The 115,343-nt window shown below is 37.3% G+C and carries 116 protein-coding genes, 4 pseudogenes, 1 riboswitch and 2 other annotated features (2 of these 123 cut by a window edge); of the genes and pseudogenes, 37 read left to right on the top strand and 83 right to left on the bottom strand.

Translation table 11 applies throughout. The features are described from left to right. Both ACHZEU_RS22255 and ACHZEU_RS22250 read left to right on the top strand, forming a co-directional pair. Positions 1-703 carry the 3' portion of a hypothetical protein gene (locus tag ACHZEU_RS22255; RefSeq protein WP_279495584.1) on the top strand. 20 nt of this gene lie to the left of the window's left edge, so the window shows 703 of its 723 coding nt (coding positions 21-723); the start codon falls outside the window, past its left edge; the stop codon is at positions 701-703. Between the two features lie 69 nt (positions 704-772). Next, positions 773-2,671, top strand: coding sequence for a recombinase family protein (locus tag ACHZEU_RS22250; RefSeq protein WP_279495585.1), 1,899 nt, complete (start codon positions 773-775; stop codon positions 2,669-2,671). A 34-nt stretch (positions 2,672-2,705) separates the two neighbouring features. Here ACHZEU_RS22250 and ACHZEU_RS22245 read toward each other — a convergent pair whose 3' ends face one another. The 4 genes and pseudogenes from ACHZEU_RS22245 to ACHZEU_RS22230 all read right to left on the bottom strand — a co-directional run bounded on the left by ACHZEU_RS22245 (position 2,706) and on the right by ACHZEU_RS22230 (position 4,882). After that, complete coding sequence (locus ACHZEU_RS22245) at positions 2,706-2,762, bottom strand: hypothetical protein (RefSeq protein ID WP_404804609.1); 57 nt, start codon at positions 2,760-2,762, stop codon at positions 2,706-2,708. A 52-nt stretch (positions 2,763-2,814) separates the two neighbouring features. Then, on the bottom strand, positions 2,815-3,888 hold the full coding sequence (gene comGB, locus ACHZEU_RS22240; protein ID WP_404803778.1) for a competence type IV pilus assembly protein ComGB: 1,074 nt from the start codon (positions 3,886-3,888) through the stop codon (positions 2,815-2,817). Beyond that, positions 3,863-4,591: pseudogene (locus tag ACHZEU_RS22235) on the bottom strand (ATPase, T2SS/T4P/T4SS family); the annotation flags it as partial. The pseudogene ACHZEU_RS22235 and the gene comGB, both read right to left, overlap by 26 nt. 69 nt (positions 4,592-4,660) lie before the next feature. Continuing rightward, entirely contained in the window at positions 4,661-4,882 is a 222-nt protein-coding gene (locus ACHZEU_RS22230; RefSeq protein WP_404803777.1) for a hypothetical protein, read from the bottom strand. A gap of 327 nt (positions 4,883-5,209) precedes the next feature. Between ACHZEU_RS22230 and ACHZEU_RS22225 the strand changes: the two genes are divergently transcribed. Both ACHZEU_RS22225 and ACHZEU_RS22220 read left to right on the top strand, forming a co-directional pair. Then, positions 5,210-5,920, top strand: a complete 711-nt coding sequence (locus ACHZEU_RS22225) for a helix-turn-helix transcriptional regulator (RefSeq protein ID WP_404803776.1) — start codon at positions 5,210-5,212, stop codon at positions 5,918-5,920. Positions 5,921-6,037: 117 nt separating this feature from the next. Then, entirely contained in the window at positions 6,038-6,280 is a 243-nt protein-coding gene (locus ACHZEU_RS22220) for a DUF2626 family protein (RefSeq protein WP_004231035.1), read from the top strand. A gap of 75 nt (positions 6,281-6,355) precedes the next feature. Here ACHZEU_RS22220 and ACHZEU_RS22215 read toward each other — a convergent pair whose 3' ends face one another. Beyond that, on the bottom strand, positions 6,356-7,000 hold the full coding sequence (locus ACHZEU_RS22215; RefSeq protein WP_257960689.1) for an MBL fold metallo-hydrolase: 645 nt from the start codon (positions 6,998-7,000) through the stop codon (positions 6,356-6,358). Positions 7,001-7,169: 169 nt separating this feature from the next. Between ACHZEU_RS22215 and ACHZEU_RS22210 the strand changes: the two genes are divergently transcribed. Further along, positions 7,170-7,349, top strand: coding sequence for a DUF2759 domain-containing protein (locus tag ACHZEU_RS22210; RefSeq protein ID WP_004231029.1), 180 nt, complete (start codon positions 7,170-7,172; stop codon positions 7,347-7,349). Between the two features lie 54 nt (positions 7,350-7,403). On the opposite strand, the gene tyrS is transcribed toward ACHZEU_RS22210, so the two are convergent. From tyrS to rpmG, 5 genes and pseudogenes are all read right to left on the bottom strand, one after another. Further along, positions 7,404-8,618, bottom strand: coding sequence for a tyrosine--tRNA ligase (tyrS, locus tag ACHZEU_RS22205; RefSeq protein WP_328012618.1), 1,215 nt, complete (start codon positions 8,616-8,618; stop codon positions 7,404-7,406). A gap of 141 nt (positions 8,619-8,759) precedes the next feature. Beyond that, positions 8,760-9,001, bottom strand: a binding site (T-box leader). A 256-nt stretch (positions 9,002-9,257) separates the two neighbouring features. Further along, positions 9,258-11,153: pseudogene (locus ACHZEU_RS22200) on the bottom strand (LTA synthase family protein). Between the two features lie 280 nt (positions 11,154-11,433). Continuing rightward, complete coding sequence (locus ACHZEU_RS22195) at positions 11,434-11,643, bottom strand: YqgQ family protein (protein WP_004231021.1); 210 nt, start codon at positions 11,641-11,643, stop codon at positions 11,434-11,436. Further along, a complete protein-coding gene (locus ACHZEU_RS22190; RefSeq protein WP_404803775.1) occupies positions 11,636-12,229 on the bottom strand; it encodes a 5-formyltetrahydrofolate cyclo-ligase in 594 nt (197 codons plus the stop codon). Before ACHZEU_RS22190 ends, ACHZEU_RS22195 begins: the two co-directional genes overlap by 8 nt. 112 nt (positions 12,230-12,341) lie before the next feature. After that, on the bottom strand, positions 12,342-12,491 hold the full coding sequence (gene rpmG / locus ACHZEU_RS22185) for a 50S ribosomal protein L33 (RefSeq protein WP_008408521.1): 150 nt from the start codon (positions 12,489-12,491) through the stop codon (positions 12,342-12,344). Positions 12,492-12,641: 150 nt separating this feature from the next. Between rpmG and ACHZEU_RS22180 the strand changes: the two genes are divergently transcribed. Next, positions 12,642-13,094, top strand: coding sequence for a hypothetical protein (locus ACHZEU_RS22180; protein WP_315062721.1), 453 nt, complete (start codon positions 12,642-12,644; stop codon positions 13,092-13,094). A gap of 3 nt (positions 13,095-13,097) precedes the next feature. After that, positions 13,098-13,580: a hypothetical protein gene (locus ACHZEU_RS22175; protein ID WP_404803774.1), complete on the top strand. Its 483-nt coding sequence runs from the start codon at positions 13,098-13,100 to the stop codon at positions 13,578-13,580. A gap of 46 nt (positions 13,581-13,626) precedes the next feature. Here ACHZEU_RS22175 and ACHZEU_RS22170 read toward each other — a convergent pair whose 3' ends face one another. The 9 genes from ACHZEU_RS22170 to ACHZEU_RS22130 form a co-directional block, all read right to left on the bottom strand. Further along, a complete protein-coding gene (locus tag ACHZEU_RS22170; protein ID WP_404803773.1) occupies positions 13,627-14,199 on the bottom strand; it encodes an anthranilate synthase component II in 573 nt (190 codons plus the stop codon). Then, complete coding sequence (gene trpE, locus ACHZEU_RS22165) at positions 14,196-15,581, bottom strand: anthranilate synthase component I (protein WP_103118432.1); 1,386 nt, start codon at positions 15,579-15,581, stop codon at positions 14,196-14,198. Before trpE ends, ACHZEU_RS22170 begins: the two co-directional genes overlap by 4 nt. A 138-nt stretch (positions 15,582-15,719) precedes the next feature. Next, positions 15,720-15,930: a binding site (T-box leader), on the bottom strand. A 39-nt stretch (positions 15,931-15,969) separates the two neighbouring features. Next, complete coding sequence (locus ACHZEU_RS22160) at positions 15,970-17,040, bottom strand: mechanosensitive ion channel family protein (RefSeq protein WP_404803772.1); 1,071 nt, start codon at positions 17,038-17,040, stop codon at positions 15,970-15,972. A 77-nt stretch (positions 17,041-17,117) separates the two neighbouring features. Then, entirely contained in the window at positions 17,118-17,990 is an 873-nt protein-coding gene (locus ACHZEU_RS22155; protein WP_404803771.1) for a hypothetical protein, read from the bottom strand. 177 nt (positions 17,991-18,167) lie between these two features. After that, the gene (gene phoU / locus ACHZEU_RS22150) at positions 18,168-18,827 is read right to left on the bottom strand and encodes a phosphate signaling complex protein PhoU (protein ID WP_048392248.1); all 660 of its coding nucleotides are present in this window, start codon (positions 18,825-18,827) and stop codon (positions 18,168-18,170) included. A gap of 13 nt (positions 18,828-18,840) precedes the next feature. Continuing rightward, on the bottom strand, positions 18,841-19,674 hold the full coding sequence (gene pstB, locus ACHZEU_RS22145) for a phosphate ABC transporter ATP-binding protein PstB (RefSeq protein WP_404803770.1): 834 nt from the start codon (positions 19,672-19,674) through the stop codon (positions 18,841-18,843). A 12-nt stretch (positions 19,675-19,686) separates the two neighbouring features. Then, positions 19,687-20,565: a phosphate ABC transporter permease PstA gene (gene pstA / locus ACHZEU_RS22140; RefSeq protein WP_404803769.1), complete on the bottom strand. Its 879-nt coding sequence runs from the start codon at positions 20,563-20,565 to the stop codon at positions 19,687-19,689. A 1-nt stretch (position 20,566) separates the two neighbouring features. Beyond that, positions 20,567-21,514, bottom strand: a complete 948-nt coding sequence (pstC, locus tag ACHZEU_RS22135; RefSeq protein ID WP_404803768.1) for a phosphate ABC transporter permease subunit PstC — start codon at positions 21,512-21,514, stop codon at positions 20,567-20,569. A gap of 64 nt (positions 21,515-21,578) precedes the next feature. After that, entirely contained in the window at positions 21,579-22,553 is a 975-nt protein-coding gene (locus tag ACHZEU_RS22130; protein ID WP_404803767.1) for a PstS family phosphate ABC transporter substrate-binding protein, read from the bottom strand. 243 nt (positions 22,554-22,796) lie between these two features. On the opposite strand from ACHZEU_RS22130, the gene ACHZEU_RS22125 reads away from it, so the two are divergent. Further along, positions 22,797-22,988: a hypothetical protein gene (locus ACHZEU_RS22125; protein WP_009370174.1), complete on the top strand. Its 192-nt coding sequence runs from the start codon at positions 22,797-22,799 to the stop codon at positions 22,986-22,988. A 256-nt stretch (positions 22,989-23,244) separates the two neighbouring features. Here ACHZEU_RS22125 and ACHZEU_RS22120 read toward each other — a convergent pair whose 3' ends face one another. The 4 genes from ACHZEU_RS22120 to ACHZEU_RS22105 all read right to left on the bottom strand — a co-directional run bounded on the left by ACHZEU_RS22120 (position 23,245) and on the right by ACHZEU_RS22105 (position 28,684). After that, positions 23,245-25,449 carry a peptidoglycan D,D-transpeptidase FtsI family protein gene (locus ACHZEU_RS22120; RefSeq protein ID WP_404803766.1) on the bottom strand — a complete coding sequence of 735 codons (2,205 nt, stop codon included), beginning with the start codon at positions 25,447-25,449 and terminating at the stop codon, positions 23,245-23,247. Positions 25,450-25,729: 280 nt separating this feature from the next. Then, complete coding sequence (locus ACHZEU_RS22115; RefSeq protein ID WP_016995356.1) at positions 25,730-26,335, bottom strand: superoxide dismutase; 606 nt, start codon at positions 26,333-26,335, stop codon at positions 25,730-25,732. A gap of 175 nt (positions 26,336-26,510) precedes the next feature. Then, positions 26,511-26,990, bottom strand: coding sequence for a DUF456 domain-containing protein (locus tag ACHZEU_RS22110; RefSeq protein ID WP_004230999.1), 480 nt, complete (start codon positions 26,988-26,990; stop codon positions 26,511-26,513). A 62-nt stretch (positions 26,991-27,052) separates the two neighbouring features. Further along, a complete protein-coding gene (locus ACHZEU_RS22105) occupies positions 27,053-28,684 on the bottom strand; it encodes a Na/Pi cotransporter family protein (protein WP_048392243.1) in 1,632 nt (543 codons plus the stop codon). A 194-nt stretch (positions 28,685-28,878) separates the two neighbouring features. Here ACHZEU_RS22105 and ACHZEU_RS22100 point away from each other — a divergent pair, with 194 nt between their 5' ends. The 4 genes from ACHZEU_RS22100 (at position 28,879) to ACHZEU_RS22085 (ending at position 31,591) form a co-directional block, all read left to right on the top strand. Further along, complete coding sequence (locus ACHZEU_RS22100) at positions 28,879-29,397, top strand: DUF1189 family protein (protein ID WP_048392242.1); 519 nt, start codon at positions 28,879-28,881, stop codon at positions 29,395-29,397. A 52-nt stretch (positions 29,398-29,449) separates the two neighbouring features. Next, the gene (locus ACHZEU_RS22095) at positions 29,450-29,794 is read left to right on the top strand and encodes a hypothetical protein (RefSeq protein WP_004230996.1); all 345 of its coding nucleotides are present in this window, start codon (positions 29,450-29,452) and stop codon (positions 29,792-29,794) included. Between the two features lie 96 nt (positions 29,795-29,890). After that, entirely contained in the window at positions 29,891-31,006 is a 1,116-nt protein-coding gene (gene ispG / locus ACHZEU_RS22090; RefSeq protein ID WP_404803765.1) for a flavodoxin-dependent (E)-4-hydroxy-3-methylbut-2-enyl-diphosphate synthase, read from the top strand. A gap of 12 nt (positions 31,007-31,018) precedes the next feature. Then, on the top strand, positions 31,019-31,591 hold the full coding sequence (locus ACHZEU_RS22085; RefSeq protein ID WP_048392241.1) for a 5' nucleotidase, NT5C type: 573 nt from the start codon (positions 31,019-31,021) through the stop codon (positions 31,589-31,591). Between the two features lie 60 nt (positions 31,592-31,651). On the opposite strand, the gene ACHZEU_RS22080 is transcribed toward ACHZEU_RS22085, so the two are convergent. The 4 genes from ACHZEU_RS22080 to ACHZEU_RS22065 all read right to left on the bottom strand — a co-directional run bounded on the left by ACHZEU_RS22080 (position 31,652) and on the right by ACHZEU_RS22065 (position 34,626). Further along, positions 31,652-32,785, bottom strand: a complete 1,134-nt coding sequence (locus ACHZEU_RS22080; RefSeq protein WP_404803764.1) for a methyl-accepting chemotaxis protein — start codon at positions 32,783-32,785, stop codon at positions 31,652-31,654. A gap of 9 nt (positions 32,786-32,794) precedes the next feature. Continuing rightward, positions 32,795-33,739 (bottom strand): cache domain-containing protein, encoded by a 945-nt coding sequence (locus ACHZEU_RS22075; protein WP_404803763.1) that lies wholly within the window; start codon positions 33,737-33,739, stop codon positions 32,795-32,797. A 348-nt stretch (positions 33,740-34,087) separates the two neighbouring features. Beyond that, positions 34,088-34,246 carry a hypothetical protein gene (locus ACHZEU_RS22070; protein WP_279495593.1) on the bottom strand — a complete coding sequence of 53 codons (159 nt, stop codon included), beginning with the start codon at positions 34,244-34,246 and terminating at the stop codon, positions 34,088-34,090. Between the two features lie 251 nt (positions 34,247-34,497). Then, positions 34,498-34,626, bottom strand: coding sequence for a hypothetical protein (locus tag ACHZEU_RS22065; protein ID WP_255349862.1), 129 nt, complete (start codon positions 34,624-34,626; stop codon positions 34,498-34,500). 198 nt (positions 34,627-34,824) lie between these two features. Here ACHZEU_RS22065 and ACHZEU_RS22060 point away from each other — a divergent pair, with 198 nt between their 5' ends. From ACHZEU_RS22060 to ACHZEU_RS22035, 6 genes are all read left to right on the top strand, one after another. Beyond that, entirely contained in the window at positions 34,825-35,310 is a 486-nt protein-coding gene (locus ACHZEU_RS22060; protein WP_269899005.1) for a hypothetical protein, read from the top strand. A gap of 152 nt (positions 35,311-35,462) precedes the next feature. Further along, positions 35,463-35,867 carry a MerR family transcriptional regulator gene (locus ACHZEU_RS22055; protein WP_308339959.1) on the top strand — a complete coding sequence of 135 codons (405 nt, stop codon included), beginning with the start codon at positions 35,463-35,465 and terminating at the stop codon, positions 35,865-35,867. A 32-nt stretch (positions 35,868-35,899) separates the two neighbouring features. Further along, positions 35,900-37,234, top strand: a complete 1,335-nt coding sequence (locus ACHZEU_RS22050) for a hemolysin family protein (RefSeq protein ID WP_048392236.1) — start codon at positions 35,900-35,902, stop codon at positions 37,232-37,234. Between the two features lie 90 nt (positions 37,235-37,324). Beyond that, complete coding sequence (locus tag ACHZEU_RS22045; protein WP_004227282.1) at positions 37,325-37,729, top strand: hypothetical protein; 405 nt, start codon at positions 37,325-37,327, stop codon at positions 37,727-37,729. 138 nt (positions 37,730-37,867) lie between these two features. After that, positions 37,868-38,317, top strand: coding sequence for a helix-turn-helix transcriptional regulator (locus tag ACHZEU_RS22040; RefSeq protein ID WP_009370152.1), 450 nt, complete (start codon positions 37,868-37,870; stop codon positions 38,315-38,317). 260 nt (positions 38,318-38,577) lie between these two features. Beyond that, the gene (locus ACHZEU_RS22035) at positions 38,578-39,312 is read left to right on the top strand and encodes a metallophosphoesterase (RefSeq protein ID WP_269898104.1); all 735 of its coding nucleotides are present in this window, start codon (positions 38,578-38,580) and stop codon (positions 39,310-39,312) included. 69 nt (positions 39,313-39,381) lie between these two features. Here the strand turns inward: ACHZEU_RS22035 and cyoE are convergent, their stop codons facing one another. The 5 genes from cyoE to ACHZEU_RS22010 all read right to left on the bottom strand — a co-directional run bounded on the left by cyoE (position 39,382) and on the right by ACHZEU_RS22010 (position 43,298). Beyond that, complete coding sequence (gene cyoE / locus ACHZEU_RS22030) at positions 39,382-40,332, bottom strand: heme o synthase (RefSeq protein ID WP_115674090.1); 951 nt, start codon at positions 40,330-40,332, stop codon at positions 39,382-39,384. Positions 40,333-40,634: 302 nt separating this feature from the next. After that, entirely contained in the window at positions 40,635-41,288 is a 654-nt protein-coding gene (locus tag ACHZEU_RS22025; RefSeq protein WP_066036432.1) for an alpha/beta hydrolase, read from the bottom strand. A 38-nt stretch (positions 41,289-41,326) separates the two neighbouring features. Continuing rightward, complete coding sequence (locus tag ACHZEU_RS22020) at positions 41,327-41,884, bottom strand: hypothetical protein (RefSeq protein ID WP_066036433.1); 558 nt, start codon at positions 41,882-41,884, stop codon at positions 41,327-41,329. Between the two features lie 137 nt (positions 41,885-42,021). Beyond that, positions 42,022-42,723: an O-linked GlcNAc transferase gene (locus ACHZEU_RS22015; protein ID WP_054548534.1), complete on the bottom strand. Its 702-nt coding sequence runs from the start codon at positions 42,721-42,723 to the stop codon at positions 42,022-42,024. A gap of 104 nt (positions 42,724-42,827) precedes the next feature. After that, positions 42,828-43,298, bottom strand: coding sequence for a co-chaperone YbbN (locus tag ACHZEU_RS22010; RefSeq protein ID WP_066036434.1), 471 nt, complete (start codon positions 43,296-43,298; stop codon positions 42,828-42,830). 195 nt (positions 43,299-43,493) lie between these two features. Between ACHZEU_RS22010 and ACHZEU_RS22005 the strand changes: the two genes are divergently transcribed. Continuing rightward, a complete protein-coding gene (locus ACHZEU_RS22005; RefSeq protein ID WP_279495594.1) occupies positions 43,494-45,788 on the top strand; it encodes a YhgE/Pip domain-containing protein in 2,295 nt (764 codons plus the stop codon). A 79-nt stretch (positions 45,789-45,867) separates the two neighbouring features. Continuing rightward, positions 45,868-46,380, top strand: coding sequence for a PCYCGC motif-containing (lipo)protein (locus ACHZEU_RS22000; RefSeq protein ID WP_279495595.1), 513 nt, complete (start codon positions 45,868-45,870; stop codon positions 46,378-46,380). Between the two features lie 32 nt (positions 46,381-46,412). Here the strand turns inward: ACHZEU_RS22000 and ACHZEU_RS21995 are convergent, their stop codons facing one another. Together ACHZEU_RS21995 and ACHZEU_RS21990 are read right to left on the bottom strand one after the other, a co-directional pair. Then, positions 46,413-46,832, bottom strand: a complete 420-nt coding sequence (locus ACHZEU_RS21995; protein WP_233732086.1) for a hypothetical protein — start codon at positions 46,830-46,832, stop codon at positions 46,413-46,415. Between the two features lie 304 nt (positions 46,833-47,136). Then, a complete protein-coding gene (locus tag ACHZEU_RS21990; RefSeq protein WP_279495597.1) occupies positions 47,137-47,673 on the bottom strand; it encodes a hydrolase in 537 nt (178 codons plus the stop codon). A 395-nt stretch (positions 47,674-48,068) separates the two neighbouring features. On the opposite strand from ACHZEU_RS21990, the gene serC reads away from it, so the two are divergent. Together serC and ACHZEU_RS21980 are read left to right on the top strand one after the other, a co-directional pair. Next, positions 48,069-49,157 carry a 3-phosphoserine/phosphohydroxythreonine transaminase gene (gene serC, locus ACHZEU_RS21985; RefSeq protein ID WP_103118443.1) on the top strand — a complete coding sequence of 363 codons (1,089 nt, stop codon included), beginning with the start codon at positions 48,069-48,071 and terminating at the stop codon, positions 49,155-49,157. Between the two features lie 279 nt (positions 49,158-49,436). Beyond that, on the top strand, positions 49,437-49,844 hold the full coding sequence (locus tag ACHZEU_RS21980) for a hypothetical protein (RefSeq protein ID WP_279495598.1): 408 nt from the start codon (positions 49,437-49,439) through the stop codon (positions 49,842-49,844). A gap of 64 nt (positions 49,845-49,908) precedes the next feature. Here ACHZEU_RS21980 and ACHZEU_RS21975 read toward each other — a convergent pair whose 3' ends face one another. The 3 genes from ACHZEU_RS21975 to ACHZEU_RS21965 are packed head-to-tail and all read right to left on the bottom strand — an operon-like array spanning position 49,909 to position 51,957. After that, positions 49,909-50,337 (bottom strand): Fur family transcriptional regulator, encoded by a 429-nt coding sequence (locus ACHZEU_RS21975; RefSeq protein WP_048392220.1) that lies wholly within the window; start codon positions 50,335-50,337, stop codon positions 49,909-49,911. Beyond that, positions 50,334-51,197, bottom strand: coding sequence for a metal ABC transporter permease (locus tag ACHZEU_RS21970; RefSeq protein WP_048392219.1), 864 nt, complete (start codon positions 51,195-51,197; stop codon positions 50,334-50,336). Before ACHZEU_RS21970 ends, ACHZEU_RS21975 begins: the two co-directional genes overlap by 4 nt. A 13-nt stretch (positions 51,198-51,210) precedes the next feature. Further along, positions 51,211-51,957 (bottom strand): metal ABC transporter ATP-binding protein, encoded by a 747-nt coding sequence (locus tag ACHZEU_RS21965; RefSeq protein ID WP_404803762.1) that lies wholly within the window; start codon positions 51,955-51,957, stop codon positions 51,211-51,213. 165 nt (positions 51,958-52,122) lie between these two features. Here ACHZEU_RS21965 and ACHZEU_RS21960 point away from each other — a divergent pair, with 165 nt between their 5' ends. After that, entirely contained in the window at positions 52,123-52,359 is a 237-nt protein-coding gene (locus ACHZEU_RS21960) for a Nif11 family protein (RefSeq protein WP_004227236.1), read from the top strand. A 44-nt stretch (positions 52,360-52,403) separates the two neighbouring features. On the opposite strand, the gene ACHZEU_RS21955 is transcribed toward ACHZEU_RS21960, so the two are convergent. Together ACHZEU_RS21955 and ACHZEU_RS21950 are read right to left on the bottom strand one after the other, a co-directional pair. Beyond that, positions 52,404-53,297: a deoxyribonuclease IV gene (locus tag ACHZEU_RS21955; protein ID WP_404803761.1), complete on the bottom strand. Its 894-nt coding sequence runs from the start codon at positions 53,295-53,297 to the stop codon at positions 52,404-52,406. Between the two features lie 12 nt (positions 53,298-53,309). After that, complete coding sequence (locus tag ACHZEU_RS21950; protein ID WP_404803760.1) at positions 53,310-54,611, bottom strand: DEAD/DEAH box helicase; 1,302 nt, start codon at positions 54,609-54,611, stop codon at positions 53,310-53,312. 293 nt (positions 54,612-54,904) lie between these two features. On the opposite strand from ACHZEU_RS21950, the gene ACHZEU_RS21945 reads away from it, so the two are divergent. Further along, positions 54,905-55,960 carry a 2,3-butanediol dehydrogenase gene (locus ACHZEU_RS21945; protein WP_048392215.1) on the top strand — a complete coding sequence of 352 codons (1,056 nt, stop codon included), beginning with the start codon at positions 54,905-54,907 and terminating at the stop codon, positions 55,958-55,960. A gap of 50 nt (positions 55,961-56,010) precedes the next feature. Here the strand turns inward: ACHZEU_RS21945 and kdpC are convergent, their stop codons facing one another. The 3 genes from kdpC to kdpA are packed head-to-tail and all read right to left on the bottom strand — an operon-like array spanning position 56,011 to position 60,440. Then, a complete protein-coding gene (kdpC, locus tag ACHZEU_RS21940; protein WP_048392214.1) occupies positions 56,011-56,655 on the bottom strand; it encodes a potassium-transporting ATPase subunit KdpC in 645 nt (214 codons plus the stop codon). A gap of 11 nt (positions 56,656-56,666) precedes the next feature. Further along, positions 56,667-58,730, bottom strand: coding sequence for a potassium-transporting ATPase subunit KdpB (gene kdpB, locus ACHZEU_RS21935; RefSeq protein WP_404803759.1), 2,064 nt, complete (start codon positions 58,728-58,730; stop codon positions 56,667-56,669). A gap of 15 nt (positions 58,731-58,745) precedes the next feature. Further along, the gene (gene kdpA, locus ACHZEU_RS21930; RefSeq protein ID WP_279495601.1) at positions 58,746-60,440 is read right to left on the bottom strand and encodes a potassium-transporting ATPase subunit KdpA; all 1,695 of its coding nucleotides are present in this window, start codon (positions 60,438-60,440) and stop codon (positions 58,746-58,748) included. Between the two features lie 373 nt (positions 60,441-60,813). Between kdpA and ACHZEU_RS21925 the strand changes: the two genes are divergently transcribed. The 4 genes from ACHZEU_RS21925 (at position 60,814) to ACHZEU_RS21910 (ending at position 65,920) form a co-directional block, all read left to right on the top strand. After that, positions 60,814-63,519: a sensor histidine kinase KdpD gene (locus ACHZEU_RS21925; protein ID WP_279495602.1), complete on the top strand. Its 2,706-nt coding sequence runs from the start codon at positions 60,814-60,816 to the stop codon at positions 63,517-63,519. After that, complete coding sequence (locus ACHZEU_RS21920) at positions 63,512-64,219, top strand: response regulator transcription factor (RefSeq protein ID WP_004227221.1); 708 nt, start codon at positions 63,512-63,514, stop codon at positions 64,217-64,219. The genes ACHZEU_RS21925 and ACHZEU_RS21920 overlap by 8 nt, the downstream gene beginning before the upstream one ends. A gap of 161 nt (positions 64,220-64,380) precedes the next feature. After that, complete coding sequence (vrrA, locus tag ACHZEU_RS21915) at positions 64,381-64,875, top strand: VrrA/YqfQ family protein (protein WP_004227219.1); 495 nt, start codon at positions 64,381-64,383, stop codon at positions 64,873-64,875. A 76-nt stretch (positions 64,876-64,951) separates the two neighbouring features. Continuing rightward, positions 64,952-65,920, top strand: a complete 969-nt coding sequence (locus ACHZEU_RS21910; protein ID WP_048392210.1) for a 4-hydroxy-3-methylbut-2-enyl diphosphate reductase — start codon at positions 64,952-64,954, stop codon at positions 65,918-65,920. A gap of 47 nt (positions 65,921-65,967) precedes the next feature. On the opposite strand, the gene ACHZEU_RS21905 is transcribed toward ACHZEU_RS21910, so the two are convergent. After that, on the bottom strand, positions 65,968-66,669 hold the full coding sequence (locus ACHZEU_RS21905; RefSeq protein ID WP_279495603.1) for a response regulator: 702 nt from the start codon (positions 66,667-66,669) through the stop codon (positions 65,968-65,970). Between the two features lie 17 nt (positions 66,670-66,686). Further along, positions 66,687-68,228 carry a sensor histidine kinase gene (locus ACHZEU_RS21900; protein WP_167444839.1) on the bottom strand — a complete coding sequence of 514 codons (1,542 nt, stop codon included), beginning with the start codon at positions 68,226-68,228 and terminating at the stop codon, positions 66,687-66,689. Between the two features lie 150 nt (positions 68,229-68,378). On the opposite strand from ACHZEU_RS21900, the gene ACHZEU_RS21895 reads away from it, so the two are divergent. The 3 genes from ACHZEU_RS21895 (at position 68,379) to ACHZEU_RS21885 (ending at position 71,643) form a co-directional block, all read left to right on the top strand. Then, positions 68,379-69,428, top strand: a complete 1,050-nt coding sequence (locus tag ACHZEU_RS21895) for a TRAP transporter substrate-binding protein (protein WP_048392207.1) — start codon at positions 68,379-68,381, stop codon at positions 69,426-69,428. Positions 69,429-69,692: 264 nt separating this feature from the next. Then, positions 69,693-70,952, top strand: a complete 1,260-nt coding sequence (locus ACHZEU_RS21890; RefSeq protein ID WP_404803758.1) for a dicarboxylate/amino acid:cation symporter — start codon at positions 69,693-69,695, stop codon at positions 70,950-70,952. 154 nt (positions 70,953-71,106) lie between these two features. Further along, a complete protein-coding gene (locus ACHZEU_RS21885; RefSeq protein ID WP_048392205.1) occupies positions 71,107-71,643 on the top strand; it encodes a hypothetical protein in 537 nt (178 codons plus the stop codon). Positions 71,644-71,716: 73 nt separating this feature from the next. Here ACHZEU_RS21885 and ACHZEU_RS21880 read toward each other — a convergent pair whose 3' ends face one another. Next, positions 71,717-72,343 (bottom strand): hypothetical protein, encoded by a 627-nt coding sequence (locus ACHZEU_RS21880; RefSeq protein WP_048392204.1) that lies wholly within the window; start codon positions 72,341-72,343, stop codon positions 71,717-71,719. 261 nt (positions 72,344-72,604) lie between these two features. Here ACHZEU_RS21880 and ACHZEU_RS21875 point away from each other — a divergent pair, with 261 nt between their 5' ends. Next, positions 72,605-72,784: a hypothetical protein gene (locus ACHZEU_RS21875; protein ID WP_048392203.1), complete on the top strand. Its 180-nt coding sequence runs from the start codon at positions 72,605-72,607 to the stop codon at positions 72,782-72,784. 65 nt (positions 72,785-72,849) lie between these two features. Here the strand turns inward: ACHZEU_RS21875 and ACHZEU_RS21870 are convergent, their stop codons facing one another. The 11 genes and pseudogenes from ACHZEU_RS21870 to ACHZEU_RS21820 form a co-directional block, all read right to left on the bottom strand. Next, positions 72,850-73,389 (bottom strand): NADPH-dependent FMN reductase, encoded by a 540-nt coding sequence (locus ACHZEU_RS21870; protein WP_404803757.1) that lies wholly within the window; start codon positions 73,387-73,389, stop codon positions 72,850-72,852. Positions 73,390-73,603: 214 nt separating this feature from the next. Then, on the bottom strand, positions 73,604-73,852 hold the full coding sequence (locus ACHZEU_RS21865) for a DUF2164 domain-containing protein (RefSeq protein WP_048392201.1): 249 nt from the start codon (positions 73,850-73,852) through the stop codon (positions 73,604-73,606). A gap of 112 nt (positions 73,853-73,964) precedes the next feature. Then, positions 73,965-74,189: a hypothetical protein gene (locus ACHZEU_RS21860; RefSeq protein ID WP_404803756.1), complete on the bottom strand. Its 225-nt coding sequence runs from the start codon at positions 74,187-74,189 to the stop codon at positions 73,965-73,967. 14 nt (positions 74,190-74,203) lie between these two features. After that, positions 74,204-75,325: pseudogene (locus tag ACHZEU_RS21855) on the bottom strand (Nif3-like dinuclear metal center hexameric protein). Between the two features lies 1 nt (position 75,326). Then, complete coding sequence (locus tag ACHZEU_RS21850; RefSeq protein ID WP_048392198.1) at positions 75,327-76,019, bottom strand: tRNA (adenine(22)-N(1))-methyltransferase TrmK; 693 nt, start codon at positions 76,017-76,019, stop codon at positions 75,327-75,329. Positions 76,020-76,183: 164 nt separating this feature from the next. Beyond that, the gene (gene cccA / locus ACHZEU_RS21845; RefSeq protein ID WP_016993532.1) at positions 76,184-76,546 is read right to left on the bottom strand and encodes a cytochrome c550; all 363 of its coding nucleotides are present in this window, start codon (positions 76,544-76,546) and stop codon (positions 76,184-76,186) included. A gap of 462 nt (positions 76,547-77,008) precedes the next feature. After that, positions 77,009-77,575 carry a hypothetical protein gene (locus tag ACHZEU_RS21840; RefSeq protein ID WP_004227167.1) on the bottom strand — a complete coding sequence of 189 codons (567 nt, stop codon included), beginning with the start codon at positions 77,573-77,575 and terminating at the stop codon, positions 77,009-77,011. 245 nt (positions 77,576-77,820) lie between these two features. Further along, complete coding sequence (gene rpoD, locus ACHZEU_RS21835) at positions 77,821-78,948, bottom strand: RNA polymerase sigma factor RpoD (protein WP_004227165.1); 1,128 nt, start codon at positions 78,946-78,948, stop codon at positions 77,821-77,823. A gap of 32 nt (positions 78,949-78,980) precedes the next feature. Further along, on the bottom strand, positions 78,981-80,813 hold the full coding sequence (dnaG, locus tag ACHZEU_RS21830; RefSeq protein WP_083225209.1) for a DNA primase: 1,833 nt from the start codon (positions 80,811-80,813) through the stop codon (positions 78,981-78,983). Positions 80,814-81,019: 206 nt separating this feature from the next. Beyond that, positions 81,020-81,832 carry a pyruvate, water dikinase regulatory protein gene (locus ACHZEU_RS21825; RefSeq protein ID WP_404803755.1) on the bottom strand — a complete coding sequence of 271 codons (813 nt, stop codon included), beginning with the start codon at positions 81,830-81,832 and terminating at the stop codon, positions 81,020-81,022. Between the two features lie 15 nt (positions 81,833-81,847). Continuing rightward, positions 81,848-82,480, bottom strand: coding sequence for a helix-turn-helix transcriptional regulator (locus ACHZEU_RS21820; RefSeq protein WP_004227151.1), 633 nt, complete (start codon positions 82,478-82,480; stop codon positions 81,848-81,850). Between the two features lie 427 nt (positions 82,481-82,907). Between ACHZEU_RS21820 and ACHZEU_RS21815 the strand changes: the two genes are divergently transcribed. Further along, on the top strand, positions 82,908-84,293 hold the full coding sequence (locus tag ACHZEU_RS21815) for a glycine--tRNA ligase (RefSeq protein WP_048392196.1): 1,386 nt from the start codon (positions 82,908-82,910) through the stop codon (positions 84,291-84,293). A gap of 44 nt (positions 84,294-84,337) precedes the next feature. Here ACHZEU_RS21815 and ACHZEU_RS21810 read toward each other — a convergent pair whose 3' ends face one another. Beyond that, complete coding sequence (locus tag ACHZEU_RS21810) at positions 84,338-86,068, bottom strand: HD-GYP domain-containing protein (protein ID WP_404803754.1); 1,731 nt, start codon at positions 86,066-86,068, stop codon at positions 84,338-84,340. An 826-nt stretch (positions 86,069-86,894) separates the two neighbouring features. Between ACHZEU_RS21810 and ACHZEU_RS21805 the strand changes: the two genes are divergently transcribed. Continuing rightward, a complete protein-coding gene (locus ACHZEU_RS21805; RefSeq protein WP_066036446.1) occupies positions 86,895-88,295 on the top strand; it encodes an S-layer homology domain-containing protein in 1,401 nt (466 codons plus the stop codon). A 24-nt stretch (positions 88,296-88,319) separates the two neighbouring features. Here the strand turns inward: ACHZEU_RS21805 and recO are convergent, their stop codons facing one another. The 13 genes and pseudogenes from recO to rpsU form a co-directional block, all read right to left on the bottom strand. Continuing rightward, positions 88,320-89,105, bottom strand: a complete 786-nt coding sequence (gene recO / locus ACHZEU_RS21800; RefSeq protein ID WP_048392194.1) for a DNA repair protein RecO — start codon at positions 89,103-89,105, stop codon at positions 88,320-88,322. Between the two features lie 218 nt (positions 89,106-89,323). After that, entirely contained in the window at positions 89,324-90,241 is a 918-nt protein-coding gene (gene era, locus ACHZEU_RS21795) for a GTPase Era (protein WP_333879656.1), read from the bottom strand. Beyond that, complete coding sequence (locus ACHZEU_RS21790) at positions 90,228-90,641, bottom strand: cytidine deaminase (RefSeq protein WP_081011012.1); 414 nt, start codon at positions 90,639-90,641, stop codon at positions 90,228-90,230. The genes era and ACHZEU_RS21790 overlap by 14 nt, the downstream gene beginning before the upstream one ends. A 59-nt stretch (positions 90,642-90,700) precedes the next feature. Then, positions 90,701-91,051 carry a diacylglycerol kinase family protein gene (locus tag ACHZEU_RS21785; RefSeq protein WP_048392193.1) on the bottom strand — a complete coding sequence of 117 codons (351 nt, stop codon included), beginning with the start codon at positions 91,049-91,051 and terminating at the stop codon, positions 90,701-90,703. After that, positions 91,052-91,525, bottom strand: coding sequence for an rRNA maturation RNase YbeY (gene ybeY, locus ACHZEU_RS21780; RefSeq protein ID WP_319839373.1), 474 nt, complete (start codon positions 91,523-91,525; stop codon positions 91,052-91,054). Positions 91,526-91,533: 8 nt separating this feature from the next. After that, the gene (locus ACHZEU_RS21775) at positions 91,534-93,654 is read right to left on the bottom strand and encodes an HD family phosphohydrolase (protein WP_404803753.1); all 2,121 of its coding nucleotides are present in this window, start codon (positions 93,652-93,654) and stop codon (positions 91,534-91,536) included. Positions 93,655-93,878: 224 nt separating this feature from the next. Further along, positions 93,879-94,835, bottom strand: coding sequence for a PhoH family protein (locus ACHZEU_RS21770; protein ID WP_016994096.1), 957 nt, complete (start codon positions 94,833-94,835; stop codon positions 93,879-93,881). Positions 94,836-94,837: 2 nt separating this feature from the next. Then, the gene (locus ACHZEU_RS21765; RefSeq protein ID WP_404803752.1) at positions 94,838-95,950 is read right to left on the bottom strand and encodes a sporulation protein YqfD; all 1,113 of its coding nucleotides are present in this window, start codon (positions 95,948-95,950) and stop codon (positions 94,838-94,840) included. Then, entirely contained in the window at positions 95,940-96,200 is a 261-nt protein-coding gene (locus ACHZEU_RS21760; RefSeq protein ID WP_048392190.1) for a hypothetical protein, read from the bottom strand. The genes ACHZEU_RS21765 and ACHZEU_RS21760 overlap by 11 nt, the downstream gene beginning before the upstream one ends. 54 nt (positions 96,201-96,254) lie before the next feature. Beyond that, positions 96,255-96,731: a hypothetical protein gene (locus ACHZEU_RS21755; protein WP_054550098.1), complete on the bottom strand. Its 477-nt coding sequence runs from the start codon at positions 96,729-96,731 to the stop codon at positions 96,255-96,257. 28 nt (positions 96,732-96,759) lie between these two features. Beyond that, complete coding sequence (gene floA / locus ACHZEU_RS21750) at positions 96,760-97,764, bottom strand: flotillin-like protein FloA (protein WP_404804608.1); 1,005 nt, start codon at positions 97,762-97,764, stop codon at positions 96,760-96,762. 6 nt (positions 97,765-97,770) lie between these two features. Continuing rightward, a pseudogene (locus tag ACHZEU_RS21745) lies at positions 97,771-99,096 on the bottom strand (nodulation protein NfeD); the annotation flags it as partial. A 312-nt stretch (positions 99,097-99,408) separates the two neighbouring features. Further along, entirely contained in the window at positions 99,409-99,582 is a 174-nt protein-coding gene (rpsU, locus tag ACHZEU_RS21740; protein ID WP_004227078.1) for a 30S ribosomal protein S21, read from the bottom strand. 252 nt (positions 99,583-99,834) lie between these two features. After that, a riboswitch (cyclic di-AMP (ydaO/yuaA leader) is annotated at positions 99,835-99,976 on the top strand. 116 nt (positions 99,977-100,092) lie between these two features. On the opposite strand from rpsU, the gene ACHZEU_RS21735 reads away from it, so the two are divergent. Continuing rightward, entirely contained in the window at positions 100,093-101,430 is a 1,338-nt protein-coding gene (locus ACHZEU_RS21735) for a TrkH family potassium uptake protein (protein WP_115674109.1), read from the top strand. Between the two features lie 25 nt (positions 101,431-101,455). After that, entirely contained in the window at positions 101,456-102,112 is a 657-nt protein-coding gene (locus tag ACHZEU_RS21730; protein WP_004227067.1) for a TrkA family potassium uptake protein, read from the top strand. A gap of 51 nt (positions 102,113-102,163) precedes the next feature. On the opposite strand, the gene ACHZEU_RS21725 is transcribed toward ACHZEU_RS21730, so the two are convergent. From ACHZEU_RS21725 to deoC, 4 genes are all read right to left on the bottom strand, one after another. Beyond that, on the bottom strand, positions 102,164-102,733 hold the full coding sequence (locus tag ACHZEU_RS21725; RefSeq protein WP_004227065.1) for a manganese catalase family protein: 570 nt from the start codon (positions 102,731-102,733) through the stop codon (positions 102,164-102,166). A gap of 24 nt (positions 102,734-102,757) precedes the next feature. Beyond that, complete coding sequence (locus ACHZEU_RS21720) at positions 102,758-103,021, bottom strand: spore coat protein CotJB (RefSeq protein WP_016994107.1); 264 nt, start codon at positions 103,019-103,021, stop codon at positions 102,758-102,760. Continuing rightward, positions 103,014-103,241: a spore coat associated protein CotJA gene (locus ACHZEU_RS21715; protein WP_004227061.1), complete on the bottom strand. Its 228-nt coding sequence runs from the start codon at positions 103,239-103,241 to the stop codon at positions 103,014-103,016. Before ACHZEU_RS21715 ends, ACHZEU_RS21720 begins: the two co-directional genes overlap by 8 nt. Positions 103,242-103,376: 135 nt before the next feature. Beyond that, positions 103,377-104,048, bottom strand: a complete 672-nt coding sequence (gene deoC, locus ACHZEU_RS21710; protein WP_404803751.1) for a deoxyribose-phosphate aldolase — start codon at positions 104,046-104,048, stop codon at positions 103,377-103,379. A gap of 313 nt (positions 104,049-104,361) precedes the next feature. On the opposite strand from deoC, the gene mtaB reads away from it, so the two are divergent. Then, positions 104,362-105,711, top strand: a complete 1,350-nt coding sequence (mtaB, locus tag ACHZEU_RS21705) for a tRNA (N(6)-L-threonylcarbamoyladenosine(37)-C(2))-methylthiotransferase MtaB (RefSeq protein WP_048392185.1) — start codon at positions 104,362-104,364, stop codon at positions 105,709-105,711. Positions 105,712-105,927: 216 nt separating this feature from the next. Here the strand turns inward: mtaB and ACHZEU_RS21700 are convergent, their stop codons facing one another. The 9 genes from ACHZEU_RS21700 to hrcA form a co-directional block, all read right to left on the bottom strand. Further along, positions 105,928-106,695 (bottom strand): CsxC family protein, encoded by a 768-nt coding sequence (locus tag ACHZEU_RS21700; RefSeq protein ID WP_404803750.1) that lies wholly within the window; start codon positions 106,693-106,695, stop codon positions 105,928-105,930. A 129-nt stretch (positions 106,696-106,824) separates the two neighbouring features. Continuing rightward, positions 106,825-108,306, bottom strand: coding sequence for a BC_2427 family protein (locus tag ACHZEU_RS21695; RefSeq protein ID WP_066036449.1), 1,482 nt, complete (start codon positions 108,304-108,306; stop codon positions 106,825-106,827). A gap of 311 nt (positions 108,307-108,617) precedes the next feature. Next, complete coding sequence (locus ACHZEU_RS21690) at positions 108,618-109,418, bottom strand: CsxC family protein (protein WP_048392182.1); 801 nt, start codon at positions 109,416-109,418, stop codon at positions 108,618-108,620. A gap of 279 nt (positions 109,419-109,697) precedes the next feature. Beyond that, positions 109,698-110,435 carry a 16S rRNA (uracil(1498)-N(3))-methyltransferase gene (locus ACHZEU_RS21685; RefSeq protein WP_279495606.1) on the bottom strand — a complete coding sequence of 246 codons (738 nt, stop codon included), beginning with the start codon at positions 110,433-110,435 and terminating at the stop codon, positions 109,698-109,700. Between the two features lie 81 nt (positions 110,436-110,516). Then, complete coding sequence (gene prmA / locus ACHZEU_RS21680; protein ID WP_004227050.1) at positions 110,517-111,458, bottom strand: 50S ribosomal protein L11 methyltransferase; 942 nt, start codon at positions 111,456-111,458, stop codon at positions 110,517-110,519. 21 nt (positions 111,459-111,479) lie between these two features. Continuing rightward, positions 111,480-112,598, bottom strand: a complete 1,119-nt coding sequence (dnaJ, locus tag ACHZEU_RS21675; protein ID WP_016995416.1) for a molecular chaperone DnaJ — start codon at positions 112,596-112,598, stop codon at positions 111,480-111,482. A gap of 233 nt (positions 112,599-112,831) precedes the next feature. Beyond that, positions 112,832-114,673 (bottom strand): molecular chaperone DnaK, encoded by a 1,842-nt coding sequence (dnaK, locus tag ACHZEU_RS21670; protein ID WP_048392179.1) that lies wholly within the window; start codon positions 114,671-114,673, stop codon positions 112,832-112,834. Between the two features lie 75 nt (positions 114,674-114,748). Continuing rightward, on the bottom strand, positions 114,749-115,321 hold the full coding sequence (grpE, locus tag ACHZEU_RS21665) for a nucleotide exchange factor GrpE (protein ID WP_004227038.1): 573 nt from the start codon (positions 115,319-115,321) through the stop codon (positions 114,749-114,751). 17 nt (positions 115,322-115,338) lie between these two features. After that, a protein-coding gene (hrcA, locus tag ACHZEU_RS21660; RefSeq protein WP_004227036.1) for a heat-inducible transcriptional repressor HrcA crosses the window boundary here: on the bottom strand, positions 115,339-115,343 show its 3' portion. Its footprint extends 1,024 nt past the window's final position; only the last 5 of its 1,029 coding nucleotides appear in the window; its start codon lies beyond the right edge, outside the window; the stop codon is at positions 115,339-115,341.

Here is a 115,343-nt window from a genome sequence, read left to right as displayed (position 1 = left end):
GATGAAATCCCGATTATTTGAAAATAACATTCCTCACATACGACCTGAAAGACCTCAAGAGTTAGATGGACGAACATTAACACGTATTGTCAACTCTTTTGATGCTGAAGCTTATTTAGATCCTCAAGGACAACTTTGGATTGCAAAGGACAAACTTCATGACATTTTAAGAACTTCAAAAACTAATGCTAATGCTATGTTTGATGAATTTGAAGATGTAATAAATATAGGAGATTATAAATTTGTCAGAGCATATGAAGTAATGGGCAAGATAAGTAAAGAAATTGAAGAAGCAAATAGCCTTAGAAAGGGTGAATATTTAAGTTTTAGTGAGCAATGTTTGATAGCTATCAGGGATTCTGATCGTGCCAAAGTAAAGAGAGCTAGGCATAGTGAAAAATGGTACGAAGAGAAGAAAAAACTGAAAAGTAAACGGATTAATAAATACAGCATTACTACAGATGAATTAACAGGTAAAAAGCTTATCCAAAAAACAGCAGAGTTTTCACATATACGAAGTAGCTCTCTCTTTAATGCTCTTTCTTTGGATATTGAAAACGGATTAATCGTCAACAAAACTACACACGAAATCATTACGAAAGAAAACATAAGTCATGAAGATGAATTAAAATTCTTATGTGAGCAAAAGAACTGGTATACAGATTGGTATGATACATATAAGAAAAAGTTCGGGAATATTTAAACCAACAAAGAAAAGACCAAGCGAATAGCAAGGTCTTTTCTAATATAGTGAGAAAGGAGCTTACTAGACATGATTAAAGAGTTCGAAGAAAGAAATTTACTTCGTGTTGCTATCTATGTTCGTGTATCTACTCGCAATCAAGAAGACAAATATAGTCTAGCTGCACAGGAACATGATTTAGTAGAATATGCAAACAAACAAAACTGGCATATCGTTGAAATTTTTAAAGATGTAGAAAGTGGCGCAAAGTTTGATAAAAAAGGGTTAACAGCTTTAATGGATTGTATAGATGATGGCCTAGTAGATATTGTACTAGTAGCTGATCAAGACAGATTATCACGCTTAGATACATTGAATTGGGAAGAATTAAAGTTGGTACTGCGTGAAAATAATGTAAAAATTGCAGAACCAGGCCTAGTTATTGACTTAGATAATGAAGACGATGAATTTCGTTCTGATTTATACAACATCATTGCGAGACGAGAGCGTCGTTTATTCCGCAGAAGATCTCAACGAGGACTACGCCAATATGTACGCGAGGGTGGAATGTACGGACGCGTGCCATTTGAATATGTTTATGACAAGGAAACAAAAGAAGTATCCCTTAACGAGGAATTTTCTTGGGTTATATCATTCATCGATGAATTATTTTTACAAGGATATGGCCCCTCTAGTATTGCTAGACGTTTGAATAAAATATCACGAACACCAAACGGTGCTAAATGGCATGCCAACACAGTGTACCAAAGATTATTAAATCCAGCTTACTGTGGTGAGTACAGCGTATCATTTATGAATGGTGAAACGATTACCATTAAGAAGAAATATCCCTTATTGCGAACGGTAGAAACTTTTGAGCGTATACAACGCATCATCGAAACAAATGCTAAACCATTCTCTACAACCCGGAAACATCATCATCCATTAGCTAAGCTGCATATCTCATGCTCCGAATGTGGTCGTAAAATATCTTTACAGCAAGGAGATAAATCACAGTACGGTGGATATAGATGGTATTTAGCACATAATCATGGCTTAGCTGAACCTTGCCCCTACGATCCGAAATATAACGCTGTTCGCATTACTAGACCCCTTGTATTGGCAGTTAAAAATATTTTGCTGAGCGAAGAAACTGCGAAAAGATATCTTGATATCGAATTTAAGGACGAATCACAAATTACCCAACTTGAGCAACAAATGTCAAGTTTACAAAAGATGATTAGCGATAATAACGGGAAAATTGATAAGTTGCTAGATTTGTATTTAGATAGCAAGCTGACAAAAGAAAAATATGAAGAAAAAACAAAGTCAATCGATATAGAAAATGCGAATTTAAAAGCGAGCTTTGATGAATTAAAGGTGAAAATAGAATTGCTGAAGGATGAGAAATATAGTTATGATGCGTTGCTTGATAATTTAGCAGTAGTAGAAGAACATTTATCGACGATCTATCGCATTGACACAGAATACAGTGAGAAAGACAAAGAAGATTTAATATCAGCACTGTTTGAACATGCTCTACTCTCTCCAGCAGATGGCACCATCACTTTTAAATTCACTACAATTAACGATTTTCCAATTGATTTAACGGTGAGGATAGATGAAACAAATGTAGAATACGAAGAACATTTATTACAACAACAAAGAGAGCGTTACGAAGCTACACAAGCTATTTTGGATGCACAGCCTTCTCCAATATCATTTATGGAGTTAAAACGATTGTCCGGGCTGAATGCACAAACTTTGCGACTAGATGAAGAACGCTTCGGACCCTATTCAAATTTAAAACTAGGTAAAGGCAGCCCTGAACGAAAAGCAGAAATTATTGAAGGTATTAAACGGTTAATTACTGTCAATCCAAACATGACTAGTATAGAGATTGCCAAAAAGCTAGGCAGTTCCCAGGGGACTATTTTAAAATATATCCGAGAAAATAACTTGCGTGAAGATAGACAGCGCAAGGGTTGAGGGGTTGATATGTACATAAACATTTATTGACATGTTAATTATTTTTAATTTGTATAATAAGAATAGAAATAATTAACAAAACTATAAGCATCTCAATTAAAGTAAAACCAGCTTGTTGGTTAAGACGTTTCATCATCTTCCTCCTAAACTAATTCAATCATGTGATAGATGGGTAATAATAAACTGATATAAGCCGCTATAATACAAGCAGCTATAAGGATAAAGAAACTTGGCTGCACAAAAGCTAATATTTTTTGCAAAAGCTGTTCCTGCTTTTCCATTAATAAATCGCTATACAATACTAACTCTTTTCCTAAATATCCGCTGTGCTCGCCATGCTCAACGAACATCGGAAAATCCTTTTGAAAAACGGCCATGATCGTTACCGCCTGTGTGAGTGATTCTCCAAAGATGACTCTATCTTTTATACGCTGTGAAAGAACTTGAAGAAATGGTTGTAGTTGCTGTTCCTCTAATAGCTGTAGGCTTGCTTGTAATGAAAATCCACTTTGTAGTAAGCTTCCTAAATAAGCAGCAAATTGCCTTGTCAAAGTCAACCTAAAATAGCGTTGTATAAAGGGGATTTTTAATAAGACTGTAAGTTGATGAGCAACAGCTTGTCGTTTAAGATAGAATCGAAAAAGGAATACGCTACCTATTACTATGAACATGGTCGAGATAACTACATCTGGAACATGCAATAACAGATTGGACAATGCAATGCTTGTCTCTTCTGTTTCAGAGGTACGACTGCCGACCATTCTTTCAATGTTCGGCAAAAAACATGTACGAAACACAAAAAATAATAACAATAAAAAGATAATCAGTGTGACAGGATAGATCAGCAGCTTGATTAACTTTTTTTTAGTCTTTTCACTTACTGTTATCTGTTTAGCTACACCTTTAAACGCTTCTATCATGTGGCCATTGTTTTCCGCCACCTTAATTGCCATTAAATAATGATTCCCTAGCTGTAATGTTTCAAATATCCCTGCAACGCCTACTCCTTGTCTGAGCTTTTCATCAATTTGCTGCTGTATATCCTCATGTGCTTCAATATGATGAGGTAGTAGCATGGAAATAGCTTGGGGAAATAAATATCCTTCCTGCATTAATACACATAAACGATTGAAAAGCTGAGCTTGCTCCTTTACCCGCCATTTCGTAGCCCGATTATAAAAAAGAACAATTTTATCGATGTATGTTTGTAACTGCATATAGGCTCTCCACTAATTCTTTTTGTCCCATTAATGTTAAATCATAAGGAAGTTTGTAATTGCCCTTATTTTTGATGGCGGTGATGGCTCTTGATAGATGGTCATCATGTAATATCTCAAAGATAGCTCGACGTTCTTCATGTATAGCTGAGGTTTGAACAAGCATTTGGGCAACTATACCGATAACCGTTTGACGAAGCTCCTCTATCGACACACCTAAATCCATTAAACGATAGAGACAATTAATGGAGTCTTTTGCATGAATAGTGGAGACAACTAAATGCCCTGTTAGAGAAGCTTGGATGGCAATATTTGCTGTTTCTCTATCGCGAATTTCACCAATCATAATGACATCAGGTGAATGGCGCAAAATGGCTTTTAATCCTGCAGCATATGTAACGCCTGCTCGCTCGTTGACTTGAATTTGAAGTAAATTGGCTTGGCTGTTTTCTACAGGATCTTCTAAAGAAATCACATGTCGATGCAATTCTGTGGAACAGTAGTGAATGAGGGAATAAAGTGAAGTAGACTTGCCAGAGCCGGTTGCTCCCGTAAAAAACAGAAGACCTTGTCGGTTTTGTACCAGCTCCATGAGTTGGTAAGCTGCGCTTTTGGAAAAGCTTAGGGAAGTTAGTGGAAATGCATGATTTTGGAGAAGTAAACGAATAATTAAGCTTTCTTTTAAAAATACAGAAGGCAGTGTGGATACACGAAACGACTACGTGTTGAGCTAAATTGCCCTTTGAAAGGCACCGCTTTGAGGTTTACGACGCTAAATAATATCTAATTCTGCAAGAAATTTAGAGTAAGAGAAGATTCGTTCAGCAAGTTCATGAGGTAGATCACCAGCGTGAAAAAGTTTATCATATTTTCGAAAATAGATCTGAGAATTTATGTTTCCTGGAACTAGCAATAAATCGGATGCTCCAAAATGATAGGCCTTTAGTAAAAGTTGCTCACATTTTTGTTCAACAACTGTTTCAAAATTCTGCATATATGCACCTCTCTTTTAGTTCATTCGAATATGACCGCTCTATTCGTTATTTCCTAGTATAAGGAGGAACTCGCCACGAGAAAATCCCTTTTCAGAAAATAAAAATTTATAAGTTAATTTTCTGCCAATAATGTTTTTTGCTATAAAAATGTGGATAAAGTGCAATTTTCCACTAAAAAAGAATATAAATACATGAAAAAATTAATATTTATGCCGAAATGAACTGTATCTTTTTCAATAATACAATATAATAGTATCAACATGATTATTTTCCTAACACTTGGTAGACGAACATAATTTTTATAATTAATTAAAGAGGTGAAGCTCATGATCGATCCATTAAAACTTACTAGTACACTAGCGGATGAAACAAGATACTCTATTTATGAGTACATATTGCAAGAGAAAAAAACAGTTACTGTACAACATATTGCTGATAAATTCGGTATCCATCCAAACGTTGCTCGACTTCATTTAACGAAGCTTTCAGAAATAAATATTATTACAGCTGACTATGTAAAAACAGGTAAAGGTGGCAGACCTGGACGTGTTTATAAAGCTTCAGAAAAAGGCGTATCTCTTACTTTTCCAAGACGTGATGAAGATCGTTTATTAAAATGGACGATACAATTAATTGAAGACTTTGGTCCATCTGCATTAACAAAGTGCCAGGAAATTAGCTACCAAGACGGCTACCAGCAAATGAAAAATTATATGAGTGCTGAATTGACATTAAGTAATTCTCTTTCCTTCGATGAAAAACTTCAGCTATTAACGGACAATGCCGCTTTAATTGGCTATATTCCACAGATTCAACAAACTGAGCAAGGAAAAAAAGTTATCTTCTCCATCTTCAATTGTCCATTCCAGGAGCAACTGACAGCCTATTCTGAAATTGTTTGTTCATTACATGAATCCTATTTAAAAGGGCAATTAGATGCATTGTTTACGAACAATGAATTTGTGCAAATGGAAAGTATGATACATAATTGCGATTTATGTAAATATGAAATAAACGTGACAGAAATCGATAGCTAGATTAAAAATCCATTTGTTTGTCACAAACATGGAGAAGTTCCAGTTTACAGACACCTTTCATATCATTTATAATGAGTAAGAGATTATTGTGTCGTGGGCAAAAGGAGGGGAAATTTCATGGATAATATGTATAAAGTTATGGCATTCTGGACAGGTATTTTTGCCGTTATGTTCTACCTTGGAGGTATGAACGAGGTATCGCTATTATTCTTAGGTAATACAGGTTTATTCTTATTATTAGGCTTCTTAAACCTTTCAGAACGTATGTACATGTACATTTTCGGAGCATATTTAACTGTATTCTTCGCTGGCTTCACGTACTATACAACATTCATTCACGTACCTGGTGGCGGTCATTAATACAAACAAAATCGCGTATCTCACTTTCGGTGAGATACGCTTTTTTATGTGCTAAAACAGTTTATTGTCCATGTTTTAAAATCCATTTAAAAAAGGATTTGTCTCCATTTCTGCGCCTACCGTTGTATAATTACCGTGTCCAGGATAGATAATAGTATCCTCAGGTAATGTCAACAGTTTATTATGGATAGATTCCAATAAAATTTTGGTTGATCCACCTAATAGATCTGTACGTCCTACACCTTGTTCAAATAACGTATCTCCCACGATGGCAAAACCGTCATTTTCAAAGATATAAGAAATACTCCCCGGTGAATGCCCAGGTGTAAAAACAGCTTGAAACACAAAATTACTTATTTCAATTTGCTGTTCTTTTTTGATGATTGTATCTTGCGCTGGTGCGGCTACCCTATAATCTGGTAATGCAGGATATTTACTAGAGCCATTCTTCGTTGGATCTGCTAGCCAACTAACTTCCTTTTCATGAATCCATACAGGAACGTCAAATACCTCACGCACTGCATCTACTGCCCCTATATGATCAAAATGGGCATGTGTTAAAAAGATAGCAAGAGGTTTTAAGCCGTTGCTACGGATTGTTTTAATTAGACGCTCCGCCTCTTCACCTGGATCAAATACGATACATTCTTTTTCTTTATTCGATACGATATAGCAATTCGTTTGGACGGGACCAAGAGAATAACTTCGTACGTTCATCATAGTTATCACCTCAACTTCCTATTATACAGGCTTTGCCACAATTTGACGATAAATGTTCATAGTTTACAGTATTTTAGTCCTCGACAAAAACAAGTAGAACGTTTACAATTAAGGAGGAATATTGTTTGCGACATTCATTTTCTGATGTCGAAAGGAGTGTCTATTTTTAATGAACTTATTAATGGTTATTTTTGGTCTAGTAGCGATTTTAGCTGTATTTGGTACATTCCAAGCAATTAAAGAAAAGAACCTATTAAGCGTTGTTTTCAACTTATTAAGTGCTGCTGTATTCGGATGGTTCGTCATCATGACGATTGTTCACAGCGGTTACCCACCAAAATTACACTAAAATTCAGACAAAAAAAGAGCAGTCTCTTCGGAGATTGCTCTTTTTTGTCTATTATTACTTATTGAATTGAAGAAACCGCTTCTTGCCGATTTGTAGTACATCATTATTCATTAATACTTGTGATATGTCATCCATCGCCATTTTTTCTCCATTCAAGGATACTCCTTTTTGCTTGATTAACCGCAAAAACTCACTCTTACTTTGAATAAAACCCATTGCCACTAGTTGTGGAATGATATCCACGATTCTTTCCTTATCAATTTCTAAGAGCAGTATAGGAATGTTTTTTGGTATTTCCTTTTTTTGAAATGCTGCTTCAAAATAAGCTCTTGCTTCCTCCACTGCTGTAGATCCATGGTATAAAGCCGTTATAATTTCTGCTAATAGGAATTTCAAATCGCGGGGATTCTCTCCCTTTTGTAGTCTATCTTGAATAGCCTGCACTTGTAGTGGATGCTCATCTGTTGCTAATTCGAAATATTTGATAATTAAAGTATCTGGTACTTCCATCACCTTTTTAAACATAATCTCAGGTGCTTCATTGATGCCAATATAATTACCTAAACTCTTACTCATTTTTTCAATACCATCTAACCCCTCTAGTAAGGGCATAAAAATAGCAATTTGTTTTTCTAATCCTCGATGCTTTTGTAAGGTGCGTCCCATTAAAATATTGAACGTCTGATCCGTTCCACCTAACTCTATATCTGCCTCAAGTTCTACTGAATCATATGCTTGCATAAGTGGGTAGAAAAACTCATGTATACCAATTGGGATGTGCTGCTGGTAACGTTTCTGAAAATCCTCGCGCTCTAGAAGTCGAGCAACAGATGTTGTGGCTGCTAGCTTGATGACTTCTTCAAAGGACAGCTTCGCTAGCCATTCACTATTAAAACGAACCGTTGTCTTGTTCGGATCTAGTACTTTAAAAATTTGCTCACAATAAGTTTGGGCGTTTTTCTTCACTATATCGTCATTTAAGGCTGTTCGCCCCTTAGCTTTACCTGTAGGATCGCCAATTCGTCCTGTAAAATCACCGATAACAATAACTGCATGATGGCCTAAATCTTGCATTTGCTTGATTTTCCGTAGAACAACCGCATGACCTAAATGAATATCTGGTGCGGACGGATCGAGCCCTAGCTTAATCGTTAAAGGTCGCAGTTCTTTATACGATCGCTCTAATTTTTCAAATAAATCCTGTTCATCAACGATCTTGTTAGCACCCTTCTTGATAATCGCCATTTGCTCCTTTGGTGTTAAAAACATACGAAACATCTCCTTGTAATATTAAATATTAATATTGCAAGTTCTATAAGAGTAAATGGGGTACCGATTTTATTTACAAGGCTTTAATAGCTTTACACGTTTATGCTTAGAAGGCATAAAAAAAACGCCTTTAGGAAATTCCTAAAGGACGTAGATAAACGTGTTACCACCTTTTTTCGAGACCTATTCACATAGCTCTCCTCAACAAGTACAGCCATAGCGATACTTTTGCAATGATTACGGATGCAACCCCGTCGTAGCCTACTATAGTTTCGGTACGCAGCTCCAAGATGTATTCACTTTAATATCCCCTTGCGCCTCTCAACAACCGGCTACTCTCTGTCAGTTCCATTAAAGTTACTCGTTCTTTTCGATGCCTTTCACTCTTATACTCCGAAATGCGAAAAACAAATCTTCGTTATGCAGATATTTACACTTATTATAATCGTATCTTGCTATTTGTCAATAAAAAGAAATGTTCAATAAAGTGTATTCACGTTGCATAGTGTTGTAAAACATTGCGAAAGGTGTTTTCTTTAGCATAGGATTCACAAAAAAATTTTATGAATAGTGCTTGAGACTAATTCTTTTTTATCAGCAATAAAAAAAGAGAGATCCCTATACGAGATCTCTCTTTGATTATTTAACTGAATCCTGCTTTAAATTACCTGNTTTTTCGTCATAGAAGCGAAGTAAGTCTCCATTAATGATGGCATCAGAATTTTCTAGCTCCATTGTAGCACGATCAGCATAAGACTGACATGGCTCACCATCTATTTCTTCGCCAGTTGCTTTGTCATAGCAAGCTTCACCAGCATAGACGTATTTATCTGTAATAAAACGTCCATCACGGAAGACTACAAAGTCCTCATGCTCTGGAGAAAATAAATCTGCACCCATTTGCATATCTTTTGACGTTTCAACGCCAAGAAGGTGTAAGATCGTTGGACGTAAATCCATTTGTCCTGAAATCTCAGTCATTTCTTTTCCATCGCCAGCTCCTGGGATGTGGATGAATAAAGGTACTTCTTGAAGCATTGCATTATCCATTGGTGTAATTTGATCTTTTCCTAAATATTGTGCCATTGCTTTATTATGGTTCTCAGAAATACCATAGTGATCCCCATACATCACAATAATAGAATTATCATAGACACCTTGATCTTTTAACTGTTGGAAGAAGTCTTTTAAAGCCTCATCCATATAACGTACTGTTTGGAAGTAACGATTTAATGTACCTGAATTTGAATCATATTCAGGAATCCTAATATCTTCTGGATCCAATGTAAATGGATAATGGTTCGTTAAAGTAATAAGTCTAGAGTAGACTGGCTGAGGCATATCCTTCATTAAAGCAGCTGATTGCTCTAAGAATGGAACATCTTTCATTCCCCAGTTTACAGCTTGCCCCTCTTACAAAGTATATGAATCTATATCGTAGAATTTATTAATTTTTAACGATTGATACATCATGTCACGATTCCAGAATGATTTATTATTAGGGTGCATGACATTTGTAAAGTATCCATTTTCTCCAAGGCGTTCAGCCATTGAATTATACGTATTTCCACCATGCGTGAAGAATACAGCACCTCGACCTAAACCAAACAGTGAGTTTTCAACAATAAACTCCGAGTCAGATGTTTTTCCTAACCCTGTTTGGTGATAGAAGTTACTGAAATAATACGTATCTTTATCTTTTGTTAAAGAGTTTAAGAATGGCGTAATTTCGTGACCATTCATGTCATTATTAATGACAAAGTTTTGTAATGACTCCATCGATACCACAATCAGGTTACGACCTTTATATTTCCCAAACATCTCTGGATTTACAGCAGCCTGATTAGAACGTATATAGTTGTTCACTTCTACTAGTTCACTACCATCGGCTAACGCACGTTGAGCAGATGATTTAGATTGAATATAAATGTCATACAAGTGGTAATTGTACGTACCAATGTTTTTTACTAATAATTCGCGGTCAAAACTACGTGTTAGTAATTGTGGGCGCTCAGTTTCTGCTAATCCTAAATTTAAGAATGTCATTGCTATTGCAAGCACAAAAAATGCACGACGGAATTCAATATTCACTTTAAATGCATCTTTCATTTTTGGTAAAAATTTATTCGCTAAGATTAAGATAACGACATCAACGAAATATAATACATCCCAAGGCTCAACAATGGCTGCTACTGATGTTCCTAAGTCACTAAAGTTACTTGTTTGGAATAATACTGGTAGCGTAATAAAATCATTGTAGAATCGATAGAACGCTACATTTCCATATAAAACAATGGACAAAATAACGCTGACCGTAATCAAATAACGATTTCTAGCTTTTGCTGATTTAAAGAATAGTGATAAACCATACGTAAATAGCAAGAAGCTTAATGGATTAATAAATAAAATAAACTGTTGCATTGCATTTTCAATTTTCATTTCAAAGCTTGTGTGGTAAACAATGACCGTTTTGATCCAAGTTGCTATAATTGCTAGTATCATAAATGAATGTTTAGGCCACTTTATTGATTTCATTCCTAACATCCTCCCTACTTCCTTACAAAAAAATAATAATTTTTTACATTTTGTTACGGAAACAAAATATATCTTAATCCTTTTTTAACAGATAATCAACACATATCTTAGGGAAAATTTTTTCTCCCTGCTCTTTCTATGCACCAGATATCTATATATACGTTTTGCATTGTAAAAAGTTTCGTAAAAACATAAAAACAGCGGAAACCCACTGTTTTTAAGAATATTACATACATGTTACATTAATTTTACAATACCCAATTACATTATATTTCAAACATTACTTTTTATGCTCTTCCATACGAAGTCTTGTTGTTTCTTGTCGAATAAGCAGTAGAGCCATTTGATAATCTTTTATATCTAGTACATTCGCTTTATAGAGCTCACGTATTTCATCCTCCATCAACATCAAATCGCCAATAGGATCACGTGTATAAATATAGGTACCATATGTTTTCAAGAGTTCATAAATATCTAGCATTTTATCCATTTTCATTCGCTCCTCGTTGTGCAACACAGTCAATACGTTTTGTGGGCGTCACAATGATATCTACTGGKCAATCATGTGCTTCAGTAGGAACACAATCAATGATTTGCTCATCAAAGAGCAGCGACATCAGCTTACCCTTATTATAGTTTAATACATAGCGGTCATAATAACCACCGCCATAGCCGATTCGATAACCGTATGGATCAAAAACAACGCCTGGTACAACAATGATATCCATCTCATTTGCGTCAACAAACTCACTTTTTGCTGGAATGGGCTCACGCAAATGCATATATACAGTTTCAAGCTGTGCAAATGATTCAATGGCATAAAATGACATTTCCCTTGTTTTCGGGTGACATTTAGGAACTGCGACCTTTTTACCTAGTTTCCATAATTCCTCAATTATAAGAATTGTGTCGACTTCTGGCTTATTTGAAATGGTCATGCCAATTGTATTTGCTTCTATTATATATGGTTCCTGTAGCACCTTGTTTAACACAGCTAATGATTGACGATGATAGTCTTCATCCGTCATAGTTGCAAGGGCTTGGCGTACCGTGTTTCGTAAAGTTGTTTTATCCATCTAGGCTACCTCCTATATCGTAAAACTTCATATCCTCCTGGAATTGTTACATTGAATGATGTGATAAAATGTAGAAAGCCAAAACCACTTGTGGTTTTGGCTTAATGAGCGATTACTTAGTTTCACGGTGAAGAGTGTATTTCTTCTCGCGAGAGCAATATTTTTTAAGTTCAAGACGCTCTGGATTGTTACGCTTGTTCTTTTTAGAAATGTAGTTACGTTCGCCGCAATCTGTGCAAGCTAAAGTAATATTTACGCGCATCATTAACCCTCCCACTCTATATCAAGAATTTAAATTTGAGCATGATTTATACGACTAACCTATTATAACATAAACTGAAAAAAAATCTACCTTCATTTCATATTAAGTTTGCATATGGTAAAATATCTTATAATTACATACTACATTGAGGTGAAACTATTGGATTTATCCATCGTATTAATGAGTATCGGCATTTTTCTGATCATCATTTCGTTCTTTTTCAAAAATAGCTCGAAAAAAATCGAACAAGATGTCGAAGAATTATCTATCTCCATCTTCCAAGAAACGAATAATTTAAAACGTCGTCTTAAGATTGTGGAGGAAGAACTTTTACTAGAGCCTGAGTTCCAAGTGAAATCAAAATCAAGTATCCCTCCAAAAGGTCAAGATCCTAAAGTGCACCAAGTCATGCAGGCTGTTCAACAGGCTGCACAGAGTTCAAAAGTTGGACAAACAACAGCACCAGCAAAACCGATTCATCAAATTATTATTAGTCAGGTACTTGAATTAAATAAACAGGGTCTTTCTGTAGCAGATATTAGTATTCGCTCAAATTTAACAGAAGAGCAAGTTCGGCAAGTGATTGCAAACGGGGGGCGTTGATTGATGAATAAGTCTGCCATTCGTGCATTTGGTATAGCCATTTTTCTTGTTGGGGCATTGCTTGCACTCGCAAACCGCTTCGATGTAAATATTGGTCTTCCTACTAAGGAATTTTCCAATCAACAACAGGTAAAAGAACTACAAAACAAATTAAGTAAAGCCAATCAAGAAATTGCCTCGTTAAAGGATCTATTAAAGCAAGTACATACGACTGAAAAAACTTCTACAACAGATGCATCTGAACAAGCTGATGAAGAAGCGTATACAGATGTAACAACGATGTCTCTGCAAATCTATAGTGGTATCACACCGTATAGTGTGGCCCAAAAACTTGAAGACGGTGGCATTATTACCAATAGTGTTGAAATGGAGTTACTACTCGCTAACCCTAAATATGCTAGAAGCTTACAAATCGGCTCCTATGAAGTCAATTCTGCCATGACATTAGAAGAAATAGCTAATTTAATTACAGGTAAGAAACAATAACATAAAAAGCTGTCGCCCATTCATATATGAGGCGACAGCTTTTTTATTACGCTATACTTTCTAGAAAGGCTTGCATCATCATACTGCCTTCTTTTGTGCCAATTGATTCGGGATGAAACTGCAGCCCATAAAGAGGATATTCTTTATGTTGAATGGCCATAATCTCTCCGTCATCACCTGCTGTGGCGAGTATTTTAAAATCCTTGTGTAAAGTTTGTTCTTCAATAATAAGTGAATGATATCGCATAACCTCGATATCCCCATCTAATTGGGCAAATAAACCTGTTTGTTCGTATTGTAATGGGGACAGCTTTCCATGCATAATATTTTTTGCCTGCACAATATTTGCGCCAAAAGCCTGACCTATCGATTGGTGCCCTAGACAAATACCTAAAATAGGGAATTTTTGATAGAGTTCCTTGATGACCTCTATCGTTATCCCTGCTTCATTTGGCGTTCCTGGCCCTGGTGATAAAATGATGGCCTCTGGCGATAGTTTTTGAATTTCTTCTATAGTAATGGTATCATTCCGTATGACCTTGACGCTTTTTCCAAGCATACTGATTTGCTGAAATAAATTATAGGTAAAAGAATCGTAGTTATCTATGATTAAAATCATTTTTTTACCTCCAATAGGGCACGTGCCTTATTCAGTGTTTCTTCATATTCTGACAATGGAATCGAATCATAAACAATACCTGCTCCTGCCTGTACATGTGCCTTTTGATCCTTAATGAGCATCGTGCGAATCGCAAGGGCCAAGTCCATATCACCAGTTGTCGAAATATAGCCTACTGCTCCCGCATACACCCCACGCTTTACTGGTTCTAATTCATTAATCAATTGCATGGCCCGAATTTTTGGTGCCCCTGACACTGTACCAGCAGGTAAACAAGCACGAAGTACATCCAGTACATGGAGGTCATCTCGCAATTCGGCAATAACCTCAGATACCATATGCATCACATATTTATAGCGCTCAATTTTCATGTATTTGGTTAGCTTGACAGAACCCACTTTTGCAATACGTCCAAGATCATTGCGACCTAAATCCACTAACATACGGTGTTCAGCTATTTCCTTGCTATCCACTAATAGCGCATTTGCGATGGCTTCATCCTGTTCTATTGTCGTGCCACGCGGCTTTGTACCTGCTATTGGATTGGTTGTCACTTTTCGATTTTTTACTTTTACAAGACTTTCAGGAGATGTTCCTAAAATAATATAGTCACCATAATCCATATAAAACATATAGGGTGATGGGTTAGACGTGCGCAATTGACGATAGAGCGAGAACGGCGAACCTGTAAACGGCGCAGAAAAACGTTGCGATAACACAATTTGGAAAATATCACCTCTCAAAATATGCTGCTTAGCACGTTCCACCAAAGCAACAAATCGTTCCTTTGAAATCATAGGCTTAAACTGTAGCTCATCCACCTTTAATACCTCAAAGGTCGTACCTGCACAAAGCTGTTGCTCCATCCTTGTAATAGCAGCTTCCATCTCCTCTAATGAACGCCCATCCTGAAATAGATCAATCGAAGCTAGTGTAATTTCTTGTGTTAGATGATCAAAAACAATAAATGTATCATAGAAAAAAACATGAACATCAGGCATAGCTAAATCATCCTGTAAATAGTCACCTATTTTTTCTGTGTAAAATGCTGTTTCATAGCCAAAGAAACCTATAGCTCCTCCAAAGAAAGCAAAAGGATAGCTTTCTTTATGAAAGGGTATTAGTTCTTTTAATCGATCAAGCACATTGCCCCTAGCCTTGTCATTTTCTGCTCCTTTTGAAAACACGAATTCTTCATTGTTTCCTTTTAGTTCAGCCACTGGATTGATGGCGATAAAGGAATATCGCCCACTTTCCTCATGTTTCGCTGAGGATTCGAACAACATTTTATGCTGCCCTTTCAGTGATTGATACACAGAGATCGGGGTCATCATATCCCCATGTAATACTTTCATAGCATACTTTCTAAGCTCAACTGTCATACTCTTCTCTCCTTCTCTAAGCTCTGCTCATCTACACCTCATCTATCTTTAGCAGCAGAAATCTGCTAAAGGCTTTCTCTTCTTTCAGCTAAAACATTTGCCGTCTAAAGAAAAAAATATAAAAAGGCCTTTCCATCACAAAAGGACGGAAAAGCCGTGGTGCCACCTTCATTGGTCTCCTGATAGGAAAACCCTCTCTAAGCCTTGTAACGTAGGCATCCGCTAATCCGTACTTTTTTCAGGATTAGAGCTCCGAAGTCCATTCACTAAACATTTGTACTAGTTTTCACCAACCACTAGCTCTCTATAACAAATTGTACTAGCTACTACTCTTCATCAAAGCTGATTTCTTGGTAATATTGTAAAGCAAACTATCTTACAATTCAATTTATTTTTTATTTCGCAGACTTTCTTCTTCAGGATGGCTAGCTAATGTAATCGATAGCTCCTCCATTATTTGACGAATGGCAAATAAAATATCCTGCCGCACTTCCAGCATAACAGCGGTATCATTTGTGGCAACAAAGAATCGAACAAGCACGCGATACGAATCATGATGAAATTCATCTATAAATACATGAATCATGTCTTTCTCTGTTTTAGCATGTAAATAAATTTCCTTATGAATGGCCGTTAAAGCGCTACGTATGTCTTCCTCATTATTAGCAGCAGCGATATATAAAAATTGCTCACATTTCCGTTTTTCTCGTTTAGATAAATTATAAAGTGGGCGATTCACTAAATAGGAGTTCGGCACATACACAAGTCCTTTGTCTCCTGTTTGAATTAACGTACTTCTTAAATTAATATCCTCAATCGTTCCTTCAATTTTTTGATCCTCTGTCGCAATCCAATCTCCTATTTGGAATGGATTATCTAAAGCTACGGACATGCCACCAAATACATGCGCTAGTGTATCGCGAATCCCAAAGGCAATCGCCACACCCGTTAAGCCGATTCCAGTTAAAAAGCCATTCAGATTAAAATCCCAAAATGAAGCAATCGTAAACATAGCAAAAATCATGATAAGTACTTTACCGATTCGTAGAAAAAACGGTAGTAAAACATTCTGATCCTCTTCGCTTGTTAATTCAAATGGTTGTTTCGTATAAAAATTTAAAACATCATAAATCCCTTTAAAAGCAAAAAAAACCATAATAGACAATACAAAATTCTTTGTTGATGGATGTGTAAATAAAGGGACTTTTATTAAATAAGATAAGCTTAGCACAATGACCGTCGTCATAAAGGCATAGCCAATTGCTTTACTAAATTGGGCCAGTACATTTGCTTGGAAAATGCGCTGACGATCTTTTAAAAATAGCACAACACGATGAATAATTTTTTTGATGATGAATCGTTGAATAAGCCACCCGACTAAACAAATAATGACAGCAATTAAGCCATCTAGCCAGGTTGGGACTGTAAATTTAGGTAATAACCAATGTAATGAATCCATGTATTTCTCCTTTATAACTACCTATGTATCGCCAGCAAAAAGGAGCCGACCTTCAGTAATGGTTAGCCCCGTTCTTGTTATTGTATGGCATCATCTGCAAAAAAAGCCTTACTAGCAAACCAAAATTGCTGTTTATTAAAGTTATGTTCACGCATGGCAATTACCGAAAATTCAGCATGATATTTTTGCTTCATTTCCTTTAGCATCATTTTTGCTTGCTTGCCAACGAGATGCTGCCCATCAATAGGTGCTCCTTCTGTAAAAATAATGACATCTGCTTCTGTACCTAATTGATTTTCCTGTAGCAATGCTTTCACAAATTGTAAAACAGGTAAAATGGCTGCCTCTCCCTTTGCCTTATATTCGATAAAACTTTTAAAATCAGCTAAATTTAAATGACCATTTTCAAAGCGGTAGTGGACATGAATTTGCCGATCATACGGTACAATGTATAAATCACGACCTTCTCGATGTGCACTCATAAATAACGCTAAAATCATACTTTTACAAATCTCAGAATAAGCGGCCATTCCTGTCGTTTGTTCTAAACAAATAATCATCGGGCCAGGGTCTTGTTGATAATCATGAAAGGGTACATAGTAAATATTGCCGCTTTTCGTTGTCTGTTGCTTAAGCTTTTGACGTCTAAGCTCTGACCATTTTCGTTCATAATACTGGCGTTGCTCTTTGCCATTTGCTAAGCGTTCTGCCTTCTCAATAGCAGGAATATTCTCTTGGATTTCATGCATGATATCCGTCAATTCCAGAGCAAATGCTGCCATATTTCGTAATGGCTCACTCTTGAAAAAATAATCGATAAAATAATGTTGTTCCCCTTCACTTAACTCCTCTATATGTAGGTTTTCATAGAGAAAACGTAAATAGTCAAGTTGTTCTATTGTCAACTGCTTGTCAAATTGCTTGATGAGGGATTCAATCGCATCTTTCATGTAGCAGCACCTCCTAAGCACCACATTTTTTGGATAATGTCTATAGTATAACCAAAAAAAATTTTTGACAATACAAAAACGCTTGCTATAAAGACGCTACAGCCAAAGACAATGTTGCTGCTTCAGGAGATTTTTTTCTGCAAATGAAAAAAAGAGCTAAAACGCAGCTCTTCTTTCTTAATTATTTAATTCATAATGTTTGCCTTTTACTAAGTAAAATAGATGTTCAGCAATATTTGTAGCATGGTCAGCAGAACGCTCTAAATAGCGGCAAATAAATGTTAGGTGTGTAATCTGTGAAATATGGGAGGGGTTTTCTACCCCTGCACGGAGTAAAAGGGTGATCGTTGCCCCGTATAAATCGTCCACGTAATCATCTAACTCTGCAATCTCTTTAGCGCGTACCGTATCTTCCTCAGTAAAGGCCTTCATGATGCTCTCTAGCATTTCTACTGTTTTATTGCACATGGTTTGGAGATTTGTTATTGGGAATATCATTGGCTCCTTACCAATTCGAATTGCTTCTTTAGCTATATTAACCGCATAGTCCCCTACTCTTTCCATATCTGAAGCTGCCTTTACGAGAACCATGAGACGGCGTAAATCTGTTGCTACTGGTTGTTGCTTGGCAATCATTAGGATCACATGGTCATTAATTTCTTCTTCAAGGCGATTAATGATTAAATCGTCCTCCAAAATTTTCAAAGACTTTTCTAAATCCTGCTCTACCAATGCTTCAAAAGCTGTTTTTAATGCAAGGATACTGCTATTGGCAATTGCAAGAAATTGTCCCTGTACCTCTTTTAACTCTTGTTCAAAACGTTCACGTACGATCATTCATTGCTCCTCCTTAGCCGAAACGTCCCGAAATATAGTCTTCTGTACGTTGATCTGCTGGTGTTTGGAAAATAACATCCGTTTTATCGGATTCGACAACCTCTCCACTTAGGAAGAATGCTGTACGATCAGAAATACGAGCCGCTTGCTGCATATTATGTGTCACGATGACAATGGAATAATCCTTTTTCAGTTCTTGAACCAGCTCTTCCACTTTCAACGTAGAAATCGGATCTAAGGCAGATGTTGGCTCATCCATTAAGATGACATCAGGCTCAATCGCTAAGCAACGTGCAATACAAATACGTTGTTGCTGACCACCTGATAATCCGTAGGCATTTTGATTCAAACGGTCTTTTACCTCGTCCCAAATGGCTGCCCCTCTTAATGATTTCTCCACAATTTCATCGAGAATTTTTTTATTTTTAATGCCATGAATTCTGGGTCCATAGGCAATGTTATCATAAATGGATTTTGGAAACGGGTTTGGCTTTTGGAATACCATACCTACACGTGTTCTTAATTCCTCTACCGTATAGTTTTTATCTAAAATATTTCGCTCACGATATAAAATTTCTCCTGATGTACGTACGATTGGTACAAGTTCAACCATGCGGTTTAATGTTTTTAGATACGTAGATTTCCCACAGCCAGATGGTCCAATAATAGCCGTTACTTCATTTTCATAGATGCTTAAATTAACATCTTTTAAACCATGATGATCACCATACCATAAGTTTAAATTGCGTGTATCATAGACAATATTTTTCGCCACATCTGCTATAGGCTTAGTCGTTGCCTGGTTCCGTTTGACAATTGTTTTTTCCTCTTTAAAATCTAATACCATAAGGTCACCTCATTAATAACGTTTTTGGAATTTATTTCGGATATAGATGGCAATCGAATTCATTAATAGCAGCACTGTCATAAGCACTAAAATACCTTCGGCTGCTACGTATTGAAAGGCTTCTTGTGGTCGTTTTGCCCAATCATAGATTTGCATTGGTAATGCTGTAAATTGACTCAGTAAACCATTCGGTAAAAACTGGAGGATAACTGGAATTCCAATTACAACTAGTGGAGCTGTTTCTCCAATGGCACGAGACAAGGCTAAAATACTACATGTTAAAATACCTGGAATGGCAGCTGGCAATACAACACGCAAAATCGTTTGCCATTTCGTTGCACCCATGCCATATGAAGCTTCACGTTGTTCGTTTGGCACTGCACGAATAGCCTCTTGAGCCGCTACAATGATAACAGGTAAAATTAACAAACTCATTGTAAAGCCAGCAGCTAAAATACTTTTTCCTAGACCCATCATACGTACAAAAATAGTTAATCCAAGTAATCCAAAAACAATGGAAGGAACACCTGCTAGATTCGATATATTCATGCGAATAAAGTCATTGATTTTATTTTTCTTGGCATACTCCTCTAAATAAATCGCAGTACCAACTCCTAAAATAATGGATACTGGTGCTACAACTGCCATTAACCAAAGCGAACCGATTAAAGCAGCTTTGATACCTGCCTTATCCGCAAATCGTGATGCAAAATTCGTCAAGAAATCGATATTTAAGTAATCAATCCCCTGTGTCACAATGCGGTACAGTAAAATAGCTAAAGCAACAAGTGCAAACGTAGTAGCTAAGAAAAAGAGAGTTTTCCAGACTTTATTTGCTGTAATACGCTTTGTCATTCGTTTCATGACGACTGTGTCATCCATATAGCGCATGCTAGTAAACCTCCCTGAAGCGTTTCGAAATATAGTGAGCAAGTAAATTCATTACTAGAGTAAAGATAAATAGTGTAAATCCTACTGAATAAATTGAGTAATAAATGGTTGTACCATAACCCGCATCACCAGTTGAAACCTGTACAATGTATGCAGTCATTGTTTGAATAGAGTCTGTCACATTGAGGTCAAATTTCGGTGTTGAACCACCTGCAAGCGATACAATCATTGTTTCTCCAATTGCCCGGGAAATAGCTAACACAACAGAAGCGACAATCCCTGAAAGCGCAGCTGGTAATACTACTTTGATTGCTACTTCAAATTTCGTCGCACCTAGAGCTAAGGCTCCTTCACGCATACTATTTGGTACAGATGACATAGCATCTTCTGAAAGAGATGTAATCATTGGTAAAATCATAATCCCTACAACAATACCAGGACTTAATGCATTAAATAATTTGAGTCCAGGTACAATTTCTTGTAAAACTGGTGTGACAAATGTTAAAGCGAAGAAGCCATAAACAATTGTTGGCACACCTGCTAATACCTCTAAAATAGGTTTCACTGTACGTCGTGTTTTCTCACTTGCATATTCATTTAAATAGATAGCTGAAGCAATTCCAAATGGTACAGCTACTACAACTGCAATAAGTGTCACTTTTAATGTACCAGCGATTAATGGCAGTATCCCAAATAACGGTTCGTTACCTGAAAACGGTAACCATTTAGTACCGAAAAGGAAATCCGTAATCGACACACGTTTAAAGAATTCAAACGTTTCAAAAATAAGGGTGAAAACAATGCCAAATGTTGTTAATATCGAAATAATAGCTGCAGAAAATAATAGAGCTGGCATGGCTTTTTCCACTATTTTCTTTGTTTTTTGGTTGCGCGAATTTGCAATTAATTGCTGCACAGATGATGTCTTATCTTCCTTTTGAGAAACCATTGGGAGCTCCTTTCAAATAAGTGAGGGAAAGAGCATACATCTCTTCCCCTCTATGCATGTCTTCTTATTTTAAGCCTTCTAAAGTTTTTAAGCCTTCAGTATATTTTTCTTCAGGTAAACGAACATAGCCCACTGCTTCAGCCATATCGCCTGCGTTTTCAAGTGTAAATTTAATGAAGTCGTATGCTGCTTCATTGTCCTTCATTGCACTATTTTTTACGTATGTGAATAATGGACGTGAAAGTGGTGTATATTCGCCACCTTCAATTGTTTCATTTGTTGGCTCTACGCCATTTACTTTGACAATGTTTAATTTATCTTTATTTTCAAGGTAGTAAGCATAACCGAAGAAGCCAATCGCATTTTTATCACCAGCTACACCTTGCACTAGCATATTATCATCCTCTGATAATGTTGCTGAGCTTACTAGATCTGCTCCATCTAAAATCACTTCATCAAAGTAGTCGTATGTGCCTGAATCAGTACCTGGTGAATAGTAAACGATTTTTTCATCTGGCCATGATGGATCAATATCAGACCACTTTTTCTCTGTCCCATCTTCAATCCAAATTTTTTRTAGTTGTTCTACCGTTAAGTCCTTCGCCCAATCATTTTCTGGGTTCACGACTACTGATAAACCGTCATATGCTAAAGCTAGCTCTGTAAAATCAATGCCCGCTTCTTCTAATTTCGCTTTCTCTTCATCTTTTATATTACGAGATGCATTTGAAAAGTCTGTTTCACCTGCGATGAATTTTTCAAAACCACCACCAGTACCAGAAACCCCCACTGATACTTTGACATCTGGTTGTGTACCTGCATACTCTTCAACAACTGCCTCAATGATTGGTGCTACTGTTGATGAGCCATCTCCAGCTACAGACCCTTGTAGCTTTTCATCAGCAGCTTCTTGTCCTGAGCTTGCTGGTGCGTTCGTTTCTGTATTGTTTCCGTTTTGTGCAGAATCGCTACCACATGCACCTAGCATTAATGCAGAACCCATTACCGCTGTCATCGTTAAGTACTTCCACTTTTTCATCTCATTTGCCTCCGTCATGAACTGTTTTATAGTTATTTGTCTTACAATCTTTACTATAATGACTGATTGTTGAAGTCGTATAAACGGTTCGTAAAAGAGATGTAAAGGAATGTAATGCTTTGTAAACGTTTGTAAAGATGAATTTACAATAGAGGAAACTTGCTTCCTATAGGAAAGGTGTTATAATAAGCAATTGTGTCAGGGAATATTTATTTTAATGATAAGGAGAGTTTGACCTTTGTCATGAAACATGCAAAAGTACAAAATGTCGATTATTTTAAAACATATTTATCATTAGTAATGGAACATCGGGACTACACACTTCAAGAGGCGATTGATTTTATGCTAGCTTCTTATTTCTATAACAATATAGAACTTTATGGGGTAAAACCAAGAGAGCAATTTGAATTAGCCATTCAGCAATTATCCGCATAAAGACACTAAATATCTGAAAGGGGCGTTTTGCTATACAAACGCCCCTTTCACTACTTAGTTAAGTTTAAATTTCACAACTGATTCAGTTCATCAGCAATTTTGACAAGTGCCTCTGAATTGCGCACAGTGTCAACATTACATATTTACTTAAGGATTAGCGTAACATCATTCAAAATTCATAAAAAAGTAAAAATAAAACGGATTTGGAAGATAAATTTTCCAAATCCGTTTTGTATTAGCGCATATCCAATACCCTTTATTCCTGCTCATTCTCTCCAATTTTTTCTTCCGTAATCGCTGGTAAAATTGGCTGTTTTACATTGCTATCAGTTACTTTTTCAGCTTGATATTTTGCTTTTAATTCAAAATACTTATCTAAAGAACGTCTAGCAATGACATTATTTTGATAGTAGTGTGGCGCTAAATTTGTATTAACCCATGGGATCACAACTGCATAGGCAATTTCAGGATTTTCATATGGGGCAAAGCCAACATGCGTTAAATTAATCGTATTTGTGCCGTAGTGCTCACGTAACGGACCATAATACACTACCTCTGCTGTCCCTGTTTTCCCTGCAGCTGTATATGGAGTATCGGCAAATTGTGCTCGTGCTGTACCATGTGAACCAGTATATACACGACGTAGCCCTTGCTTTACATAATCGATCTCTTCTTTAGGATTATCAATTTGATTCAAAATAGTTGGACCTACTTCTGTTACTAACTGCCCTAATTGCTTCCCATCCTGTGATGGGTCTCGAACCTCTTTCACAACATGTGGCTGAATACGATAGCCACCATTGGCAACTGTTGAAATATATTGTGCAAGTTGAAGTGGTGTATACGTATCATACTGACCAATCGCCAAGTCAAGTGTTTTACCACCCATTGTTGGACCTGATGGACCACGCACTCCGCCAAATTCATTTGGTAAATCAATGCCTGTTTTCACACCTAAACCAAATTGCGCATAATTATTACGCATTTTTGAGAACGTATCGTCCTTTAAGCGTAATGGCATACCATAACTATAAGGGGTTCCATTAAGCAGCATCGCAATTTTAAACATATAGGAGTTGGAAGAACGTTCTAATGCTAACAAGTCATTCATCGGGATATATCCAGCCCTGTTAAAAATAGACGTTTTCGGGTCCGTGCCAGCTAATATAATCGGCTCATCTCCCATTGAAGTACCCATCGAAATAACATCCTGATTGTAGCCAGTGAGGACTGTTGCTGCTTTAACAGATGAACCTGCCTCATAGGCTGTTGTAAACGATCCATATGCATAGTCAATGACTTCATTTTGCCCTGTCTCGGGATTTTTTTCTATTTTCTTACCTACCATCGATAAAATGTCGCCTGTATTTGGATCCATCATAATAAGGAAGGCACGGTCTAATAAATAGGAGCCTGGAAGTGCCTTTAAGTTAAGCAGTTCTTCTTCTACAATCTTATCCGTTTCAGCCTGCAGCTCACTATCCAATGAAAGGATTAAGTCTTTACCTGGCTCCCCTTCATAGGTTGTGACTGTATCAACTACCTGACCTTTTTTATTAGTAATATTTTTGACGACTGTTTTTTGACCTTGTAGTAATTCTTCATATTGTGCTTCAATGTAACTTTCTCCCACACGGTCATTACGTGAGTAGTCACGTGCTAAATAGTAGTTGAGCTTCTCTTTTGGTATCCCTTTTGTTGGGACCGTTGTACGTCCAAGAATAGATAAAGATGATAATTTGACACGTTTCCAGTCTGTTGTTGTATTAACACCTGGTAGTTCAGTTAAACGCTCAGATACACGAGCAAATTCATCAGCTGATACATTTTCACTTTTAATAATTTGAGGAGATAGATTATAGCCAGATACCATCTCACGATAAATCGCTAATACCTCTAAATCTGCCTCTGTTAATTGTAAAAGTTCTTCGTTTGTGATACGTTCCCGTACCAGTTTATCAATCTCTGCATTAATTTGACTTGTTGTAATATTTTCTTGTGCATTAATTTTTGTTTTTTCTGCCTCTGTGACTTTTTCATAGGCAGCATCGTGATTTTGTAATATCCAAAAATCCTGTTTATCACGCAATGTGACACGCTTTGTTGGCTGTTCAATTAACTGTGCCAGCTTTTTCGCGATATCAAGCATCTCCTCTGTTGTGGTCGTTTGCATTTTCGTATACGTAATGGCATTTTCCGGGTGATTATCCACTAAAATACGACCGTAACGATCATACATGCGTCCCCTTGGTACACTTGTGTTGACAGGAACTTCTTCTGTACGCTCTAAAATACGTACATAATCTTCCCCTTTGACGATTTGCATATAGCCAAGTCTAAAAATTAACATTGAAAATACGATAAATATTGCAAAGAAAAGGATATTCATACGAAATGTTAAGTTAGAATGATGTTTTGCTTTAACACTCGCCGCGCGATTTTTTCCAGGTGCTTTGCGCATATGTATTCCCCTCCTCATCTTCTGATCATTTCAATACACGATACCTAGTATACCATTCGAAGGTATGACAGAAAAGCACGCACTTTCGATTTCTTATGTAAAACATCATTTATTTGACGGTACTTTATGGAGAAAGGTTGCCCTATTTCACGCTCTCCTTATATTTCGTCTTCATTATCCTGATATTTTCAGATTCTATCCCTTAATTTGCTGTTTTATCCAACAAAAAAAGGCTATGCCTCCGTGATTGCTCACTTTAGGCACAGCCATTTATCCGTTATTATTTTGCAGCTTGGAATTTAGCTTCTACTACATCCCAGTTTACTACGTTCCAGAAAGCACCGATGTAATCTGGACGACGGTTTTGATAGTTTAGGTAGTATGCATGTTCCCATACATCTAAGCCTAAAACTGGTGTTTTCCCTTCCATTACTGGAGAGTCTTGGTTTGGAGTAGACGTAACAGCAACTGAGTCACCATCAACGATTAACCAAGCCCAACCTGAACCAAAGCGAGTTGTAGCAGCTTTAGCAAATTCTTCTTTGAAAGCGTCGAAAGAACCGAATTTAGCATCGATTGCTTTTGCTACTTCACCAACTGGTGTATTTGAACCGCCTGGAGCGATTACTTCCCAGAATAATGTATGGTTAGCATGTCCGCCACCGTTGTTGCGTACAGCAGTTTGTTTGTCAGCTGGAAGAGCATCTAGGTTTGCGATTAAGTCGTTAATGTCTTTTTCTGCAAATTCAGTACCTTCTACTGCTGCGTTTAAGTTTGTTACATAAGTATTGTGGTGTTTAGAATGGTGAATTTCCATTGTTTTTGCATCGATATGTGGTTCTAATGCGTCATAAGCGTAAGTTAATTGTGGTAATTCGTAAGCCATTGTTAAGTTCCTCCCTAAAATTAGAAATAATTAGTACATCCTTAGATTATCAAAATTGGTCAAACCATTCAACGAAAAATACTTCAATTTGAAGATTTCAGCCTTTTGACCGAAATACCGATATGTTTACTATCTTACCCTTTTCTCTCACACACTAAACCTTAAAAGAAAGGCATTAAATGGCGATAAAAAATACAATAATCATAACAATTTGAATAACAGCCTTGACAACAGTAGATGTCAAAAAGCCAATTAAAGAACCTACACCACTTTTCACTGCCTCACTAAATGTACGTTTCTCAACGATTAGTTCCGCAATCACAGCCCCTAAAAATGGTCCAATTAAAATCCCTGCCACAGGGATCACAAATGGACCAATTAATAACCCAATGGTGCTCCCCCACATGCCAGCATTGGAACCACCAAACTTTTTGATACCAAACGCATTTGCCACAGTATCTGCCCCAAATAACAACACGACAAATAGTATTTCAATGACCCAAAACCACCAGCTTAGCTCTGCGAATGAGAAAAATAAGCCATAGAGCAAAAACCCACCGACTAAAAACAGTACTCCGGGAATAATTGGATATACTAAACCAATAAATGAAATAATAAAGCAGGCAATCACTAAGATCCAGCCAACAACTTCCATAAAGATTCTCTCCTTTTAACGTGCATTGCCTTTCATACGAAATAACAAAGTGAAAAGTTTCATTAATGACGAATGCCTAAAATAGAATCTGCAATATTTACTGCATGGTCTCCTATACGCTCTAGGTTGCTAACGATATCCATATAAACAATTCCTGCAGCCCCACTACACTCATTTGTGTTTAATCGGGCAATATGCTTTTGACGTAGTTTATCTTCCATATCATCAATCAGGCTTTCTAGCTCTGTTACTTCTTGAGCTAAACTTAAGCTAGCGGTATCTAATGCTTCTATACTTTTGCGCACTGCCTCTATGGCTAAACTAAACATACCTATTAAGTCCTGTCGCGCTGATTTACTTAAGCTTACCTCGTGGTGATCCTTGTACTGTAAAAGCTCTAATATATTTTCAAAATGATCCCCAATTCGTTCAAAATCCCTTACATTTGTCAATAAAGTATGATGTCTTACAGAGTCTGCACGGGAAAGAGGCTGCTTAGACACCATTACTAAATAATCAGTAATTTCATTGTCTAGATGATTAAGCCCGACTTCTAGCTGTAGCACCGTTGGAATATGCTCTGTCTCTCCAGATTTCATATATAAAAACGTTTCTTCTAACCCACGCAATGCATGTTCACCCATGCGTAATACCTCTTCTTTAGCTTGACCTAGCGCAATAGCAGGAGAGGAATCAATGAATGAAGGATCTAAATGCTTAGTTGTTACATTGATATGGCCATCATGTCCCGGCAATAGCTTTGTAACTAAGGCTGCGAGTCCAGCAATAAATGGTAGTTGGATCATCATATTAAAGACATTGAATGAGCCATGAGCAATGGCAATCTGCATGCGAGGCTCTAAATGAAATACGCCACTGATCCACTGTACATATTGCATAAACGGTGTGAACAATAACATGAAAATAATCGTTCCAATCACATTAAATAATACATGAGCCGCTGCTGCACGCTTAGCGTAAATAGAAGCACCAAGAGAAGCTAAAACAGCTGTAATGGTCGTGCCAATATTTTCCCCAAACAATATCGGTAAGGCACTATTTAAACCAATTAATTGTTCTGCATATAAACCTTGCAATACCCCCACCGTTGCGGTAGAGCTTTGCACAAGTAATGTGAAAATGGTTCCTAAAAATATGCCTAATATCGGTTGATTGCTTAAATGAAGCGTTAACGATGCAAAATCTGCAAGCTGGTGTAACGCCTGCATACTAGCACTCATCAACTCTAGCCCTAAAAATAAACCGCCAAAGCCAAATAGAATCTGACCAATATGTTGATACGTTGCTTTCTTTAAGAAAAATAAACAGGCTGCCCCAATTGCCAATAAAGGGTAAAAATAGAGTCCAATATTAATACCAATAATAAATGCTGTAATAGTTGTACCAATATTTGCCCCCATAATGACGCCGATTGCTTGACGCAGTGTTAAAAAACCAGCACTCACTAACCCTACAGTGATGACTGTTGTGGCAGAACTTGATTGTATGCAAATTGTTACAAATATACCTACCAGGACACCCATAACAGGGTTTGTGGTAAAGCGATTTAACCATTCACGTAACCGATCATCCGCTGATTTTTGAAGCCCATCCCCCATGAATTTAATGGAAAATAAAAAGACCCCTAGTCCGCCTAAAAACTGAAAGAGAATGCTTTGCCAATCTATTGTCAATTGTTTTCGCTCCAATTCCTACATCTCTACTACCCTCGTTCTAATCATTAAATGATTCCAAACAAAAAGTAAAGAAATCCTTTAACTTCTTTACATAATGTTAACATTTTAACATCAAGACCCTCCTCATTTATACTTCTTTCATATCTTGTCCTCATTGAACATGTTAAAATATCGATTGGAGGAGATATAGCATGAAACACTCACAGCTTTTTATTGATAGTCTTATACATCCTAAAAAACTAGCAGCCTATCGTTTATTACCTATTGGAAAGGTTATTCAATATACTTTTCTACTGATTACCATTGTGTCCGTATTCTCTTTAGGTCGTTTTGCAGCAGGTATGTCCGTTGATACATTCGATATGGATAGTTTAACTGGTTTAACAGATTACATAGAGGGCATTAAATGGCTCTTATATCCATTCACCTTCCTAATGCTTTTCGTCGTGACAACAATGCTTATTTTTGCACAAATTGCCCTTTATGCTTTAGCAGGTTTATTTATCTTGAAGGCGATGAAGCGTCGGGGTGAGTATCGCCATATCTGGAGAACAACTACCTTTGCGATCACTTGGGCTACGTTACTTTCGATGTTAGCAGACTATATGCCCGTTAGCAGTACTGTTATCACTGTACTATCTTTATTTTTAACCATTTCTCTATTAATTGTGGCCTTTACAAAATATCCAAAACAACCAAATATAAAATAATGTGCATGAATCCCCTCTCTTCTCAATATAGTGTAGAAAAGGAGGGGATTTTTTGCGAGCATTCATCTTAACAACTATCATCATCGTAATTGCCTTTGTCGTCAAAGTAGATTTAACAGAAGGGTCCATCCCACTTGCGGCTTTATCCACAAAGAGCTCAGAAAACGGACTTTGTGAACAACAGCGTGAGCCAAATTATATTACTGTACAAACGATTGAAGGAGATACCATTCATAGTTTATTTGCTCTACACCCTGCTAAAGTTCCCATGACCTTTCCAGAACGCTTACAACTTTTTTACAACTTAAACCCACACTTACAATTACAAGCACTAGTTCCAGGTGAAAATATCAAGCTTCCTCTCTCATTTGAGCTTGAAAACAAATGCGGAAAATGAAAAGTTAGCGTTTCTTCCTTGTCCTTATTTTCTTACACTGCTAAAATAAATGACAGTGACGGCTGAAAATAGTGGCCCGAAAAGGAGAGAAAGTTAATGAGTGAAATTTGTCACCGTTCAAATACACGTCCTGTGAGTGTCGGTAACTTAACAATTGGTGGTAGTAATGAATTATTCATTCAAAGTATGTGTACAACCAAAACACATGATGTAGAAGCAACAGTTGCAGAAATTCTTCGTCTTGAGGAAGCAGGCTGTCAAGTTGTTCGTGTTGCTGTACCAGATGAACGTGCAGCGGACGCGATTGCCGAAATCAAAAAACGTATTCATATTCCATTAGTAGCTGATATTCATTTTGATTATAGATTAGCATTAAAAGCCATTGAAAATGGTATTGATAAAGTACGTATTAATCCAGGTAATTTTGGTCGTAAAGAAAAAGTGGAAGCTGTTGTTAATGCAGCCAAAGCAAAAGGTATACCAATTCGTATTGGTGTAAATGCCGGTTCATTAGAGCGACATATTTTAGAAAAATACGGTTATCCTACGGCTGATGGTATGGTAGAATCTGCTCTACACCATATTAAAATTTTGGAAGACTTGGACTTCCACGATATTATCGTATCAATGAAGGCATCTGACGTTAACCTTGCCATTGAAGCCTATGAAAAGGCGTCTAAAGCCTTTAATTATCCGCTACATTTAGGGATTACAGAATCAGGAACATTATTTGCTGGTACTGTAAAATCAGCAGCAGGTCTTGGAGCCATCCTATCAAAAGGTATAGGAAACACATTACGTATCTCCCTTTCCGCTGACCCTGTAGAAGAGGTTAAAGTAGCACGGGAACTATTAAAATCCTTTGGCCTCGCTTCTAATATGGCAACTTTGATTTCTTGCCCAACATGTGGACGCATTGAAATTGATTTAATTTCTATTGGAAATGAAGTAGAAGAATATATTTCAAAATTAAATGTACCGTTAAAAGTGGCTGTTCTAGGCTGTGCGGTAAACGGTCCTGGAGAAGCGCGTGAGGCAGATATCGGTATTGCTGGTGCCCGTGGTGAAGGCTTGTTATTCATGAAGGGGAAAACAGTCCGTAAAGTGCCAGAAGAAACAATGGTGGAAGAACTGAAGAAAGAAATTGATAAATTAGCAGCAGAAATGGAAGAAAAACGTGCAGCGGAAGAAGCTCAAAAAGCGAATGCCTAAGGAGGTGCTAGCATGAAAAAGCCCCGCTTTGGTATTGATATTGATGGGACTGTGACATGTCCAAGTACACTCATTCCACATATTAATAAACAGTACAATGTAAATATTACGCTAGATGATGTTTGTGAATATGATTTTTTATCTGCCTTCCCACACCCTATTGACCGAAGTGCCTTTAATACTTGGTTTAAGGAAAATGAACCTTATATGTACGAAGTCTCTGAGGTGGCAAAAGATGCAAAAAATATTCTAAGCGCTTGGAAAAATAATTTTGAGCTGTATTATATTTCTGCACGTGGTGAAAATGTAGCAGACATCACTGTCAATTGGTTTAAATCGCAAGCTATACCTTACGACCATATCGAGCTTCTCGGCAGCCATGATAAACTAGCCGCTGCAAAAAAACATCGTGTAGAAGCTTTCTTTGAGGATAAGCATGATAATGCTGTGATGCTGGCAGAGGAATTAAAAATACCTGTTGTGTTATTTGATACACCTTATAATCGTCTTGCCGTTCCAAATAATGTTGTAAGGGTTTATAACTGGCAGGAAGCGAATCAATTTATTACACAATTTTTCAAATAAGTATTAAGAGCTGTAGGCAAGGTTGGATGAAAATTTCACCTTGCCTACAGCTCTTTTAATTTAATATTGAAATTTAGCTAGTGCTGCCTGTAAAGAGTCCGTCATAGCTGTTAATTGTTGGGCTTTGCTATTGATGTCATGAACCGCTAAATTCTGCTGTTCCATCGTTGCCAATAACTCCTCTGTTCCTGCTGAGGATTGCTGGCTAACAGCTGTCATATTTTCCACTGCACGTACAACCTCCTGCGTCTCCCTTTGAATGACACTGGAGGCAGCTGTCACATTATCGATTTGCGCTACTGTATCGACAATATGGCGTAAAATCGCATCAAGTGCCTGCTTATTGGCATCAATATATTGCGTATTGTTTTCCACAGCTAAGACAACACTTTGCATAGCATCACTAGCCTTTGCTGCTTCCCTAACAACCATATCAATAATGGAGGCGATTTGGCTTGTTGATTTGGCTGATTCTTCTGCAAGCTTTCGTACTTCCTCTGCCACAATCGAAAAGCCCTTGCCGTGCTCACCTGCACGAGCAGCTTCTATCGCCGCATTTAATGCTAATAAATTTGTTTGACCTGCAATAGCATTAATGACTTGTAAAATACGATTAATTTCTGTTGATTGGTCGCTGAGCTGTTGGACGACCATAGCTGTCAGTGACACTTTTTCAGACATCACTTCCATCCCTTGAATAGACTGCTCTGCATGAATTAAACCTTGTTTAGAAGACGCTGTTGTAAGCTGAGATTCCTGAAGCATTTCTTCAATTGCCATTTGAATTGCTTGCAATTTATGCTCAACCTCTTGTGTAACGCCTAAAGTAGTAGAGGCCTGTTCGGCTTGTACGGTAGCACCTGTCGCCAACTCACTTGTTGTTGTTAGCACCTGTTCGATACTGATGCTCATATCATTGGTAGAAGCACGTAATTCTCCGCTGTATACATTCACCTGATTGGAAATATGTGTAGCCGCTTGTAACAGCTCACGCATATTGTCTGTCATATGATTCATTGCATGTGCAAGCTCGCCAATTTCATCCTTCGAACGAACCTGTAACGGCTCCACTGCTAAATTTCCACCAGCAATGGTTTTGACCTGTTCCACTGTCTGAACCACTGGTTTGACGATCCGTTGAGCTATCCAAGTAATGGCACCAACTAATACAATAATACCAATAATCGCTGCCATTACTCATAGCTAGATAGCCTCACTTGATAACCACATTGCCTCATCAGATGGAATAATTACCTGCAATGCCCACGGTGTCGACGTTTGACCAATTTGGATAGGTGAGACAGCAATAAAGGAAGCTTCCTGTAAATAGGATGAATAATCCTCTACTAGATAAGGTTTGCCCTGTTCAACAGCAGACAAAATTTTATCCGTATTTTTATATTTTTCCATTTCAGTCACTGGTCTATTGACATAATCAGGAGATGGGTGGGAAACAAACGTCCCATTATGAGACACAATGGCACTATATCCTGTATCATAGAGTACAATTTCATTATTAATGGCAACCAATGTCTCTAAGCTTATATCAATGCCAACAAGACCAACGACTTTTCCATCTATTTGAATAGGTATAGCTGTGGAAGTCATCAATACATCCTGACCGTCAACTGGGTAAGTTAACGACTCTAAAATAACCTCTTGTTTCAACGTTTTAGGTAATACATAATAATCACTAGTTTCATAGTCTTCTAGAGGAGCAAGCGTCACATCGTTGTTGCTGCGTGCCCAATATGGAAGGAAACGACCTGATGCATCATGCCCTTTCAAATTGGCAAAATGAGCATCTTGTCCATCAAAGGCATTTGGCTCCCAAATCGTCCAAACCCCTAGAAAGGTGTCATTGTGTTCGAGTAATTGTTTGAGCATCTCGTTTGCTAAATCACGATCTCCCTTATGATTGGCTACCATTGCTTGGAGATTAGAGGCTACTGTCCTTGCTGTATCCATCGCATAATCAAGTTCCATTTGCATTTTATATGCACTTTCGGACGCCCGCGATTGAGCAAGCTGTCGTGCATCCTCCACTGCTAATGAATTAGTTTTTACAATATTGACACTTAAAATAATGATGAACACAATCATCATTGTAGATAACGTTGTCAGTAATATTTTATGTAGTAATTTCATATGTACCAGCTCCTGCCTATAGCAACTAAATAAATAATAGCATTTATGCGTCAATAAATAACTAAATATTCAGAAAAATATTTTTGGTGGTAATTAACTTACAATTTAGCCGTATGTCATCCCGTTGTACAGAAGATGACATGCAGTCTTAGTTCTCTACTAAAAATGGAATTTTGCTAGTGTTTGTTGTAAGGAGTTCGTCATACCTGATAAGCTTTATGCCATATTTTTTGAACCGCGGGATTTTGCTGCTCCATCGTTGCTAATAGCTCCCTTGTTTCTGCTGAGGATTGCTGGCTGACAGCCGTCATATTTTTCCACTGCCCGCACTACCTCTACCGTTTCCTTTTAAATTAAAAGAGAGGCAGTTGTCACTTCGTCAATTTGCGCCACAGTAACAACCAATACGTTGTAAGATGACATCAAGTGCTTGTTTATTAAATTTTGAATCTGGTACGCGTTATTAGATGTTTCTGCTTGTGCCATTTTTTGAGCTGTTTCAATCATTTAATTTTTTGTTTGATAAATATTCACAGCTGTTAGAACTGCGAATACCTACTGTTCAAATGACAGTTGTGAGAATTTTCCCCAATAAATTCATATGCATCATCCCTTTTAGATAGAAAGTAATAGATACGTAACCAATTAAGCTAATTATAGCATCAGTAGCAATGAGTAAAGTATCTAATTTAAGAGTAAATATGTCTTTTTTATAGATAAAAACTCCTGTTTCCAGGAGTTTTTTAAAGTACAGCTCACTATATGTCAAGTATGCCTCGTAGCCAACGCTCCACAAAGTTTTCAAACGTAATCCCATAAGTATCATAAACAGCATGATAAACAAAATATGTTCCTAATCGATCAAGCATTTCATCATTAATTTTCATCACAAACCGCTCCCATTCTTTTGTTTTTTTACTAAATATTCAGACTTATATAATTCTCAAATGCCGAACAATCAAGTGGAGGTCGCATCGTTGCAAAACCGTCACAAACTACCGCCTTCATGCCCTTTCTTCATATTTTTCTTTTCGTTAAGATAGTTATAACAACTTACTAGACTGGAGGGACTACTTGTGAAATGGATGACAAAAGTTGCTTGTATCACATGCATCTGCGCACTACTTTCTGGCTGTGGTGGTCGATTTTCAGAAATTAAAGATGCTGCCTCAGGCATCAATTCAGCTGCTAATTCCGCAGCTAGTGCAGTTAGCCGAGATGTCCATGCAATACGTGCTCTAGACATTAACTATAAAGATACATCGTTTACGGTTAATGACCTATTTAAAACTATTTTACGTGACATACGCTGGGATTATGACCTTGAAAAAAATGAGCTACATGTGAGAGGTACTTGGCAGCCTCCACTATTTTCTGATCAGGCGTGGAGTGACGATATGAAAGAAAAGCTTACTGAATCAGGCTTTGTGACTGTTACCTGTCAAATAATTGACGACAAAATTGATAGCCAACAAATGAGCATAACACTTACATATAATGATGAAATTCTCTTACAAAAAAATGGTGAGGAAGCACTCCATCACCTATACGATACTTATTTACTTCCTTAAACCTAGGAACGTCTCTACCATTTAATCATGGTAGAAACGTTCTTTTTTTGAAAAAAATTTTATAATTTCGAAATATCAAAGGCTATCATTTGAATAAACTAAAACCATCACGTTATAATCAAAGTATCACGTGATGGTTTGGAGGTGTTTGCATTGGGACAGAAAAATTAAAGATTGGCGAGCTTGCAGAAAAAACAGGCATTACTAAACGAACAATTGATTACTATACAAATATTGGTTTGCTAGATGCAGAACGTTCTGCAGCAAATTATCGCTACTATGACCAAGCCATGATTAAACGGCTTCAATTTATTGAACAGCGCAAACAACAGGGGCTTTCACTTGTACAAATCCAACATGAGTTAAACATCACACCCTATGAAGAAATCGATGTACAGGTGCTTCGTTTAAAAATGCAAGATTTAGAGCATGATGTTACATCTCTGCTCGCACAAATGAACAAGCAAGATGATAAAAAAATTGAAACGATTAAGAAAAATGTTTCACCCGAAAGTATTGCATTAATGCAATCTTTATTATTACTCATTCATAATTAGGAGGTGACGTTCTGTTTTTACAGAACGACTATTTGGAGACCATAATAAACCTATCGATTTTTACCATTCTATTAGCTTTAACAGGCTTTTTCGTGGCAACAGAATTTGCCATTGTAAAAGTACGTTCCTCAAGACTCGATCAGCTGGTTGCAGAAGGCAATAAAAAAGCAGTTGCTGCTAAACATGTTGTTCAACACTTAGATGAATACTTATCAGCGTGTCAATTAGGGATTACTGTAACCGCTCTTGGTATCGGGATGGTTGGTGAAAAAACTTTTGAATTTATGCTTCACCCGCTATTCGAAATAATCGGCATTTCTGATAAATATATGACGATCTTTACAATTGGAACAGCCTTTGCCATTGCTACGTTTTTACATGTAGTGGTCGGCGAATTAGCCCCAAAAACAGCTGCCATTCAAAAAGCTGAATCCATTACACTTCTTTTCGCAAAACCCATTATGTTTTTCTATAAGATCATGTATCCATTTATTTGGTTCTTGAACGGTTCTGCACGCGTGTTAGTTGGCTTATTCGGTATGAAACCTGCTAGCGAACATGAGCTATCTCATACAGAGGAAGAATTGCGATTATTACTGTCTGAAAGCTTTAAGAGTGGTGAAATCAATAAATCTGAGCTCAAATATGTCAATAACGTCTTTGAATTTGATGAACGTATTGCTCGTGAAATCATGGTTCCCCGAACAGAAATTATTGGAATTGAACAAAATGAATCTTTTACAAACATTATTCATTACATCGCTTCTGAAAAATATACGCGTTACCCGATCTATGATGGGGACCGAGATAATATATTAGGTTTCATCAATGCGAAAGAACTACTAACGCAGGGTCTACTTGAACAACTTACAGACGACTCCTTAGTTCTAGAAGATTTCATAAATCCAGTCATTCGCGTAATTGAAACAATGCCCATTCAAGAATTACTTGTACGTATGCAAAAGGAACGAATCCATATGGCTATCCTAATGGATGAATATGGTGGTACATCTGGTCTTGTAACGGTTGAAGATATTTTAGAAGAAATTGTTGGTGAAATTCGAGATGAGTTTGATGATGATGAAATTGCGGATATTCGAAAAATTACAGATCATCACTATTTATTAAATGCAAAAATGCTTGTGGAAGATGTAGAAAATCTATTAAACATTACCCTGGATGCTGAAGAAGTGGAAACATTAGGTGGTTGGTTCTTAACTGTGAATAACGGCATTAAAGCATCAAAAAATATTGAGCTAGGCTCCTATATTTTTAGCATCTATGAGCAACAAGGTCATCAAATTCATTATATCGAGGTTCGTCCTCTTCGAAAAAGTCTACCTCTTAAAACAGAGGTTCAATCGTAACAGTAGGAAACAGTATTCCTTATTCCATTATTAGCCATTTCACTATATAATGAATAGAGAAAATGATTTTAGTTGCAGGGGGCCATACACATGACATTATTTAAGCTATATCATTCAGATGGTATTCACATTATTACTGATGTAAAAAAACACAAAACAAATATTGAGTTAAAAACAATCACGGGAGAAGTTCTATTTATTATCGTGGTAACAGATGAAAATTACACAGTCTACGATGATCGGTTTGCAGGAGCTTCCAAGCAATTAAATTCAGTTGAAGCTTTCGATATTGATGGGAGTTTTCGTAGTTTAGATTTCGATAATATGCGCTCTCTATTTAAAGAATCTTTTACAAAGCTTTTACAAGAGATTGCTGTGTGTGTCAAAAATAAAGAGGAGCTTGTGGATATCGATACACTCCGCCATAAAGTCAGCGCACAGATTAAAGGCATCCACTTCAGGGTGATCTCGGATACAAAAAAATATGAAATCTAACATCCAACAGACTGTCCATTAGGGGCAGTCTGTTTTAATTTTACGCGACCTTTGCCACTTCCCAAGGTGAAAGAAAAACACGCTTCTTTACTTTCATGTATAATGGAACTTAACAATCTGAAAATAAGGGGTGTTAGGATGAATCGTGAACAATTAATCACACTCGTTTCAGAAAAACTGAAATTAATCCGTACAGAAAAAGCTTTCACACAGGATCAAATGAGTGATTTACTAGGATTATCAAAAAAAACACTTGTCCAAATTGAAAAGGGCCGTATACTAGCTGGCTGGACAACCACTGTTACAGTTTGCACATTGTGTAGAGACAGTACGATTTTACAGCATGAGCTTGGTGGTGATCCATTAGAGGTTGTAGATTTAATCGCAAATAATGGAACATTGCAGCCAAAAGAGAAAACAATGGGTGGATACATATGGTGGAAAAACATTCAGGAGTATGGTGGTTTTCGACTACAGCAAAACGTCATCAGTCAGCATTATCGCATTTTAGACAGCAATAATTTTCGCCTCATTTCAACATTTGATGAACAAATAGCTAAGCAAGCATGGGAAAAACTACAGATATAATTTTTAAGTCAAACAGTAGGAGCATTGCAATTTGCTTCTGCTGTTACGTTTCAAGCATTTCCCTCCTCTCATCACCCATCTTCTCTAGACAAATGAATAAAGCCATAAAAACATCCTTCATATGATAAACATAGTAGTAAGAGAATTGTTTCTTTAAAAATTCTATGAAAAAAGCTAGGAGAAGCTAGAAAAGTCGAAACTTGTAGAATAATTCTCTATACTTAAGGGTAAAGCTGTACTATTAGAAAGGATGCTCGTAAATGAACCGTATACTAGCAATTAGTGACATACATGGAGAATTAGGGCTACTGGAAGAATTATTATTAAAAGCAAACTATGACCCAATGAACGACCAGCTTTTTCTTCTTGGTGATTATATTGATAGAGGGCCCTCTTCTAGTGGTGTGTTAAATTTAGTGAGTGAATTACAGACAAAAGGTGCACGAGTTTTACTAGGCAATCATGAGGCGATCATGCTCAATGCATGCCGTTCAGGTCTTGCTAAGCCATGGAACCATTGGGTAGGGCTTTGTGGTGGTGAGGCAACATTAGCAAGCTATGGCTATCAGTTGGCAGACTTTGAGGAAGCCATCCAAAGTAATACTCTGCCTAGCTTTATTAAAACGCTCCCTAAGCTTGAAGAACATTTACAGTTAATCGAGACATTTGAAATATATATTGAGTTAGAAGATGCTATTTTCGTCCACGGTGGCGTTGTGCCAGGTGCTGCAATAGCCGAAACTGACCCCATGCGCTTACTTTGGATTCGTGATGAATTCCACGCAGGCTATCAAGGGGAAAAAACAGTAATCTTCGGCCATACCCCTACGTATAACCTGCATCATGATCCAACTGATTATCATGTTTATTTCGGAGAAAATAATATTATTGGCATTGATGGTGGAGCTGTGTTTGGCGGACAGTTACATGCATTCGAGTGGCCTAGCCGCCAAATCATTTCTGTCGACAATAAAAAACCAACAAGTAACGAGTAAACTTGTTGGTTTTTATTTTCGCAATTGTTTTCGCACAACTTTATTTTTTTCAGGGCAATTTTTGAAAAATTAATATAACTTAAAAATAACTCCTACTAGCGAGTACACAATAACAGTTGTGAATAGTATAGTCATATGGAATAGGGAAAAAACAAACATTTTGGTAGCCCATTTCACTTGATCTGTATTACTATGATAACCGTAAATACTCATCACTAGCCAAGCAACACTTAAAATCAATGCCACAAGCATGATGCCTACACTTAGTGAGCCAAATAAAAAGCTTGATAGAATCAATAGTATTAAATAGAAATTGGTTTGATAATATGTTCGACGCATCCCTTTGATAACTGGTAGCATGGGTACACTGGCTGCTTCATAGTCTATACGTTTGCGAATGGCAATAGCATAAAAGTGAGGCATTTGCCAAATGACCATAACAAAAAATAAACCAAGTATCGCTGGGTGTGTAATATCTGTAGATACAGCAGACCAACCTATTAATGGTGGCACCGCACCACTAATACTACCGATTTCTGTATTATATATCGTACGACGCTTTGTCCACATTGTATAAGGGACTACATATAGGAATACACCTAATAATCCAAATGCCGCTGCTAAAGGTGAAGCAAGTGCCAGCACAGCTACGCCAATAATTAACATTACAACAGCTAATGATAAAGTAGATTTTGCTGACATTTCACCTGTTACAGTTGGTCTGCTTTGTGTACGAGGCATAATTGCATCAATATCACGATCATAGACATTATTAAAGGCCCCCGCAGCTCCAATGACAAGGGCGGAACCGATTGTTGAAAAAATAATTTCTGGTATATTGTCTACAAATGTCATTTTATTTTTGTACATGCCTAGCGTTAAACCAGCCCACATAGGTATTAAATTGGATTTGATAATCCCTGTCTTGACGGTTTGCGCTAAAATAGAAGAACGTGATGACTTCCCTCTTGTTTTTTCGGAGGATAGTGGTTTATGCTCCGTTTTCAGATTTTGTTCCATTCAGCTTAATTCCTTTTCTCCATAATTTCTACACGCTTTCATCGATAGAAAGCGACAAAATTTGCATCTAGCACATCAAATTATTATTTTACCCCTTTTAGTTCTGTTCTGTCTCTCTTTTCACATAAAGTACATGTTTTTCATCTAACAAAGCACGTTCATTCACAACATCTACTATGATACCACCGACTGACGTGAATTTGAACCTTCTTGCCTCGATTCTTCCAAACACTATTGGAGAAAAATAATTTGAATTACGATAGCCAAAAAAACCGAGACAAATTTTTGCCTCGGATTTCCTTTTATTGAATTTCTTCCTGTAGTTGCTGCGCTAAAAATGCTACTAGATCACGTAGATTATCAGGTGTTACACCATGTCCATCTGGGTATTGTTTAAATGTCACCGTGGCACCAAATTGTTCAAAGATCTCCTTGCTTTCCATTCCCCATTGAGAAGGTATTACATAATCATAATCACCGTGCGAAATAAAAGCATGTAAATGTTCTACAGAACGAATAGCATACTCCTCCGTCACAAACTTTGGCGTATAGCCACTTAATGCAACAATACCCGTCACTAAATTCCCCATCACAAAGGCAAGTGATTGTGCTAAAACCGCACCTTGGCTAAAGCCTAAAACAAATACTTTATGAGGATCGATTTGATATTCTTCGATAGCCTCTAATATAAATCGTTGCAATGCAATCAACACTTTATCGAAGATTGCACGATCTGGTTGCCCCACCTCTTGAATGGTAAAAAAAGCATAGCCGGGATGTTGCGTAATTGGCCCTCGTAAGCTAAATATATGACATTGCTCTTGAAAATCCTGCACTAATTGTGGTAAATCATCTTCATGACTGCCCATGCCATGAAGCAAAAAAATAGCAGGGTACTTCTTCGTAGGGTCCATATTTGTTGGTTGTGTATGGTTAAAAGTAAATGGTGTATTCATTTAATCAAATTCCTTTCGCGTGAAGCTTTGTAACAAAATTAGTGTAATTTTGTTTTATTAATTAATCCATCTGTATGGTAGGCAATATAACCATTGACAATTCGTATCGTTTCTTGTGGATCTGCATCAAAGAGTATTTTTGATTGCTCTGGCGTGGATACAAGCACGGTTAATAAATCCATACGCATGGAATGCCCAGCAGAGCTATAGGCATAGTCATAAATAATCGCTTCCTCTGTCATGCCTTCTGTCTCATATTGCTTATGGAATAAATTCTTTGCAGCATCCAATTGCTCTGCCACTTGTTGACGAATTCGCATCTGATGCATTAATAATTCCTCTTCAAGAGCTGATGGCTTTAGCCACTCCTTAGCTTGAAGCATATTTAGAAATTCCTGCTCCCAAGCCTGTTCATTCTCAGTAAAATAAAGCATATTAATCATCAACATGTCCCAAAAGTCCATAGATGTTGCGGCTGATTGTCGCTGCATAGTAATTGTTTCTTTAAAATGCTCTTCCACTTTTGTAATATTCATATTGCGAACTAAATGATTACATACGTTTTCTATAAACTTATTTGCCGCTTCTTGTGCCATAAAAAATCCGTCCTTTATATCTACAAATCATTTTCTTTCTTATCATACCATGATTGTGAAATATGGCAACGAACCCCGCTCACTTGATTTTTAAGTAAAAAGGATGACTCCATATACTTTGGAGACATCCAATTATCTTATGAGAAAACATAGCTATCCATATTGTCGATTGTATTTTGAATAGCAGCTTTCAACGATTTTTGCTCTTCACCACAAGAAGCTAGCGCATCCTCCAATGTCAGTGCAGCATTCGCTATAAATGGAGCCATTTGCAAATCTTTTGCCAATTGAATAAGTACGAGGGCTCTATTCCATTTCCATCGAGGATTTGTTGGATCTAGCTGAATCGCTTGCTCCAAATAACCGAGGGCATCAAATGGCATCCAGCCAAAGCGGTGCATCGTCTGCCCTGTGATCCCCCAGTAGACAGCCTTATTTGGGTTTTCCTTTACTGCTTGCTGAAAACAGTGAACACTTTCATTGTAATGATGTGCGAATAAGAACAGCTCTCCTTGTGTAAAAAAGGATTGCGCTTTGTCAGCTGATGTTCCAGTTTTTGCGACTTCCTCCAATTGCTGAATACGCTTCGCAAATGCCTCTTCATCTTTTATTGCTCGTATTTCTACAACTAGATCTGATTCTGGATAGCTTTCATCAGCTCGTTCCACATGCTGTACTTCGATATGAGCAGTTGGCTTTGGATAACGATCATATTCATATTCTTCTAATAATCGAATATATTTTTGTGCCAATACTTTGTCCTCTTCGTTTGTCACCTGCTTCGCTAATTCATAGCATTTCATCAGTTCACCATTATAAAAATAATCATCCATTGACATTCATCATACCTCCAGTGTACAACTATTCAGTATTTTTAGTATACACTACAAAAACAAAAGAGACCGTATCTAAATAATTATGATACAGTCTCTTCCTTTTCTATTTATTTAACCGTATTTAAGAACGTTCGTAAATCTTCTTCTTTAAGAGCTCCTACAAAGCGATTTACTTCTTTACCATCTTCGAAACGAATAAATGTTGGTGTTGCTTCAATATTATACTTGTCTGTTAGATCATCGTATTCATAGACATTTAATTGTGCAATATCAACACCTAGCTCTTCTGCAATTGGCATTAACACTGGCGTGAAAGCTTGACAGTGTATACAAATCGGGCTGAAGAAATAAGCATTGACAGGCTCACCAGCTTTTATTTTTTCCTCTAACTTGTCTGGCAACATAATGTTTTGATAGTTTTTGTCATCTACTTGATCGATTGTTTCTTGTTTAAGCTCTTTATCGCCATAAAGTTTTTTTGCGATTTCTAACTTACTTTGATTTGAGACATTGGTAAGGACAATAATTGCTGCAAATAAAACAACAATCACTGAACCAATAATTAATAATTTTTTCACTAAAGTAGTGACCTCCTTTTTTACACTAAAAGCCCTACTTTTAGTGCATTCGCGATTGATTATAAATTGTTTTGAAAACCTAGTAAACTAATTCGCCTTTAAATGAAGATATTTCACATTTATAACATAATTTCAAGTATATTTGGGAACATACATAGTGAGAGTTCATGCAAATTTGAATGTGGGGTGATCATGATGAAAAACTCGTTCCAGCATGTTTTTCAAATTTATACAAAAGATATCCGTAATATTGTCACAAACTGGGTCGTAGCTGTCATTATAGGTGGACTAATTTTTCTTCCATCTCTTTATGCCTGGCTAAATATTTATGCCTCCATGGACCCTTACGCTCACACCTCTAATATGAAAATCGCGATTGTCAATGAAGATACGGGAACCACGGTAAGAGATGAAGCAATTAATGTCGGGAATGAAGTAATTGAGACTTTACGTACGAATAAAAGCTTTACTTGGAAGCTCGAAACAGAGAAAAAAGCTAAGGAACAATTAAAAAATGGTGATTACTTTGCAGTCATAATCATTCCAAATGATTTTTCGCAAAAACTAACCTCTATTTTAACCGACCAACCAACGAAGGCCCATATTGATTATTATGTAAATGAAAAAAAGAATCCTATTGCCCCTAAAATTACAAGTAAAGGAGCGAGCGTACTTACACAGCAGGTTTCGAATGAATTTGTATCCACCGTCAATGGGACACTTTTTTCTATTTTTAATACAATTGGAATTGAAATGGAACGTGACATCCCTGATTTCCGCAAATTCGAAAATTATGTTTTTACTATCGAACAGCATTTACCTGATATTAATTCATTTTTAACGCAAGCCTCTACTCAAGGAAAGGAGGCAAATCAATTACTTAATCAGGCGCTGACACAAGTTCCACAGGTGAAACAACTAACGACAGATGGTTTAACTACCATTCAAAGGGGTTTACATTTAGTGAATGAAGCAGATGCTTTATTTAATGAACTATCCCCTATCATCAAAAAGGATGTCACAACTGTTCAAAATATCGCCCAACATTTTACAGAGATCATCAATAAGCTCAATCGTATAAATTTTGACCCTGCCTCCATTACGCAAACGAAAGAGGCACTTAAAAATCAATTGTCAACTTCTAAAGACAACATAAACAAGAGTATTCAAACACTTGAGGCACTGCAAAAATTAATTCAGGCAGATGCTTCTACTCGTAAGCAATTAGAAGACTCTTTAACAACCATTATTGGTTCTTTACAGGAAAGTAATGCAGAAGCGAATCAACCAATCATCGAACAGCTTACAGCCATTCGCGAAGCTTTGGAACATCCACCAAACTTCATTGATTCTACGTCAAATGCGCTTAACTCATTACAACAATTACAGACTCTACAAGACGATTTACTAAATAAAGTGGATCAATTAAAGCCAATTGATAAAGATGTTATCAAGCAAGACATTACAGCTATTCAGCAAATCGCACAAAATGCTACAGCTAATTTACAAAAATTCTTATCCTACTATAACGAAAGTCTAGAGCCACAAATTCGATCTACCCTAACCAGTGCGAAACAAACTTTAACTAACGCTTCTACCATGTTGACAAATGTAAAACAATTCATACCTCAGGCAACAGATAAATTGACACAGGCCAAAAACACGCTAGGAACAGCAAATCAAGCTATTCAAAAAATACAAACTGAATTTCCAACTTTAAGTGCTAAAATCAAAGAATTAGCGAATAAGCTACGAACTTTAGAAGAAGAAGCGGATCTAGCAGAGATTGTGCAATTACTAAAAAATGATGTCAACGCCGAACGTGATTTCTTTGAGGAGCCTATTATATTAAAGGAACATCGCGTATTCCCTATTGCGAACTATGGAACAGCCATGACACCGTTTTACACAGTACTATCTATTTGGGTAGGCTGTTTACTGTTAATTTCATTATTGTCTGTGAATCTCCATGGAGATACATCTTATAGTATTCGAGAAATTTACTTTGGTCGACTCTTAACTTTTGCAACTTTCTCGTTTATTCAAACTCTCATTATTACAATTGGAGATATTTTCTTAGTAGACGGCTCCATTCAAGCACCTGCCTACTTTATCTTATTTGGACTTTTTATTAGTCTCGTATTTGTAACGGTTGTCTATACACTCGTATCCGTCTTCGGTAATGTAGGAAAAGCATTAGCAATTGTGATGCTTGTGTTACAAATTGCAGGCTCTGGTGGAACCTATCCAGTCGAGTTATTGCCGAGGTTCTTCCAAATAATCAACCCTTTTTTACCATTTACGTATGCGATTGAAATGATGCGTGAAGCTGTCGGCGGAATTATTTGGTCAACAGTCTGGATGGACCTCATCTTCCTATTTGGTTTCTGGTTCATTTTTATCCTGTTCGGATTCTTCTTAAAAAAATTATTGAGCGAGAAAATGGAACATTTCATGAACAAAACACGTGGATTAGATATATTTCACTGATTTTCAACGAGGCGTCTGTAAATGTTTATGAAAACGATGTTATAATGGAAGTATTGTAAACATGTAGGAGGCGCTATTTTTGAAGAAATCGATTACTATTTTTGTTGTATTGGCGTTACTGTTATTAAGTGCTTGTGGAGAAAATAAAAACAGTGCTGAAACCTCTCCTAAAGCAAATGACGCTTCACATGAAGGTCATGACCATGCAGAGGCATCTGGTGATATCCAAGAAGAAACAGCTTCTGCAGACGTCCTACCAACCTTTTTAGAGGGCAAGCAAGAAAATATACGCTTAGTCTATCAAATCGCTGGACAATCAACAGAGATTCTCGAATGGATGCCATGCTATTGCGGCTGTGGGGAATCTGCTGGCCATAAAAGTAATTTAAATTGCTTTATTCAGGAAAAAAGTGAGGATGGTTCGATTGTTTGGGATGATCATGGGACGCGTTGTTTAGTGTGCTTAGAGATTGCTGTCCAATCAGCACAACTGCACAAAGAAGGCAAGAGCTTAAAAGAAATTCGTCAGTTCATTGATGACACGTATAAAGAGGGCTATGCAAAACCAACACCAACGGACATGCCTGCATAAAAAAGCAAAGTCGCACATTCGCGACTTTGCTTTTATTGTTTCAGTTGATTTTTCTTTCGTTTACGAAGGATGATATACAGGATAACTGCAATGACAAGGATGAGCCCAACAAATTCTGCAATTAAAACATAGGATATTTCACCTTTTTTAGCTACTTTCCCGTCTTCCTTATCAGCATTTTGATTTATGGCTACAACAAATTGCCCTTCTTTTGTTTCAATCGCAGCTTCTGTCTGTGAATTCGTCTCTTTCAAGTGAGCATAAAAGTTACCTTTTACAGAGGCATTTTCTAATGAATGAATCCATAATAAAGGCTCTTTAAGCTGCCAGAAATTTTTCGTTATGAACACATATTGGCCAATTGCCTCAGGTAAAAACCCTTGTGAGATAAGCTGCTCAGATGTGTGAGGGATTTTTGAGGATTGCTTGGCAAGCCATATTAGCTGTTCCATTTCTCCCATAAAAATGACTGTTTTTTCATAGTCATCATCCTAATTAAAAGTTATTTACCCATAACGAATTCCCGATTTTTAATTATAGTATACAACAAATGGAATGGCTAAGTTTTTATATGAGTAATGTCACACATAATATAGCCCTAAAATAAAAAAGATGCCCAATAAAGGTCTATAGACCCATTAGACATCTACATTTATTCAATCTAACCCAATTTCTTTGTATATATTTCTCTTGAAAGCAAAATTGTTATTACAATGAATGGAATAAACATACCAATTGTTTCAATTTTAATTTGCGTTATTTAACAAGCTTCAAAATGGTTTTAAAATGTTCATGATCTGCACGTTGTAGTAGCTCATACAAGATCATTTCGGTGCTAGTTGGGTAAATACCCAGCGCATGCATCTTTGTAAGCCCAATTTCTTTATTTGCCTTTGTTCGAGAAGATACTGCATCTACAACAACCTCTACTTCAAATCCTTGTTCTTTCAGGTGTCTAGCCGATTGGTACACACAAATATGTGTTTCAATACCTGTCACAATGAATTGAGTACGTCCATTTTCCTTCATAGCCTCTACAAATGCCTCTTCTTGGCACGCACTAAAGGCCATTTTAGGAATCGGTTGCCCTTCTAAATGCTGAGCAATCTCAAGAGCCGTTCCGCCTAAACGACTTGGATTTTGTTCTAGCCATAAAATAGGTACTTCCAGTGCCTGCATTGCTTGTACGAGCTTTGCCACATTTTCAATTACCATTTCACAGTCATCTACAATTGTTGCTAACTTTCCTTGCACATCTACAACTACTAAACAAGCTTTCTCTACTGTAAACATCCTGAACACCTCTTTTTCTTTTCTTTATAATACTATACAAAAACCTGCTTATCTCTCGTAAAGTAATAAGGAGTTTTCTCTAACAATCGATTTTAATGGTTTTGCTTTAGCCTGTAGGTTTCACACTCCCAATAAGGAAATACTTGTAAATTAAAACACGAACATTATCGTTTTTATGGTAATAAAAAATATTTAATATACGGAAAATATCACTTAATTTCAAAAATAACTTTCTATTTGTTCGTTTTTAATGAAAAATACCTGCTTAAATGTGTACATTTTGTTGCGAGTCTGTCTCCATTCTGCTCAAATATTAAGAATTTTATTTTTTCTCTTGAAAATTAGGTTATAATCCAGTAAAGTTCTGTTATTAACCAAACAAGGAGTGTACCACTTTGACACAACGTGCATACAATTTCAACGCAGGTCCATCTGCTCTACCACAAGAAGTATTAGAAAATGCTCAACAGCAATTAGTAAACTTCCGTGATTCAGGTATGTCCATTATGGAAATGAGTCACCGTAGTGCCATTTTTGATGAAGTACATAACGAAGCCATTACTTTATTAAAAAAACTTTATGCTATTCCTGAAAACTATGAGGTACTATTCTTACAGGGTGGAGCAAGCCTTCAGTTTACAATGGTGCCTATGAACTTCTTAACAACTGAGCAAAAAGCTAGCTATGTATTATCAGGCTCATGGTCTGAGAAAGCTTTTAAGGAAGCTAAATTATTTGGGACACCTGTTGAAGCTGCAAGCACAAAAGAAAACCAATACCGCAATATTCCTGCTTTAGAAGATATTCAATTCAATGAAGATGATGCATATGTTCACATCACATCCAATAATACGATATATGGTACGCAATGGAAAAACTACCCTGATACAGGAAATGTTCCATTAGTGGCAGATATGTCAAGTGACATCCTATCAAAACCAGTTGATATTGAAAAGTTCGGAATCATCTATGCTGGTGCTCAAAAAAACCTTGGTCCTTCAGGTGTAACGGTCGTAATTATTCGCAAAGATTTACTTGAAAAAGCCAATAAAAATATTCCGACGATGCTAAAGTATACAACACATGCTGATAGTAATTCACTTTATAATACACCTCCAACATTTGGGATCTATATGCTAGGCGAGGTGTTAAAATGGGTTGAAGCTAAAGGCGGCGTAGCAGAAATTGAGAAACATAATGAATTAAAGGCTAAAGTCATTTATGATGCCATTGACAAAAGTAATGGTTTCTACAAAGGCCATGCCACACCAGAAAGCCGTTCTTTAATGAACATTACATTCCGTGTTGCAGATGAGGAGCTGGAAAAATTATTCCTTGTAGAGGCAAAGGCAGCAGGTTTTGTTGGGCTAAATGGACATCGTTCTGTAGGTGGTTGTCGTGCTTCCACTTATAATGCAGTGCCCCTTGAGGCATGTGAAGCTTTAAGAGATTTCATGGTAGATTTCCAACAAAAACATCAATAAACTTCTATTTAAAAGATGAATCTTTACAGAAATGTAAAGATTCATCTTTTTTTCGCGCTTGTAGAAGGAAATAAGAAATCTATCCCCATACCATTAGCTTGATTAGATGTTTATAGCAATATCTCAGCTTAGGGCTTTACACATTGCAAAAGTTTTTGAGAAAAATATAGATTTTTAAGCAGCCTATCGGACATATCGCCAGCCTCTAGCTATGCACCAAACATAGATTATTACTGTAAGGGTTACCCTTACGAAACTAGAGGAAGGGAGGTCTAGACAATGGAAGATAAAAGATATATGTCACATATGAACTGGCAAGGCTGTAAATGTCCTAAAAAAGAGGAAAAATGCTGTCAACGTAAAGTTGAAAAATGTCATTGCCAAAAAGAGGAAAAATGTCATTGTAAAAAAGAAGAAAAATGTCATTGTAAAAAAGAAGAAAAATGTACACCAAGAATGAGCAGCAACTGTAGAGGCTGTATTTGTCACCAATTAAGAAAATTAGAGCTAGCTACTACACTAGATATCTTCTTATCTGGAGGTATTAGCTTCTTAGGTGTGACTTTCATTTCCTTCGATCCAAGAAATTGCTGTGCATACTTCCTTGAGCCAGGTGCAGCAGCTGCTTCTCCTTTAATCGTAGATTGCAATAAAATTGTTGCGATTCGTCGAGTGGCAGTAGCTTAATCCTTTTAGAGGGTAGCCTTCTATAGGCACCCTCTTCTTACATAGAAAAAAACTCTGTCAACATTTAATGTGACAGAGTGTCATGCTTACAATCAGGGCACTTACCATATATTTCAAACTTATGATTTTCAATTTCATAATCAGGCAATTTTTCACCTAACATTTCCATTGGACAAAGATTAAGCTCTTTGACGTTGCCACAGTCCATACAGATAAAATGATGGTGATGATGCGCAGATTCACAGTGCATACGGAAATTACGTTCCCCGGATAGCTCTGTTTCTTCTAATATCCCAAGTTTCACAAAAGTAGCAAGGTTACGATAAATAGTATCAAAACTCATTCCCGGAAAATCTTTTTTTAAAACATCCAATAAATCACGGGCTGTTAGATATTTATCTGTTGCTGCAAACATATCTAATATTAACTCCCGTTTATCTGTTTTTTTATAGCCATTTTCCTTTAATATTTCCCACGCTCTTGAAATATTCATTGCGCTACCTCCCCCTGCTTTGCAGCCATTTTAAGTGCTACTTTCTTCCCTAGGATTACAAGTAACAAAATCAGAATAGAAGTGACAACAATCGTGCCTCCTGGCGCTAAATCCATATAAAATGCGCTAATTAGACCAATTAGTACAGCTGTTTCTCCAAAAACAATGGCAAAAATGATGGTTTGTTTAAAGCCCTTTGCCAAGCGCATTGCTGCTGCAACAGGCAATGTCATCAGAGATGATACAAGTAAAATACCAACTATGCGCATACTTGCCGCAATGACAAGTGCTGTTACAATCATAAATAAAAGATGAACCCAACGAGCCGGAAGTCCACTAGCTTTTGCATATTCCTCATCAAAAGACAAAACAAATAATTCTTTAAAAAATAAAAACAAAAAGATAATCACAATGGCAGCAATGCCAATCACTACCCATAAGTCTTGACGAGATACAGCAGAAACCGAGCCGAATAAATAACTCATTAAATCTGTGCTAAAACCACTGGCAAGTGAAATAAAGATGGCGCTAATCCCAATACCACCTGACATGATAATTGGAATGGCAAGCTCCTCATAGTGCTTATACAAACGCCTTAAACGCTCAATCAAGACAGAGCCACTCACAGAGGCTAGTATTCCTAGATAAATAGGATTGAGCATTGCTAAGGCTGTCACTGATTGACTAATGTATAAGCTCCCAGCAATTCCTGCAAGTGTTACATGTGACAAAGCATCCGCAATCAAGGATAGCCTACGTACAACAATAAACACACCCAGCAGGGGCGCAAGTATGCCAATTAATAATCCAGAGAAAAAGGCATTTTGTAAAAATTCATAATGTAAAATTGCTTCAATCATATGCCTGCTCCTTCTAATGAATCTTTCTCACGGAATGGCCATACCAAGCGTCTAGCGCATCCTGAGAAATATTATCAAATTCATTTTTATAGCCGTGGAAGTGAATAGTTTGATTCAAACATGCCACATGGCTGATACGATTCGATACCGTATCGACATCGTGTGTGACAAGAATCATCGTAATTCCTTGTTCCCGATTTAATTTCGCCAGCATATCATAAAATGACTGCACATTCTCGTGATCAATGCCGACAGTTGGCTCATCTAAAATGAGCAATTTGGGATTACTGACTAAAGCTCTTGCAATAAAAACACGTTGTTGTTGTCCACCAGATAGTTCTCCAATGTTGCGATTCATATAAGCATCCATGCCAACTGCCTTTAAAGCTTCTTGAACTTTGTCTTTGGCATCTCGACCAGGTCTTTTAAAAAGCCCTAATTTTTTCGTTAATCCACTTTTCACGACCTCTTGCACGGTTGCCGGGAACCCAGAATTAAAGGCATTGGATTTTTGCGAGACATAGCCAATCCATTCACGGTGCTTAAAATTTGCACTTGGTTCAACAAATAATTTTATTTCTCCGGATAAAGGTTTCAGCAAACCTAAAATAATTTTTAATAATGTTGATTTTCCCGAACCATTTGGGCCGAGAAGTGCTAAAAAATCTCCCTCTTCTACACGAAAAGAAATGTTTTTTAAAACTTGCGTATAGTCATATTGAAATGACACATTTTCAATGTCAATAAGTGTTGTTTTCATGCATGATCGCTTYTTTCTAATTCAAAATCATTACGATTTACAAATTGTAAGTATAAAGGAAAGTGCAGTTTTTGTAAAGAAAAGAAGATGGATGCTTTTTCGAATAGCTGATTGCAAGTGTATAAATGATTTCGTGAAAATTAATGAGATAAAGGAGGATTGACTTTGAGTATTCAATTTTTACAGCAATTAGCACAAAGCACGGATAAGGAAATTGTCGCGATTGCTCGTGAAGAAGGCTTTAGCATTACGACTTCTGAAGTAAAAAAACTTCGACCTTATTTGGAGCAATTCTCATTTTCTTGGCTATTTTTAGGGATACCTAAAGATATTCTCGTTGAAGTGGAGGCCGTTTTAGGAAGAAAGCGCTCTCGTCAACTCATCGCCTTGTTTACAAAATAAAAAAAGCCCGAAATCAGAACTAGCCTGATTTCGGGTTATTTCTGTTAGCCTTTTAAAGCTTCAATATGCTCAGGTTTAAAAGTACCACTTCGTAACATATCGATTTCCACTTTATACGGAKCTACCTTAGATTTAGCGTCACTCTTGAGAGGGACAAAGGGTGTTTCTAAAATTTTAGGAACATCCATTAATTGTGGATRGTGTACTACATAGTTAAGGGCATCAAAGCCAATATGACCAAAGCCAATATTTTCGTGACGATCCTTACCTGCACCGCGCACATTTTTTGAGTCATTGATATGCAATACTTTAATGCGTTCCACGCCTATAATTTTATCAAATTCGTTTAATACACCATCAAAATCTTCCACGATATTATAGCCAGCATCATGTGTATGACAGGTATCAAAGCATATAGAAAGTCGCTCGTTATTCGTTACACCATCAATAATTTTAGCAAGTTCTTCAAAGGAACGTCCACATTCCGTCCCCTTCCCTGCCATGGTTTCTAATGCAATTTGAACGGGATAGTCCTGAGATAATACCTCATTCAAACCTTCAATAATTTTAGCAATACCGGCATCAGCACCAGCTCCTACATGKGCACCAGGGTGTAAAACAATTTGCGTTGCCTCCAGTGCAGCAGTACGTTCAATTTCCGATTGTAGAAAATCTACACCGAGACGGAATGTTTCTGGTTTTTCCGTATTGCCAATATTAATAATGTAAGGTGCATGTACAACAATATTGGTCATCCCATGCTCTTTCATATGCAGGAGTCCATTCATAATGTTTAAGTCAGCAATGGCTTTGCGACGTGTATTTTGCGGTGCTCCAGTATAAATCATAAATGTATTGGCTCCGTATGACAGTGCCTCTTTACTAGAGCCAAGTAGCATTTCTTTCCCGCTCATCGAAACATGTGAGCCAAGTAACATGTAAAAGCCCCCTTATTTTTTACCGCGTGCCTTTAAGCGACGTTCACGTTTTTTAATTTTTTCCATTTCCCACTTCATATTACGTTTATAGCCAGGTTTTACCTTTTTAGGCTTACGTACCAACGCTTTTGCTTTCACATCAATTTCATTCTCTTGCTTCACACGATTTTTACGGGCATGACGCTCTTTTAACTCTGACCATTCGCCATCTTTTACATCTTTTTGTACAAAAGGAATGCCCATTTTTTCTACGCGAACTACTGCATCCTCATCTGATGGCTCAAATAAAGTAATGGCTGTCCCTTTATTGCCTGCACGCGCTGTTCGACCAACGCGGTGAATAAAGAATTCTAAGTCTTCTGGAATCTCGTAGTTAATAACATGAGAAATGCCTTGGATATCAATACCACGAGCAGCTAAGTCAGTTGCTACAATGTATTGGTAGTCAAGATCACGGATTTGCTTCATCATTTTTTTACGATCACGTGGACTTAAATCACCGTGAATTTGGCCACAACGGATACCATGCTCATTTAAATAGCCAGCAACGTGTTCTGCTGTCTTACGTGTGTTGGTAAAGATAACAGCTAAAAAGGGATTAATGCCCTCAATGACTTCTAATAAACGTTTATTACGAGATTTTGAGCGCACTGGTACAAGTACAAAATCGATACCTTCTGCCACTGGTCGTTTATCATTCATATGGACATGCACTGGTGCTTCCATGTATTTCTTTAAAAACGGCTGAAGTTTTTCTGGTATTGTTGCAGAGAAAACATACATTTCAAGCTTTTCGGGCATCTGTGAAGCAAATCCATCAATCTCTTCAATGAAGCCCATATCAAAAGCTAGATCCGCTTCATCGACAACTAAAATTGGTGCTGTATGCACAAATAACGCTTGTGCTGAAACAAGGTCACGAATACATCCGGGTGTTCCAACAACAATTTGTGGCTGTGTTTTTAATTTATCAATGGAGCGTTGTTTGTCCGTACTCCCAATAAATAGTTTTGCTTGAATATCTGTTCCTTCTATTAATTGATTTAATGCATCAAAAATTTGCTGTGCTAACTCTCGTGTAGGAGAAGTAATAACGGCCTGTACTTCCTGTTTTTCTACATCAATACGTTGAACAATTGGAATTAAAAAACTATGTGTTTTCCCTGTTCCTGTATGTGCCTGTCCAATAGCACTTTTCCCTTTTAATAAAAGCGGAATAATTTCTTTTTGAATTGGTGTCGGTTCTGTAAAGCCAAGATTTGCAATGGCGTCCTGCAAAAATGGCTGAAGATTATAATCAGTATATTTTGACATCATTSRTTCCTCCTAACATCTTTTTCATTGTACCATTATTCGAACTTTAAGGTATATTTACGTACTATTTCTTACTAGCATAAACATATTTTTAATGTTTTATTATCACCGTAACAAAGCCCTTATCAAAGGTACTTGAAATACGCAGAATATGCAATCATAAAAGCGCTGTAACAATGTTCGAAAACGCTTGTAATATGTAATTTTTATGTCAAGTTATAGGGAACTAATAATTAGCAGATTCCCCACATGTTATGATAGAGCTGTAAGATATTATGGGAGGTTGGTAGATTATGAAAGCAGCAAGATGGTATAAAGCAAAAGACATCCGTGTAGAAAACATTGAAGAACCAGTCATCGCACCTGGAAAAGTAAAAATCAAAGTACATTGGACAGGGATTTGTGGCAGTGATTTACATGAATACGCAGCTGGGCCAATCTTTATTCCAGTGGAGCAACCTCACTATGTAAGTAAAGACATAGCACCTATTGTAATGGGACATGAATTTTCAGGTGAAGTAGTTGAAATTGGCGATGGTGTTACATCTGTTAAAATCGGTGATCCTGTAGTAGTAGAACCAATCCTTGCATGTGGCGAATGTGCTGCCTGTAAAAAAGGTAAATATAATATTTGTAAACATTTAGGTTTTCACGGTCTGTCAGGCGGTGGCGGTGGATTCTCCGAATATACAATGGTAGATGAAAAAATGGTTCACAAAATGCCAGAAGGGCTTTCTTATGAGCAAGGAGCACTTGTTGAACCAGCAGCAGTCGCTTTACATGCTGTGCGTCAAAGTAAATTAAAAGCCGGTGACAAAGCTGCCGTCTTTGGAACAGGACCAATCGGGCTACTTGTCATTGAAGCATTACGTGCAGCGGGCGCATCAGAAATCTATGCTGTAGAGCTTTCAGCAGAGCGTGCCGCAAAAGCTTTAGAACTTGGTGCAACAGCCGTCATTAATCCTAAAGAGGAAGATGCCGTTGCGCGTCTACATGAATTAACAAATGGTGGTGTAGATGTTGCCTTTGAAGTAACGGGCGTTCCTGTGGTATTACAACAAGCTATTGACTCAACAACTTTTGAAGGTGAAACAATCATCGTGTCGATTTGGGAGTCTACAGCTGCTATCCAACCGAACAATATCGTTCTATCAGAGCGAACAGTCAAAGGAATTATTGCCTACCGCGATATTTTCCCAGCCGTAATGGAGCTGATGACCCAAGGTTACTTCCCTGCAGACAAGCTTGTTACGAAACGAATTGCTCTTGATGAAGTGGTAACAGAAGGCTTTGAGGCATTAATGAAGGAACGTAATCATATTAAAATTCTTGTAAATTCTCAAGCATAAAATACGATCAGGTAGAGAATAAAGCATTTCTCTACCTGATTTTATAGTTATTATTCTTGTCTATTATCCATTTTTTTCATGATAGTTAAATTCGCCATTAGAACGTTCACTTTATTTTCTCCAAAGATTCCTAGTGTTCGTTTCTCCGTATTTTCTTCAATGATTTTTTCAATCTCTTCTTCTGAAAGACCGCTTGCTAGGGCAATGCGCTTCACTTGAATGTTTGCAGCCTTCACACTAATATGTGGATCCAGCCCTGAGCCAGAAGCTGTCATTAAATCTGCAGGTATATCTTGGCGTTTTACTGTTGGGTTTGCATGTAGAAACTTCTTGATATCTGCTTCAATTCGCTTCTTCAATTCTGGATTAGATGGTGCATAGTTAAAAGTTCCAGAAGTCACACCACTATAATTTAACTGACCATTTTTGTCTGGTACCGTATCATCCTCAGTATAAACATTATAATGAATGGCTGAAACACGTCCCCAGAAATATGATGGTGCTGAAAAGGATTGACCGATCAGTTCTGAACCAACAGCTTTACCATTGATTTCTAGTAAACTACCATTTGCTTGATGATGGAGTAATCCTTGAGCTAAAGCAGTCACCGCAAAAGGATAGATTAGCCCACACAGTATAAACATTGTTATTGTAATCAGAATTGCTTGCTTTAAGTTCATAAATAGTTTTCGCATGTACCTTCCTCCTATAGCCCTAAACTACGGCATAGTGGACCAACTAGTATGTCAATTAACTTAATCCCAATAAAAGGAGCTATAATACCACCTATACCATAGACTAATAAATTTTTATTCAAAAGTTTTGTAGCACTCATTGGTTTATACGTTACTCCCTTTATTGCAATTGGAATTAACAAGGGAATAATGACTGCATTAAAAATTAAGGCAGAAATAATCGCACTTGTTGAAGAATTAAGTTTCATTATGTTTAATGCGCTCATCTCAGGTACAGCCACCATCAACATAGCAGGTATGATGGCAAAATATTTTGCTATATCGTTAGCGATACTAAATGTTGTTAAAGCGCCACGTGTCATCAGAAGCTGCTTCCCTATCTCTACAATTTCAATAATTTTAGTTGGATTTGAATCTAAATCAACCATATTAGCTGCTTCTTTTGCTGCATTTGTACCTGAATTCATTGCAAGCCCAACATTGGCCTGCGCTAACGCTGGTGCATCATTTGTACCATCACCAGTCATTGCTACTACCTTCCCTTGTGCCTGTTCATCCTTAATGACTTGAATCTTGTCCTCAGGTTTGCTTTCTGCGATAAAGCTATCTACTCCAGCTTCCTTTGCAATGGCTGCTGCTGTAAGTGGATTATCTCCTGTACACATAATGGTTTTAATCCCCATTTCACGAAGCTGTTCAAAACGTTCCTTTAGTCCAGCCTTGACAATATCCTTTAGATAAATAACGCCTAAAATTTTATCATTCAGTGCTACGACCAGAGGCGTCCCCCCTACTGTAGATACTTGTTGAACCAGCAACTCTAGATTTGAAGGAATACTGTACCCTGCCTTCAAACTCTCTCTTTTTATCGTATCATAGGCACCTTTTCGAATTTTTGTGCCATCCACCCTATCCAAGCCACTCATTCGTGTTTGTGCAGTGAAGGGAATATGTTTACTTGTCTGGATAATGCTTTTTTCACCGTCCGTATTCACCCCTAATTCGCAAGCAAGCGATAAGATAGATTTTCCCTCAGGTGTATCATCTGTTAGAGAACTAAGCCATGCAGCTTGCATTAACTCTTCTCTGGCAACTCCTTTTACTGGTAGAAACTCAGCTGCCATTCGATTGCCATATGTTATCGTGCCAGTCTTATCTAAGATTAATGTATCCACATCTCCACAGGCTTCCACCGCTCTCCCAGACATTGCAATGACGTTAAATTGTGTTACCCTATCCATACCTGCAATACCAATTGCGGATAATAATCCACCAATCGTTGTAGGAATTAAACAAACTGTAAGTGCTATTAATGTTGCGATAGAAATTGGCACATTCAAATACATAGTCATTGGATAGAGGGACACTACCACTAACAGAAAGATAATTGTTAAACTTACTAGAAGTGTATTAAGGGCTATTTCATTTGGTGTTTTTTTACGGCTAGCCCCTTCAATTAGCGTAATCATTTTATCCAGAAATGATTCGCCAGGCAATGAAGTAATTTCAATCATCAACCAATCACTCGTAACCGTCGTACCACCCGTAACGGATGAAAAATCTCCACCTCGTTCTTTTACAACAGGGGCAGATTCACCTGTTATTGCCGATTCATCCACAGTAGCAATGCCATCAATGACTTCCCCATCATTTGGAATTACCTCTCCAGCTTGAACTAATACAATATCTCCTTTTTTTAGGTCATTGGCCTGTTTAAGGATTTCCGTACCATCATGAAGCAACACACGAGCCTGTGTCACTGTCTTTGTTTTTTTTAAAGTTTGAACTTGTGCTTTACCTCTTCCTTCTGCAATTGACTCTGCAAAATTAGCAAATAGAATTGTAACAAAAAGTAGGATAGCAACTATTCCATTGTATAATCGAGCATGTTCTTCTACTACACTCCCAAACATATTTGGAAAAAGAACTAATAGCACCACAAACAAAAATCCTACTTCTACAACAAACATAACAGGATTTTTTAGCATATAAGTGGGACTAAACTTTTTTAAAGCGTCTATCATTGCATTTTTCAGCATCTTACTTGTCAAAAAACTCTTTCTTACTGTTTCCATATGCTCACTCCTCCATTAAGAATAAAGTTGTAAATGCTCTGTAATTGGACCAAGTGCTAAAGCTGGTAAAAATGTTAGGGCACCAATCATTAAAACGATAGCCACTAGTAAAAAAGTAAAAGTAGTATTATCCGTTTTTAATGTTCCTATTGAATCACTGTGCCAAAATTTTTTGGCAAGTAGTGACGCAATCGCAAGTTGAATGATAATGGTTAAATATCGTCCAAAGAACATTGCAAGTCCTGTTGTCACGTTCCAAAATGTGGAATTATCTACTAACCCTTCGAACCCTGAGCCGTTGTTGGCAGAGGCTGAAGCAAATTCATATAAAACCTGTGATAATCCGTGAGCACCTGGATTCGTTATGCCTGCTATTCCTGTTGGTGTTACAACTGCTAGTGCTGAAAATAGCAAAATAATAGCCGGATGAATCAAAATGCATAGAGCAATTAATTTCATTTCTTTCTCTTCAATCTTTTTACCTAAAAACTGAGGAGATCGCCCAATCATTAAACAGGCAATAAAAATTGTTAGTAGAACATACATCATCATGTTCATCAGGCCGACCCCTTTACCACCAAACACAACATTTAGCATCATATTAAACATCGGTACTAGACCCCCAAGAGGCGTCAATGTATCGTGCATATTGTTAACAGATCCTGTTGTAAACGCAGTAGTGACAGTGGTAAATAATGCTGATTGTACTACTCCAAAACGCATTTCTTTTCCTTCCATGTTCCCTAGCTCCTGTGTTATACCGAGTTCACTTATAATTGGATTACCAGCCTTCTCTGCTATGTACACAGTCACTAATCCGAGTAGAAACAATATACTCATTGCTGCAAAAATAGCTAAACCTTGTTTTCCAAAAATAGTTTTCTTTTTTCTATAAGCAATCATCAAACTAAAGGCAACTACACAAGCGCCCGGCAATAGCATCATCGATAACATCTCCACTATATTTGAGAGAACGGTTGGATTTTCAAAAGGTGTTGTTGAATTGGCTCCGTTAAAGCCCCCACCATTCGTACCTATATGCTTAATCGATTCTAGAGAAGCAACAGGTCCAAGTGCAATATCTTGTAATTTTCCTTCGATCGTTTGTACTGTTTTATTTGCACTTAAGGTTTGTGGTGTCCCTTGAGATACTAAAATAATGGCAACAACGATGGAGATAGGCATTAAAATACGCGTAATAACACGAACAAAATCAATAAAGAAATTCCCAATAGTATCTGTTTTCGCAACAAGGCGACGACAGAACGCCATACAAGCTGCATAACCAGTAGCTGCAGATGTAAACATCATGAAGATAATGACTAGCATCTGTGATAAATAACTGAGTCCAGATTCACCGCTATAATGTTGAAGATTTGTATTGGTTATAAAAGAAATAATCGTGTTAAATGAAAGTGTAGCTTCCATATTGCTAATATTATTTGGATTTAAAAACAGGAATGATTGAATGCGCAACAAAAAATATCCAATAAAAACCATAATTGCATTTGAAAGTATTAATGAAAGTACATATTCTTTACCATTCATATCTACTTGTTTAATGCCACACAATTTATAAATTACTGCATCAACTTTGTCTAAAATAGGATCAAGCCATGTTTTTTGATGTAATGTTACCCGATATAGATAATGCCCAGTTAAGATAACGAGCGGTAAATAAATAATTAATACTATGGCTATTTGCCACATAGTGCATTACCTCCTAACAGCCTTTAATAATTTTCAGGACAAAGTAATGCATGCCCTAGATAACCAAACAAGAATACAAGTACAATCCCGATAAAAATCCACATTCCTATCTCCTCCTTATTGCTCATCCACTAGTTTGAAGCACCATGTAGTTAATGACAAAAGACTTGCGAAGCTTATCAGTAACAATACAACCATATAAAAGTCCATCAATAAAATACCCCTCCTTCATTTAGGTTGTTTTCATCTTACTGACTTTCAAATTAATGTAGTGTTAGGAAATCTACTTTTCTATTAAGAAAGCATAAAGAGGCAAAATCTTTATACTTTCTTAATGGGAGTTAACGCTATAATACAAATGAGGTGAACGAGGATGGAAAATACACGTCCAACTCCTGAGATGTTTTTAGCAAGACTTCAACAGGAGCAACAAATTTTAGGGAATTTAAAAATCTTTCTCGGTTATGCTGCTGGAGTAGGTAAAACTTACGCAATGTTAGATGCAGCACATCAAGCTCAAAAATTAGGTAAAGATGTGGTGGTTGGCTATGTAGAACCGCATCCTCGTCCAGATACGTTAGCTTTACTAGAAGGGCTTGAGCAAATTCCGACGAAAAAAATAACCTATAGAGGAAAAGCTTTTTATGAATTAGATATTGATGCCGTATTGCAGCGCAAGCCAGAAATTGTTCTTATCGATGAATTGGCACATTCCAATGTTCCAACAATGCGGCACAAGAAGCGTTTTGGAGATGTTGAAGAACTACTGTCAAAGGGGATTCATGTTTATACAACTGTAAATATTCAACATATTGAAAGCCTTCATGACTTAGTAGAAGAAATTACTGACATTAAAGTACGAGAGCGTATCCCTGATTACTTAATTGATCAAGCATCTCAAATAAAAGTTGTAGACATTGAACCAGATGAACTAATACAACGCCTACAAGAAGGTAAAGTTTATGCAAAACAACAAGCGGAAAAAGCACTGCATTCTTTTTTCCGTAAACAAAATTTAGTGTCATTACGAGAAATCGCATTACGTAGAGCAGCGGATACAATCAACTATAAACAAATAAACAACCATGAATCTGTCAAACACCCTGTACAAATTGAAGAACACCTACTAGTTGGTATCAGTAGCTCTCCTACAAATGCAAAAGTTATTAGAACCACTGCAAGACTTGCACAAGCATTACACGGTAAATTTACTGCTCTTTATGTGCAAAACCTGCAGGAGCAAGAAGGAAGTAGTGCAAATTCAGAACGATTACAACAACACATTAAACTTGTGGAACAGCTTGGCGGCCATGTCGTCATCGTTCAAGAAGACGACGTAGCAGCAGCCCTTGCTAATTATGCTCAAATTAGTGGGGTCACGAAACTTGTTATCGGACGAACAAGTATGAGGAAAAAATGGTGGCGACCAAGCACAAAAATAAGTGACCGCCTGAATGAATTTGTTCCGAACTTAGCCTTACACATAGTACCAGATCAAGAAAATGAACCATTTTATTTTCCTAGTATAAGTAATAAATTATCATTTGAATGGCTTGATTTGTTCAAAATGTTTATCGTATTTTGCTTCATATCAATTGTCGGCTTGTATCTATATTCAATTGGTATAAGCGAGTCAAACATCATTACAATTTACATTTTAGGGGTCCTCATCCTTGCTATTTGGTCAACTGGATCGATGATGAGTATTATTAACTCCATTATTGCTGTCTTACTTTTTAATTACTTTTTTACAGAGCCTCGATTTTCATTTGATGCTTATCATCGTGACTATCCAATGACATTTTTTATCATGTTTATCTCTGGCGTAATTACGAGTAGCTTAACAAAGAAGATAAAGGAGCAAACCATTATAGCCATTCGTAAATCTTATCGAATGGAGGTGCTCCTTGAAACAAATCGTAGGCTTCAACATGCTAAGTCTATTGAAGAAATAATAGTTGAAGGCATGTCTCAAATTGTTAAATTAGTAGAAAAGCCTGTACAATTTTTCGAAATAAATAACCAGGTAATTGAGAAATCATCTTTCTTTCGTACTGAAACAATGTCTAGTAGTGAAAATCAAAAAATAGCTGTACTTTTCGATAATCCAAATGAATGTGGTGTTGTTAGTTGGGTTACAAATAATAGGCATGTAGCAGGTGTATCTACAGACATCTTTCCTGAAGTGAACGCTTATTATATACCTGTTATTTCTAATGGAGATGTGAAGGGTGTTATAGGTATTGCCCTATCTAAAGTCTCCCCATTGCCTGCATTTGAGCGCAATATTTTGCACGCCATTATTAATGATTTTTCATTCGCTTTGGATAAATGGTATTTACAGAAACTTAATGAGGAAGTAGCGCGAGAAGCTGAAATGGAACAGATGCGAGCTAACCTTTTACGTGCAATCTCTCATGACCTTAGGACACCACTCACTGCTATCTCTGGAAATGCAGATATCTTACTCAACAATGCACCACTAATACCAGAGATTGAAAAAAATATATTGTATGAAGATATTTATAAAAATTCAAAATGGCTTGTACAAATGGTTGAAAATTTACTAGCTGTATCTAAGTTAGAGGATGGGCAATTTGCGTTAGAAATGCAAATTGAACTAGTAGAAGATATTATTCAAGAGGCACTGTCCCATGTTATTCCTCAAAACAATACACATAAAATATCTTATGAAATTAAACCTGAGTTTTTATTTGCTTTAATGGATGCTCGACTCATCATACAAGTTTTCATTAATATCATCGATAATGCATTGACTTACACCCCACCAGGTAGTGCCATTACGATCATAGTGAAAGAATCAGATGGATTCGTAAGTTTTAGTATTTCTGACAATGGGCCTGGAATCGATGACGCTTTAAAAAGTAGCTTGTTTGAGCCATTTACAACTGGAAAAGTACAACGCAGTGATAGTAGACGTGGTCTTGGTTTAGGCTTAGCACTCTGTCAAACAATTTTAAAATTACATGGTAGCAGCATAAACGTTTCAGATAATAAACCACAAGGAACGATTTTTAACTTTTCGCTGAAAAAAGGAGTAATGAAATTTGATGAGTAAAAGAATTCTAGTAGTTGAGGACGATGTAGCAATTGCCAATTTAATTAAAATGACATTAGCGACAAACCATTATGAATTCGACATTGCACGTGATGGTAATAGTGCCCTTCAAAAGGCTCTTACCATAAAACCTGACGTTTTTATTTTAGATTTAGGTCTACCAGACATAGATGGCGTAGAACTAATCACAAAAATTAGAAGTTGGAATCAAACACCAATTATCGTCGTAAGTGCTCGTGGAGAAGAACATGATAAAATTAATGCTTTGGATGCAGGTGCAGATGATTATGTAACAAAGCCATTTAGTGTGGAAGAATTATTAGCAAGAATTCGGGTTGCCTTAAGAAGAATGGCCTATGAACAACCACTTGAAAAAGAGAATCCCATTTTCACAAATGGTTATCTTCAAATTAATTATGTTGATCATACAGTATTTGTAAATGGAAAAGAAATACATGTGACGCCGATTGAATATAAGCTTTTAATTGTTTTATCCAAAAATGTTGGGAAAGTTCTAACACATAATTATATTTTAAAGGAAATCTGGCAAAATGCTCTTCAATCAGATGTTCCAAGTTTACGAGTTTTTATGGCTACACTTCGAAAAAAAATAGAAGTTAATCCAGCACAGCCCAAACTTATTCAGACACATGTACGGGTAGGCTACCGAATGCTTCGCTATCATGAAGAGGATGAATGAATATGGAGCCTAAGGTCTAGCTGTATTTGGACTTCTACTTTACAAACTCCATATTACATTTTGCTTTTATGTAGCTTTATTGAACCCTCCTATTAGCCTTTGCATATCATAGCTATAGTCAGGTATGTCATCAATGAAAAACAAGTAGAAAGGAGATCATTATGGTATTTCGACCACCTTATCCATACCCAATGTATCCGGGTGGCATGAGAATGCCCATGCCCATGCAAACACCTCCACAGATGTCGCCACAGTCCTTTTTCCCGCCTGGAGGCTTCCCTGTTCAACCACGAATTCCAGGCGGCTTTCCAATGGCTAATGGAATAGGTTCATTTGGAGGGCAAATGCCGATGCCACCTGTGCAAGAAGCTTCGAAAGTCGGTTCATTTTTACAGCAAGCCAACAGTTTATTTAATACAGCCAAAACCTATACCCCTTATATCCAACAAGCTATGCCGATGGTGAAAAATATTCCATCACTTTTAAAATTGTATAAAGGATTCCAAGGACTTCCTTCCGCTGGCGGTGGAGCAACAGAAGCAGCAGGAAGCGATAGTAAGGCTGCTGGAAGTAGACGGTCATCTAGGCAAAGTGCATCATTTACGCCTCCCGAGCCACTTCCATCTAAACCACGTATTTTCCAACCACCAATGTAAATGAACGTTTCTTTGTATTCACTGTCACTGTCCGTTATAATGTAGATAGGTAAGCTTGAAAGGAGTCACAACCACCATGCAAGTATTAAAAATTAATCCACGTGGCTATTGCTACGGTGTTGTGGATGCGATGGTGATCGCTCGTAACGCCGCACTTGATAAAACATTACCAAGACCTATCTACATCTTAGGGATGATTGTGCATAATAAACACGTCACAGATGCGTTTGAAGAGGATGGTATCATCACGTTAGATGGTGACAACCGCCTAGAAATTATTGAACAAGTTGAAACAGGTACTGTCATTTTTACAGCACATGGTGTTTCACCGGAAATTCGTGAGATTGCGAAGCGAAAAGGCTTAGTGTCCATTGATGCTACATGTCCTGATGTAACAGTTACCCACGATTTAATTCGTGAAAAATCAGCAGAAGGCTATGACATTATTTATATTGGTAAAAAAGGACATCCCGAACCAGAGGGTGCTATTGGCGTTGCCCCGGATCATGTCCACTTAGTACAGTCTTCTAACGATATTGATGCTTTACAATTAACGAATGATAAATTACTTGTCACAAATCAAACGACAATGAGCCAATGGGATGTCGCCCATTTAATGGATAGTTTAAAAGAAAAATTCCCACATATTGAGGTACACAAAGAGATCTGTTTAGCTACACAAGTACGTCAAGAGGCTGTTGCACAGCAAGCAGGTGAAGCGGATTTACTTATTGTTGTAGGTGATCCTAAATCCAATAACTCGAACCGCTTAACACAAGTTTCTGTAGAAATTGCAGGAACACCATCCTATCGAATTGCAGATGTTTCAGAGCTAAAAGTAGAATGGTTAAAAGGTATCAACATCGTTGCTGTAACAGCAGGTGCTTCTACGCCAACACCAATTGTAAAAGAGGTTATTAACTTCCTTGATCAATTTGATGAAAATGATCCATCTACACACGAGATTAAGCGTACAGTAACACTAGATAAAATTCTGCCAAAGATTAAGACACCAACACCTGTTGATAAAATCATGCCCTATTAGTTAATCACAAAAAATCCTGATTGTTATTATGACAATCAGGATTTTCTTTATTTACTAAAGTAATAGTTTATAGGACGACCAATGCCACCATAATGGACATCCATTGTGATTTCCTCTTGTTTTTCAAGGTAATCTAAATATCTTCTAGCTGTTACGCGGGCAATGCCAATTCCACTGGCTACTTCTTCCGCTGAGGCACCATCCACCGATTGTAAAAAGTGCACAACCTTTTCAAGTGTTGTACGATTAAAACCTTTTGGGAGATTTTTTTCGGATTTCAATGTAACAGATTGATCCAACATAGTTTGTCCATCACGATAATGAAATAACTGATCTAATTCTCCCTGTGTGAGCTCTCGTTCTGTTTGAGTTTGCTTGTTAAAGCGTAAATAATTGTCAAGTGTCCCTTTAACACGTTCAAAAGAAAAAGGCTTCATAATATAATCAAAAACACCTAGATGCAGTATCTGTTTCACTGTCTCCATATCATTTGCGGCCGTCACGGTAATAACATCTACTGGTAAATCGAGCTCACGTATTCTGCGTAAGCTTGTAATACCATCTTGCTCTGGCATAAAAATATCCATAAAAACTAAATCAGGCTTCAGTTGACAAATTTGCGTAATGCCTTCTAACCCATTAGGTGCCTGTCCAACCACTTGAAAATGCTCTACCTTTTCAATAAATTGACGATTTACCTCTCGTACCATTGGATCATCCTCAATTAATAATACTCTAATCTGTGCCACTGCTAGCCCTCCATCCATTATGAATAATAAAAGGTGATTAAAAAACTTGTTCCTTTGTTAGGCTCACTGATGACTTCGATGTCACCCTGCCCTTTTTCGACAATTTCCTTTATTAAAAATAACCCTATTCCACGGTAGTTTTTCTCTTTTGTAGAATAACCATTATCAAAAATGTGCTGCTTGACCTCTTCCGTCATGCCAACACCATTATCGGTTACTAATATGGCTAATACGTCATCATCTTCATCCACAGAAACATGAATCACCTTCTCCTCGACCTGTACATCCTTTAATGCATCAAACGCATTTTCTATCAAATTACCAAAGAGAATGACGAAATCATGATGATCCAAATTAGCTGGAAATGATGTAAATCGGCTTTCACGGTCAATTTCCAATCGAATTCCTTGTTCCTTCGCATAGGAAATTTTACTGAGCAATAGCCCAGAAATATTTTCATTTTTTATTCGTTCGTTTAAAAAGTTAGTGATTTCATCATGCTCTTCCTTCACTTGTGTTAAGTAAGAAAGTGCCTGTTCATGATGACCTAGCTGTAAAAGACCCGCTATCGTATGCAGTTTATTTTTATGTTCATGAGTTTGTACACGAAGGGCTTGGACAAATGCTCTAACGCCTGTTAATTCTTCGGCAAGCTTTTTCACTTCCGTACGGTCTTTAAACATGGCCACTGCCCCAACAGTTTCACCATTCACCTGTATCGGAATTCGATTACTCATAATACTATGATTATTAATATACAGCTCACGATTAAATAACGGCTGATCCAGCTCTAAAATTTCAGGAAGTCGTGTATCTGGCAAGACATGAAAGATTTTCTGTCCAATCAATGTAGAGGGTTTTTCATAAACGCCTAAGATATCACAGGCTTTTTCATTAAAAATCGTAATGGTCAAATCATTATCGATAGCAATGATGCCTTCGTGCATGGCATTAAACGTTTCTGTACGTTCTACATACATTTTGGCAATTTCATGCGGCTCTAACCCAAACATTTGCTTTTTCATATGAAGCCCCAATGTTCGTGCTCCCCATACACTAAATAGTAACGATAATAGTACAGTAACCATTAGTTCGGTTTGCATTGTTTGCAGTAACTCCACTACCGTAAGAACACTGTACCCTACTACTGTAACACCTATTTGTTGTCCTTCATGGTTCATAATCGGAACAAACGCACGAACCATATTACCATGTTCTCCACGTGCAATCGACGTATAGTAATGCTCTGAAAAAGCGGCGTTTAAATCTCCAGATTGAGATATTCGACCAAGTTCCTGGCTATTAGGATGGGAATATTTTCGTCGTTGCATATCAAGAACAACAATATATTTTGCCCCATTGATATCACGGATTTCCTCTACAACAGGATTAATATGCTGTACGGCATCATAGTAATTTTCACTAGCAATATATGTTTTTATTTCAGGAAGCTGAGAGACGGTTTTTGCTACAAGGAGTGCTTGATCACTTAGTTTGGTCTTTTGCTCATTCATGACAAAACCTAACAAAAAAGTACCGCCAATGCTAAAGGAAAGCATGAGAATAAAAAAAGTCAGAGACATAATTTTTCTTTGCATGGATAACTTCTGAAATTTCAACTGACCGCCTCCCTCCTACTATATTTTAGCTTACTCCATATGTTAGAATAACAAAAACATCAGAAAATACGAATTAATTGGGTGTATACAATGAAAAAATTTATTATTGGTACGATTATAACTGTGCTTGTGTTAATCCTCACTATCAGTGTTCAACAAGGATTACTATTCGCCAAGCCACTTCCCTATGATGATGAGCAAAAGGGTTTAGACACACAGATAACAATTCATTTAAGTCATGTCGTCGCTGAAAATACCCCTAAAGGCCAAGCTGCCAACAAATTTGCTGAGCTAGTAGAAGAAAAAACAAACGGGAAGGTCAAAGTACATGTCTACTCCAACTCCTCTTTATTTAATGATGAAAATGAATTTCAGGCATTGCAAAAGGGAGAAGTGGAAATGATCATCCCTACTTTTTCTAAAATGACAGCTTATGTTCCTAATTGGCAGGTGCTTGATTTACCCTTTCTGTTTAATACAAATGAGGAAGTAAAGGAAGTCCTAACGGGTTCTATTGGTGAACAATTGGTTAATGAGCTAGAGCCGTTCCATATTAAAGGGCTTGGCTTTTGGTACAATGGGTTTAAGCATCTAACCTCTGTTGAGCAGCCTATTCATAACTTTGAAGATTTACAGGGCTTACGAGTGCGTACGATGCCAAGTAAAACATTAGAAAAGCAATTTGAAGTGGTCAAAGCAACACCTATACCTATTTCTTTTAGTGAGGTCTTTTCGGATTTAGAGAAGCATGCAATAGACGCACAAGAAAATACCGCTTCTAATATCTATTCAAAGGGTTTTTACAAAGTACAAAAGCATATGACTATCACTCAGCATGGGATTTTAGGCTATGCTGTGTTAATGAATGAAACCTTTTGGAATTCTCTACCTATCAAAATTCAGCATCAGTTGTTGGATGCTATGAAAGAAACAACCGATTGGCAATTTGAGCAGGCTGAACTTATGAATGAACAAGATATGGACAAGCTGAAACAGCTAGATGATTTTGATGTGTATACAATGAGTCCCCAAGAAAGACAGCGCTTTAAGGAACAACTTGCACCTGTTTATGATTTTTATAGAGCCCATATTCAAAACGATCAAATCTTAGCAGAGATTGAAAAAATCGTTGATCCCTAATACTTTTGTTCATTAATGAAAAATCCTTACAAAACGTAAGGATTTTTTCTATTGTATTATAATAGATTCGCGAATCTCACAACTACTATAAAACAGCTTAAAACCCTTGATATTACTAGCCTTAATACCCCCTTTCTCTCAGAATGAACAAAATGAACAATACAACCATTACGGTCATAAACACTATTGTCGGAAAATTTCAGCTATGATAACCACATGAAAGCGTTCACACAATATTCATAGATGTTGTAGGGGGAGAACTATATGCGGATAAATTTTAAAAACTTAACAGTACAAGTATTGATTGCCATTGTACTAGGGATTATCGTCGGAGCAACATTCCCAGAATTCGGGGCAAAGCTCAAAATCTTGGCGGATATATTTATTAAACTTATTAAAATGTTAATAGCACCAATTATCTTCTTAACAGTCGTAATCGGCATTGGTAGCATGGGGGATGTCAAAAAGGTTGGTAAAATTGGTGGAAAAGCTTTAATTTATTTTGAAATTGTTTCAACTTTTGCCCTTGCAATTGGCTTAATCGTTGTCAATATTGTTCAACCAGGTAAAGGTTTTAATACAGATGCAGCAAGCGGTGCTGATGTTTCACAATATACAGACGCGGCGGCTGCAGAGCATGGTTTAGGAGCATTTATTATGCAAATTATTCCTGAAAATGTAGTTKGTGCTTTAGCAAATGGTGAATTATTACCAGTCTTGTTCTCAGCTGTTTTATTTGGACTAGCTGCGGCGGCGATTGGAGAACCAGCTAAACCTGTTATTAAATTTTTCGAGCAAGTTGCAGATATTTTCTTTAAAATCGTTAACATGGTGATGAAAATTTCTCCTATTGGTGCGTTTGGTGCCATGAGTTATACAATCGGAAATTTTGGACTTAAATCATTAGGAAACTTAGGATTTTTAATGCTATCTGTTTACATTACAATGTTCATTTTTATTGTTGTGATCATTGGATTGATTACCCATTACTTTGGCTTTAGTATTTTTAAATTTATCAAGTACATTAAAGATGAAATCTTTATCGTTATCGGAACATCTTCATCTGAATCTGCATTACCTTCCATGATGCGTAAGCTTGAAAACTATGGTTGTTCAAAGCAAGTGGTTGGGCTGGTGATTCCTACAGGCTATTCATTTAACTTAGATGGAACATCCATTTACTTATCAATGGCTGCTATCTTTATTGCGCAAGCCTATGGTGTGGATTTAGATGTTTGGCATCAAATTACGCTATTAGCCATCTTAATGCTTACTTCTAAAGGGGCAGCTGGTGTAACAGGCTCTGGCTTTATTACACTTGCAGCAACATTAGCAGCCTTCCCGATGATCCCAGTAGAGGGGATTGCCCTTTTAATCGGCGTAGATCGTTTCATGTCAGAAGCACGTGCAGTTACAAATCTAATTGGTAATGGTGTAGCTACAGTGGTCGTGTCAAAAATGGAAAAAGAATTTGATACAGAGCAGGAAAAGCGTGCTCTATCCGGTCATACCCAAATGTCATAAAATGAACAGGCTGCTGAAAGCGGAAATAATTTGCTACTTCAGCAGCCTGTTCTTTTATTTATAAAGAGGCAAGTAGATAAAAAACACCGTAGAGCTAGTTTCTTGAAACCTCATCGACTACCTACTCGTATAAATAATGACTGGAGGTTTCTTTATGACAACTTTTACACTTACCTATCCGAAGGGCTTTAAAAGCTTCACTGATATTCCAATCGTGAATGAACAGAACGAAACAGTATGTGTACTTCAAAAAATGGAGCGTACCTCTGCTGGTAAAGTACTGAATGCTGTCTTGCTGGTAGCTGCACAGCAAACATTACCGTACCGTTATGAGACACGAACTACTTTAGGTGCACCACTTTTTCAAGTACAATCTACCCTGTTAACAAAAGGAGTCAGCCATCAAATTGTTATGCCTGATGGCAGCTTGATACCCATTCAACGGAAAACAGTGCAATTATTAGAATCCTCTTATTCATTTACAATGGACGATTTAGAATTTCGTTTTGAAAAGGATTTTACCTCTACTGCTTATTTATATTGCAATGATGAAAAGATTGCGAGTGCAAGCTCTATTGAGACTGAGCTAGTACAGATAGGTATACAGTTTAAGCTTTTCCATGCGGATGATATGCGCTTTGTTGCACTCCTAGCAACTCTTTATCAAGCTCTCTTTGCAACAACTACATAGCTGCTTTAAACATGTCAAAGGCATCGAGCATTAAAATCTCGATGCCTTAATCCTATGTTATTTTTCTACACAGCTAATTTATTTTTTCTCGTTGGGCATTTAATATGTTAATAACATAGGAAGCATTTTGTGATGCTTTTGCTTGTACAATCTTCTTGATGGCTTCTTCCATCCTTAAAGCTAACTCAAGTGCCTCATGCGTAGCGCCCTTTATCGTTGTTTGTATGGTAATGGTTGTTCGATTTTCAATAACTAAATATTCATATACGTCAAAAGCTTCTAAGCCCGCAATTAAATCTTCCATCAAAAGGTTCATATCATCCCCCATTATCTTGTTGTTATCAAGCAAGGAGGTAAACTCCCATCTTTCAAAAACTATGGGATAGTCCTTTAAGGGAGACGTTTTTAAAGCATTTTTTGCTATGGATTCCATATCTTTTTTAATTGACTGGAAATAGTCTTCTCCGCCTACAACTTGGATTACTAATTCCTTTTCTTCCGTCGTTTTAACGTCAATGCCGACATACTTTTCAAGTAGCTTATCCTTCAATCGAGCCAGACTCAACTCTTCATTTGTTATAAGCGATTGAGCCTCTTTATTTGCTTCTGACCTTTTTTCTCCTGCAAATCTATCAAATAGGACCAACATAGATATAATGACTACCAACAGTCCGATGACAAGCCCAAACCGTTTACCCATTGAATCCCTCCTGATAGGAAGGTATGTCCCCTTTTACTACAATATTCGCTTTTCTAGCTTGAAACAGCACATACTTTTCATATTAAAATGCAGTGTCCATACAGTATCTCCACTTTTCATAATGGAATTTGTATCGCTTATTTTTCCCTATATATTCCGGGATGCGAAATAAATTTGCTTTGTTTTGTCCTTTCTGTGTCATGCTTCTCAAAAAGGAGTACACTTAAGAAGTAGTAATTCTATCATTATGGAGGGTTTTAAATGGCATCAAAAGCAGCGGATATTAAAAATATACTGACATTAAATCTGCTTGTACAAATCTTAGAGGAACGTGGCATTATGACAGATAAAGAACTAAAAGAGCGCCTCACCAATAAAGTAAAACTATCTTCGATGGAGAATGATTTAAAGGAAAAAGTCCTTGAAGAAATCAAACATTAATGGATTTTACCTCATCAAAAAACGACCGCTTTCTGAAAGCGGCCGTCTGAATCAAAGCTTTAAGTTTAGGATCGAATTGTTTTCAAAGCAGTTGACCATGGCACAAGCTGATCTAACATTTGATGAACTGAATCTGCTTGCACCTCTTTTGGTTTAAAGACAGAGCCGTTTTCAAAATCAGTAAATAATGATAATGCTGGATGTACTCGAACATCTGCAACTAGCAATTCTCCAAGAATTCCTCGTAGATGCTCTGCTGCACGCGCACCTCCAACAGAACCATAAGAGACGATACCAGCAGCTTTATTGTTCCATTCAACTCGTAAATAATCTAATGCATTTTTTAATGCACCTGTAATGGAGTGATTGTACTCAGCAACAATAAAGACAAAGCCGTCACAAGCTGCTACTTTTTCTGACCATGCAGCTACCCCAGAAGTATCTCCACCTGGTTCCCCTAAAAATGGTAATTTAAATTCAGCGATATCAATTATTTCATATTCCGCATCACGACGTTTTTCCGCAACTTCCTTTAMCCAAGCTCCAACTTGTGGACTTACACGACCTTCTCGCGTACTTCCTAAAATAATACCGATTTTTAACATATGACGCCTCCTCTTATCATCCATTCTTGTGACTCCATCACGGTTTATCGTACGTGTTCGCCACTCGTAACCATTTTGGTCAGAAAAATATCCCTTTATTCATCACCCGTTAATTAGCTCTGAATAGTTAGAATTGAATTATCTCTAATTCAAGATTAAGGTATCATCAACCATTCTTTCCTGTCAAATATTTAATCTAGAGGGATAAAGAGGATTATTTTGTTTTAATGGGCTGCTCCAATGCCTCTAATTCCTCTTCAATAGAGGCGTATTGTCTTTCCACAACATACTTGGCATCTGACAAGGCAGCATTATAAATATAGGGGGCAATATGCTCTTTGATAAAATCTAACATACGTTCAGCTTCGAATTCACTAATGTCTTCATCACGCTGATTATAAAAAAAACGTTGAATATCAGCAAGAATCATTTCCTGCTGATCTTTAGATAAACGAATAAACAAGACAACTCTCTCCACTTCTGTTAATCAATTTTATCTACATCTTATCACTGTTCATAGATTCCTTGCATTCAAAAAGGCTGAAACACTAGTACTGCTAGCGTTCAGCCCCATCTCATTGTTTACATTCAAATGAGTAGCTAGTGGATAAAAAGTTTTTCTCCTTTGCTACAATTGCTTGTCCACCATCATCTTCACATTGCTGTGTCATTGCATCGATTTTCTTATCATTGACCATATTGGTCATCACCGTCATACCAATACCAAAATCAACGATGAATAAACCAATCATGATCCATAGCTTGCCTGCTTTATTACCAGCTGGTCTTTCATTAGCCATATTAGTTCCCTCACTTATACAAATAAAAATGGTTCTGTATGGATCGTTGATTGGATGAATTCAACCAAATATTTTTTATCCTCACATAGTTCAGCCATTTTTTTTGCTACTCCTGCAATCATTACCTTTTCTACATGATGACCAGGATCTACTATTTGCAGATCAATGGCTTGTGCGTCCTGAGCTGTATGGAAGTACATATCGCCTGTTAAGAAAACATCAGCTCCTGCACGTTTTGCCGCATAGATATATTTATTACCATCTCCACCAACAAGCGCAACCTTGCTGACCTTCGATTGTAAATCACCCACTACACGCACAGCTGGCACATCTAGTTGCTGTTTAACGAATTCAGCAAATTGTTGTAACGTCATGTCCTTTGTTAAGTAACCTACACGCCCTAATCCCATCACATTTGTTTGCTGCTCAAGACGTATCACATCATAGGCAGGCTCCTCATAAGGATGACTAGTAAGCATGGCCTTTAACACGCGGCCTTTAATGGATTCAGGAAAAACAACTTCTACCTTTACTTCTTCCTCCACATGTAATTCACCAACAGAGCCAACGAACGGATTAGCTCCTGCTAATGCACGGAACCGACCTTCTCCAGTCGTTGTATAACTACATGCTTCATAGTCGCCAATACGACCCGCCCCAGCTTTTGCAAGCGCCTCACGTAATGCTTGGGCATTAGCAGTTGGTATAAAGACTGCCAGCTTCAACAAATTCTCAGCATACGTTTCTTCTAATATTGACCGGTTTTTTAGCTGTAGGGCATCTGCTAATAAATCATTTACCCCACCTTCGGCTACATCTAAATTTGTATGAGCGGCATATACAGCAATATCGTGTTTAATGAGCTTTTCATATAAGCGCCCTGCTGGATGATCTGTGCGGATATTCGCTAGGCGTCTAAAGATTGGTGGATGATGTGCGATAATCAGCTCACAGCCTTTTTCTATTGCCTCATTTGCCACGGCTTCATTTACCTCTCACGTCACCAAAACTTTACTTACAGGCTTGTTGCGGGTCCCTTTCGCTAGTCCAATTGGATCATTGTCTATACACGCTAGTTTTTTGGGCGACCATGCTTCGAACACTTGAATAACTTCTTGGCCWTTTACCGTTTTCATCTTACAAMACTCCTTCTACTAAATGTATCAGAGCCGTTAACTCTGCACGCTTTTCTTCAATTTCAGGTGTTTGTTCTGCTCCTTCAATGGATTGTAGTACACGTTGCCAATTGTCTTTTTCACGCAACCATTTTTTCGTAAATGCTGGCGATTTACGCAGGCTTAGCTTAGGTCCAAACAAAATCTCTGCTGTAGAGAGCTCCATTTGCCCTCTTTGTAACACAAGGATTTCATAGATTTTATCATCTTCCTCTAAAATCTCTTCATCAAGAATCGCCCATTGATGTGCTAAAGCCCACTCACGGATAACCTTGGCGTGAATATTTGGCTGTAGGATTAGACGTGTGACACCTTGAAGCTTTTCTGGATGCTTCTCTAGAATGGAAACAATTAATGGTCCACCCATGCCTGCTATTGTCACCGTATCCACATGGTCAGCTTCTTCTATCGCTGCTAAACCGTCTGCAAGGCGTACTGTAATTTTTTCAGTTAAGTTTTCCTTCTGTACTTGTCCTACCGCCGATTCATAGGGTCCTTTTACAACTTCCCCTGCTATGGCATATGAGGCAGTCCCTTTGTGAATTAAATAGCATGGTAGATAGGCATGGTCACTACCAATATCCGCCATGACTGCTCCTGTAGGAACAAATTTCGCTACTGCTTCTAATCGCTTTGAAAGTTTTTGTGCGTTCATTTTTATACCGCCTATCTTCAATAGAGTCCATTAATAGTATGGATGATGTCGTGAAAAAAAACAAATGGAGTTGTCTCACATTTCTATGTGGACAACCCCATCTTCATGATGCTTAAATCTAAAAAGTAGCTGTACTATTTCAGTACAGCTACTTGTCAGTTTTACTATTCTAAAGTAGAAATGTATTCAGCGATTGCTTTTGCTTCCTCTTCAGTTTTCATGTTTGGTTGCATTGGAGTACCTTCGATACCCTTTGTTAAAACTTCTACGATATGTGCTTCATCTAAGCCATGTAGATTTGGACCCATACTACCAGTTAAGTCACCACCATGACAACCGATACAAGATTGTACTAGTGCTGAACCATCAGCTTCTGCATCTGTTGTTTCTGTAGTAGTTTCGCCACCACCCTCATGTTCAGCAGCAATTTCTTTCTTGTTATCTGCACCTTGTAAAGACATGAAGAAAATAAGACCAATACCAAATGCCAGAATTAAGATGTAAGGAACGACTGGATTGTTTTTCATAAGTTTCCCCTCCTCATTTTAAGTCTACTTCTATTATAGTATAGAATCAGTCAACATCTAATATTGTACTTCATTAACAAAGAAACGAAAAGCCCTATTCGCTAAGTTTTCCTTTGTTTGTAACAAATTCGACATTTCTGTATCTATTGGATAAAATATGTCTTGCCAACATCCAAAATTGGTCAAATTTATCCTTTTATACAATTTCTTTTTCATTATATTTATGCTGTTATCATACCCTTTTCACTCATTGATATACCCAAAATTAAAAAATCTGTACGTTTTTAATTAGCGTACAGATTTTGAATCTTCTGAGGTAAAAACTTTAACATGATACTGACCCTATTATAGATAAATTGTCACAAATTATGGTTTTATATAAACACTAAAGATCAATTAAGTTTCTAACCTGATTTAGTAGATGGAGTTCCTTGTACATCGATAGAAATACCATTTGCTAAATCAGGATAAATTTATGATATAGTACCCAACTAGTGCTATTAATCCTAAAGCACCTGAGACTGTGAAATATAGAAGTTTCATTTTAATACCTGACAAAAGCCAAATGACACAATTTGCTGCAATCAAGCAAAATAAAACCGTATTATTTCCACTAAAATATGTAGTACAAATGCGGATCGACATACTAAATAACAGGATGGCCGCTAGTACATGAAAAATGGGAGCTAGTAGATGTTTTTTTCGAGCCATTTGCCACGCAGCAATAAATAAGATGCATGCACCTACTCCCACGATTACTGTAAAAATCAATGTTAAAGATTGCATTGTAAAATAGAGTGCCAAAACAGCCATTATGGCGATACATAGACCCACTACCAATAGGATCATTTTTCTTTTTTCTGATGGCAAGACCGCTTGTTTAGGATGTTGCACTGGTTCTAACTCCTCTATGTCAGCCCCCTCCGTATAAAGAGCTGCTAAAAAGTCACAATAGTGCTCAGGTAAAAGTTTATTTTGCTTCCAAAACAAAATTTCATTAAGGATTATTTTTTTGCGAGGATTTGTCATAGTGTTAGCTCCAAACATTGCTTAATAATGGTTGTATTACAATTTTATCTCACACTATTTGAAAACACATCTGTATAAAGTCGCAAATCTAGCATTTCCCTCATTCTAATTATCTATGATTGCATAGCATCGATAGGTGAATAGCAGGGCTAATTTCTTTTTGTTGACTTTTCAATTCTATAAAAAAGGAGCTATACCAATTAGTCATTTTCTCACTACTTGGATAGCTCCAGCTATTTTAAATTTTATTCTAAGAAGTCTTTTAAACGTTTACTACGAGAAGGATGGCGTAATTTTCTTAGTGCTTTCGCCTCGATTTGACGAATACGTTCACGCGTTACGCCAAAGACTTTCCCAACCTCTTCTAATGTACGTGTGCGACCATCGTCTAACCCAAAACGTAAACGAAGTACGTTTTCCTCACGGTCTGTTAACGTATCTAGTACATCTTCTAATTGTTCTTTTAACAGTTCATAGGCTGCATGGTCGGAAGGAGATTGTGCTTCTGAATCCTCGATAAAGTCTCCTAAATGGGAATCATCTTCTTCTCCAATTGGTGTTTCAAGAGATACTGGTTCTTGTGCAATTTTTAAAATTTCACGTACTTTTTCAGGTGTTAAATCCATTTCTTCTCCAATTTCCTCTGGAGAAGGCTCACGACCTAAATCTTGTAAAAGTTGACGTTGTACACGTATTAATTTATTAATGGTTTCGACCATATGAACAGGAATACGAATCGTACGCGCTTGGTCAGCGATTGCGCGTGTAATCGCCTGACGAATCCACCATGTAGCGTAAGTCGAGAACTTAAATCCTTTACGATAATCGAATTTTTCAACAGCCTTAATAAGACCCATATTTCCTTCTTGAATTAAATCAAGGAATAGCATTCCACGACCAACATAGCGTTTTGCAATCGATACAACTAGACGTAAGTTCGCTTCCGCAAGGCGTTTACGCGCTTCCTCGTCCCCTTGCTCAATACGTTCAGCAAGTGCAATTTCTTGCTCAGCAGATAATAAATCTACTCGGCCGATTTCTTTTAAATACATACGTACAGGGTCATTGATTTTAACACCTGGTGGCACACTCAAATCATTTAAGTCGAAAGTTTCTTCGTTCGCTTCTTCTTTCATTAGACTTTCTTCTTCAAATTCTTCTTTTCCAATGATTTGAATATCTTTATGCTTTTCAAGATCCTCAGCAAAATGGAAAATTTCTTCGTTTTCCAATTCATAAGGTGTTAGTTTCTCTGAAATTTCTTTCATTGAAATTTCACCCTCTGTTTTTGCTTTTTCTTGTAGGAATTTTTTTGCATCATCTAATGTAATTTCTACTTCTATCTCTTTTGAACGTTCTGACTTGTCCGCCATAAACCTTCCTCCTTCTAAACAACCGAATCGGGTTAAATCGCCGATAACGATTTTCTTAAATGAATAATCTGTTGGGCGATTTCAAGTGCACGTGCATACTCATGCATCTTCTCCGCTTCCTTTGACTCATGCATCTTTTGATAAATTTCTTGCTCAATTCTATATTTTTGAAGCTGACGGATAGAGTCCATAACCTCTGCCTCTGCTTGATCTGGATCTCGCTCAACTAAAGCCGCTTCCATGACAATTTTTCGTAATTCAGCGTCATCCAAAATTTCCACAAAACGTTGATAATCAGGATGACCATACTCCTCATAAAATCCAACTAAGCGAACAAAAACTGCCATATAGGCATCTCGTACAAATGGCTCTTTTTGCTCACTACGTAATACCCTGTCCACTACATCTATATTATGAAGCATATGAGCCAGTAATAAACGTTCGGCACGTTCGGCTGCGTCCATAGGCTTTTGTTGTTGCGTGACTGGCATTGAAGGTATCTGTGTAGGCATTTCTACTTTAGCAGAACGTACCTGATTAGCCTCCAGTTTTCGGAATTGGGCATAAATGGCTTCTTCCGAGATGTTTGTTTCATTTGATAGCTGTCGTATATACAAATCTCGTTCAACTGGTGAAGATCTTCCCACTAGCTGCTCAAGAACTTCTTGAATATATTGAAGCGTATCATTTTCAAATTGAAAGTTCTTATTGCGTCTAGCATGCATCATCATAAAAGCAATATACGCATGAGGTTTTTCCAAAATTTGTTCCTTAAATGCTTGTCCACCTAAAGTGTGAATGTATTCATCAGGATCTAATTTTTCTGGCAACACGGCAATATCGACTTTCAATCGCTCTGTATGCAGTAGCTGCGCCGCTCGTTTCGCTGCATCAAATCCAGCATTATCACCATCATAGCAAATCGTAATTTGCTCTACTAAGCGCTTTAGCTTTGTGATATGCTGATTTGTTAACGAAGTACCCATTGTCGCAACAACATTCATGACACCTACAGAGTTGGCTGCTAAAACGTCCATAAATCCTTCCATCAATACTACTTGACGATTTTTTCTGATAGAAGTTCGTGCTTTATCTAGGTTATACAGCACTTCACTTTTTTGGAAAATTGGTGATTCTGGACTATTTAAATATTTTGCTTCCTCACCATTGGATGAAAGGATACGTCCTGAGAAGGCAATAATTTTACCATTCTCATCTCGAATAGGAAACATGATACGTCCTCTAAAACGATCAAAATAACGCTCTTCTCCCTCTCTTTTGATGATTAAGCCACTTTCGGCAATTTCTTGTAAGTTATAACCTTTTCTTTCAAGCAATATTGTTAATGCATCAAAGCTTGGGAGAGACCAACCAATGTTATTAGATTCGATAAGTTCCCTTGTAAATCCTCTTTCTAGCAAATAATTTAAAGGTTCTTCACCATCTTCTGTATTCAACAGTAAATGATGAAAAAAATCTGCTGCAAAAGCGTGTGCTTCTTTCATCCTTTCTTCCGCTTTAGATATCTTTTTCGTTCCTCCAGGGAAACTTGGCTCAACATCTAAGTGTATGCCAACACGTTCCCCAAGTTTCACAACTGCATCAGGAAAAGAAATGCCTTCAATATCCATTACAAAAGTAATGGCATTGCCCCCTGCACCACAACCAAAGCAATGAAAAATTTGCTTGTCTGTAGATACAGAAAAAGACGGTGTTTGCTCTCCATGAAATGGACAGAGACCAAACCAATTTCGCCCACGCTTAGTAAGCTGCATGTATTCACTAATAACATCAACGATATCTGATTGTGTGCGAATCTGCTCAATTACTTCTTCTGGAATCTTCCCTGCCAAATCCATCACCATCTTTAATATTTGCGTTCTAGAAACACAATTCGCTATTCGTTTTAATATTCCTTTATTTCTCGACAAAAAATTAGGATTTTTCTCTTATAAATATTTTTACCACAATTTTATTATTATAAAACAAAAATTAGTTTTTATCTATACCATTTTCAAAATCCACTCAAAAAAACCGCCTCTGCTAACCGAGGTGGTTTAAAATTCTATCCTTATTTACAGGTCAAAATATGTTCGATAATCGTATTTGCTGTCTCTTCAACAGCTTTATTTGTCACATCGATAACTTTACAACCTATTCTACCGACAATTTTTTCAAAATGCTGAATCTCATCAAGAATTCTTTCATGCTGTGCATAGATAGCATCATCATTCAAGCCGAGAGACATTAATCTTTCTTTCCGAATTGAGTTTAACTTCTCAGGGGAAATAATCAATCCAAAGCATTTTTTAGGGTCTATCTGTAATAGCTCTTCTGGTGGTTCTACCTCTGGCACTAAAGGTACATTCGCCACTTTATATTTTTTATGAGCTAAATATTGTGATAGTGGTGTTTTAGAAGTTCGTGATACACYAACTAGTACAATATCAGCTTGTAATAATCCTCTTGGATCTCTACCATCATCATATTTTACCGCAAATTCAATCGCTTCAATTTTTTTGAAATAATCATCATCCAGCAGATGAACAATACCAGGCGTTTCTAATGGATTTTCTTCCATAAAAGCTGCCATTGATTGTAAGGCTGGCCCTAAAATATCAACAGCCTGAATTTTTTCTTGTTCACATAAATCATGTAATAATTTACGCATTTCTTGGCGAACAAGTGTATAAACAATAAATGCTCGCTGTTGCGAAGCAAGAAAAACAATTTTACGGATAAGCTCCTCTGATTGAATATGTGGAAATCGACGAATCACAGTATTTTCAAGACCCGGTCGGAACTGGCTAATAACCGCTTTTGCAACTTGATCACCAGTTTCACCGACAGAATCAGATACAACAAATACGCGTAGTCTTTTCATGCAGCTCTCCTTCATTTAGACATTTTGTGCAAGAGATAAGAAAGCCCGTGTAATCGTTGTTTTTGTAAGACGACCAACAATCGTTAAACCACCCTCTTGTGGTTCAACTACTGGTAGTGAATCAACCTCACGTTCAATAAGTTTGTTCGCTGCAACAATTAAAGAATCTGATCTTTCACAGTACGAAATATTTGGCATACGCGTCATAATAATATGTACTGGAATTTTATTTAAATCCTGCGTGCCAATACTTGTACGCAGTAAATCCTTGCGAGATAGTACGCCTGTCAAAAACTCATTCTTATCTACGACAAAGAGTGTACCAACATCTTCTGAAAACATAAAGCAAATTGCATCATAAACCGTCATTGTTTCAGGGACAACTACTGGCCCTGAATGAAAATCCTTCACTTTTAAATTGTGAATACTATCTATTAATGTAACAGATGCCTTCTTACCTGAATAAAAATAACCAACCCTTGGTCTTGCATCCAGAAATCCTGCCATTGTTAGGATTGCTAAATCTGGTCTTAGAGTTGCTCTTGTCAGATTGAGACGTTCGGCAATATGTTCCCCCGTAATAGGGCCATTTTCTTTCACAATTTGTAATATGTCTTCCTGACGTTTATTGAGTTCGATTGGACTCACCGCCTCAAATCTAATAGTGTTATACTTATGCTCAATTATTATATACTATTTTAATAATTATTGCGAATTAAAGAACTACATGCTACAATATTGACACATACGCTTGCTCTATCAGTATTTTCGAGCAAATTGCGTTATACAGGCGATGATGGGAAAAAAGTATCTGTTCCATTCTATAGCGAGTAGAAGATGGTGAAAGTCTACACAGCAACAGAGAAAAGGCACTCCCTGAGCTAACTTTTTGAAAAGAGGTTTTAAACTACTCGTTTAAAACAATCAGGGTGGAACCGCGGGTATTAGCACTCGTCCCTGGGCATACAATGTGCCCGGAGACGGGTGCTATTTTCATTTAGTTGCAACTGAATGAAAAAACTTTGGCGTTTTTACCGCTAAAACAACGTATTAAAAATTTAAAGGAGGCTATTTTATGGCTAACAAATCAATGGAAACCATCGTATCTTTAGCGAAGCATCGAGGCTTTGTCTTCCCTGGTTCTGAAATCTACGGAGGTTTAGCAAACACGTGGGATTATGGTCCACTAGGTGTCGAATTAAAAAATAATATTAAAAAAGCATGGTGGCAAAAGTTTGTTCAGGAATCTGAATACAATGTAGGTATTGATGCTGCTATTTTGATGAATCCAAAAGCTTGGGTTGCTTCTGGTCACGTAGGAAACTTCAATGACCCAATGATCGACTGTAAATCATGTAAGGCCCGCCACCGTGCAGATAAAATTATCGAAGACGCTGCATTAGCGAAAGGCGATGAAATCATTGTTGATGGTATGACATTCGACCAAATGAAAGAAACAATGATTAAATATGACGTAGTATGCCCTGATTGCGGAAAGGCTGATTTCACAGATATTCGCCAATTCAACCTCATGTTTAAAACATTCCAAGGTGTAACGGAATCCTCTACAAATGAAATTTATTTACGCCCAGAAACGGCACAAGGTATTTTCGTGAACTTTAAAAACGTTCAACGTTCTATGCGTAAACGTACACCATTTGGTATCGCACAAATCGGTAAATCTTTCCGTAACGAAATTACACCGGGTAACTTCACATTCCGTACACGTGAATTCGAACAAATGGAGCTTGAATTCTTCTGTAAACCTGGTGAAGACCTTGAATGGCATGCATATTGGAAAGAATTCTGTAAAAATTGGTTACTAAACCTAGGCATGAAAGAAGATTCGATGCGCCTTCGTGACCATGAGGATGATGAGCTATCTCACTACTCTAACGCTACAACAGATATCGAATTCAAATTCCCATTTGGCTGGGGAGAGCTTTGGGGTGTAGCAGATCGTACAGATTACGACTTAAAACAACATATGGAGCACTCTGGTGAAGATTTCACTTACATTGATCCTGTATCAAATGAACGTTATGTTCCTTATTGTATTGAACCATCATTAGGAGCTGATCGTGTAACATTAGCTTTCCTGTGTGATGCCTATGATGAAGAGGAACTAGAAGGTGATGATAAACGTACGGTTTTACGTTTCCACCCTGCTCTGGCTCCATTTAAAGCTGCTGTGCTACCACTTTCTAAAAAATTATCTGATGAAGCTACAGATGTTTGGGCTGAACTGCGTAAAGCCTTCCCTGTTGATTTTGATGAATCACAATCAATTGGTAAACGTTACCGTCGTCAAGATGAAATTGGTACACCATTCAGTATCACATATGATTTTGATTCAAAAGAGGATGGCCAAGTAACAGTACGTCATCGTGACTCTATGACACAAGTTCGTATGCCTATTGCTGAAGTAAAAGCATATATTGAAAAACACCTACAATTCTAATCACTTAAAAAAGAGGGGGTAGCCAGCAGGCAACTCCCTCTTTCTTATGCTTTAAATGTTGAAAATAAGCGCTCTTGCATTTTTTCCTCGAATGAAAACTTTTTCATGCTCAAACCTATTAAGCTCACTAATAGCTCCTCAATATCCGCTAGTGAGTAATAAAGGAATGTACCTTCTCGCATTGGACGAACCCGTTTGTCAAAAGTTAGTTCATCTTCAATAAAGTAAGCGACATTAACATCACAATGTTCCATCAATTGTGTAATACGTTGATCATCACCTGGGTTTATAAAGAATGGCACAATTTTATCAATATACAAAATACTTTGAACAAGCTTAATGAAGAAATTTTCACGCAACGATGTCTCCACAACTAATATGGTCGTTTGCTCATGTTGATAATCCATATATAAAACGTTTAATTGCTCCTCTAGTAGCGATTTTAAAATACCAATAGAATTGCGATACTTTGTCATATCCGTTTGGATTTCCCTTGTTAGTAAACGTAAAATACGAAAGGCTGGCAGAAAAATTTTTAAGACAATTTCTTTAGGATGTAAATGGTCAATTAATTTATTAAAATGAATTCTCAGATTATTTTCGTCACAGCGGATTAATTGCTCTACAAATAAGTTGAAAATCTCTTCAAAGCTATTAGCTCGATAGTCGATCATTTTCGTAATTCTCACACTATAGTTCAAAGGAAGATTCATTGATTTTTGCTCATCTAACAATCTTACTTTTGGTAATGTAGGAAATAAATCATAAACAAGTTCTACTTGTGCACTGCGATTATCGGATAACATAACAACAGAGTTTACTGGGTAAATCCCTAAACACTCTACAAATTTATGCATAAAGCTCTCATTATATAAATGTCGATCTCTGTATAAGACAGCTAAAGCATCTGTAGCACCATAGCCAACATGATAGACTCTCTTGGATGTCATCGCTGAATATACATCAACAATTTGTAATAATTGTACACCCTCACTCATATCATCCGCACAAAGTTGATTTGGATAGCCCTTTCCCGCAAAACGTTCATGATGATCTCGTGCCAAATAGGCAATGTCTTCCTCGTTATGTTCAATGAGTAGCTCGTAGCCTTTTGTTGTGTGCGTCTTTACAATATCGAACTCATCTTCAGAGAGTTTACGTTTCAGATTTAATATTTCTTGGGGTATAAAAACCTTCCCGATATCATGGAACAGGTAGCCCCTAGCTAATGTTTCAATATCTGTTAAACCTAGGTATCTAGCAAAAATTGTACCTAATACAAACACATCAAATGAATGGACAAATGAATACTCGTCCCATTCCTTTAAACGCATAAGTAGCTCATAGCGATGTTTTTTTTCCAAAATCTTTTCAAAAACACCTCTTACATAAGCCGTATCCTGTATGCTTTTAAGAATTTGTCCATAGCGTAATTCGTGCACGACATTCTCCAACGTTGTCATAAAAAGCTGACTAACTGTCTCTTTATAATCATCCACAGGATCTCTTTTTTCAATTAATGGGGCAAATAGATCTTCATATTCTCTTGTTCGTTGAGCACTTAAATCATGGACAACTCGAACTGAATCAGATGGCAAATAGACAGATAATTCATCTACTTTACGAAGTTTAAGTAAGGCAATAATTCGCTCCGTTAAAACTAAATCCTTTTTAGCCAATAAACGATACTCTGAAAAAATATCTTCTGCTAATATATCATTTGCTTCAACTTCATGAATACTTAAGGTTACTTTTCGTAGCATATATTTTGCCACATACGCAATGTACTAAGCACTATGTGACTCCCTCCTTCTTCCATAGGACTGCGCTATTCTGATAAACGTATAAAAATACGTTTTGCTGATAGAGGCTTTTATATTTCATAGGCATGTCTAAAGTGATCTAGCGTACATCAGTTTCGATGGAGATTAAACGACTTAATTATATTTAAAAAATATAATTACCATTATCTATACCATTTACAATATCATAGGTTAAAATGCCTTTTCAACTAGTATATGGGTCTCGAATGAACAGTTTCTACCACTTATATAATGAAAACTAAACAAAAATACAAATCTTTTTACCTATTAAAATACTTATAAATATATAAATAAATAAAAATATAGATAAATAAGACTTCATATTATTCATTTAAAGACGGAAAAATAACAAATAAAATTAAATTTACGCAATAATTTTATTTTGTAAAAATTGAAATTTATTCATTAAAAAGAAAGGTAATCTAGTTGCATCCTCCTATAAAATCAAAGGTATTTCTTTTTATTTAAAAGATAAAATGAAGCGAGTTCTGTGCTATGCAAGTTAATTAGTTTTAGCTCCCCCTTTTTACATAAGGTATAATCGATTACCGAACAGTCATGATATGGATGAAATTCCCTCTATGCGTTGTTCCATCTTTTTGGTATAAATAAGTTATTATAGTTAGTATTAGCTGTTAAATAATGAATAATTGACAGGCTAAAGACACATCACCTTTTAACATTCATTCGTCCGGAAGTTTGAACTGATACATAGGAAGGTCTGACCAGAAATATATATACTATAAAATTTTCTATTGTACTTTTTGGAGGAATTTAATTGCAGTCTCAACGTTTATTTCAACTAGCTATGGCTTCTGCTTTAGCAACAAGTGCGATTATTATCGCACCACCCGCACACGCAGCATCATTTTTTCCTGATATCAACCCAACCAATGAAGAAGGTAAGGCTATTATTCAATTAGCAGAGCGTGGCATTATTTCAGGCTATATGGATGGGACATTTAAACCCGCTAATCCTATTACACGTACACAGGCTGCGAAGATTTTAGCAGGTATTTTAAAGTTAGATACAGTTCACGTAAAAAATCCCCAATTCAAAGACATCAAACCTGGCGATGAAAACTACGGAGCCATTGCAGCATTAGCAAATGCTGGCATTATTAATGGTGCAAATGGTTATTTCTACCCTACTCAAAATATAACTCGCGAGCAAATGTCTAAAATGATTGCGAAAGGCTTTGGATTAACAAGTACGAGTAACACACAATTACCATTTACAGACGTTAAAAAGGGGAATGAATTTGAGCCTCATATTAAAGCATTGTTTGCAAATGGGATTACCAAAGGAACATCTGCAACCACTTTCGGCCCAAAAAGCAATGTAAAGCGCTCTCAGCTGGCTGCTTTTGTTGTACGAGCTGAAAAGTTGCTAGGCAATGCAACCGTCTATGCAAGTCAATTTAAACAGGACTATATTTTTGCTTCTTATGGTGGTCTTGAGCCAGCAGAGGATATTTTCACATGGAATGAAGAGGAAGATATGACAGAGTCTATCACAATTACCCCTATAAAAGAAGGTACGGGTAAATTAGTGATTACTGGATTGACTGATGATTCAGAGGACTTTATTGACATTTTTTATTTAGTACATGTCAAAAATGTAAATGGTAAGCTGAAGGTAACACTTGAAGAAGTAGAAGAAGATGATTATATCGAAAATTTACCACTCGATTTGTCTGAGAGCAAATTACCATTCATACCAACAGAGGTGACGGTTCAAAACGCGAATGGACAGCCACTCGCTTCAAATTTCTATAACTTTAATCAACAAGATCAAACACTGTCCATTTCGCAAAATGGACAATACATTGTTACATTTTCAGATGGGACGCAACAACAAAAGATGGCCGCAGATGTGTATTCCTATGATTTTGTTCGCAGCATTGATTTATATCATTTGACAGATGAATTAATACTGACAGCGCAAGAATTACCTTTCGAACCAACACATGTAGCACTCGAAAGCTTTGGTTTTGAGCCAGTGCCTGTAAAAGCGACAATTCTTGACGGGCAACTACATATTACGCCAAAAGCTGAAGGTCTAGCGATTCTCCATTTAACAGGTAAAAACAATGAAACATCATACCTTTATATTGAAAGTAAAAAAATTGCTGGACAGTGGGCCTTTTTAGTGACAGAGGATGAGGATGAATTTTAAATAACGTGAAATGCCAGATGAACATTATGATTCATCTGGCATTTTGTCTTTCGAGCGTATTTGCAGTTCAGGGGTACGTTCTAGTTGCTCTATAAATTTTCTCGTCTTAAACCGAATACCGGTTTGTTCTTCATAGATGGTTGTTATAATTTTTTTAATGAAATATTTTGTTTCTTTTTTTAGTTCTATTTTTCCAATTTGGTCGATAGGAACAGTGTAGAACATCCTGATAAGTTTCAGCTGTGTTGGCGTTAAGCGAATGATATAGGGGTCATGCTGATAACAGCGATGGCATAAGAATCCTCCTTGAGCAAAGGAAAAAGCGAATTCCCCATCTACTGCGCCACACGCAGCACAGGCATGTAAAATAGGTTGTACACCTGTATAGGGCAACATTTTCCATTCAACAAATAGCGTAATAGCTTCAGGATCATAGCCATCCTCAATTGCTTGTAGTGCATGTAGTAAAACATCGAACGCAAATGGCTCTGGCTTTCCTTCTTCCACAACTCGCTCCACTAATTCCATAATATAGCTAGCATAAGCAGTAGCCATAATATCCTCACGAATATGTCGCATTGAATTTAAATGTTCTCCCTGTTGCAAAGTTCCCATGCCTGTATGATGTTGTACCATAAACATCCCGTAGGTAAAGGGTTGCGTGATGGAAGCCAATCTACTAGAAGGTTTTTTTGCCCCTCTAGCCATCGTAGCCACTTTACCAGCTTCCCGAGTTAGCAAAATAACAATCTTATTAGATTCCCCATAAGCGCGAACCTTTAATACAATCCCCTCCCATTTATGAAGCATAATCCCCCTCCTTTCTTAAAAGAACTATCCATGCAAAGAGAGCTGCCCAAAATAATTTTGGACAGCTCAAAAATAAAAATGATCAAATACTTCTAGATCCTTTCGTGCCTACAAGAAGAAGTTAACCTAAAACCGTCACGTCAAAATTTGGCGTCTATTCCTGATTCAACGGGCAATGTTCGCGAACGTTACAATTCATTAGCTAAGCCAGAAAAAACTTAATATTCATCGTCACGGAATCCAAAATCACGTAAATGTGTAGCTTTATTACGCCAATCTTTTTGCACCTTTACCCATAGCTCTAAATAAACTTTAGACCCTAGAAGCATTTCGATATCCTTTCGCGCACGTGTCCCTACTTCTTTTAGCAAGGCTCCACGTTTTCCAATAACTATCCCTTTTTGAGAATCACGCTCCACAATAATTGTAGCCGCTACATGAATTTTATCCTCATTTTCTTCATCACGACGAATTTTATCAATTACCACCGCGATAGAATGGGGAATTTCTTCACGCGTTAAATGTAGGACTTTTTCACGAATAAGTTCAGATATGATAAATCGTTCAGGATGATCTGTCACTTGATCGGCTGGGTAATACTGAGGTCCTTCTGGTAAATACTTCACCAATGTCACTAATAAATTTTCAACATTATTGCCTTGTAGCGCAGAAATCGGTACAATCTCCGCAAAGTCATAGCGCTCTTTATAGCTCTCAATAATTCCCATTAGTTCATCTGGATGAATGGCATCAATTTTATTGATGACCAAAAAGACAGGTGTTGGGTTTCCTGCTAGCATTTCTAGAATAAATTCATCACCTTTACCGAGTTTTTGCTCAGCATTAACCATAAACATAATAACGTCTACTTCACGCAATGTGTTTTTAGAAACCTTCAGCATGAAATCGCCTAGTTTATGTTTTGGCTTGTGAATACCTGGTGTATCAATAAAAATCATTTGGCTATCATCTGTTGTTAGTACGCCTTGTACTTTATTTCGTGTTGTTTGTGGCTTATCACTCATGATCGCAATTTTTTGGCCAATGACACGATTTAAAAATGTCGATTTGCCAACGTTTGGACGACCAATGATGGAGATAAAGCCTGATTTATAGCCATTTTTAGTTTCCTGCATTCTCTAAATCCTCCGTCGTAAATGCAAACGGTAGTAATTCGCCCACTGACGTTACCGTCACATCACCTTTTAAGTTCGTTAAATAAACAGGCATAGTTGGAGCACAAAACTCCATCATGACCTGGCGACATGCTCCACATGGGGCGCATGGTCCGTCCGTATCAGCTACAATGGCAATGGCCTCGAATTCGTAAATCCCCTCCGATACTGCCTTAAAAAACGCTGTACGTTCAGCACAATTTGTCATACTATAGCCTGCATTTTCAATATTACAACCGTGAATAACCTCTCCATCTTTAGTTAGTAGAGCTGCCCCTACTTTAAATTTTGAATAAGGAACATAGGCTTTTTCACGTGCCTTTTTTGATTCTTCTAATAATGCATGCATATCCATTGTCATCTATACTAATTCTCCCTCACATTTATGGTTTACTTTCAATTAGAAGACACTCATTTCCATTAAAACCATTTTGGCAGAAAGATGAGTAATCCGATTATAGCACTGAATAGCGCAAATACAAGCACTGCACCTGCTGCAATATCTTTTGCTTGCTTAGCAAGCGGATGTATCTCTGGGGAAGCTAAATCGACTACCCGTTCGATAGCTGTATTCATCATTTCCAGCGCAAACATTAGTGCTATTAATAGTAGCACAATATACCACTCCATACGAGATAAACCTGTCAAATAACTAGCCAGTATAACAATGATTGCACTTACTATATGTGATTTCAAATTTTGTTCTTTACTTGCAGTTATGATGCCTTCAAAAGCATAGCCAAAAGATCGCAAGTATTTTCGCAAATTCATCTAATCTCGACCTAAGCCAAAAGTTTGGAGAATCTCATCTTGCTTTGCAAACATCACTTTCTCTTCTTCTGGCTCCATATGGTCATAACCAAGTAAATGTAAAAAACCATGTACAGCTAAAAAGCCTAATTCTCGCTCAAAGGAATGATTATATTCATCTGCCTGCTCTTTTGCACGATCAGTCGAAATAATGATATCACCTAATACACGTGGCATACCTTCAAAAGTAACTTCCATTTCACCTTCCCCTAGCTCCTCTAGTGCAAAGGAAATAACATCTGTGGGCTGATCTTTGCCACGATATTCACGATTAATATCTTGAATTGCCTTGTTCGTTACAAACGTCACCGAAACCTCTGTTTCTGGCTCAATATTTTCTACACTTGCAGCATGCTGTAATAGCTTTTCAACAAGTTCGATATGCTGTGCTCCCACTTCATTTGTTTCATCCGTAAAATCAATTGTTAAAATCATAGATCCTCCTACTTATCTGCCTTTGGATATTCAATACGTGAATGGAATATCCCATTCAACGTTTCACAAAGTACTCTCTCTATACATTTTAACTCTTTTATTGAAATATCGCATTCATCAAACTGATTATCTTGGACGCGATCATCGATAATCGCTCGTACTAGCTTCTGAATTTTCTCTGCATTTGGCTCTTTCATAGAACGTACTGCTGCCTCGACACTATCCGCAACACTTATAACAGCTGCTTCTTTTGTTTGTGGTTTGGGCCCTGGGTATCGGAACTTTGCCTCATCAATATTTTTTCCTTCTTCCTTTGCTTTAAACAAGAAGAATTTTAACAAACTTGTGCCATGGTGTTGTAAAGCGATATCTATAATTTCTTGGGGCATTTTATAACGTTTTAACATAYTGGCACCATCTGTCGTATGGGCGATAATAATCTCTGCACTTGTTTCAGGTGGTAACGAATCATGCGGATTGATGCCCGACATCTGATTTTCGATGAAAAAGGAAGGTCGTTTGGTTTTACCAATATCATGATAATAACAACCTACACGCGCTAATAAACCGTCAGCACCAATCTCTTCACACGCAGCTTCCGCTAAGTTCGCTACCATCACACTATGATGATATGTCCCTGGAGTTTCCATTAATAATTTTTTTAATAATGGATGGTTGGGATTGGATAGCTCAATTAAACGTAAAGATGAAAGCAAACTAAACGCCGATTCAAAGAATGGTAAAAGTCCCATCGTTAATGCCYCTGAAAGCAAGGCTGATAACATCGCCGCTATTAAGTAAAATGCTAATTCTGGTAAGCCATAGGATGATTGTGTCATTAACAAATAAAATGCGATAAATGCCATGTTTACAAGGGAAATCACACCAACCGCATGTAAAATATGTGAGCGTTTTTCCACACTACGCAAAAAGAATAGGCTTGCAAACCCTCCGAATATGATATACAGCGTAATTTCCATTTGCATAACTGAAGAATAGCCTTCTTGAAAAATTACTCCTGCTGAAGCAGCCGTCATAACTGTAATTAATACGGCTGCTCGCTCATCTGCTAGCAATCGTACAAGCATCGTCGCTAGTGCTGTCGGGAATAAAAAGGCAATCGTCACATCAAAGCCACTAGAAACTAAGCTAATAAATTTCATTAGCAAAATAGACAAGCTATAAACAATCACTGTCACTAACAGTGCATTACGTTTTTTTCGTTCGTTCGTCTCCCAACGCTCAAATAAAATATACATAAACATCATTTGCAGTAGCGTTAAAATAATAAGCCCTGCTATCGGCTTAAAGGAGGCTTTATTACTAACCATCCCTAATAGCTCTAATTGTCTAAAAGCCTCATTGTCAATAATTTGGCCTTCTTGAACAATAATCTGACCTTGTAAAATTCGTGTCGGCTCTACACTTTCTTTGGCCTGCTGTTTTCGAATCTTTGTTTGTTCTTCGTTAATTGTTTCATTTTCAATAATGCTTGTACGTCCTATTAACACGACTGTATTGAATATTTTATCAGGATATCCTCGTTGTCCACGAATCTTTGTTTCAAAATCATTTTGTGCAACAAAGACGTTCTCTGGTCGGATGGATTTTTGTAAATATTCCTCTACAAATTTAGATAATTGCGTACTTGTTCTAGTTAAATCATCTTCACTTTGTACTAATAGACCTTCTAGCTGAGAATCTGTAAAAATTAACGKCATCTGGTCTTCGTCAATGGATTCAAATTTTTTTCGAAGCTGTGTAACCTGGTCTGCAATAGGAATAGGTTCCTTACTATTTGCAACATCTTTTTTCACTTCCAAAACATAATCAAATAATGATGTTACAATCGCTGCTCTTTGCTTGGCGACATCCTCCGAAAATTGATAGACTGAATCCACTGCATTGGCAGCTTTTTCTCGCTCTAGCTGTGTTTTATAAGTGTCTTCAATCGTTTTAGTAGATCGTACGGTTTCAGGCGCAAGCTGTAATGGTTTGAAATCATATGTAACTCCTTTAACATTGCCATACATGAACCCAAATTGTAGGCCACCTGTTAAAATGAGAATGATGATAAGAAAGTAGCGAAAACCGATAAGCTCTGTAAATTTTCGAAGTTGTTTCTCCATCTGGCACCTCCTCTATCTACCTACTATCATACCAATTCAACATACATTTTTCTCGAAAAATGTATAAGAAAGCAAAAAACAGCTATGCATCTTCGCATAGCTGTCACATTTTTTTCCATATTTTGATTAAATTCGTGGTTTAGGTTTTAACTATACGGATGTTTTAAACCTCGTTACCCCTGTCGCTTCGCTTTCGGGGCAGACTTTAGAATTGCTACGCAATTCTAAAGTTGCTGTTCTTCGTAGGCTTGAATGATTTTGGCTACGATTGGGTGACGTACGACATCGCCTTGTTCTAGTACTTGGAAATGGATAGATTTAACATACTTTAATGTACGTTCTGCTACAATCAAGCCAGATTCTGTATTTTTGGGTAAGTCGATTTGCGTTTTATCACCTGTGATGACCATTTTAGAGCCGAAGCCTAGACGAGTTAGGAACATTTTCATTTGTTGATGTGTTGTATTTTGTGCTTCATCTAAAATAACAAAGGCATCATCTAATGTACGGCCACGCATATAGGCTAAAGGGGCGATTTCAATCGTTCCTCGTTCAATTAGCCGCTGTGTTTGTTCTGAGCCGTAGATGTCGTTTAAAGCGTCATAGAGAGGTCGTAGATATGGATCGACCTTTTCCTTTAAATCTCCTGGAAGAAAGCCTAGAGACTCTCCAGCTTCAACAGCAGGGCGAGTTAAAATAATTCTCTTAACATGGCCGTTTTTAAGTGCCTGTGTTGCCATGACTACCGCTAAATACGTTTTCCCAGTACCGGCTGGACCAATACCGAAAACAACGTCTTTATGACGGATTGCTTGTATGTATTCTCGTTGACCAATTGTTTTTGCACGAATTGACTTACCTTTCGTTGTGCGTGCTATTTCTTCATCATATAGTTCTGCAAAATACTCGATTGTTCCTTTTTGTGTCATTTCAATAGCTGTTGTGACATCACGTTGATCAATATTAATTCCTTTGCGAATGACCTTCAATAAAGCATGCAGAAGAAATGTTGCCTGTTCCTTAGCATTTTCTTCACCCGCAAGTTGAATTTGTTCACCACGCGTAATGATATGAACATTAAGTGCTTCTTCAACTAATTTCATATTTGCATCGGAAATACCTAGTAGCATAACCGCTTCATTTGGATTATCCACCTGTAATACAGTTAACTGTTCTGACATAATCATTCTCCTTGTAGGCCTTGTATTGGACTTGCAATGTTTTCATTGACTAAAAATAGAACTTTCCCTTCAACTGTACCATTCCCCCACTTTGCCTGTAAAAGGTTTTCTTTCTTGATGATTGTTTTTGCAGGTAACGAGCGTAATACTTTTTCATGCAATAAAGGAATCAGCAATGACTCAATTTTCGATTCATCCAACTCTACTTGCATCGTTTTCGTCTGTTGCTCCTCTACAATTGAAACATAGGGGGATAGCCAATTCGGTAAATCCTTTCTTTGTACATAATCCACCTTTTCCTCATGTATACCCTTTATCAACACCCGCCATTGCTTTTGCTGCAAGGTTTCCACGGTAATTTTTGTTGGAATTTTAAATGAACATTCAAGCCAATAGTCTGCATAAACCTCTCCCTTCGCCCCTACAAAAACTTGATCTGTGCCACTTTCTAATACACCACTTACGAGGACGTCACCCTCGTAGGCTGTATCATTTACTGAAATTTTTCGCTCGCCATGCTGTATATTAAAGTGTGTAATGACACCACTTTTCGTTGCTACTATATGGGAGGCTAATTTATCAGTTGTTTGCTCTGTTTGTTTAGGTGATTCTTGTGGTCTCAAAATTACTCGTCCGCCATGTTTATCAATATGAACCCATGATAGCTCTCGGTGTTGCTCTAACAGCTTTTGTCGTATAACCGTATTGGAAGGTAACTTTTTTTGAGATAAAGGGGTTTCTAATTGAAAGGTTTCATGAAAGGTCTTACCTAAACGCTGCTCTAGTTCTGGTGTTGCGGCTTCTATGTCCACTCGCCATATGACTTGTGCACAAAGAATTGGAATAGCAATCATAAAGGCTAAGCCCAATAAAGTCCAAATTTGCGCTCGAMAAACTTGAAGCTCATCTGYATAAAATACAGCCATTTTTAAGCGAAAACGTCTTCGTACACGGCGAATTTTTGGTAGATAATGCATCGTCGTTTCAAAGGAAACTTCCTGCTCACGAAAGACAACACGCTTTAATGGGACATGTTGAGCGTGCAATGCTTGAATAAAAGGATGAACATTTTCATGGCGCTTTATACGTATAATAATTGGCCGATTATTCCACATTTTTGCTCACACCCATATTCTTTGTCATTTTCATATGAAGCTCCTGTAGATTGTCAACAGTGAGATGTAGCATTTCTTCTTTGAGCGCATTGATTGTCACTGAATCCGCATTGACAGTAATATGATAATCTGCATAGACAAACGAACAGGTCGTCGCATCTGCATGAATAAAACGGTAGGGTCCAATAATTTTTAATGATTCGTATTCTAACAACTCAAGTAGTGGCGTTAATTGAAATAATTTTTTCATAAAAAATGCCTCCTTCTTCGGCAATATATGCATCGAAAAAGGAGGACATGCTAGTTATTTTCTTTTTGATTTCGGTGGCCCTAATATTTCAGCCATCACGATTGCTTGCATAAGATCATTTTTAGATTGAGGTAGTTGTAAAGTCGAATTTGTGCCAACTGATTGCACTTCTTTTTTTCCAGCAGCTAATCGTCCTCGACCTTCTCGATTAGAAGAACGGCTAGGGATATCTGCTGGAATGACAGCTGGAGCAACATAGCTTGGTATTTCCCTTTTCACTTGTTCTTCAACAAATTTTTTAGGCTCCTCGACTTTCTCATTTTCTGGAATCCAATCTCCTATAAATTCTCGTGCAAAATCTTCAAAACTCTGTGCTTTCCCAGTACGATGTGGTGCTTTCTCCGTCACTGGAGGCTCCACCACGGTGTCTTTATTAAAAGGAGGCATCTGCTTCTGAGGCTTTTTATTTTTTGATTTTCCGAAAATAGAGCTGACTATGGCAATTATGGCGAAGATTATTAACTGTTCCATATGTTAGTTTCGCTCCTTTCCGTTATTATTAAGCATTGGGTTCATTTTTTTCAGGTTTATCATTGCTTACTTTTGAGATAGAGTCGCGCATCGCTGTATCTGCTTGGATATTGCGATAGTTCATATAATCCATAATGCCAAGATTACCAGAACGTAAGGCTTCAGCCATCGCTTGTGGTACTTCCGCTTCTGCTTCTACTACTTTTGCCTTCATCTCTTGAACACGTGCAATCATTTCTTGCTCGTTTGCTACAGCCATTGCACGACGTTCCTCTGCTTTTGCTTGCGCAATGTTTTTATCAGCTTGTGCTTGTTCAATTTGTAATTCAGCCCCGATGTTTTTACCGATATCTACATCCGCAATATCAATGGATAAAATTTCAAAGGCTGTTCCTGAATCCAAACCTTTAGATAAAACTGTTTGTGAAATCATATCTGGATTTTCTAATACTTCTGTATGACTAGTAGCCGAACCAATTGTAGAAACGATCCCTTCCCCTACACGGGCAATAACTGTTTCTTCACCAGCACCACCGACTAAACGCTCGATGTTGGCACGCACGGTAATACGAGCCTTTGCTTTTACTTCWATCCCGTTCATTGCTACACCTGAAATGAAAGGTGTTTCAATAACTTTTGGATTAACAGACATTTGAACAGCTTCTAATACATCACGCCCAGCTAAATCGATTGCTGCACAACGTTCAAATGACAGCTCAATATTGGCACGGTGAGCCGCAATTAAGGCATTCACTACACGGTCAACATTACCACCTGCTAAATAGTGACTCTCTAACTGATTAATCGTTACAGGTAAACCTGCTTTATGTWCTTTAATCAACGGATTAACCATTCGAGAAGGGATTACAAGACGCAATCGCATCCCAATTAATGTAAAAATGCTCACACGTACACCTGCTGCTAATGCAGAAATCCACAATGCAACGGGTACAAAGGTAAAGRATACCGCAAGCACAATGAATAAAATAACAAGTCCAGCAATAAGACCAATAAAAGCTAAATCAAAACCCATTTTATATTCCTCCATCACTTTATCTGTTTGTCTCACAACAATGCGTGAGCATTCAACTTGAATAATTTCTACATGTTGATTGGCATCGATATAGCCACCTTCTGATACAATATCAATGCGTTCACTACCAAGTACCATTGTTCCAGATGGACGAAGTGGTGTAAGCGTTGTCCCAATTTTTCCTAACAGTTCTGTGCGATTCACATTGGATCCATTCCCTTCTTCTGTCGTGGTTGCATCCATTAACACAAGCCTGTTTAAGACATGCAGTTTTTTTCCGAAAAATTTCATCAGAATCACCATTCCTATCATCGCTATCACAAGCGCAATGAGAATTGCTACTATCATTTGCATCATATTTGCACCTGCCAGTATCAGACTTAGTACTATTAAGACACCACCTAAAATACCAACAATTCCACCAGGGACAAAAAACTCTGCAATTAAAAGGGCTAAGCCAACAATAAATAACAATAATGTTTCATATCCCGCAAAGCCGGCCACCATATGTCCAAAGAAAAATAAACCAAGTGCTGATAAGCCCATTATACCTGGAACACCAAATCCTGGCGAATAAAGCTCCATCACAAGTCCTAAGCTAGCGATAGACAATAGAATAGGTACAATGATGGGATTTGTAATAAAACGAGCTAACTTTTCAGAAAAGGTTGGTTCAATGGGAACAACATCACTACCATTCAAGTTGGTTACTTCTAAAAGCTCCTGAAAATCGTTAACCGTCCCTTCAGAATATTTAACCTTTGCTGCCTCTGAGGCTGATAGGGTTAACAAATTCTTTCCGCCAGCACGGTATTCTGGTAGTTCATAGTTGGTATCTGCCATTGCTAATGCATACTTAGGGTCGCGCCCTGACGTTTCTGCTGCTGCTTTCATTTGAGCAAGCCAAGCGCTATTGGCCTTTAGGTCGGCTGCATTACCTGCTGAATCGATAACTGCCGCTGCACCGATTGTTCCATTTGGAACCATGTAGATCTCATCCGCATGTAAGGCTAAAAACGCTCCTGCTGAGTGCGCATCCTTATTAATATAAGCAATCGTTTTTATTTGCGTTGCATCCATAAGCATGGCGATATCGCTTGCTGCATTCACAAAACCGCCAGGCGTATGTATTTCTAAGATAATCGCCTCTGCATTGTTTTCTTCAGCCTCTTTAAAAGCTCGTTCTAAAAATGCATGAAGTCCTCGCTCTACTTCATTATGAATCGGAACATGATAAACCTTATTACTGGCTAAAGCCGAAGTTAATGGAAACGCTAACAAAAGAGTCATCCATATCACTAGTAAATAGCTGAGGATTCTCCGTTTTCGCATCTTTTTCCCTCCCTTCTAACATGCCTCTCCTCTGTATATACGGTCAATCATGCGAAAAGTTTCACAAATCTTAAAAAATTTATTAATTATTTATCATTCGATCTAATGCCAATTACTAACACTTAGTATGTGCAAAAAAGCCGAATGAATCAAAGTGATTTCATTCGGCTTTTTCATATGTACGTAAAGTTGAGCAATGTAAAATACCTGAAATTAATCAAAAATGTGATTAATTTCAGGTATAACTTTGTCTGCTCAGTGAATCATACAATTGCGTGTTATGAACGTAGGGATTTTTAATGGGAAATTAAATTACCACTTACGTTTACGTGCAGCTTCTGATTTCTTTTTACGTTTTACGCTAGGTTTTTCGTAGAACTCGCGCTTTCTAACTTCTTGAATTGTACCACTTTTTGATACAGTACGTTTGAAGCGGCGAAGAGCATCTTCAAGCGATTCGTTTTTGCGAACGACAGTTTTTGACATCTCTCTTTCCCTCCCTCCGAACACACGTCAATACACAATTAGGCAAATCACCTTCTGTTGTGTACTAAAAAATTATATCGTATTGTCTAATAATGGTCAATAGAAAGTATGCGAAATTATCAAGTGAATTTTTGGTTTTATTTTTGCTCGAATTATTCATACACAATTCGCCCACAATAAAAATAATTACATTTTCCTAACAATTAAGGGGTTTACAAAAAATAGAATAAGGGCTTAGAATAATCACATTCAATTTCATATCGGCCAAATCTCAACTATTTGAGAACGGAGGAACCAATCTTTTGGGGTTAATTCTGCTTTAGCAGAAGGGATGAGAAAGCTCTTTCGCCATCCTACCCGTCAGCTAACTTCGTCGGCTAAAGCGAAGGAGGTCGTTATTGACCACCATTATTAGCATGCTTTCTACCCTTTTCATGCTCTAATCGTAGGTCTTTTTATTATGCCATCTAACAAACAGTTGTTTACTATTCAGAATTGAGGAAAAATTAAATGAACAATTTTAAAAGAGCATTAAATCCTCCCAAAATTCTTGTATTGGGCTTTGCCCTTATCATTGCCATAGGTACGTTTCTTTTAACAATGCCATTTTCTACTGAGGATGGGAAGGGTTTGCCCTTTTTAGATGCTTTATTCACTGCTACATCAGCTACTTGTGTCACAGGTTTAATTGTAGTTGATACAGGTGATACCTTCTCTATTTTTGGCGAAGTGGTCCTTTTATTCTTAATCCAAATTGGCGGTTTAGGATTTATGACATTTGCCACATTATTATTTTTACTGCTTGGAAAGAAAATTTCATTAAAAGAAAGACTGCTGCTTAAAGAAGCATTTAATAATATCTCCATTGCTGGTCTTGTTCGATTAGTGAAAAGAATATTACTCTTTACAGCATGTATTGAAATAATCGGTGGTCTAATTCTATCCATTCGTTTTTCTTTTGATATGCCTATTGGAAAGGCCCTTTATTTTGGATTTTTTCATGCCATATCCAACTTCAACAACGCGGGCTTCGATTTAATGGGTGGCTTTAACGGAATGACTGCCTATGTTGATGACCCCTTTGTTGTTTTCACCATCTGTGCTCTTATTACAATCGGTGGATTAGGCTTTATTGTTATGAATGAATTGTATGAATATCGTGTAACTAAAAGGCTTTCTGTCCATTCAAAAATAGTCTTAGTAACGACACTTTTGCTCACTGTTAGCGGAACCATTTTGATATTTTTGTTTGAGTATGGCAACCAAAAAACACTTGGACCATTATCCGAATGGGGTAAAGTATTAGGTTCCCTTTACCAAGCGGTTACACCACGAACTGCTGGCTCCAATACACTGGCTATTGGGGACTTAACGCATTCTACATTATTTTTAATGATTCTTTTCATGTTTATTGGGGCAGGCTCTGGGTCGACTGCTGGAGGTATTAAAATCACAACCTTTGCTGTTTTAGTAGCTACTATGTGGTCACAAATTCGAGGAAAAGAAGATGTCGTTCTCTTTAAACGTAGAATTGTTACTGAAACTATCTTAAAGGCTTTGACGGTTACAATGTGTGGAGGATTAATTGTTGTAGTCGTGACGATTATTCTCAGTATCACGGAACAGCATCATAGCTTTATGATGTACTTATTTGAGGCTACCTCTGCGTTTGGTACTGTTGGTCTTTCGATGGGCCTAACTCCAGAGCTAACACCTGCTGGTCGTCTTCTTCTGATTATTACAATGTTCGCAGGAAGAGTAGGACCACTAACCATTGCTTTTGCCATTGCAAAACGAAGAAAAAAAGAGAGTTTCCGCCACCCAAAAGGAAATATTATGATTGGATAACCAAATGAGAGGAAGACAGAACGCTATGACCATTAAACAATACGCTGTGATTGGCTTAGGTAGATTCGGAACAAGCGTCGCTCGCAGATTGCATGAAGCTGGACAGGAAATATTAGGAATTGATATAAATGAAGAAAGAGTAGAGGATGCCGAACCCTATGTGACTCACGCTGTGGTTGCAGATACAACAGAAGAAAAAGCCTTAAAATCGATTGGTATTGGTAACTTCGATTGTGTTATCGTAGCGATCGGTAATGATATGCAATCTAGTATTTTAACCGTCTCTTTATTAAAAGAGCTAGGGATCAAAAAAGTGATCGCAAAGGCACTTGGTAAAAGACATGGGCAAGTGTTAGATAAAGTAGGAGCTGATTGGATTATTTACCCAGAAAGAGATATGGGTGAACGTGTAGCTAATCAACTCCTATCCCCAAATATGTTGAATTATATCGAATTATCAAAGGAATACAGCATTGAAGAAATTATGATTCCTTCCAAAATGGCTGGACAAAACCTTCGGGATTTAGACTTGCGCGCAAAATATAACGTCAGTGTAATTGCGATTGTGCGCGAAGGTGAAATTATTATCTCCCCTTCTCCTGAGCAAATTATTGAAAAGGAAGATTTATTAGTAATGATTGGTCATCGAAAAGATCTTAGCTTATTCTCAAATATTCAGTAACCGCAAAAAGGCTGTGTCAAGTTCACCTTGATACAGCCTGCCATTTTTGTCTTAGAAAACTTTCTTTTGATCTCTATCATCTTTTAAAATTTCAACAGCCTCTCTAAAGCGCTGGGAATGAACAATTTCCCGTTCACGTAAAAACTTCAAGCTATCATTTAAATCCGTATCATCTGATAAGTCAATAATCCATTGATATGTGGCACGTGCCTTTTCTTCGGCTGCTATATCCTCATACAAATCCGCGATAGGGTCACCCTTTGCTTGAATATAGGTTGCTGTGAATGGTACCCCCGAGGCGTTTTGATAAAATAGAGCCCGATCGTGATTTACATAATGATCACCCAATCCAGCTTCTTTCAGCATTTCAGGTGTTGCATCTTTTGTTAGCTTATAAATCATCGTGGCAATCATTTCTAAATGTGAAAATTCCTCTGTTGCTATATCGGTCAATAACCCTACTACTTTGTCAGGAATCGTATAGCGCTGATTCATGTAGCGTAGAGCTGCTGCCAGTTCCCCATCCGCTCCTCCATATTGTTCAATTAAAAACTTTGCAAGCATTGGGTTACATGTACTAACTTTTACCGGATACTGGAGTTTCTTTTCATAATACCACAAAGATTTTTCCTCCTAGTCTTTTGTTTAGACTTGCCATGGCCATGGTGTATCAATCCAATTAAAAGGATAATTCGAATAGCTTCTCCCAAAATTCATGAGTGGTCCATATTTTTGCTCAAAATCAATTTTAAGTTTCATACTTTTCTCTGTATTTTCATTAAATTGCTGAATGGCGTCATAATCGTGTGGATGAGTGTCTAAATAGAGGTTTAATTCAACAATGACGAAATCAATTGCTTGTATTTCTTCTAATTGCTTATAAAATTCGGGCGGCATCTTTTTAGTCATGCTTCCTCCCTCCTTTTAGGGGAAATGGGTATGGGCTAAACAACTGTGGCCATAGTGTTCCTGCCATTAGCGCTTCTCTTGCGGTTGGAAATTGTGGAAGCCCAGGTGGTTGAAAACCCATATATAGTTGTGGGGGTGTTGCATAATACTTAACTTCWATAGGCTTACAAGGATCAAAGGGGCTAATATAGGGCCTCCAAGACTTATACTGTGTAAACATGACATCCTCCTTTCTGTATTTACATTCATCAGTGGAGTATATGTGCATAGAAAATTATTATGCTGATTAAACACAAAGAAGCCATAAGCTCATGTCAATGTACACATGAGCTTATGGCTCTATAAAAAGATAATATTAATAGTTGGAGTCGGCAATTAAACCATTCATAATAGCTACACCAGAGCTAGCCCCAATACGAGTCGCACCTGCTTCTACCATTTTTTTCATGTCCTCTAAGCTACGAACACCACCTGATGCTTTTACACCAAGTTCTGGACCTACAGTTTTACGCATAAGCGCGATATCCTCTGCTGTTGCTCCACCAGTAGAAAAACCTGTAGATGTTTTCACATAGTCAGCACCCGCTGCTACAGCTAACTCACATGCCTTCACTTTTTCTTCGTCTGTTATTAAGCATGATTCAATAATGACTTTTACAAGTGCGCTATCTTTAGCTGCTTCTACCACTGCTGCGATATCTGCTTGTACAAGGTCATAGTTTTGATCTTTTAACGCACCGATATTAATAACCATATCTACTTCTTTTGCACCGTTAGCAATGGCGTCTTTTGCTTCAAATGCTTTGACTGCTGGTGTATTGGCACCAAGTGGGAAGCCGATAACCGTACAAACTAACACGTCTGTACCCTGTAATAATTCACTGCTTCGCTTTACCCAAGTTGGATTTACACAAACAGAAGCAAAGTTAAATTGTTTAGCTTCAGCACATAATTTTTCAATTTGTTCTTTTGTTGCCTCAGCCTTTAATAATGTATGATCAATCATACGTGCAAAATTTTTTTCCATTGTTGAACGCTCCTTCATTAAACAAGATGTACGTACCTCTTCGAATCATATCATTTTTTCGCGATGGCGTCTAATTTCTTTCTATATAATGAACACCCAAATATAAACATTACAGAACGAGTCATGTTTATCTGAAGTCCTCAAAAGATTATATAGAAAGTGATAACTTTATTATTTCACAAAAAAATCTTATATGTACTGATTTTATAAGGATTATGTTATCATAAATCACGTATCTAAAATATGTACAACGAAAAACTTATTAAATGTTTGGAAACACAAGGTAATGTGAATTGAAAGGATGATATATATCATGAGTAACGAGCGATCAAAAATCGTGAGTTTTCATACTCTAGGTTGTAAAGTAAATCATTACGAAACAGAAGCAATTTGGCAGCTGTTTAAAGAAGAAGGCTATGATCGAACAGAATTTGATCAACAAGCAGACGTTTACGTCATTAATACATGCACAGTTACGAATACTGGAGATAAAAAATCACGTCAGGTTATTCGTCGAGCAATTCGCCAAAATCCGGATGCAGTTATTTGTGTAACAGGATGCTATGCACAAACATCCCCTGCAGAAATTATGGCAATCCCTGGTGTTGATATTGTTGTTGGAACACAAGATCGTACGAAATTACTTGGTTATATTGAACAATATCGTGCGGAACGACAACCGATTAATGCTGTACGTAATATTATGAAAAACAGAGTATACGAAGAATTAGATGTACCAGCATTTACAGACCGTACACGTGCTTCGTTAAAAATCCAAGAAGGCTGTAACAATTTCTGTACATTTTGTATTATTCCATGGGCACGTGGTTTAATGCGTTCTCGTGACCCACAAGAGGTATTACATCAAGCACAGCAATTAGTAGATGCTGGTTATCTTGAAATTGTCTTAACTGGTATTCATACAGGTGGCTATGGTCAGGATTTAAAAGATTATAATCTTGCTCAATTACTACGTGATTTAGAGGCCAATGTAACAGGCTTAAAGCGTCTTCGTATTTCATCCATTGAGGCTAGTCAATTAACAGATGAAGTAATTGAAGTACTACGTGAATCAAAGATTGTCGTGAATCATTTACACATCCCTATTCAATCTGGTTCTGATACGGTATTAAAACGTATGCGTCGTAAATATACAATGGAGTTCTTCGGTGAACGTTTAACAAAATTACATGAGGCTTTACCTGATTTAGCTGTTACTTCTGATGTAATCGTTGGTTTTCCAGGTGAGACAGAGGAAGAGTTTATGGACACATATAACTTTATTCGCGATCATAAATTTTCTGAGCTACACGTTTTCCCATTCTCTCCTCGTACAGGAACCCCTGCTGCACGTATGGAAGATCAAATTGATGAAGACATTAAAAATGAGCGTGTGCATCGACTCATCTCTTTAAACGATCAGCTAGCAAAAGAGTATGCTTCTCGTTTTGAAGATCAAGTGCTAGAAGTTATCCCTGAAGAATTTGTGCATGATGACAGTGAAGAAGAAGGCCTTCTAACAGGCTATACAGACAATTACTTAAAAGTAGTTTTTGAGGGTCCAGAAAGTCTAATCGGACAACTTGTAAAAGTAAAAATTACACAAGCAGGCTACCCTCACTCAAAAGGACAATTTGTACGCGTTTTAGAAACAGTGAAATAAATAGTGAAAAAAGGGTTGCCCATTTTATATGGCAACCCTTTTTCCTTTTAATGAAGCTAATCATTCACTTGTATTTGATTTTTCATAATATTGATAAATGCTTTTAAAGATTGACAGCTCCTATAAGAAAATTAGTAGTACAAACAAAATATCCATCTGTACTACCAGCTTTGTTAATATATTATAATATTCTACTGTCCTCTAAACTAGCATTTATCAAGGACTAGGAGGAGGTGTAAGTCCTAAAAGAACAGGCGTTATTACGCTACTGCCAGCACCAAGGCGGATTTGTTGAACTTGCAATACTTTTACAGTAAGTTCTAAGACAATTTTTTCACGTAATGTGCTGAATGTCCCTTCAGGAGCCGCCATAATCGGTGAAAAATCAAGTTCAAAGAAATTGGCTGCTACTAATTCACCAAATGGTTGTTCATTGTATTTAACGAGATTTTGGAAGAAAGCCTTATCTAATCGWGCATCCATTTGTGTTCTTTCGTTAAGGAAGTTCGCTTCGGCAAACTCAGAAATGCCTAAAATTGGTGTAGCGCCTCCTGCTGTTTGCGGAAATATAAGATCTGTAAAACCTGAAAACGGAACATCAGCAATTCTATCCTGAAGGGCCCCATTACATGCTGATGAAGCATATTCGATATTTTTCCGAATATGTCCTGCTACAAATAATTTAGCTCGTGTTACTCTAAAGAAATCAGTGTTAGCAATACGTGCAAAGCTAACTGGTACCAATTTCACTTGATTTAGAAAGACATTCTTTTTCACTCGTTTAATCTCTGTCGCTGCAGGACTAAGTGTAATATCGGACTCGACAACGATTTGCAGTGTTGGTTCTGYCAGTACAACTGGAATCTTAATAGTTGGCGTCGTAAGTGGTGTAGTAACTAGTGGTGTAATCTCATTCGTTAAGGGTATTTGTTCAGTTGATGTTACTGGACAAGGTTGAAATCTGCATTCAAATTGTTCACTCAAAAAATTCCCTCATTTCATTTATATAGTATTAGTGAGCTCTCCTATCGCTAGAGTATGTCGCAATTAAATCTATGTATGGACGTATATATTAGTTTTATATTCATTTTATTTGAATTAAGGGATAAATTTCTATAACCCTCCATTACCTTGCCAGTCAAACAGTACTTTAATTTTTTGTACTTGTAACATTTGGATAATTAATTCTAATACTATATTTTGACACAATCGATTGGGATGAATGGCTGACTTATTTTGCGTATTAGATACCCTATACTCAATATTATGCTGTATGTAGCCTTCTATAAATAAATTCCCCTTTAATACAGTTCTTGTTCCATTTCCCAATGACTGGGATCTATGAATAGGTACAAATCTACAATCGGATAGTACTACCTCATTTGTGATCTCTTTAACCTCTTCAATTCCTTTATCAAAAGCAATTTTTTCCTCCATACATATTTCTATTTTGTATTCCCCTAGCACAACAGGAACTCGTATATGTATAAAAGGCTCAGAGGAATTAATTTCTCCTTTTTTAATTGCTTGTGAGTTATGTAAGGGAACTACTACTGATTTAAACGGATGCTGCTCACTACCATTTTTTTTATTAGTATCCGTGCTCATTAAAGAAATCATTTGATTAATGTTGGAGCTAACCAAACGACAATCTGGTTGTTCAGGGTAAATCGAAATCGTTTGGAGTAGCTTCGTCTGAAGTTGGGGAGATAGGTTATCATTTAAATCAAGAAAATCAAATATTGTATTTTGAACATTTTCACCATAAATAGGAGCATGAAGAAAATCGTTAATTTCTACATAAGTAGAAAAGGGACTTTTTTGGATAATGGTGCATACTTCTCCTTGTAAAGACTTTGCAATCTCTTTATTACGATTTGGAGGATTGTTTTTCTCCTTTTCTTCTATATCATCCAAATGCATATTATTTTCAGCCTCTGACAGAGCTCTATTGAAAGATTTTGGATTATTGTCTGATTGGGCTGTTGAATTTTGTTCTTCAAGGGAGTTCTCATCACTATCTAGTAGATGGTCAATTTCTACCTTTGTTGGACTGGGTACACTTTGATTGCATGCTATCTGGTCTAAAGTTAATTCCTCTACATGGTTCTCATCCATATGTCGGAAATTTTCTTCGTTCTCCTTAACATTCGCTTCTATAGGTATGGGTATGGACGCTAATTGCTCTATTAAGGTCACTTTTGTGTGACTCTCATCGATATCTAGAGGATGTTCGTTTTCTTGCTCAACATTTGTTTCTTTAGATATAGGTAGATCTTCATTAGATGCTAATAGCTCTGCTAAGCTAGCATCCTCCCTGAAGTTCTCAAAATTTGGGTGATGTTCGTTTTCTTCCTCAATAATCGGCTCCATAGGTTCGGGGAGCTCTTCATTAGAGATTATATGGTCTGTTAAAGTTGATTCCTCTGTAATTGGTTTATCTTCTATTTCATCAAGCAGATTATTATTTCCATTAAAAGTCTGTTCAAATGGAGATTCGTCATCTATTTTAGTTTGATACCTCCACTCAGTGTATTTATTTTGTTTAGAGGATATTTTTTTCATCTCTCTAAAATTAATCCATGGAGTTGCCATTCATTCACTCCCAAATAATGATTTGACAAAAAAAGCATAACAATCAATTTTTAATCCATTAGCTAATTCTTCTGATGCGATTATGTTAGGACAATTGAAAATCTACAATACTAATTACAATCCATATTATGCAATATTTTTACTTTTGTCACAGTCCCCACCAAGAGATACAATTGGAAAGCGCATGTCCTTATCTTGCCAAAAAAAAGCAGTTAAAAGTTCGAGTAAAAGTGAACTTTCAACTGCCCAACAACATATTTGATTTTATATCAGTATTATTGTTACAATTTTTGCTCCACTACATAAAAAAATTAACAAGGCTCAGTAGGCGGAATCATATCAGGAACAATTGGTGTTGCTGGTGGAGTAAGCCCTGGTAGAACAGGTGTTACTACACTACTTCCAGCGCCCAAACGGATTTGTTGAACTTGCAATACTTTTACAGTAAGTTCTAATACAATTTTTTCACGTAATGTGCTGAATGCTTCTTCAGGAGCTGCCATAATCGGTGAAAAATCAAGTTCAAAGAAATTGGCTGCTACTAATTCACCAAATGGTTGTTCATTGTATTTAACGAGATTTTGGAAGAAAGCCTTATCTAATCGAGCATCCATTTGTGTTCTTTCGTTAAGGAAGTTCGCTTCGGCAAACTCAGAAATGCCTAAAATTGGTGTAGCGCCTCCTGCTGTTTGCGGAAATATAAGATCTGTAAAACCTGAAAACGGAACATCAGCAATTCTATCCTGAAGGGCCCCATTACATGCTGATGAAGCATATTCGATATTTTTCCGAATATGTCCTGCTACAAATAATTTAGCTCGTGTTACTCTAAAGAAATCAGTGTTAGCAATACGTGCAAAGCTAACTGGTACCAATTTCACTTGATTTAGAAAGACATTCTTTTTCACTCGTTTAATCTCTGTCGCTGCAGGACTAAGTGTAATATCGGACTCGACAACGATTTGCAGTGTTGGTTCTGCCAGTACAACTGGAATTTTAATAGTTGGCGTCGTAAGTGGTGTAGTAACTAGTGGTGTAATCTCATTCGTTAAGGGTATTTGTTCAGTTGATGTTACTGGACAAGGTTGAATCTGATTAAATTGTTCACTCAAAAAATTCCCTCATTTCAATATAGTATTAGTGAGCTCTCCTATCGCTAGAGTATGTCGCAATTAAATCTATGTATGGACATTGAACTTGTTCTTTTACATATTTTATTTGGAATGTTTGAGGTTGTGATTTTCCCGGTTGATCTTACACAATGGGCTAAAACTCCATTTAAGCAGGGATTTAACGCAGACCCCCTTCAAATATGATTTACGTAAAAAAACCACTTAATAATATTAAGTGGCTTTCTCTAAGTTATGTTGATAATAAATTATACATAGCTGTTATTCAAATTCATAGGATATGGCAGACAGTGCGTATAATGGCGCTGTTTCTGCTCGTAAAATTCTCGGTCCTAATGACATCGTTTGAGCGCCTGCTTGTAATAGCGCTTCTGATTCTTGACGAGAAATGCCCCCCTCAGGACCAAAGATAATAAGCATTGATTTCGACTTCATATCATACACGTTTTTTAGCTTCTCCGCAAACCTTGTGCGCTTTTCAGCCTTTGCATCCTCTTCATCAGCAATAAAAACGGCATCGAAATGATCTATTTGTTGTACTAGCTGTTTAAATGATATAGGTTCAAAAACTGTTGGAATATGCGTACGGTGAGCTTGTTCCGCAGCTTCCTTAGCAATTTTCTGTAATCTTTCTTGCTTTTTTGCTCCTTTTTTCTTGTCCCATTTCACAATGGAGCGCTCAGCTTCAAAGGGTAATAAAGCAAACATTCCTAGCTCTGTGGCTTTTTGGGTAATAAGCTCCAGCTTATCACCCTTCGGTAAACCACATGCTACTGTTACTTGAATGGGTAACTCTGGGGAAGGGATTGTTTGTCCAGTCGCTTCAATGACAACCTCATCCCCTTCAAATCCTTCAATTGTGCATATATACGCAGTGTTTTGTGCAACAACTACAATGTTGTCGCCTTGCTTCATACGCATCACTCGTTCAATATGCCGTGCATCTTCTCCACTAATACGTGCATTTTCGATAGCTGTCTCAATAAAATAACGTTGCATGCCACACAGTCCTTTCTAGCAAGAAAGGAAAACGCCAAATCACAAGCACACGGCTCACGATTTGGCGCTTCCTCAGTCATGTTATAGTGGACGACGGGCAATAATGGCTACCCAATCTTCCATTAATAATACTTCTTCAATCACAAAGCCTGAAGCTTCTAGTGCTACTTTCACATCATCTCGTTTTGCACCGATGATGCCCGAAGTGACATATAATCCACCTGGTTTTACAATTGTATACGCGTCATCTGTGAAGGACATGATGATTTCAGCCAAAATATTAGCGACTACTACATCTGCTGGTTCTTTTACAGTATCCAATAAGTTACCATGGAACACTGCCACCTTATCTTCCACTTTATTTAATGCTACATTTTCTCGCGCTGAACGTACAGCTACCTCATCTAAATCAAGCGCATGCACACTTTTGGCACCAAGTAATGCTGCACCAATAGACAATACACCCGATCCTGTACCGATATCAACAACTGTATCCCCTTCTTTAATGACCTTTTCAAGTCCTTGTAAACACATTACCGTTGTTGGGTGGGTACCTGTACCAAATGCCATACCAGGGTCTAATTCAATAATTAGTTCATCTGTTGAAACAGGTGTGTATTCCTCCCATGTCGGTACGATAGTAAAGCGTTCAGAAATCTTAACAGGATGGTAGTATTGCTTCCAGGCCGTTGCCCAATCTTCTTCATTGACTTCCACAATGGATACCACATTTTCACCGATATCAATGTTAAAGTTCGTTAAATTTGTGATAGCTGCTTTTATTTCTTCGACTGTTTCATTTAAAAAACTAGACTCTGATAAATAAGCTTTAACAATCACGCCATCTTTCGGAAAATCATCTTCATTTAGCGCATAAATTTCACCATATTGATCTTCACGTGGCTTCGCAAACTCTGCAGAATCTTCGATGACAACACCACTTGCACCTGCTTCATGCAAAATATTCGAAATTGCTTCTACCGCATCATTTTTTGTATGAATGGATAATTCTGACCACTTCACGTAGCTCTTCAGCTCCTCTAATTATTCACCTTGGAATTTTTTCTTAATTTTATCGAATAGTGAACTACCTTGTTCTTCAGGGATATCGCCACTAATTTCTGCAAATTCTCGTAGTAATTGTTTTTGTCTTTCCGTTAATTTTTCTGGGGTCATAACTTTTACTGTCACATATTGATTACCCATACCATAACCATGAACATTTTTAACACCTTTATCTTTTAGACGGAATTGAGCACCTGACTGTGTTCCAGCTGGAATACGTAATTTTACTTTCCCATGGACTGTTGGTACTTCAATTTCATCCCCAAGTGCTGCTTGAGGGAATGTTAATTTCAACTCGAAGTAAATATCGTCTCCATCTCGTTCAAAATCCTTGTGACCTTGAACGCGGAACATAATATATAAATCCCCTGCAGGTCCACCGTTTATACCTGGTTCACCTTGACCAGATACACGAATTTGTTGTCCATCATCCACGCCTGCTGGAATCGTCACTTTAATTTTCTTACGTTTTTGGACTTTTCCTTCTCCACGACAAGTCGTACATTTTTCTTTAATAATTTTACCTGTTCCATGACATGTTGAGCATGTACGACGATTCATCATACGACCAAATGGTGTATCCACTGCTTGATTGATTTGACCTGCACCTTTACATGTCGAACATGTTTCTGGTTGCGTGCCTGGTTTTGCTCCTGAACCGTGACATGTTTCACACGTTTCATCTTTTGGGATTTCTATTTCTGTTTCTTTTCCAAAAATAGCTTCCTCAAATTGGATGTTCATACGATATTGCAGATCATCCCCTTTACGTGGAGCATTTGGATCTTGACGGCGACCACCTCCGCCAAAGAATGAACTGAAAATATCCTCGAAGCCGCCAAAGCCGCCCCCTCCAAAGCCACCACCAAAACCAGCATTCGGATCCTCATGACCAAATTGGTCGTAGCGTGCTTTTTTCTGGTCGTCACTTAATACTTCATATGCTTCAGCGATTTCTTTGAATTTTTCATCTGCACCTGGCTCTTTATTAAGGTCAGGGTGATATTGTTTTGATAATTTACGGTATGCTTTTTTAATCTCATCTTTTGTAGCCGATTTTGTTAAACCAAGCACCTCGTAATAATCGCGTTTCTCCATGATTCACACTCCGCTCTGTTTGCATAAAATCTATTGTAACATGCAGTTGAAAAAACTGCCTCATTTTTTCGATTAAAGGTTCTATAAGTTCCAAAAATGAAGATACCCACTTCCTAGCAGCTAACGTATGCAACTATCCCATAAATGGTGCATTTACGTGAAGTGACCTCACATCATGACAAAAGCCAAAGCCGCAAGCGGTCTTTGGCTTTTTCACTTTACTGTGTTACTTCTTATTTATCATCTTTTACTTCTTCGAATTCAGCGTCTACAACACCGTCATCTTTTTTACCAGCGCCAGTGTCTGCACCTGCATCGCCACCTTGAGCTGCTTGAGCAGCTGCTGCCGCTTGTTCGTAAACTTTCATCACTAGTGGCTGTAATACGCCTTCTAGTTTTTCTTTAGCTGCTTTAATACCTTCTAATTCACCAGCTTCAAGCGCTTTTTTCAATTCGTCACGAGCATCTTCCACAGATTTTTTCTCGTCTTCTGTAATTTGCTCACCAAGGTCAGCAATTGTTTTATCCACTTGGAATACTAATTGGTCTGCTTCGTTACGAAGATCTGCTTCTTCTTTACGTTTAGCATCTGCTTCAGCATTAGCTTCAGCGTCTTTTACCATGCGTTCAATTTCTTCCTCTGATAAACCAGAATCAGATTGAATCACAATTGTTTGCTCTTTGTTCGTACCAAGATCTTTTGCTTTTACAGATACGATACCGTTTTTATCAATATCGAATGTTACTTCGATTTGAGGTACACCACGAGGTGCTGGTGGAATATCTGCTAATTGGAAGCGACCTAATGTTTTATTGTCAGCTGCCATTGAACGCTCACCTTGTAGAACATGAATATCTACTGCTGGTTGGTTATCAGCTGCTGTAGAGAAAACTTGAGATTTTGAAGTAGGAATAGTTGTGTTACGGTCGATTAATTTTGTGAACACGCCACCCATTGTTTCAATACCAAGTGAAAGAGGTGTTACGTCAAGTAATACAACGTCTTTCACATCACCTGTTAATACGCCACCTTGTACTGCAGCACCCATTGCAACAACTTCGTCAGGGTTAACACCACGGTGAGGCTCTTTCCCTGTTTCTTTACGTACCGCTTCTTGTACTGCTGGAATACGTGTAGAACCACCCACTAAAATAACTTGGTCAATTTCAGAAGTTGACAAACCTGCATCAGATAATGCTTGACGCACTGGTCCTACTGTACGGTTTACTAATGGTAAAGTAATTTCGTCAAATTTCGCACGCGTTAAAGAAATTTCTAAGTGTAATGGACCTGCTTCTCCAGCTGTAATGAATGGTAGAGAGATTTGAGTTGATGTTACACCAGATAAATCTTTTTTCGCTTTTTCAGCAGCATCTTTTAATCGTTGCATCGCCATTTTATCTTTTGATAAGTCAATGCCATTTTCTTTTTTGAATTCAGCTACTAGATATTCGATAATTGCGTCATCGAAATCATCTCCACCTAGTTTGTTATCACCAGCTGTAGCTAGTACTTCAAAGACACCGTCACCTAACTCAAGGATAGACACGTCAAACGTACCGCCTCCAAGGTCAAATACTAATACTTTTTGATCTTGATCTTGTTTATCTAATCCATAAGCAAGAGCTGCAGCAGTTGGTTCGTTGATGATACGCTCTACTTCTAGACCTGCGATTTTACCAGCATCTTTAGTTGCTTGACGCTGTGCATCGTTAAAGTAAGCAGGAACTGTAATAACTGCTTTTGTCACTTTTTCCCCTAAGTAGTCTTCAGCATAGCCTTTTAAATATTGAAGAATCATTGCAGATACTTCTTGTGGCGTGTAGTCTTTATCTTCTACTGTTACTTTTTCAGCCGTACCCATTTTTGATTTAATAGAAATGATTGTGTTAGGATTTGTTACTGATTGACGTTTCGCCACTTCACCAACTTGACGTTCACCATTTTTAAAGGCAACAACAGATGGCGTTGTACGGTTTCCTTCTGGGTTTGGAATTACTTTTGGTTCTCCACCTTCAAGTACAGAAACGCAAGAGTTTGTTGTTCCTAAGTCAATACCAATAATTTTGCTCATTAAAATTTCCTCCTATTATGTCAACGCAAGGGATGCGTTTTCTAACTAATTTTAATTGACTAAATAGTGCAAAGACTATTCGTTCACAGATACCATTGTTGGGCGTAATACACGATCCTTTAAGATATACCCTTTTTGTAGTTCGCGTAAGACGATACCCGTTTCTTTTTCACTATCTTGTTCTTGCATAACAGCTTGGTGAATCGTTGGATCAAATTGCTCACCTTCAGCTTTAATCACTTGCAGACCTTCTTTTTCTGTTGCTTCAATTAAAGAGCGATACACCATTTCAATTCCTTTAATGATCGATGCAGTCTCTTCAGAAGTTGTCTCTACTTGTAAAGCACGTTCAAAATTATCAAGGACTGGTAATAGATCAGATAGTAAGCTTTGGGCGCGATACTTTTCAGCTGCCTCACGGTCTAACTGATTACGACGACGCATATTATCGAAGTCAGCACGTAAACGTAGGTGACGATTTTCTTCGTCAGCCAGCTTTGCTTGTAGTTCAGCCAGCTTAGCCTCATACTGTTCTTCAATTGATAACTCTACTTCTTCCTGAACTTCTGTTTGCTCTACTTCCTCAGTTGTCGTTTCAGCTTGTACATCTTCTTGTACTAAATCTTTGTTTTCCGTTGTTTCCGTCACTTGAATCCTCCTCATTATCATT

The sequence above is a fragment of the Lysinibacillus sp. S1 genome (genome assembly GCF_044986265.1).
Taxonomy (GTDB): Bacteria; Bacillota; Bacilli; order Bacillales_A; family Planococcaceae; genus Lysinibacillus; species Lysinibacillus capsici.
This window is presented reverse-complemented; position numbering and strand designations above follow the sequence as displayed.

What these genes read in the sequence shown, in the direction of transcription:
- ACHZEU_RS21925 (WP_279495602.1), top strand. Translation starts at nt 60,814, where the DNA reads ATGGAAAATACACGTCCAACTCCTGAGATGTTTTTAGCAAGACTTCAA.
- ACHZEU_RS22155 (WP_404803771.1), bottom strand. Translation starts at nt 17,990, where the DNA reads ATGAAAGATGCGATTGAATCCCTCATCAAGCAATTTGACAAGCAGTTG.
- dnaK (WP_048392179.1), bottom strand. Translation starts at nt 114,673, where the DNA reads ATGAGCAAAATTATTGGTATTGACTTAGGAACAACAAACTCTTGCGTT.
- ACHZEU_RS22170 (WP_404803773.1), bottom strand. Translation starts at nt 14,199, where the DNA reads ATGATTTTAATCATAGATAACTACGATTCTTTTACCTATAATTTATTT.
- kdpC (WP_048392214.1), bottom strand. Translation starts at nt 56,655, where the DNA reads ATGCGAAAACTATTTATGAACTTAAAGCAAGCAATTCTGATTACAATA.
- ACHZEU_RS21880 (WP_048392204.1), bottom strand. Translation starts at nt 72,343, where the DNA reads ATGGGTAAACGGTTTGGGCTTGTCATCGGACTGTTGGTAGTCATTATA.
- ACHZEU_RS21860 (WP_404803756.1), bottom strand. Translation starts at nt 74,189, where the DNA reads ATGGCTAATGAAAGACCAGCTGGTAATAAAGCAGGCAAGCTATGGATC.
- ACHZEU_RS22085 (WP_048392241.1), top strand. Translation starts at nt 31,019, where the DNA reads ATGAAAAAGCCCCGCTTTGGTATTGATATTGATGGGACTGTGACATGT.
- ACHZEU_RS22075 (WP_404803763.1), bottom strand. Translation starts at nt 33,739, where the DNA reads ATGAAATTACTACATAAAATATTACTGACAACGTTATCTACAATGATG.
- cccA (WP_016993532.1), bottom strand. Translation starts at nt 76,546, where the DNA reads ATGAAAAACAATCCAGTCGTTCCTTACATCTTAATTCTGGCATTTGGT.
- ACHZEU_RS22035 (WP_269898104.1), top strand. Translation starts at nt 38,578, where the DNA reads ATGAACCGTATACTAGCAATTAGTGACATACATGGAGAATTAGGGCTA.
- ACHZEU_RS21735 (WP_115674109.1), top strand. Translation starts at nt 100,093, where the DNA reads ATGAACAATTTTAAAAGAGCATTAAATCCTCCCAAAATTCTTGTATTG.
- ACHZEU_RS21760 (WP_048392190.1), bottom strand. Translation starts at nt 96,200, where the DNA reads ATGAAAAAATTATTTCAATTAACGCCACTACTTGAGTTGTTAGAATAC.
- kdpA (WP_279495601.1), bottom strand. Translation starts at nt 60,440, where the DNA reads ATGTGGCAAATAGCCATAGTATTAATTATTTATTTACCGCTCGTTATC.
- ACHZEU_RS21790 (WP_081011012.1), bottom strand. Translation starts at nt 90,641, where the DNA reads ATGACAATGGATATGCATGCATTATTAGAAGAATCAAAAAAGGCACGT.
- cyoE (WP_115674090.1), bottom strand. Translation starts at nt 40,332, where the DNA reads ATGGAACAAAATCTGAAAACGGAGCATAAACCACTATCCTCCGAAAAA.
- ACHZEU_RS22040 (WP_009370152.1), top strand. Translation starts at nt 37,868, where the DNA reads ATGAATCGTGAACAATTAATCACACTCGTTTCAGAAAAACTGAAATTA.
- ACHZEU_RS22195 (WP_004231021.1), bottom strand. Translation starts at nt 11,643, where the DNA reads ATGGATAAAATGCTAGATATTTATGAACTCTTGAAAACATATGGTACC.
- ACHZEU_RS21945 (WP_048392215.1), top strand. Translation starts at nt 54,905, where the DNA reads ATGAAAGCAGCAAGATGGTATAAAGCAAAAGACATCCGTGTAGAAAAC.
- ACHZEU_RS21995 (WP_233732086.1), bottom strand. Translation starts at nt 46,832, where the DNA reads ATGGAACAGCTAATATGGCTTGCCAAGCAATCCTCAAAAATCCCTCAC.
- ACHZEU_RS21875 (WP_048392203.1), top strand. Translation starts at nt 72,605, where the DNA reads ATGGCATCAAAAGCAGCGGATATTAAAAATATACTGACATTAAATCTG.
- tyrS (WP_328012618.1), bottom strand. Translation starts at nt 8,618, where the DNA reads ATGTTTTTAACACCAAAGGAGCAAATGGCGATTATCAAGAAGGGTGCT.
- ACHZEU_RS22115 (WP_016995356.1), bottom strand. Translation starts at nt 26,335, where the DNA reads ATGGCTTACGAATTACCACAATTAACTTACGCTTATGACGCATTAGAA.
- ACHZEU_RS21815 (WP_048392196.1), top strand. Translation starts at nt 82,908, where the DNA reads ATGGCTAACAAATCAATGGAAACCATCGTATCTTTAGCGAAGCATCGA.
- ACHZEU_RS22065 (WP_255349862.1), bottom strand. Translation starts at nt 34,626, where the DNA reads ATGAAAATTAATGATGAAATGCTTGATCGATTAGGAACATATTTTGTT.
- ACHZEU_RS22045 (WP_004227282.1), top strand. Translation starts at nt 37,325, where the DNA reads ATGACATTATTTAAGCTATATCATTCAGATGGTATTCACATTATTACT.
- ACHZEU_RS22100 (WP_048392242.1), top strand. Translation starts at nt 28,879, where the DNA reads ATGAAACACTCACAGCTTTTTATTGATAGTCTTATACATCCTAAAAAA.
- pstB (WP_404803770.1), bottom strand. Translation starts at nt 19,674, where the DNA reads ATGGTATTAGATTTTAAAGAGGAAAAAACAATTGTCAAACGGAACCAG.
- ACHZEU_RS22025 (WP_066036432.1), bottom strand. Translation starts at nt 41,288, where the DNA reads ATGAATACACCATTTACTTTTAACCATACACAACCAACAAATATGGAC.
- ACHZEU_RS22080 (WP_404803764.1), bottom strand. Translation starts at nt 32,785, where the DNA reads ATGGCAGCGATTATTGGTATTATTGTATTAGTTGGTGCCATTACTTGG.
- ACHZEU_RS21885 (WP_048392205.1), top strand. Translation starts at nt 71,107, where the DNA reads ATGACAACTTTTACACTTACCTATCCGAAGGGCTTTAAAAGCTTCACT.
- ACHZEU_RS22020 (WP_066036433.1), bottom strand. Translation starts at nt 41,884, where the DNA reads ATGGCACAAGAAGCGGCAAATAAGTTTATAGAAAACGTATGTAATCAT.
- kdpB (WP_404803759.1), bottom strand. Translation starts at nt 58,730, where the DNA reads ATGGAAACAGTAAGAAAGAGTTTTTTGACAAGTAAGATGCTGAAAAAT.
- trpE (WP_103118432.1), bottom strand. Translation starts at nt 15,581, where the DNA reads ATGACAGTTGAGCTTAGAAAGTATGCTATGAAAGTATTACATGGGGAT.
- dnaG (WP_083225209.1), bottom strand. Translation starts at nt 80,813, where the DNA reads ATGGTGATGGATTTGGCAGGGAAGATTCCAGAAGAAGTAATTGAGCAG.
- ACHZEU_RS21975 (WP_048392220.1), bottom strand. Translation starts at nt 50,337, where the DNA reads ATGAATATTTCAAGAGCGTGGGAAATATTAAAGGAAAATGGCTATAAA.
- pstC (WP_404803768.1), bottom strand. Translation starts at nt 21,514, where the DNA reads ATGGTTTCTCAAAAGGAAGATAAGACATCATCTGTGCAGCAATTAATT.
- rpmG (WP_008408521.1), bottom strand. Translation starts at nt 12,491, where the DNA reads ATGCGCGTAAATATTACTTTAGCTTGCACAGATTGCGGCGAACGTAAC.
- ACHZEU_RS22070 (WP_279495593.1), bottom strand. Translation starts at nt 34,246, where the DNA reads ATGATTGAAACAGCTCAAAAAATGGCACAAGCAGAAACATCTAATAAC.
- comGB (WP_404803778.1), bottom strand. Translation starts at nt 3,888, where the DNA reads ATGCAGTTACAAACATACATCGATAAAATTGTTCTTTTTTATAATCGG.
- ACHZEU_RS21950 (WP_404803760.1), bottom strand. Translation starts at nt 54,611, where the DNA reads ATGTCAAAATATACTGATTATAATCTTCAGCCATTTTTGCAGGACGCC.
- ACHZEU_RS21910 (WP_048392210.1), top strand. Translation starts at nt 64,952, where the DNA reads ATGCAAGTATTAAAAATTAATCCACGTGGCTATTGCTACGGTGTTGTG.
- ACHZEU_RS21695 (WP_066036449.1), bottom strand. Translation starts at nt 108,306, where the DNA reads ATGGCAACTCCATGGATTAATTTTAGAGAGATGAAAAAAATATCCTCT.
- ACHZEU_RS21840 (WP_004227167.1), bottom strand. Translation starts at nt 77,575, where the DNA reads ATGACAAATCCTCGCAAAAAAATAATCCTTAATGAAATTTTGTTTTGG.
- ACHZEU_RS22160 (WP_404803772.1), bottom strand. Translation starts at nt 17,040, where the DNA reads ATGGATTCATTACATTGGTTATTACCTAAATTTACAGTCCCAACCTGG.
- ACHZEU_RS21920 (WP_004227221.1), top strand. Translation starts at nt 63,512, where the DNA reads ATGAGTAAAAGAATTCTAGTAGTTGAGGACGATGTAGCAATTGCCAAT.
- rpsU (WP_004227078.1), bottom strand. Translation starts at nt 99,582, where the DNA reads ATGTCAAAAACTGTCGTTCGCAAAAACGAATCGCTTGAAGATGCTCTT.
- ACHZEU_RS21755 (WP_054550098.1), bottom strand. Translation starts at nt 96,731, where the DNA reads ATGGAACAGTTAATAATCTTCGCCATAATTGCCATAGTCAGCTCTATT.
- pstA (WP_404803769.1), bottom strand. Translation starts at nt 20,565, where the DNA reads ATGCGCTATATGGATGACACAGTCGTCATGAAACGAATGACAAAGCGT.
- recO (WP_048392194.1), bottom strand. Translation starts at nt 89,105, where the DNA reads ATGCTTCATAAATGGGAGGGGATTGTATTAAAGGTTCGCGCTTATGGG.
- dnaJ (WP_016995416.1), bottom strand. Translation starts at nt 112,598, where the DNA reads ATGGAGAAACGCGATTATTACGAGGTGCTTGGTTTAACAAAATCGGCT.
- ACHZEU_RS22175 (WP_404803774.1), top strand. Translation starts at nt 13,098, where the DNA reads ATGAATAAGTCTGCCATTCGTGCATTTGGTATAGCCATTTTTCTTGTT.
- phoU (WP_048392248.1), bottom strand. Translation starts at nt 18,827, where the DNA reads ATGATCGTACGTGAACGTTTTGAACAAGAGTTAAAAGAGGTACAGGGA.
- ACHZEU_RS21730 (WP_004227067.1), top strand. Translation starts at nt 101,456, where the DNA reads ATGACCATTAAACAATACGCTGTGATTGGCTTAGGTAGATTCGGAACA.
- ACHZEU_RS22250 (WP_279495585.1), top strand. Translation starts at nt 773, where the DNA reads ATGATTAAAGAGTTCGAAGAAAGAAATTTACTTCGTGTTGCTATCTAT.
- ACHZEU_RS22005 (WP_279495594.1), top strand. Translation starts at nt 43,494, where the DNA reads ATGAAAAACTCGTTCCAGCATGTTTTTCAAATTTATACAAAAGATATC.
- ACHZEU_RS22110 (WP_004230999.1), bottom strand. Translation starts at nt 26,990, where the DNA reads ATGGAAGTTGTTGGCTGGATCTTAGTGATTGCCTGCTTTATTATTTCA.
- ACHZEU_RS22120 (WP_404803766.1), bottom strand. Translation starts at nt 25,449, where the DNA reads ATGCGCAAAGCACCTGGAAAAAATCGCGCGGCGAGTGTTAAAGCAAAA.
- ACHZEU_RS22215 (WP_257960689.1), bottom strand. Translation starts at nt 7,000, where the DNA reads ATGATGAACGTACGAAGTTATTCTCTTGGTCCCGTCCAAACGAATTGC.
- ACHZEU_RS21770 (WP_016994096.1), bottom strand. Translation starts at nt 94,835, where the DNA reads ATGTCAGAACAGTTAACTGTATTACAGGTGGATAATCCAAATGAAGCG.
- ybeY (WP_319839373.1), bottom strand. Translation starts at nt 91,525, where the DNA reads ATGATTTTAACAATTGATTTTACGGATGAAACAAATGAAGTGGGAGCA.
- ACHZEU_RS21785 (WP_048392193.1), bottom strand. Translation starts at nt 91,051, where the DNA reads ATGAATTTGCGAAAATACTTGCGATCTTTTGGCTATGCTTTTGAAGGC.
- ACHZEU_RS22125 (WP_009370174.1), top strand. Translation starts at nt 22,797, where the DNA reads ATGAAACATGCAAAAGTACAAAATGTCGATTATTTTAAAACATATTTA.
- rpoD (WP_004227165.1), bottom strand. Translation starts at nt 78,948, where the DNA reads ATGGCGGACAAGTCAGAACGTTCAAAAGAGATAGAAGTAGAAATTACA.
- ispG (WP_404803765.1), top strand. Translation starts at nt 29,891, where the DNA reads ATGAGTGAAATTTGTCACCGTTCAAATACACGTCCTGTGAGTGTCGGT.
- deoC (WP_404803751.1), bottom strand. Translation starts at nt 104,048, where the DNA reads ATGGAAAAAAATTTTGCACGTATGATTGATCATACATTATTAAAGGCT.
- ACHZEU_RS22210 (WP_004231029.1), top strand. Translation starts at nt 7,170, where the DNA reads ATGAACTTATTAATGGTTATTTTTGGTCTAGTAGCGATTTTAGCTGTA.
- ACHZEU_RS22015 (WP_054548534.1), bottom strand. Translation starts at nt 42,723, where the DNA reads ATGTCAATGGATGATTATTTTTATAATGGTGAACTGATGAAATGCTAT.
- era (WP_333879656.1), bottom strand. Translation starts at nt 90,241, where the DNA reads ATGCAGGAAACTAAAAATGGCTATAAATCAGGCTTTATCTCCATCATT.
- ACHZEU_RS21970 (WP_048392219.1), bottom strand. Translation starts at nt 51,197, where the DNA reads ATGATTGAAGCAATTTTACATTATGAATTTTTACAAAATGCCTTTTTC.
- ACHZEU_RS21990 (WP_279495597.1), bottom strand. Translation starts at nt 47,673, where the DNA reads ATGTTTACAGTAGAGAAAGCTTGTTTAGTAGTTGTAGATGTGCAAGGA.
- ACHZEU_RS21965 (WP_404803762.1), bottom strand. Translation starts at nt 51,957, where the DNA reads ATGAAAACAACACTTATTGACATTGAAAATGTGTCATTTCAATATGAC.
- ACHZEU_RS21895 (WP_048392207.1), top strand. Translation starts at nt 68,379, where the DNA reads ATGAAAAAATTTATTATTGGTACGATTATAACTGTGCTTGTGTTAATC.
- ACHZEU_RS22220 (WP_004231035.1), top strand. Translation starts at nt 6,038, where the DNA reads ATGGATAATATGTATAAAGTTATGGCATTCTGGACAGGTATTTTTGCC.
- ACHZEU_RS21980 (WP_279495598.1), top strand. Translation starts at nt 49,437, where the DNA reads ATGGAAGATAAAAGATATATGTCACATATGAACTGGCAAGGCTGTAAA.
- ACHZEU_RS22230 (WP_404803777.1), bottom strand. Translation starts at nt 4,882, where the DNA reads ATGCAGAATTTTGAAACAGTTGTTGAACAAAAATGTGAGCAACTTTTA.
- ACHZEU_RS22225 (WP_404803776.1), top strand. Translation starts at nt 5,210, where the DNA reads ATGATCGATCCATTAAAACTTACTAGTACACTAGCGGATGAAACAAGA.
- ACHZEU_RS21720 (WP_016994107.1), bottom strand. Translation starts at nt 103,021, where the DNA reads ATGACTAAAAAGATGCCGCCCGAATTTTATAAGCAATTAGAAGAAATA.
- ACHZEU_RS22060 (WP_269899005.1), top strand. Translation starts at nt 34,825, where the DNA reads ATGACAAAAGTTGCTTGTATCACATGCATCTGCGCACTACTTTCTGGC.
- ACHZEU_RS21685 (WP_279495606.1), bottom strand. Translation starts at nt 110,435, where the DNA reads ATGCAACGTTATTTTATTGAGACAGCTATCGAAAATGCACGTATTAGT.
- vrrA (WP_004227219.1), top strand. Translation starts at nt 64,381, where the DNA reads ATGGTATTTCGACCACCTTATCCATACCCAATGTATCCGGGTGGCATG.
- ACHZEU_RS21900 (WP_167444839.1), bottom strand. Translation starts at nt 68,228, where the DNA reads ATGCTTTCCTTTAGCATTGGCGGTACTTTTTTGTTAGGTTTTGTCATG.
- mtaB (WP_048392185.1), top strand. Translation starts at nt 104,362, where the DNA reads ATGAGTAACGAGCGATCAAAAATCGTGAGTTTTCATACTCTAGGTTGT.